Raw genomic sequence first — 113,670 nt, 5'->3', positions numbered from 1 at the left:
CGACGGGGCGGGGCCCGAGCCGCCTGGCTTCCCGTCGTCCTGTCCGCCACCGCCGCCGCCACCCGAGGTGACGGCCCACGCGACCAGCGCCGCGAGCAGCGCGATCACCAGCACCGCTACTGCTCTCCGACGCCAGTAGATGCTGGAGGGAAGCGGCCCGACCGGATTGCGCATAGAACCCACGGACCGAACTGTACGAGAGATCCAGGCCAACTCCGGCCCCCAACCGCCGCCTGATCCACAAGTTTTGCGGATCATCATCACGGGGCGACGGGCTCCCTGGGCGCTTCATCCGCTTTGCACCGGCTCGGGTCCGTCCGCCGCGCGCGAAGGGTCAGAACGGGTGGCGTTATCACCCCGTGAGCACACGGCCGGGCCGACACCCCCGCAGCCGCACCCGATGGCCCCGCCTTCCGTGCCAGGATCGTAGGTGCGATGACTGCCACGACTTCGACACAGACGCCCCCCGCCTCCCTCCATACCCCCGTCATCGGGTGGTTCGAGCAGCACGCCCGCGATCTGCCCTGGCGCCGCCCCGATGCGGGCGCCTGGGGTGTGATGGTGAGCGAGTTCATGCTGCAGCAGACCCCGGTGAACCGAGTCCTCCCGGTCTACGAGCAGTGGATGGCCCGCTGGCCCCGGCCCGCGAACCTGGCCGCCGACGCACCGGGCGAAGCCGTCCGTGCCTGGGGACGGCTCGGCTACCCGCGGCGTGCGCTGCGGCTGCACGGGGCCGCGCAGGCGATAACGGAACGCCACGGCGGCGACGTGCCGAGCGAGCACGGCCAGCTGCTCGCACTGCCCGGGATCGGGGAGTACACGGCCGCGGCCGTGGCCTCGTTCGCGTACGGGCAGCGTCACGCCGTGCTGGACACCAATGTCCGCAGGGTGTTCGCCCGGGCCGCCACCGGCATCCAGTACCCGCCGAACGCGACCACCGCGGCCGAGCGCAAGCTCGCCCGCGCCCTGCTCCCCGAGGAGGACGAGCGCGCCGCCCGCTGGGCGGCGGCCACGATGGAGCTCGGTGCCCTCGTGTGCACCGCGAAGAACGAGGACTGCACGCACTGCCCGATCGCCGGACAGTGCGCCTGGCGGCTGGCCGGGAAGCCCGCCCACCAGGGGCCGCCGCGCCGCGGCCAGACCTACGCCGGCACGGACCGCCAGGTGCGGGGCCGGCTGCTCGCGGTGCTGCGCGACGCCGTCACACCGGTGCCGCAGTCGGCGCTGGACGCGGTGTGGGAGGAGCCCGTGCAGCGGGCCCGGGCCCTGGACGGGCTGGTCGCCGACGGCCTCGTCGAGCCCCTGGCGAACGGCCGGTACCGGCTGCCCATGACCTGACCGTGCTCCGGCGGACCGGGGCTGTCCAGCGGCTGTTACACAACCGATGGGCAGCCGTGCGTCCGCCTACGGCTGCTCCGCACACCCTCGTGACAACGCCTCCGTAACGTCACCGGACGTCGGCGTCGGGACCACGCCGCCGACGGCGGTACACGGGGATCCACGGGGACGGAGGCGGTTGTAATGGCGCAGGGCGAGGTGCTCGGTTTCGAGGAGTACGTACGGACGCGGCAGGACGCGCTGCTGCGCAGTGCCCGCCGGCTCGTCCCCGATCCCGTGGACGCGCAGGACCTGCTGCAGACCGCCCTGGTCCGCACCTTCGGCCGCTGGGACGGCATCGCCGACAAGTCCCTCGCCGACGCCTACCTCCGCCGCGTCATGATCAACACGCGTACGGAGTGGTGGCGGGCCCGCAAGCTCGACGAGGTCCCCACCGAGCAGCTCCCCGACGCGAGCGTCGACGACGGCGCCGACCAGCGCGCCGACCGCGCCCTGCTGATGGACGTCCTCGGGGTGCTGGCTCCGAAGCAGCGCAGCGTCGTCGTGCTGCGACACTGGGAGCAGATGAGCACGGAGGAGACGGCCGCGGCGCTCGGTATGTCCGCCGGCACGGTGAAGAGCACGCTGCACCGCGCCCTGGCGCGCCTGCGCCAGGAGCTGGAGGACCGTGCCGCCCGGAGCCGTGAGGCCGAGGAGACACCGGTGCGGATACCCGCGCAGCGGAACAGGCGTCATGACGAGCGGGGGCGGGAGCGGTGCGCGGCCTGACGGGCAGCACGGGAAGCACGACGAGGGGGCCCGGCCGCGGGAGACTCGGGGCCGGTCTGGCGGCGGGGAGCACGGCGGTGGCCGGGCTCGCCGCCTTCGGGCTGTTCTGCTCCGGGTGTTCCGCGGGGGGCACGGGCACGCGTGACGAGGGCCCGGCGAGCGCCCAGCAGGTCGCCCGGGCCACTCCGACGAGCACGGTCCCCAGCGGGACGGCGAAGCCCGCCCCGCGGGTCGACGCGGTGACGCTCGTCAAGGGTGACCCGAAGGTGAGCCGGCAGCTCAGGAACGACCTGAAGCCCTGCACCGGGGACGAGTACCCGGTCGACACCTCGTACGGCACGCTCACCGGGGGCCCGGAGACCGATGTCGTGGTCAACGTGATGACCTGCGGCGATTCGGTGGGGGTCGGCACGTACGTCTACCAGCGGCAGGCCGACGGTTCGTACGGGAACGTCTTCGCCGCCGAGGTGCCCGCGGTCTACGGCACCATCGACCGGGGTGATCTGGTGGTGACGACGCAGGTGTACGGGTCGAAGGACTCGGTCACGTACCCCTCCGGCGAGGACGTCGTCACGTACCGCTGGACAGCCGGGCGCTTCACCGAGACCGACCGGGTGCACAACGACTTCAACCGGGCCGTCGGAAGCGGGGAGGGCGACCTCCCCGCACCGCAGACGACGCAGAACTGAGAGCCGCTCGCATGGCCGAGACCCATGTCCTCTTCGTCGAGGACGACGACGTCATCCGTGAGGCCACCCAGCTCGCGCTGGAGCGGGTCGGCTTCACGGTCACCGCGGTGCCCGACGGCCTGCTGGGCCTGGAGGCCTTCCGCGCCGACCGTCCGGACATCGCGCTGCTCGATGTGATGGTGCCGGGCCTGGACGGGGTCAGCCTGTGCCGGCGCATCCGCGACGAGTCGACCGTGCCCGTGATCATGCTGTCGGCGCGGGCCGACGCGATCGACGTGGTGCTCGGCCTGGAGGCGGGCGCCGACGACTACGTCACCAAGCCGTTCGACGGGGCGGTCCTCGTCGCCCGGATCCGCGCCGTGCTGCGGCGCTTCGGCCACGCCGCAGGTGCGGGCGGGACGCCCGACGGGCCCGGCGGCGCCGACGACGAGGCGAGCGGTGTGCTGGTCTTCGGCGACGTGGAGATCGACACGGAGGGCATGGAGGTACGCCGAGGGGGCTCGCACGTGGGTCTGACCCCGACGGAGATGCGGCTGCTGCTGGAGTTCTCCTCGGCGCCCGGCACCGTCCTCTCCCGGGACAGGCTCCTGGAGCGGGTCTGGGACTACGGCTGGGGCGGGGACACCCGTGTCGTCGACGTCCATGTGCAGCGGCTGCGCATCAAGATCGGGCAGGACCGGATCGAGACGGTCCGCGGCTTCGGCTACAAGCTGCGCGCATGAGGCGGCTGGCGCTGCGGACCGGTGTCCGCTGGAAGATCAGCATCGCGATCGCCGCGGTCGGCGCGCTCGTCGCGCTGGCCCTGAGCCTCGTCGTCCACAACGCGGCACGCGTCTCGATGCTGGAGAACGCGCGCGAGGTGCAGCTGGAGCGGCTGCTGTTCGCCCAGCGGCTGTACGAGGCGGGGAACACGAAGAAGCCGTCGCCGAAGTTCGGCGCCAAGATCAACGACCCGGCGCTGCCGTCGAGCCTGCGCAGCCGGATACGGGACGACCGGCGCGCCACCCATGTCGACGAGTACGGGGACGGGGTGCCGGACGTCTGGGCGGCCGTGCCGCTGGCCAACGGCGACGTCCTGTCCCTGCACACCCGCTTCGCCGACCGCAGCGCCACGGTCATGGGCGACCTGGACAGGGCCCTGATCATCGGCTCGGTCTCGGTCGTCTTCGGCGGCTGCGCACTGGGCGTGCTGATCGGCGGCCAGCTGTCCCGGAGGCTGCGCAAGGCGGCAGCGGCGGCCGGCAAGGTCGCGCAGGGCAACACGGAGGTGCGCGTACGGGAGGCCGTCGGCGGCGTCGTACGGGACGAGACCGACGAGCTGGCCCGGGCCGTGGACGCGCTCACGGACGCGCTGAACGAGCGGATCGAGGCGGAGCGCAGGGTCACCGCCGACATCGCCCATGAGCTGCGCACCCCGGTCACCGGGCTGCTCACCGCGGCCGAGCTGCTTCCCCCCGGGCGCCCCACGGAGCTCGTACGGGACCGGGCCCAGGCGATGCGGACGCTGGTCGAGGACGTCCTGGAGGTGGCCCGGCTGGACAGCGCATCGGAGCGGGCCGAACTGCAGGAGCTCCAGCTCGGCGAGTTCGTCGGCCGGCGGGTCCGGCTGCTGGATCCGGAGATCCCGGTGCGGGTGGTGCACGAGTCCTGGGTGTCCACGGATCCGCGGCGGCTGGAGCGCATCCTGGGCAATCTGCTGGGGAACGCCGCCAAGCACGGGGCCGGCCCGGTCGAGGTCACGGTCGAGGGCCGGGTCGTACGGGTCCGCGACCACGGGCCCGGTTTCCCCGAGGCGCTGCTGCGGGAGGGGCCGAGCCGGTTCCGTACCGGGAGCAGCGACAGGTCGGTGCGCGGCCACGGTCTGGGGCTGACCATCGCGGCGGGACAGGCACGGGTGCTGGGGGCCAGGCTGACGTTCCGCAACGCCGGGCCCCTCGGGGCGACGGACCCGGGCGGGGCGGTCGCCGTGCTGTGGCTGCCCGAGCACGCGCCGACGAACACCGGAAGCTTCCCCGTCCTGCGGCAGCCGGGAACGGGCTGAGCAAAAGAGCGGGCCCCGGAGATCGGACGTCTCCGGGGCCCGCCCTCGTCGGGGGGTGCTCAGGCGTTCTGCGACTGCTTGGCGGCCTCGTGCCCGGCGGACGCCGTTCCGTCGTCGTCCGAGGCGGACGCCTCCGGCTTCGCCGAGCCGCGGAGCGGGACCTCCTTGACGAACAGGGCCGCCACCAGGGCCACGATCGCGACCGAGCCGCCCACCAGGAAGGCGATGTGGGTGCCGGAGGCCACCGCGTACTCGTACGCCTCACGGACCGGGACCGGCAGCTTCGCCAGGCTCGCCGCGTCCAGCTGGGCGGACCTCTCGGTGGCCCCGCCACCGCCGCGTGCCATCATCTCGTCCTGCACCCGGCCGGTGAACAGCGCGCCCATGATCGCGACGCCGAAGGAGCTGCCGAGCGTGCGGAAGAGGGTGGTCGTGGACGAGGCGACGCCCATGTCCTTCAGCTCGACGCTGTTCTGGGCGACGAGCATCGTGATCTGCATCAGGAAGCCCATGCCCGCACCGAGCACCGCCATGTAGATGCCGGACGTCAGGCGCGTGGTGCCGGTGTCCATGGCGGCGAGCAGGAACAGGCCGGCGACCATCAGGACGCTGCCCACGATCGGGAAGACCTTGTACTTGCCGGTGCTGGTGGTGATCCGGCCGGCGACCAGCGAGACGATCATCATCGCGAGGAGCATGGGCAGGAGCAGCAGACCGGAGTTGGTCGCGGAGGCCCCCTGGACCGACTGCTGGAACAGCGGCAGGAAGAGCACCGCGCCGAACATCACGAAGCCCGCCATGAAGCCGACCACGGACATGAGGGTGAAGTTGCGGTTGCGGAAGATGTGCAGCGGCACGATCGGTTCGGCGGCCTTCGTCTCGACGAAGAGGAAGCCGACCAGGGAGGCGACGCCGAGGGCGATGAGCTCCATGATCACGGCCGAGCCCCAGGCGTACTCCGTACCGCCCCAGGTGGTGACCAGCACGATCGCGGTGATGCCGACGGTGAGGAGTGCGGCGCCGAGGTAGTCGACCTTCGCCTTCGTACGCTCCTTGCGGGGCAGGTGGAGCACGGCGGTGACCATGGCCAGCGCGACGGCACCGAGCGGCAGGTTGATGTAGAAGCTCCAGCGCCAGCCCAGGTGGTCGGTGATGGTGCCGCCGACCAGCGGTCCGCCGATCATGGCGATGGCCATCACACCGGCCATCATGCCCTGGTACTTACCGCGCTCCCGGGGCGGGACCAGGTCGCCGATGATGGCCATGACGCCGACCATCAGACCACCCGCGCCGAGACCCTGGATCGCCCGGAATCCGATGAGCTGCCCCATGTCCTGGGACATTCCGCTCAGCACCGAGCCGATCAGGAAGATCACGATGGACGTGAGGAAGATGCTCTTGCGGCCGTACATGTCGCCGAGCTTGCCCCAGATGGGGGTGGAGGCCGCGGTGGCGAGGGTGTAGGCCGTGACCACCCAGGACAGGTGCTCCAGGCCGCCCAGGTCGCCGACGATGGTGGGCATCGCGGTGCCGACGATCAGGTTGTCGAGCATGGCGAGCAGCATCGCGATCATCAGCGCGAGCACCACCACCCGGACGCTGCGTGCCGGTGGTTCCGCTTTCCCGTCCGCCGTCGCTTTCTTGAGTTCTGTCATGCCGTCCGCTCCCCTGATCCCCTGATGCCCGGTCTGCCGCCGATCCGGCACTTACTTGCCGCCCGGCTAGTTGGCTACACTGAGGAAAGTAGACCCGTAACTAGCCGGGCGTCAAGTAAGTTCTTGGGAGAGTCGCATGGGCAGCACGCCGCAGCCGCGCCGGGGCAACACCCGCCAGCGCATTCAGGACGTCGCCCTGGAGCTCTTCGCCGAACAGGGGTACGAGAAGACCTCGCTCCGCGAGATCGCCGAGCAGCTGCAGGTCACCAAGGCGGCGCTGTACTACCACTTCAAGACCAAGGAAGACATCCTCGTCAGCATCTTCGAGGACCTGAACAGGCCCGTCGAGGAGATCGTCGCCTGGGGCCAGGGACAGCCGCGCACCCTGGAGACGAAGAAGGAGATCCTGGTCCGCTACAGCGAGGCGCTCAAGGCGGCGGCTCCGCTCTTCGTCTTCATGCAGGAGAACCAGGCGACGGTGCGCGAGCTGAGCATCGGCCACACCATGAAGCACCGGGTCGTCGCCCTGGTGGACCTGATCAAGGAACCCGACGCCCCGCTCACCGACCAGGTGCGCTGCTTCACCGCCCTCTTCGCGATGCACGCCGGGATGATGGCCCTCAGAGACGCCGAAGGCGACCCCGACGAGAAGCGCAAGGCTGCTCTCGAGGTCGCCATCGAACTGGTGACCAAGGCCCATGACCCGGGGCCCGCCGCTTAGCGGCTACGGGGTGGTGCGCGTCAGACCTTGACGTGCACGGACTTCAGGTACGAGACCGGGTCGAGCGCGGAACCGTAGTCGGGCGAGTTCCGGATCTCGAAGTGCAGGTGCGGACCGCTGGAGTTACCGGTGTTGCCGGACTTGGCGATCTCGTCGCCCGTCTTCACACGGTCGCCGACGTTGACCTCGATCTTCGACAGGTGCGCGTACTGCGAGTACTTGCCGTTGGCGTGCTTGATCACGATGGCGTTGCCGTACGCGGGACCGTCGCCGCCACCGTTGGGGCCGGCCTTGACGACGCGACCGGTGTGCGCGGCCTCGACCTTGGTGCCGATCGGCACGGCGAAGTCCTGACCGGAGTGCTTGTGGGCCCAGCGGTCACCGCCGGTGCCGTAGGTGGCGCTCAGCTCGTAGTGGCTGACCGGGGCCTCCCACGAGGCGGCCTTCTTCTTGGCCGCGGCCTTCTTCTTCGCGGCCGCCTTCTTCTTGGCGTCGGCCTTCTCGGTCTTGTCGGCCTTCGCCTTGGCGGCGGCCTTGCTCTGGGCGGTCGCCTGCTGGGCGACGGAGTCAGCGGTGGCCGCGCCGGCGAGGGCCGCGGTGTCCGCGGTGCCCGTCGTGCCGGACGCGAACGCCGCGCCCGCACCGAACACCATCGACGCACCCAGGCCGGCGGCCACGACGGCGCCACTGACGCGGGACATGGACGGGCGGCGGGAGTGCTGGAACGTAACGCGCTTCGACATGCGGGGAGAACCTCCGGGGTAACTGGACCCGGCGTCGACCGGGCTTGCTCCACCTTGGTAACCCGGGCCCCCCGGAACACTCAAACACCCCATCTACGATCAAAAGCCGTAGCCGAGGGGGTGGGAATTCATCGCGGCCACCCGCGCGGCGACAGCGGACGATCTTCCGGATATTTTTCGCGCACCTGGTTTAACCCCAGTTCCCAAGGCGCCCTTCCAGGACATGGGGCAGCAATCCGGTCATATTCACCCAAACACCAAAAGGCTCCCCAGGGGCAGGCCGAAGGTCCCTCGGCCTCCCACCCCCACTTCTCCTAAAGCGGTTAGTAGGCCTCCAAGGGCCTGTGCGCCTTGTCACCGCCGGTGGGCCGGAAGCCTGCCCGTTTCGGGACCTTCGGCCCCCCGGGTTCACGGCGCTGTCCGGCACACGCTCAGCGCCCCGGTGAACAGATGGCCGACGGCACCGCACGGTCCAGCGGCCGCACGCACAAGGCCGGCTTCACGGCTCCGCCACGAGAAGGCCCGTGGGGCGCCTCCCCCGCGGCCTCCGGTACGAGGCCGTCCGGGCGTCCTGGCGGGCGGGCAAGCGGCCGCTGCTGCCGGCAGACGGACTCGACGAGGTGCCGCAGGAGGACCGCGAGCAGACGCAAGCCTGAAAAAGGGGCTGCCCCGGACCGAAACCGGTCCGGGGCAGCCCCTGTAGACGCTCAGGCGCTACGCGCCCTACGCCTCCTTCGTCAGGTTCGGGCCGCCGCCCGCCGCCTGCTCGATCGGCGGGACGTCGGGCAGCGCCGACTTCTCCTCGCCACGGAACGAGAACTTCTTCTCGTCCCCTTCGCCCTCGGTGCCCACGACCACGATGTGACCGGGACGCAGCTCGCCGAAGAGGATCTTCTCGGAGAGGATGTCCTCGATCTCGCGCTGGATCGTCCGGCGCAGCGGCCGGGCGCCCATCACGGGGTCGTAGCCCTTCTTCGCGAGGAGCGACTTGGCCTCGGCACTGAGCTCGATGCCCATGTCGCGGTCCTTCAGACGCTCATCCACCTTGGCGACCATCAGGTCGACGATCTGGATGATGTCTTCCTCGGTGAGCTGGTGGAAGACCACCGTGTCATCGACACGGTTGAGGAACTCAGGCCGGAAGTGCTGCTTGAGCTCGTCGTTGACCTTGACCTTCATCCGCTCGTAGTTCGTCTTGACGTCACCCTGGGCGGCGAAGCCCAGGTTGAAGCCCTTCGAGATGTCCCTGGTCCCGAGGTTGGTCGTCATGATGATGACCGTGTTCTTGAAGTCCACGACCCGGCCCTGGGAGTCGGTCAGACGACCGTCCTCCAGAATCTGGAGCAGGGAATTGAAGATATCGGGGTGGGCCTTCTCGACCTCGTCGAAGAGGACGACGGAGAACGGCTTGCGGCGCACCTTCTCGGTGAGCTGGCCGCCCTCTTCGTAGCCCACGTAACCGGGGGGCGAACCGAAGAGACGGGAAACCGTGTGCTTCTCGCTGAACTCCGACATGTCGAGGGAGATCAGCGCGTCCTCGTCGCCGAAGAGGAATTCGGCGAGCGTCTTGGAGAGCTCCGTCTTACCGACACCGGACGGGCCGGCGAAGATGAACGAGCCACCGGGGCGCTTCGGGTCCTTCAGACCCGCTCGCGTACGGCGGATCGCCTGCGAGAGGGCCTTGATGGCGTCCTTCTGGCCGATGACGCGCTTGTGGAGCTCGTCCTCCATGCGCAGCAGACGCGAGGACTCCTCCTCGGTCAGCTTGAAGACCGGGATGCCGGTGGCGGTCGCCAGGACCTCGGCGATGAGCTCGCCGTCGACCTCGGCGACGACGTCCATGTCGCCGGCCTTCCACTCCTTCTCCCGCTTGGTCTTCGCCGCCAGCAGCTGCTTCTCCTTGTCGCGGAGCGAAGCTGCCTTCTCGAAGTCCTGGGAGTCGATCGCCGACTCCTTGTCGCGGCGGACGCCCGCGATCTTCTCGTCGAACTCGCGGAGGTCCGGCGGCGCGGTCATCCGGCGGATGCGCATCCGGGAACCGGCCTCGTCGATCAGGTCGATCGCCTTGTCCGGCAGGAAGCGGTCCGAGATGTAGCGGTCGGCCAGGGTGGCGGCCTGGACCAGCGCCTCGTCCGTGATGGAGACCCGGTGGTGGGCCTCGTAACGGTCGCGCAGACCCTTGAGGATCTCGATGGTGTGCGGCAGCGACGGCTCCGCGACCTGGATGGGCTGGAAGCGGCGCTCGAGCGCGGCGTCCTTCTCCAGGTGCTTGCGGTACTCGTCGAGCGTCGTGGCGCCGATGGTCTGGAGCTCGCCTCGCGCCAGCATGGGCTTGAGGATGCTCGCGGCGTCGATCGCGCCCTCGGCGGCACCCGCACCCACCAGGGTGTGGAGCTCGTCGATGAACAGGATGATGTCGCCGCGGGTGCGGATCTCCTTGAGGACCTTCTTCAGGCGCTCCTCGAAGTCACCTCGGTAGCGGGAGCCCGCCACCAGGGCGCCGAGGTCCAGGGTGTAAAGGTGCTTGTCCTTGAGGGTCTCGGGCACCTCGCCCTTGACGATGGCCTGGGCCAGGCCCTCGACGACCGCCGTCTTGCCGACGCCGGGCTCGCCGATGAGAACCGGGTTGTTCTTGGTACGGCGAGACAGCACCTGCATGACCCGCTCGATCTCCTTCTCGCGCCCGATGACCGGGTCGAGCTTGGACTCACGAGCGGCCTGGGTGAGATTCCGGCCGAACTGGTCGAGCACCAGGGACGTGGAGGGCGTGCCCTCGGCGGGGCCGCCCGCTGTGGCAGCCTCCTTGCCTCCCGAGTACCCGGAGAGCAGCTGGATGACCTGCTGCCGCACCCGGTTCAGGTCGGCGCCCAGCTTCACGAGGACCTGGGCCGCGACGCCCTCGCCCTCGCGGATCAGGCCGAGCAGGATGTGCTCCGTGCCGATGTAGTTGTGGCCGAGCTGAAGTGCCTCACGGAGCGACAGCTCCAGGACCTTCTTGGCCCGGGGAGTGAAGGGGATGTGCCCGGACGGGGCCTGCTGGCCCTGACCGATGATCTCCTCCACCTGCTGGCGGACCGCCTCGAGCGAAATCCCGAGGCTCTCCAGGGCCTTAGCGGCGACACCCTCACCCTCGTGGATCAGGCCCAGGAGGATGTGCTCGGTGCCGATGTAGTTGTGGTTGAGCATCCGGGCTTCTTCCTGAGCCAGGACGACAACCCGCCGCGCGCGGTCGGTGAACCTCTCGAACATCGTTAATCGCTCCTCAGAGCGGTCAGGCAGTAAGGGGTCGGTCCCCTCCCTGTCCTTCCGCAGCTTAGTCCCGCAAGCGGGGACCGCTCATTTCAACTGCCGACACCCGGCCTGCTTCCCGGGGGGATCTCCTGCCCCGAACGCCGACAACTGCTCCAACCCGATGGTGCGAGACGATGTTCCCGCAGGCCAGGCAGATAGCCCTTTCGCCAGTACGCCGATGGCGAACGTGAGACGTTTTTGCCCGCGTGTCGCCCCTTCCCACTAGGGATGTCTTACCCGCACTCACTGACAGTCCATGCGGCGCACCCCCGTTTACTCCGCTACGGGCGAACAACGACGCGCTGCCGAAGGCTTCCGCACACCCCCGGAACGAGCACGCAGGGCAATCGATCATGAGCAGTGCGTAACTCCGGGGCCGGTTCGGCGGTTCATCGGACATGGCTTCCCTCGTCCCGCCTCCCCGCTCGTCGCCGGAGCCCGACCGCGCGCAGTGGTACGCGCGCGAACTCGACTGGGCCACGACGGGCACCGCGCCGGTACGGCTGCTGACAGGGCTGCGCTTCGACGTCCTGGAGCTGCCCGCCGCGGCAGGTCACGCGGCGCTGCGCCGGGTCGGGCGCACCGGCCCGGTGGCGCTGGCCGGGCAGCGGATGCGGCTCCTGGTGGCGGCCGGCAGCGCGGACGAGCTGCCCGGTCTGCTCGACTGGCTGGAGTGGGGCGGCATCACTCTCGACCTGTCCGCCCTCGGTGCCGGCGGGCACATCACGGCCCCGGCACCGCCGGGCGGGGCGGCGGGCCCGCCGGGGGCCGCGGTCTGGCTGCGGCCCCCCGGATCGCGCCAGGAGGTGGAACCTTCACTCCCGGCCCTCGGCGGCCTCGGGAGCAGGGGTGGGGATGCTCCCGATCTCGTACGACTCGTGGACGCGGCGGCGACTGAATGCCACCGGGCCAGGCTCGCTCACGCCCGGACACACCTGTGGGCCCATCGGCCGACAGGTCAGCCGTTCGCCTTCTCGTAGGCCTCACGGATCTCGGCGGGAACGCGGCCGCGGTCATTCACGTTGTGGCCGTTCTCGCGCGCCCACCGACGGATCTCGGCGGTGTCCTTGTTGCCACCGGTGACGGCGCGGCCCTTGCCACGGCCGGTCGCGGCGCGGCCGCCGGTGCGGCGCCCACTCTTGGTGTACGGCTCGAGAAGACCACGGAGCTTGTCCGCGTTGCTCGTGGTGAGGTCGATCTCGTACGTCTTGCCATCCAGAGCGAACGTGACGGTCTCGTCCGCCTCGCCACCGTCGAGGTCATCAACAAGAAGGACCTGAACCTTCTGTGCCACCGGATTTCCTTTCATCGAAAATGCAGTACGCGGAAAGGAAACCGCTTTTCCCCGGAAAACACAAACCCCTGGGAGAGGTTCAGGAGCGCAAGAGCACGGGAAACATGCGCGATTCGGACATAGGGTTCCGGCGTCTTCCGCCGTTCACAGGTGCAGAAGCATCCGGCTGTTGCCCAAGGTGTTCGGCTTCACTCGTTCGAGACCCAGGAACTCGGCGACACCCTCGTCATAGGAACGCAGCAGCTCGCTGTAGACATCTCCGTCGACCGGCGTCTCTCCGATCTCGGTGAAGCCGTGCGAGGCGAAGAAGTCGACTTCGAACGTGAGACAGAAAACCCGGCGGACACCGAGCCAGCGCGCGGTCTGCAGGAGCTTGTCCAGGACCTGGTGTCCGACTCCGGCGCCCTTGATGGCGTGGTCGACGGCGAGAGTACGGACTTCGGCGAGGTCTTCCCACATCACATGGAGTGCGCCGCAGCCGATGACACGGGCGTCCTCGTCGCGTTCGGCGACCCAGAACTCCTGGATGTCCTCGTAAAGCGTGACCGTCGCTTTGTCGAGCAGGATGCCTTCGGAGACGTAGCCGTCGAGGAGGCCGCGGACGGACGCCACGTCGCTCGTCCTGGCGCGGCGGACCGTGATGGCCGGTCTATTTACCGACGGGCCGGTATGAAGATCTGAGGGAGATCCGGTTTCCGGCCCGGTATGAGCTCCGGTTTGCGACGCGTCGCGGTGCTCGGTTTGCGGCTGCTCTGAGGACATCCCCCGACGCTATCTCCCGCTCTCCGGCGGCGCTTCATCGGCCGCGTCCCCGTCATCGGGACGGCTCCCGGCCGGTTCGGGGAAGGTGGGCGAGACGACGCGCATCGCATCACGGAGAGCTTCGCGCTGCTCCGCGGACATCATGCCGAAGAACGCGACCAGTGCGGCCGCCGGGTTGTCGCTCTGCGACCAGGCTTCGTTCATCAGTGCGGCCGAGTATGCGGCGCGGGTGGAGACGGCCGTATATCGATATGCCCGGCCATCCACTTCCCGGCGTACCCAGCCCTTCTGATGGAGATTGTCCATTACCGTCATGACGGTCGTGTACGCGATGGACCGTTCCTGTTGAAGGTCCTCGAGAACTTCCCGCACGGTGACCGGGCGGTTCCATTGCCAGACCCGTGTCATCACGGTGTCTTCCAGCTCTCCCAATTGGCGAGGCACACCGTCACCTTAGTGCTAGATGTCTGGAATGGGATAATTCCGGAACGAAAAAAGGGCGCACGGCTCGGGGGAGCCGTGCGCCCTTCGTGCTCGGGTCCGGGTCAGACGCCCTCGGGCCTCGGGGCCTGCCGGGCCGACTCGGCCCGGGCGAGCGCCGCGTCCACGGCGGCGTCCTCCTTGGCCTTGTTCGGGCCGCCCTGGCTCTTGATGATCGTCCTGACGAGGCCGATGAAGAAGACGGCCATCACCACGGGGGGAACGAGCGCGGATACGTAGTCCATGCCGTCCAGGGTAGCGAGCCCGGCATTCCGGCCTCTCCCGGGCACCCCCGGGGCGCGCCGGTCACCCTCAGGACACGGCCCGCTCCTCCGGCGGCGGCGGGGCCGGCGCCGGGCGGCGACGGGGCGGGAAGACCTCGGACGGCTTGGGCATCGGGCGCTCGCCCGGGGCCGCGGGCCGCCCCGGCGCGGCGGGCCCCGACGGGGTCCGCGCCGGCGTACGGGGCCGCTCGGGCTCCTTGGCCGCCGACAGACCGCCGGGCAGGGCCAGGAGCCGGCTGCGCGGCGCGGGGGCCGTCATGGGCGCCGCCCGGCCGGCGAGACGCGCCCGCACCGAACGCTCGGCCAGCACCTGGCAGCGCTCCAGCAGGGCCGCGGCGACCGGTCCGGCGCGCAGGGCGCGCAGGGCGGCGAGGTCGTCCGGGCGGGGGTCGTAGCCGGCCGCGAGGGCGTCCTGGAGGAGCTCCAGGTAGCCACTGAGGGAGCCGGGGAGCGCGTCGCGGTAGCGGGCGAGATCGGCGAGGAGGAAGGCGCGCAACCGGCCCGCCTCGCTCACCACCTCGTCCACGGCGCCCGCGAGGCGCAGGCAGTCCTGGACATCCTCTTCCGGCAGGGGCGTGGGGTGGAGGGCGTTGGCGAGAGCACGTCGGAGCACCCGGAGCTCGTCCGCGCTGAACGCCATGCCGCCGCGTGATCCGTAGGGCGTGGGCATGACGCGACAATACGTGCTAAATGGACAAAATCGGCTTAACCAACTGCTCGGCGGCGCGGCGCCGGACGCCGCGCCGCCGGGTCGTTCCCGCAGGTGGTCGCGGGCGCGCCCTACATCCGGGCGATGTTGCGCTCGTACACGAGGCGCAGCCCGATGAGCGTCAGCCAGGGCTCGTGCTCGTCGATCACGGAGGACTCACCCAACACCATCGGAGCAAGGCCGCCGGTCGCGATGACGGTCACCTCGTCGGGGTCGGTGGCGAGCTCCTTCTTCATGCGCTCGACCACCCCGTCGATCTGCCCCGCGAAGCCGTACACGATGCCGGACTGCATGGCCTCGACGGTGTTCTTGCCGATGACGCTCCGGGGACGGGCCAGCTCGATCTTGCGGAGCTGGGCGCCCTTCACCCCGAGCGCCTCCACGGAGATCTCGATGCCCGGCGCGATCACCCCGCCCGTGTACTCACCGCGCGCGGAGACGGCGTCGAAGGTGGTGGCCGTGCCCAGGTCGACGACGATGGCCGGGCCGCCGTAGAGCTCGACGGCGGCGACCGCGTTGATGATGCGGTCCGCGCCGACCTCCTTCGGGTTGTCCGTGAGGACCGGGACGCCGGTCTTCACACCCGGCTCCACGAGGACCGCCGGGACATCGCCGTAATACCGGCGGGTGACCTCGCGGAGCTCGTGCAGGACGGCCGGGACGGTCGAGCAGATCGCGATGCCCTCGATGCCGTCGCCGAGCTCGACCCCGAGCAGCGGGTGCATCCCCATCAGCCCCTGGAGCAGGACGGCGAGCTCGTCGGCGGTGCGGCGGGCGTCGGTGGAGATCCGCCAGTGCTCGACGATCTCCTCGCCGTCGAACAGGCCGAGGACGGTGTGGGAGTTGCCCACGTCGATGGTGAGCAGCATCAGGCGTCGGCCCCGTCGGTCGCCGCGTCACGGAAGTCCAGGCCGATGTCGAGGATCGGCGAGGAGTGCGTGAGTGCGCCGACGGCCAGGTAGTCGACCCCTGCCTCGGCGTAGGCGCGGGCCGAGTCGAGGGTGAGGCGGCCGGAGGACTCCAGCACCGCGCGGCCACCGACGAGGGCGACCGCCTCGGCGGTCCCGGCCGGGGTGAAGTTGTCCAGCAGGATCAGGTCGGCGCCGGCGTCGAGGACCTCGCCGACCTGCTCCAGGGTGTCGACCTCGACCTCGATCGCGAGCTCCGGGAACGCCTTCCTGACCCGCTGGAACGCCTCGGCGACGCCGCCTGCCGCGATCACGTGGTTGTCCTTGACCAGCGCCGCGTCCACGAGCGACATGCGGTGGTTGACCCCGCCGCCGCAGCGCACCGCGTACTTCTCCAGCGCGCGCAGCCCCGGGGTGGTCTTGCGGGTGTCGCGGACCTTCGCCTTCGTGCCTTCGAGCACATCGGCCCAGGCGCGGGTCGCGGTGGCGATGCCGGAGAGCCTGCACAGCAGGTTGAGCGCGCTGCGCTCGCCGGTGAGCAGGTCACGGGTGCGGGTGGTCACCGTGAGCAGCTTCTGGCCGGGCGCGACGCGGTCGCCGTCCTCGACGTGGCGCTCGACCTCGAACTCGTCGGTACAGACGATGGAGAGGACGGCCTCGGCGACGCGCAGGCCCGCGACGACGCCGGCCTCACGCGCGGTGAAGTCACCGGTGGCGACGGCGTCCTCCGGGACGGTCGCCACGGTGGTGACGTCCTCGCCACCGTCGAGGTCCTCCTCGATCGCGACGTGGGCGATGTCCTCGACCTGCACCGGGTCGAGTCCGGCGTCCGCCAGGAGCTGGGCCAGGGCGGGGTCGAGGCCGCACTCCAGGCCGTCGGGGTCGTAGCCGTCACCGCAGCCGCAGCCGTCGCCGCAGCCACCACCGGACTCGGCGGGTGCGCCGATGTGGATCAGCGGTACGTCCACAGGTGTGGGGCGCGGATTCTCTTCGGGCGTGCTCACGGTTACGGCTCCTCGGGGGCGTCGGCGGGCTGGGTGCGGGGGCTGTCGGACAGGGGGGAGTCTGCCGGGTCGCCGGGGCGTACGGGCGGGAACGCGGCACTGTCCGTCGTGCGGACGACGGGCTGCCGGTCCGGGGTGACGCGGACGACGAGGTGGCGGCGCCAGGCGGCGTCGTCACGGTCGGGGCGGTCCTCGCGCCAGTGGCAGCCGCGGGTCTCCTCGCGCTCCCGGGCCGCGGCGACCAGGACCCGCGAGACGAGGAGCAGGTTCGTCGCCTCCCACGCCTCCACCCCGGGTACGGCGTCCTTGGGGCCGTCCTCTTCGGTGACGGCCGCGGCCCGCCGGAGCGCCTCCAGCTCCTCGGCCGCGGTGGCCAGGCTGTCCGCGGAGCGGATCACCCCGGCGCCCCTGGTCATGATCCGCTGGATCGCGGTCCGCGACTCCGCGGTGAGCAGCGGGACGGTGTGGGCCGGGGCGGGGCCCGCCACGGGGGCGGGCCGTGCGGCGGCACCGGAACCGGCCCCCCGCCCGTCCGCCGCACCGGCGATCTCGGCGGCGATGCGCTCGGCGAAGACCAGCCCCTCCAGGAGGGAGTTGGACGCCAGCCGGTTCGCGCCGTGCACACCCGTGCAGGCGACCTCACCGCAGGCGTACAGGCCGGGCACCGTCGTACGGCCGCGGAGGTCGGTGCGCACGCCGCCCGAGGCGTAGTGCGCGGCGGGTGCCACCGGGATCGGCTGCGTGACGGGGTCGATGCCGTGCGCACGGCAGGCGGCGAGGATCGTCGGGAAGCGCTGCTCCCACATCGCGGCGCCGAAGTGCCGGGCGTCGAGGTACATGTGCTCGGTGCCCTGGAGCTGCATCTGGCGGGTGATGGCCTTGGCGACGATGTCGCGCGGCGCGAGCTCCGCCAGCTCGTGCTGCCCGAGCATGAAGCGGGTGCCGGAGGCGTCGACGAGGTGGGCGCCCTCGCCCCGTACCGCCTCGGACACCAGCGGCTGCTGGCCCTCGGAGTCGGCACCGAGAAACAGGACGGTCGGATGGAATTGGACGAATTCGAGGTCCGACACCTCGGCGCCGGCCCGCAGCGCGAGCGCCACCCCGTCGCCCGTGGAGACCGGCGGGTTGGTGGTGGCGGAGAAGACCTGGCCCATGCCGCCGGTGGCGAGCACCACGGCCGGGGCGCGGACGGCTCCCACGCCGTCGTGCTGGCCCTCGCCCATGACGTGCAGGGTGACGCCCTCGGTACGGCCTTCGGCGTCCGTGAGCAGGTCCAGCACCAGGGCGTTCTCGATGGTGTGCAGGGCGGCCGAGCGGACCGCCCCGACCAGGGCGCGGGAGATCTCGGCGCCCGTGGCGTCGCCCCCCGCGTGCGCGATGCGGCGGCGGTGGTGGCCGCCCTCGCGGGTCAGGGCGATCGCGCCGGTGTCGGTGGTGTCGAAGTGGGCACCGGTGTCGATCAGCCTGCGCACGGCGTCGGGGCCCTCGGTGACCAGGGCGCGCACCGCCGCCTCGTCGCAGAGGCCGGCCCCGGCGACCAGAGTGTCGTCGAGGTGCTGCTCGGGGGTGTCGCCCTCGCCGAGCGCGGCGGCGATGCCGCCCTGCGCCCAGCGGGTGGAGCCGTCGTCGAGGCGGGCCTTGGTGACGACCACGGTCGCCAGGCCCGCCGCGGCGCAGCGCAGTGCGGTGGTGAGACCGGCCACGCCGGAGCCGACCACGACGACGTCCGCGTCGATGGCCCAGCCGGGGGCGGGGGCGGTCAGCCGTATTCCGGTCACGTGAGCGCTCCGAGGGTCAGCGGGATGTTGTCGATCAGGCGGGTGGCCCCCACCCGCGCCGCGACGGCGAGGACCGCCTCGCCGCTGACGCGGTCGTCGGGGAGCTCGGTGAAGTCCGCCGGGTCCACGAGTGCGACGTAGTCCAGGGCGAGGGGCACCTCTTCCTCGGCCGCCTCGTCCAGGACCGCCCGGGCAGCGGCCAGCACCGCGGAGGGTGCGACGGTCGGCCTGGCCAGCGCCACGGCCTGGGTGTCGGCGGCCGCGCGGGCCTCTCCGAGCCGGTTGAGGGCGGCGGCGCGGCCCTCGCGCTCCGGAACCGTCCGGGCGCGGGCGTGCAGCGTCTGCTGGGCGACCAGCCGGTCGCGGGCGGCGAACAGGGCCCTGGGCAGGGCCAGCGCGGTCCTGCGCTCCTCGGCGGAGAGGAAGCGGTTGCGGCTGGAGAGCGCGAGGCCGTCGGGGTCGCGGACAGTCGGCACCGCGACGATGTCGATGCCGAAGTTGAGGTCGCGCACCATGCGGCGGACCAGCGCCAGCTGCTGGGCGTCCTTCTGCCCGAAGAACGCGGCGTCCGGCCGGGTCAGGTGCAGGAGCTTGGCCACGACGGTGAGCATCCCGTCGAAGTGTCCGGGGCGGGCGGAGCCCTCGAGCCGCTCGCCCATGGGGCCCGCGGTGATCCTGACCTGTGGATCGCCGCCGGGATAGACCTCGTCCACGGAGGGCGCGAAGACCGCGTCGGCGCCGGCCCCGGAGGCGACGGCGAGGTCGGCGTCCAGGGTGCGGGGGTAGCGGTCCAGGTCGGCCGCCTCGCCGAACTGGAGCGGATTGACGAAGACGGTGACCACGACCTGGCCGTCGGGGCCGGTGGCGGCCCGTGCGGCACGGATCAGGGTGGCGTGGCCGTCGTGGAGCGCGCCCATCGTCATCACGACGGCGCGGCGTGCCCCCGGGGGCCGGCCGAGGGCGTCCAGCTCCGCGGCGGAGCGCAGCAGGGTGGCGGGTGCGGTGTTCATCGCTTCTTCCCCGGTGTTCATCGCTTGTCCCCCGGTCCGGATCCGGCTGGTCCGTCCGGTCCGTTCGTGCCGTTCGTGCCGTTCGTGCCGTTCGTGCCGTTCGCGGCGCTGCTGTCGGCCAGCACGCCGAGGAGGTCCTCCGCGAACTCCGGCTTGAGCAGGCCGTGGTCCAGGGCGCGGTCGGCCGTGGCGCGTGCCATGGCGAGATATCCGGCGACGGTCTGCGGCGCGTGCGCGCGGAGCTCCCGGATGTGCGCGGACACCGTCCCCGCGTCGCCCCGGGCGACGGGGCCGGTCAGCGCCGCGTCACCGGAGCGCAGGGCGTTGTCGAGCGCGGCCCCGAGCAGCGGGCCGAGCATCCGGTCGGGCGCGCCCACCCCGGCCTCGCGGAGCAGTTCCATGGACTGCGCGACGAGGGTGACCAGGTGGTTCGCTCCGAGGGCGAGTGCCGCGTGGTAGAGCGGCCTGGACTCCTCGGCGATCCATTCGGGCTCGCCGCCCATCTCGATGACGAGCGCCTCGGCGGCGAGTCTGAGCTCCTCCGGGGCGGTCACCCCGAAGGAGCAGCCCGCCAGCCGCTGGACGTCCACGGAGCTGCCGGTGAAGGTCATCGCCGGATGCAGGGCGAGCGGGAGGGCGCCGGCCCGCAGGGCGGGGTCGAGCACCTTCGTCCCGTACCGCCCGGAGGTGTGGACGAGCAGCTGGCCCGGGCGTACGGCGCCGGTCACGGCGAGGCCCTCGACCAGGCCCGGCAGTGCGTCGTCGGGGACCGTCAGCAGCACGAGCTCGGCCCGTGCGAGGACCTCGGCGGGGGTCACCAGTGGGACGTCGGGGAGCAGCGCGGCGGCTCGGCGCACGGATGCGTCGGAGACGCCCGACACGGCGACCGGGCGGTGCCCGGCGAGCTGCAGCGAGGCGGCCAGGGCGGGTCCGACCCGTCCCGCGCCGACGACGCCGACGGTGAGACGGGCGGGGCGGTCCCTCGCGTCGAGGGATTCCTTGGAAACTGATGCGTTCACGCGGCGATGGCCTTCCGTTCCAGTCCGCGGGGGGTACCGGACGATTCCTCTGCATGCTACGCCAGCGCTCCGCCCGCACCCCCCGGCCGTCCACAGCCTGTGGATAACTTTCGGCGACGGGGAACCCGGGCTGGGCGGCACCGGCGGCCCGGGTGATGATCGTCCCATGGGAGACACCGACGAGCAGAAGCAACGGCACCGCAGGCTGACCGCGTGGCAGCGGTCCGGAAAGGTGCTGGCCCGCATGTCGGCGGACCACACGATCGCCGGGCGGCTGGCAGCGCTGGCCGCCGACGCCGGTACGGTCCACGACCTCGGCGAGTGGACGGATGTGTACGGCGACGGGGTCGTCGCCGAGGTCGAGCGGCGCACCGCCGACCTGCTGGGCATGGAGGCCGCCGCGTTCTTCCCGACCGGGACGATGGCCCAGCAGGTCGCGCTGCGGTGCTGGGCGGGGCGTACGGGCGATCCAACCGTGGCACTCCACCCCCTCGCCCACCCGGAGGTGCACGAACGCGGCGCGCTCCTCTCCGTCAGCGGGCTGCGCACGGTGCACCCGACGACCGCGCCCCGGCCGGCCACGGCGGACGAGATCCGGGACTTCCCCGAGCCGTTCGGCACGCTGATGCTGGAGCTGCCGCTGCGCGACGCCGGCTTCGTCCTGCCCTCCTGGGAGGAGCTGCGGGCCGTCGTGGCCGCCGCCCGGGAGCGGGACGCGGTGGTGCATCTGGACGGGGCGCGCCTCTGGGAGTGCACGTCGCACTTCGGGCGCGGGCTGCCGGAGATCGCGGCGCTCGCCGACAGTGTGTACGTGTCCTTCTACAAGTCCCTGGACGGGCTGTCCGGAGCCGTGCTCGCCGGCCCCGAGTCCCTGGTCGAGGAGGCGAGGACCTGGCGCCACCGGTACGGCGGCCAGGTCTTCCAGCAGTACCCGGCCGCCCTCTCCGCCCTGCTGGGCCTGGAGCGCGAGCTGCCGAGGCTGCCGTCGTACGTGGCGCACGCGAAGCTGGTCGCCGGCGCGCTGGCGGAGGGCCTCACCGGATCGGCGGTGCCGTGGTTCCGGGTGCACCCCGAGCCGCCGCACACGCACCAGTTCCAGGTCTGGCTGCCGTACGCCTCGGACGTGCTGGACGAGGCCTCGGTGCGGCAGGCCGAGGAGACGGGCGTGACGCTCTTCCGCCGCTGGTTCGCGGCTCCGGCGGGGCCGCCCGGACTCTCGTTCACCGAGGTCACGGTGGCGGCGCCGGGGCTGGAGTGGACGGCCGGCGACGTACGGCAGGCGGTGACGGATTTCGTGGCGCGGCTCCAGGAAGAGGCGGCGCGGCCTCACGAAGGGGCGGCGCGGCTCCAGGAAGAGGCATCACCTCAGGAGTAGGGCGGCCGGTGCGCTGCCGCCCAGGCACGGATGCGCCTGCGGAGGGTGCGCAGGACGTCCCGGTCGTGCGAGCCGGGCAGCGGGGGCGGCACCTCGCCGTGCTGCGCGGCGCGATAGCTGTCGAGCATGTGCTGCTGAACGATGTCCATGAATCCAGCGTGGCTCCGGCACGACGGGCCCGCCCGTGGATTGACGACCGCCGTCAAGTGACGACGGCCTCCGTCCCCGCACCCCGCACCATGGAGGGGTGAGCGTGCACATCGACATCGCCGGACTGCCTCCCGAGCGCATCGTTTTCGAGACCTCCCCCCTCGCCGAGCTGGGGCTCGCCCTCCATGCGCTCTCCGAGCCCGGGCACCACCCCGGCCTGCACGGCTGGGCGACCGCGACCTCGGCGGCACTGGAGCCGGACCTCGCGGACCGGCTGCACGAGGCGGAGTTCCTGTGGCGGAACACCTTCTCCGACGTCTTCATGCCGTTCGCCGGTGTCCGCGGCGGCGACGGCAGGACCGGCTCGGACCTCGCCGATGACCTGGACATCCTGGACAGGCTCGACGACGAGCGGTTCGTCTCGGCCGCCCTGGAGTTCACCTGCGCGAGCCTGTACGGGACGGGGGCGCCCTCGCCGCTCTCCGACCCCGGGATGCGGACCCGCGCGCTCGACATGGCGGCGGCGCGGGGGCCGAAGCAGCTGGCCTTCACCCGGCAGCTGCTGGCCGACCCCGCCTCCGTACGCGGCTGGGTCAGGCGGCTCTTCGAGGACTGCGACCGCGCCTTCTTCGCCGACACGTGGCAGCGGGTCCAGGTCCAGCTGGTCGCCGACGCCCGGCACAAGACCGAGGTGCTGCGGCGCAAGGGCGTCGGCGCGGCCCTGAGCGCGGTCTCCGCGGCCCTGTCGCTGGACGAGGAGACCGGCAGGATCAGTGCCGACAAGCTGACCACGGGCCGGACCGAGGCCACGGGATCGGCGGTGGGCACCGGTCTCACCCTCATCCCGACCAGCTTCGGCTGGCCGCATCTGATGGTGCTGCACGCCCCCGGCTGGCGCCCGGTGATCCACTACCCGGTGCACCGCCCCGAACTGCCCTCCCCCGCCTCCGTCGAGCTGCTCCAGCTCCGGATGGAGGCGCTGGCCCACCCCCTGCGGATGCGGCTCTGCCGCAACCTGGCCCGGTCCCCGTACACCACCGGCGAACTCGCCGACTCGAACGGCATCACGCCCCCCGAGGTCTCCCGCCACCTGGCGGTGCTCAAGAAGGCCGGCCTGGTCACCACCCGCCGACGCGGCCGGTACGTCCTGCACTCGCTGGACCTCACGGTCGTGGCCCGCCTGGGCAGCGACTTCCTGGAGGGCGTCCTGCGCTGAGCGGCGGGCCGCAGAGGGCTCGCGGTCAGCCCGGCTGGCCGCCGGCCCTGACCAGCCCCGTCTCGTACGCGAGGACGACGACCTGGACACGGTCGCGCAGGGCCAGTTTGGTGAGGATGCGGCCCACATGGGTCTTCACGGTCGCTTCGGACAGCACCAGACGGCCCGCGATCTCGCCGTTCGACAGCCCCTGCGCGACCAGCAGCATCACTTCGCGCTCGCGCTCGGTCAGCTTCTCGACGTGCTTGTGCTGCGGCTCCTTCTTCCCGCTCGGCAGCATCGGCGAGAACCGGTCGAGCAGCCTGCGGGTCGTGGACGGGGCCACGACGGCGTCGCCGCTGTGCACCGCACGGATGGCGGAGAGCAGCTCGCCGGGCGGCACGTCCTTGAGCATGAACCCGCTGGCGCCCGCCTTCAGACCGGAGAAGGCGTACTCGTCCAGGTCGAACGTGGTCAGGATCAGCACCTTGGGCGGATCGGTCCGCGCACAGATCTGCCGGGTCGCCTCGACGCCGTCCAGCCGGGGCATGCGCACGTCCATCAGCACCACGTCGACGGCCGTGGACCGCAGGACCTCGATCGCCTCGGCACCGTCGCCCGCCTCCGCGACCACCTCCATGTCCGGCTGGGCGGCGAGCACCATCCGGAAGCCGGTGCGCAGCAGCACCTGGTCGTCGACGAGCATCACGCGGATCGCCATCAGGGGTCCTGTCCTCACTGTCACTGGTTGGCCGGCTTGAGCGGGAGCAGGGCGCTGATCCGGAAACCGCCGCCCTGGCGCGGGCCCGCGTCCAGCGTGCCGCCGACCATGCCGACCCGCTCCCGCATGCCGATCATTCCCTGTCCCGCGCCGTCGGCTCCGCCGTCCTCGTAGAGCTCGTGCGGGGCGCCGCGGCCGTCGTCCTCGACCAGCAGGCCCAGCCCGTCGTCGAAGTAGACCAGCCGCACGCTCGCCCCGGCGTCGGGGCCGCCGTGCTTGCGGGTGTTGGTGAGCGCCTCCTGCACGATGCGGTACGCGGTCAGCTCGACCCCGCTCGGCAACGGGCGCGGTGTGCCCTCGATCCTGAAGTCCACCGCGAGGCCGGTCTCCCTGACCTTCCCGACGAGCTCCTCGATCTGCTCGACGTCGGGCTGGGGGACGTACTCCCCGCTCTCCTCCGAGTCGCCGGTCCTGAGCACTCCGAGGAGCCGCCGCATCTCGGCGAGCGCCTGCCGGCCGGTCCCGGAGATGGTCTCCAGCGCCTGCCGGGCCTGATCGGGGGACGAGTCCATGACATACGCGGCGCCGTCCGCCTGGACCACCATCACCGAGACGTTGTGTGCGACGACATCGTGCAGCTCGCGGGCGATGCGGGCCCGTTCGGCGGCCACCGCGACCTTCGACTGCGCCTCGCGCTCCCGCTCCAGCCGGGCGGCCCGCTCCTCCAGCTGACTGAAGTAGGCCCGCCGGGTGCGTATGGAATCTCCCAGCACCCAGGCCAGGACGAAGGGCACGGTCATCGTGACGGCGTAGCCCAGCGACTGCGCCCAGCCGCCGTACGGCGCGTCGTCGGGCCAGCGCAGCCGCGAGATCCCCGCAGCGGCCAGGCTGCACCCGAGGGCCAGCCGGGACGCCCAGCGCTCCCCCACCGTGGCCACCGTGTACGTGATCACCAGCATGGCGAAGTCCGCCACGTCCGGCCGCACTCCGAACACCAGCTGCGCGAGCCCCATCAGGATCGCGAGCAGCAGCATCTTCTCCGGCATCCGGCGGCGCAGGGCGACCACGACGGACAGCCCGACGGCGATCGGCACGGCGGCGACGCGCTCCGGGCCACCACCGACCTGGCCGGCCACGATGGACACGCCGGAGAACCCGAGGAGGAGGACAGCCCAGAGGATGTCGACGCCCGTCGGGTGTCTGCGGATGAAATCGTAGAAGCGCTGCACGTTACCCAGCGTAGGGACAGCTGATCGGTGCCCGGGTCAGCCGAAGGGCCGATCCGGGTCCTGGGACCGTACTCCCCAAGGTGGAGACTTGCCTACGTGACGTATGACTGGTGCCGCTGGCGGGAAGCCGCCGAGACCGCTTTGTACGGGGAAGAGGGTTTCTACCGGCGCCCGGAGGGCCCCGCCGGCCATTTCCGCACCTCGGTGCACGCCTCCCCGCTGTTCGCCACCGCCGTCGCCCGGCTGCTGGCCGCCACGGCACGGGAGCTGGGGACGGACGCGGTGGACCTGGTGGACGTGGGCGCGGGCCGCGGCGAGCTGCTGACCGGGGTGCTGGCGGCCCTGCGGGACGGCGGCACGGCCCCCTGCCTCACCGTACGGGCGTACGCCGTGGAGCTCGCCCCGCGCCCGCCGGGCCTCGACCCGGACATCGAGTGGCGCGCGGACCTTCCGCGCGGGGTGCGCGGGCTGCTGTTCGCCAACGAATGGCTGGACAACGTCCCCACGGACATCGCCGAGGCCGACGCGGACGGGGTGCCCCGGTACGTCCTCGTACGCGGGGCCGACGGCACCGAGCGGCTCGGCGACCCGGTGACCGGGGAGGACGCCCGGTGGCTGAGCCGCTGGTGGCCGCTGTCCCGGCCCGGTGACCGCGCGGAGATCGGCGCGCCCCGCGACGAGGCCTGGGCCCGGGCCGTCGCGTCGCTGGCCGGCGGGACCGCGGTGGCGGTCGACTACGCCCATGTACGGGCGTCGAGGCCCCCGTTCGGGACGCTGACAGGCTTCCGGGGAGGCCGCGAGGTGGAGCCCGTGCCCGACGGGAGCTGCGACCTGACCTCGCACGTGGCGCTGGACGCCTGCGCGGCGGCGGCGGGAGGAGTGGCCGAACTCCTGGACCAGCGGGCGGCGCTGCGGGAGCTGGGGATCAGCGGCGAACGCCCGCCTCTGTCACAGGCGTCGGCCGACCCCGCCGGCTATGTACGGGCGCTCGCATCGGCCGGCGAGGCTGCGGAGCTGACGGCGCGGGGCGGGCTGGGCGACTTCGGCTGGCTGCGGCACCGGGTCCCGGACCGTGGGGAGGAGGGGGCCTGACCGTGCCGAGGGCCCCGTAGCGCGAGGAGGGATACTGTCCCGCATGACGGAGACGACGATCGGCATCGGCGGCGCGGCGGAGAGCACCGACATGGTGCTGAACATCGGTCCGCAGCACCCCTCCACCCACGGGGTGCTCCGGCTGCGGCTCGTCCTGGACGGCGAGCGGATCCAGCAGGCCGAGCCCGTCATCGGCTATATGCACCGGGGGGCCGAGAAGCTCTTCGAGGCCAGGGACTACCGGCAGATCATCATGCTCGCCAACCGCCACGACTGGCTGTCGGCGTTCTCCAACGAGCTCGGCGTCGTCATGGCCGTCGAGCGGATGCTCGGCATGGAGGTCCCGGAGCGCGCCGTCTGGACGAGGACGCTGCTGGCGGAGCTGAACCGGGTCCTCAACCACCTGATGTTCCTCGGCTCCTACCCCCTCGAACTCGGTGGGATCACCCCGATGTTCCACGCGTTCCGGGAGCGGGAGGAGCTCCAGGCCGTGATGGAGGAGGTCTCCGGCGGCCGGATGCACTACATGTTCAACCGGGTCGGCGGCCTCAAGGAGGACCTGCCCGCGGGCTGGCTCGGCCGCGCCAGGGACGCGGTGGCGTCCGTGCGTTCACGGATGGACGTGTACGACCGGCTGGTGCTCGGCAACGAGATCTTCCGGGGCCGCACCCGCGGGGTGGGCGTGCTCTCCGCCGAGGCCGTGCACGCCTACGGGGTGTCCGGGCCGATCGCCAGGGCCTCGGGCGTCGACTTCGACCTGCGGCGCGACGAGCCGTATCTCGCGTACGGGGAGCTGGCCGGCACCCTGAAGGTCGTCACCCGGACCGAGGGCGACTGCCTGGCCCGCTTCGAGTGCCTGCTGGAGCAGACGCACAACGCGCTGGACCTCGCCGACGCGTGCCTGGACCGGATGGACGACCTGCCGCCCGGGCCCATCAACCAGCGGCTGCCGAAGGTGCTGAAGGCCCCGGAGGGCCACACCTACGCGTGGACCGAGAACCCGCTGGGCATCAACGGCTACTACCTGGTCTCCACGGGCGAGAAAACCCCGTACCGGCTGAAGCTGCGCTCCGCCTCGTTCAACAACATCCAGGCACTCACCGAGCTGCTGCCGGGCACGCTGGTCGCCGACATGGTGGCGATCCTGGGCTCGCTCTTCTTCGTCGTCGGGGACATCGACAAGTAGCCGCGGGCGCGCGGACCTCGCTACGAGGAGATCGCGCTGCGCAGCTCGACGACGTCCAGCTGCTCGGTCTCGTCGTGCGCCGTCAGGTCGATGACCTTGCCGACGGCACGGTTCTCGGCCGTGCCGGTACGGTGCGCCGCCAGCGCCTCCTCGCCCACCACGTCCGCGAGGTCCTCGTTCTGCACGGACTCGATCGCGGCGTCCGCCTTCTGCGTGCCGAAGAAGTCGAAGCTCCCCTGCGGGACGAGATGGCGGCGCGCGGCGGAGTACGGGACGACGGCGGACGCGGCGGCCACGGCCCGGGGCGGGCGCACGGGGGCGGGCGACAGCTTCGGTGCGGGGAGGGCGGCCTGGGCGCGGCGGTGCTGGGGGTCACCCGCTCCGGAGACCGCCGCGTGCTTCCCCTTCGGGCCGTCGCCCTCCGTGTCCCGCTCCGCGGAGCGCTCGGCGAGGTCACGCTGCCGGGCCAGCTCGGCCGTCCGGCGCGCCTCCTGGAGCGCGGCGTTGCGGGACAGGTCCTGCAGGGCCTGGGCGGCGCGCAGATAGGCGCCCGGTGTCGGCGTGGAGCGGGCGGGCAGGAGCTCGCGCGGCGACGACGCCTCGATGGCGAGCTGCCTGCGGCCCTCCAGCGCGCTGGCCCGCTCCGTCTCGGCGTTGGCGTACCGGCGCAGCAGCGCGGCGTGTTCGCCACGCAGCCCGGCGAGCTCCACGCGCTTGCGGCGCAGCCTGGTCTCCAGCCGGGTGCGCAGTTCCCTTGACTCCTCGAGGTCCGCCTCGAGTTCGGCTATGCGCTCCTCGGTCTTCCACTCGTCGCTGGCCCGGGCACGGGTCAGCTCCGCGACCCGCAGCCCCGCGGCCCGGTCCCAGCTGCGCATCATGCAGGCACCGGTGACGGCGGCGGCCGCCGTCACGGCCACCAGGACGCGCAGGGGCAGGGGTTCCGCGAGGAGCCAGGCACCGGCGGCACAGACGACCGGCACTCCGGCCACCACGGCGGGGGGCAGGATTCTGTGGAGGGGCGGTGAATGGCGGTGGCGTCCTCGTGGCATGGCCCGAAATTTACCGTGCGTACGAGTCACTTGGGAGACCGCCCGGCAATCTGTTCCCCGCCGGTTACCTACGATCTCCCAAGTGGCCCTCCCCGTACGCCTTTTTACTTCTTGATCAGCCCCTTCGACCGGAGATAGTCCCCGGCCGCATCGGCGGGCTTGGCGCGCTCCGCGTCGACCTTGCGGTTCAGTTCCGCGAGGTCCTCCGTGGTGAGTACGTCGGTGAGCTTCCCGAGCGCCTCCGCGATCTCCGGGTCGCCCGCGTCCTTGGCATTGAGAACCGGAAGGACGTTGTCCGCGTTCTGCAGCTTCTTGTCGTCCTCCAGGAAGACCAGCCCGTACGCGTCGAGCACCGCGTCCGTGGTGGTCGTGAGGACCAGCTGGTCCTTGCCGTCCTTGACGGCCTGCTTGGACTGCGGCGTGCCGACACCCTTGGGGTCGATCCCGGCGACGTCGATGCCGTACGTCTTCTTGAGTCCGGGTGCGCAGAACGGGCGCACCTCGCACTCGTCGCCCGCGGCGATCTTGACCTTGATCTTCGAGCTGCCGAGATCGGAAAGGGTCGTGAGGCTGTTCTTCTCGGCGAATTCCTTCGACACCGCGAAGGCGTTCTGGTCGACCGCCTTGCCCGCAGGAAGGACCTTCAGTCCGAGCGGGGTGGCCAGCTTCTCCAGAGCGGCGACGGTCGCCGTCACGTCACCCGAGGCGACCGGCTTCTTCTCCGCCTCCTTCGCCCCGTTGACCTTGGCGTTGAGGAATTCCGCGAGGGTCGCCGCGTATTCCGGGACGATGTCGATCTCGCCCTTCTCCAGCGAGGGCTCGTACAGTTCGCGGTTCTTCACCGTGGTGACCGACGCGTCGTACCCGGCGTCGCCCAGGACCTGGGCGTACAGCTCGGCGAGCACCTTGGCCTCGGTGAAACCGGCGGCGCCCACGACGAGCGAGCCCTTCTTGGAGTCGGCGCCGGCACCCGTGTCCGAACCGCTCTTCTCCTTCTCCAGGCTGTCGCCGCCGCACGCGGCGAGCGACCCTGCCAGCGCGACCGCTCCGATGACCGCACCCGCTATGCGCGAGGTCCTGCTCATGTTGTTCTCCGTCCGCGAAAAATGGTGTGCACAGTCCGAAAAGTCAGCGCGCTCATGCGGTCCGCCGGCGACGCAGGGGCGACAGCAGCCGGTCCAGCGCCACGAGTACGCCCTCCACCACCAGGGCCAGGAGGGCGACCAGGACGGCGCCCGCGAAGACCTGCGCGGTGTCGTAGGTGTTGAAGCCGGCGGTGATGATCCGGCCCAGGCCACCGAGACCGACCATGGCCGCGATCGAGGCCGTGGCGATCACCTGGACGGCGGCCGACCGGAGGCCGGTCATGATCATCGGGTAGGCGAGCGGGAGCTCGACCCGGACGAAGAGTTGCGCGCCGGACATCCCCATGCCCCGGGCGGCCTCCACCACCGACCGGTCCACCTCCGTCATCCCGACGTAGGCGTTGGTCAGCAGCGGGGGCACGGCGAACAGCACCAGGGCGACGACCGTGGGCAGATAGCCGGAGTTGCGCAGGGGCGTCATCATGAACAGGGCCAGCACCGCGAACACGGGGACCGCGCGCCCCACGTTGGAGATGTTGACCGCGAGCGAGCCGCCCTTGCCCACGTGCCCGAGATACAGCGCGACCGGCAGGGCGATGACGCAGGCCACCGCGAGGGCGATCCCGCTGACGTACAGGTGCTCGGCCAGCCGGTGCGCCGCCCCGCCCTCCCCCGACCAGTTGGAGCCGGTGGTCAGCCAGGTCCACGCCTCCCCGATGACTCCCATGGGTCAGACCGCCTCCGTCTTCGCTATGCCCGCCCCGGCAGATGCCCCGGCGGGCGTCCGTATCCGGGTCCAGGGCGTGAGCAGGCGTTGCACGCCGAGCAGCAGGAGGTCCGCGGCCACCGCCAGGAGCACGCAGAGCACGGACGCGGTCAGCACCTGCGCCTTGAAGAAGCTGGGCAGCGCGTCCTCGATGAGATTGCCGAGGCCGCCCTTGCCGACGAGGGAGCCGACCGTGGTCAGCGCGACCGTCGACACCGTGGCGATCCGCAGCCCGGCCATCAGCGCGGGCAGCGCGAGGGGGAGTTCGACCTCCCAGAGGAGCCGGACGGGGCCGTATCCCATGCCCTCGGCGGCTTCCCTGGCCTCCTGCGGGACCGCTTCGAGGCCCGCCAGGATGTTCCGTACGAGAATGGTCAGCGAATAGAGCACCAGGCCGGTGACGACGAGAGCCGCCGACAGTCCGAAGAGCGGAAGCAGCAGCGAGAACATCGCCAGCGACGGCACGGTGTAGAGCACGGTCGTCAGCCCCAGCACGGGTGCCGCGAAATGCCGGCCCCGGCGCGCGAGCAGCGCGAGCGGGAATGCCACCGCGAGCCCTATCAGCACGGAAGCCGTCGTGATCCAGATGTGCTGGACGGTCGCTTCGGTCAACTCATGGCTGCGGGAGCGCAGATACTCTCCGCAGATCCAGTCGTTCGCCACCAGGCAGTTCTGCTCGGCCATCCGCCCCCACCTCCTGTTTGCCCTCGCGATGCCGTCCCGGGTCCGGTCCTGGGTGACCCTATCCCCGACCACCGACAATCGCCGAGGCTGTCGTATTCCGGCAACATGGCCTTCACAGAACCCGCGTCACAATGGGGAATCATGATCCGATTCGAGCACGTCACCAAGCGGTACGCGGACGGCACCACCGCCGTCGACGACCTTTCCTTCGAGGTCGCCGAGGGTGAACTGGTCACGCTCGTCGGGCCTTCCGGCTGCGGCAAGACGACCACCATGAAAATGGTGAACCGACTGACCGAACCGACCGACGGCCGGATATTCCTCGACGGGGACGACATATCCACCATCGACCCCGTCCGGCTCCGCCGCCGCATCGGCTATGTGATCCAGCAGGTCGGGCTCTTCCCGCACAAGACGGTCCTGGAGAACACCGCGACCGTTCCCCATCTCCTCGGCTGGGGGCGGGAAAAGGGCAGGCGGCGCGCCGCCGAACTGCTCGACCTCGTCGGACTCGATCCTTCCGTTTATGGCGGCCGCTATCCCGAGCAGCTTTCCGGCGGTCAGCGCCAACGGGTGGGCGTGGCACGCGCCCTGGCGGCCGACCCGCCTGTTCTGCTGATGGACGAGCCTTTCGGGGCGGTCGACCCGGTCGTACGGGAAAGGCTGCAGAACGAATTCCTGAAGTTGCAGGCACAGGTCCGCAAGACCGTGCTGTTCGTCACCCATGACATCGAGGAAGCCGTCCGTCTCGGCGACCGGATCGCCGTGTACGGGCACGGCCGCATCGAGCAGTTCGACACCCCGGCCACGGTACTCGGGGCTCCGGCGACTCCGTACGTCGCCGACTTCGTCGGGGCGGACCGTGGGCTGAAGCGGCTCTCGGTCACGCCCATCGAGGAGAGCGACCTGGACCAGCCGCCGGTCGTCCACCTCGACGATCCGCTGGCGGAGGCGACCGAGCGGCTACGGGCCGACGGTGCGCGCTGGGCGGTCGTCCTCGACGGCCAGGACAATCTGCACGGCTGGATCCCGGTGGGCGGCGGGGCGGTGGCCAAGGGCACGGTCCGTGAACACGCCCGGCGCATGGAGGCGTGGCTTCCGCTCGGCGCACCGCTCAAGCAGGCCTTCGCCACGATGCTGCAGCACGACGCGGGGTGGATCGCCGTCATCGACGAGGAGGCCACCGGCCGCTTCCTGGGCGTGCTCACCCCGGCCCGGCTCCATGAGGCCCTGCGCCGCTCGATCGACGCGGACGCGCAGGACGTGCCGCGTGCCGAGGTCGCCGTGGAGACCGTGGCGGGCGTCGCCTCCCGGTGAGGGGCGGACGGCGGGCCCGAGCGGCCGGCGGCGGGTCCGAGCGCCCGGCGGCACCGTGCCGGGCGTCGCGGCCCGGGCGGGACCCCGCGGACACGGCCTAGGCTGGGCCCATGAGTACGTTGCGAGGGCGGGGCACGGTACGGGGTCTCCCGGAGTGGGACCGCTGTGCGGTCATGGGGGTCGTCAATGTGACGCCCGACTCCTTCTCCGACGGGGGCCACTGGTTCGACACCACGGCGGCGATCAAGCACGGCCTCGAACTGGTGGCCGAAGGTGCGGATCTGATCGACGTCGGCGGGGAGTCGACCCGCCCCGGCGCGAGCAGGGTGGACGAGGCCGAGGAACTGCGCCGGGTGATCCCCGTCGTGCGGGGGCTGGCCTCCGAGGGGGTCACCATCTCCGTGGACACCATGCGGGCCGGTGTCGCCGAACAGTCCGTCGCCGCCGGTGCGGTCCTGGTCAACGACGTGAGCGGGGGCCTCGCCGACCCGGACATGATCCCGGTCGTCGCCGACGCCGGAGTGCCGTTCGTCGTCATGCACTGGCGTGGCTTCAGCGAGTCGATGAACAGCCGTGCGGTGTACGAGGACGTCGTCGGCGAGGTCGTCGCGGAGCTCCGGGAGCGCATGGAGGCCGTGGTCGAGGGCGGGGTGGACCCCGAGAAGCTGGTGATCGACCCGGGGCTGGGCTTCGCCAAGAACGCCGCCCAGGACCTCGCGCTGGTCGCCCACCTCGACCGGCTGCGCGATCTGGGCAGGCCCCTGCTCGTCGCCGCCTCCCGCAAGCGGTTCCTCGGCCATGTGCTGGCCGGCGAGGACGCCACCCCGCCGCCCGCCCGTGAACGGGACGCCGCGACGGCCGCCGTCTCCGCGCTCTCCGCCGCCGCGGGCGCCTGGGCGGTCCGGGTGCACGCGGTGCGGCCGACGGCGGACGCGGTACGGGTGGCCCGTGCCGTCGAGGGAGCCGCGTGAGCACCCCGCGCGAGGAGCACGAGGAGGCCGCCGCCGACATCGCGGCGGTCGAGCAGGCCAACACCGCCTTCTACGAGGCGATGGAGCACGGCGACCTCGACGAACTCTCCGGTCTGTGGCTGCCCGGCGAGGACCTCACCGTGTCCTGCGTCCACCCGGGCTGGCCCGTGCTCACCGGCCGCGGCGAGGTGCTGCGGAGCTATGCGCTGATCATGGCGAACACCGAGTACATCCAGTTCTTCCTCACCGATGTCGGGGTCGCGATGACCGGTGACACCGCCCTGGTGACCTGCACCGAGAACATCCTCAGCGGTGGCCCCGCGGAGGAGGGCAACGCGCTCGGCCCGCTCGTCGGCCAGCTCGTCGTCGCCACCAATGTGTTCCGGCGCACACCGGAGGGCTGGAAGCTCTGGTCCCACCACGGCTCGCCCGTACTGGCCGAAACCGGTGAGGAAGAGGACGAAGAACCGACGGCCTGAGCGGACGGCGCGGGCTGCGGGGATTGAGCCCCCGGATCACGGGGTATACGCGGACACCAACCCCCTGCCGGGCCGGTCCGCGCCCCCGCGGGCGGGCGCTGTCGGTGCTCGCGGGTAGATTCGGAAGACGGCACCGCACCGCCCGCACGCGGTTAGGTGCCTCCAGAGACGACGAACAGCAGGAGTGATTCGCGTGGATCGTGTCGCGCTGCGCGGCCTCAAGGCCCGTGGGCACCACGGTGTCTTCCCCCGGGAACGGGAGGAGGGCCAGACCTTCATCGTGGACCTGGTGCTCGGCCTCGACACCCGCCCCGCGGCAGCCGCCGACGACCTGTCGAAGACCGTTCACTACGGCGTGGTCGCGGAAGAGGTCGTCGACGTCGTCAAGGGTGAGCCCGTCGATCTGATCGAGACCCTCGCGGAGCGCATCGCGCAGCAGTGCCTCAAGCACGAGGGGGTCGAGGAGGTCGAGGTCGTCGTCCACAAGCCGGACGCCCCGATCACCGTCCCCTTCGACGACGTGACCATCACCATCACCCGGAGCCGAGCATGACTGCATTTTCCACCGAGGGGCAGAGCGACCCGACCGTACAGCCGGTCCCCGCCGCAGTGGTCGAGCAGGTCGACGCGGCCGACGTCACCCTCTCCAACCCCAAACGGGCCGTGATCTCCCTCGGCTCCAACCTCGGCAACCGGCTGGAGACGCTCCAGGGCGCCATCGACGCCCTGGAGGACACCCCCGGCCTCCGGGTCAAAGCGGTCTCCCCGGTCTACGAGACGGAGCCCTGGGGCGTCGAGCCGGGCTCCCAGCCCTCGTACTTCAACGCGGTGATCGTCGTGAAGACGACCCTGCCCCCCTCCTCGCTGCTGGAGCGCGGTCAGGCCATCGAGGAGGCCTTCGACCGGGTCCGCGAGGAGCGCTGGGGACCGCGCACCATCGACGTCGACATCGTGTCGTACGCCGAGGTGGTCTCCGACGACCCCCTGCTGACCCTTCCGCACCCGCGCGCCCGTGAGCGTGCCTTCGTCCTCGCCCCGTGGCACGACGTGGATCCGGAGGCCCAGCTCCCCGGCGCGGGCCCGGTCGCCGACCTGCTGGCCGGTGTCGGCCGTGACGGAGTGCTTCCCCGGCCCGACCTGGAACTCCGTCTCCCCGAGTAGTCGTTAGGCTCAAGGACGACCGGTCACGGTCATCACGGGTCACCACGGGTGACCGGCACGGGCAACGGCGACGAAGGGCGGCACTCTCGGTGAAGCAACTACGGCTCGGGCCGCTGGCCGGACTCTTCGCCGGAGCCGGCGTGCTGTCCTGGGGTGCGGCCCGCCTCTGGGACGCCCTGGGGACCCTGCCGAGCGTGCCGCTCGCCGCGCCCATCGTGCTGGCCGTGATCGCCGTCGTCCTGCTGGCCACGGCGCTGTCGATCCGGGCGCGGCTGCGGGCGCAGCGGGAGCGCCGCCCCGGGGCGAAGGGCGTCGAGCCGATGATGGCGGCCCGCGCCGTGGTCTTCGGCCAGGCGAGCGCGCTCGTCGCCTCGCTCGTCGCCGGGTTGTACGGCGGCACGGGCGTCTTCCTGCTCGGCTCCCTCGACGTCCCGCCCAGACGCGATCAGGCCATCTACGCGGGCTTCGCCGTCCTGGCCGGCATCGCAGTCATCGCCGCCGCCTTCTTCCTGGAACGGGTCTGCAAGCTCCCCGAGGACGGCGACGACGACACGAACACGGCCCAGGCCGCCTGAGCCCCAGGGCCCCGCGCCCTATTCGGTGGCCGGGTTCTCGATCAGGGTGACCCGGTTGCCGCCGGCGGGCTCAGGAGACTCGAAGACCTGGAGCCAGGCGTACGGGGAGATGTGCCAGTCGGCCGTCTCCTCCGGCTAGCGCGCCATGATCAGGCTCATCGCCTCGGCGCGCGTGGCCGGGTCGCGCAGCTGGCCGCGGACCGCGGACGTGATCGTCTTGGCTCCGGGCTTACGGATGCCCCGCATCGACATGCACATGTGCTCGCACTCGATGACCACGATGACCCCGCGCGGCTCCAGGATCGCCATCAGGGAGTCGGCGATCTGCGTGGTGAGGCGCTCCTGCACCTGCGGACGCCGGGCGTAGACGTCGACCAGCCGGGCCAGCTTGGACAGCCCCGTGATCTTGCCGCTCGTCGCCGGGATGTAGCCGACGTGCGCGACGCCGTGGAACGGGACGAGGTGGTGCTCGCAGGTGCTGAACACCTCGATGTCCTTGACCAGCACCATCTCGTCGTGCCCGAGGTCGAACGTCGTCGTCAGGACGTCCTCGGGCTCCTGGTGGAGACCCGCGAATATCTCCTTGTACGAACGTGCCACCCGGCCCGGGGTCTCGCGCAGCCCCTCGCGGTCAGGGTCCTCACCCACAGCGATGAGGAGCTCCCGTACGGCCGACTCGGCCCGCTTCTCGTCGAATACGCCGATCGATCCCTGCCCGTCGAGCGTCACCGGGTCGGTCATCTGTGCCTCGTTCCTCTGTGCAGTCACATGCGCGGGCCCGCCCGGCCTCACGGAAATTCGGCAGGCACTACGCAGGCATACGGAAAAGCCGCGCCCCCACAGGCTAGAACCTGGGGGGCGCGGCATCCATTCCGGGCCTGGTGGAGCCCCCGTGACAGGGGCCACACCAGGTCGGGCAGGGGCTAGCTCTCGGGGCGATCCTCGGGAATCGCCTCCGTGGAGGTGCCGGTGTTCTTCGTGATGTCCGTCGGAGCGATCTCCGGAGTGCCCGAACCATTGGCGGTGCCGTTGGTGAGGGCCAGCTCCTTCGGAGAGAGCACCGGCGGACGCGTCGACGGGGTACGCCGGGCGGAACCGGTCCACGCCGGGCGGGCCGGGCGCTTCACGATCGGGGCGAAGATCTCGGCGATCTGCTCCTTGCCGAGCGTCTCCTTCTCGAGGAGCTCGAGGACCAGGGCGTCGAGGATGTCGCGGTTCTCCACGAGGATTTCCCACGCGTCGTTGTGCGCGGCCTCGATGAGCTTCTTGACCTCTTCGTCGACGAGCGCCGCGACCTCTTCCGAGTAGTCGCGCTGATGGCCCATCTCCCGGCCCACGAACGGCTCGGTGTTGTCTCCACCGAACTTGATCGCGCCCAGGCGCTCGGTCATGCCGTATTGCGTGACCATCGCACGGGCCGTGGCGGTGGCCTTCTCGATGTCGTTCGCAGCACCGGTCGTCGGGTCGTGGAAGACCAGCTCCTCGGCCGCGCGCCCGCCCAGCATGTACGCCAGCTGGTCGAGCATCTCGTTGCGCGTCGTGGAGTACTTGTCTTCTTCCGGGAGCACCATCGTGTAACCGAGGGCACGTCCGCGGGAGAGGATCGTGATCTTGTGGACCGGGTCCGACTGGGGTGAGGCCGCCGCGACCAGGGCGTGTCCGCCCTCGTGGTACGCGGTGATCTTCTTCTCCTTCTCGGACATGATCCGGGTCCGCTTCTGCGGACCCGCCACGACGCGGTCGATGGCCTCGTCGAGCATGTGATTGTCGATCAGCTTCTTGTTGCTGCGCGCCGTCAGGAGCGCCGCTTCGTTCAGCACGTTCGACAGGTCGGCACCGGTGAAGCCGGGCGTACGACGGGCGACCGCGTTGAGGTCGACGTCCTCCGCGACGGGCTTGCCCTTCTGGTGCACCTTGAGGATCTCGAGGCGGCCCTGCATGTCCGGCCGGTCGACGGCGATCTGCCGGTCGAAGCGTCCGGGACGCAGCAGCGCCGGGTCCAGGATGTCCGGCCGGTTCGTGGCGGCGATCAGGATGACGCCGCCCTTCACGTCGAAGCCGTCCATCTCGACGAGCAGCTGGTTGAGCGTCTGCTCGCGCTCGTCGTGACCGCCGCCCATGCCGGCACCGCGGTGCCGTCCGACGGCGTCGATCTCGTCGACGAAGACGATCGCCGGGGCGTTCGCCTTGGCCTGCTCGAAGAGGTCACGCACCCGGGAGGCACCGACACCGACGAACATCTCGACGAAGTCGGAACCGGAGATCGAGTAGAACGGGACGCCCGCCTCGCCGGCGACGGCGCGAGCGAGCAGCGTCTTACCCGTACCGGGCGGCCCGTAGAGCAGGACGCCCTTGGGGATCTTGGCGCCGACGGCCTGGAACTTCGCCGGCTCCTGGAGGAATTCCTTGATCTCGTACAGTTCCTCGACGGCCTCGTCCGACCCCGCCACATCGGCGAACGTCGTCTTCGGCGTGTCCTTGGTGATCAGCTTGGCCTTGGACTTGCCGAACTGCATGACCTTGGAGCCGCCGCCCTGCATCTGATTCATCAGAAACAGGAACACGACCACGATCAGGACGAAGGGCAGCAGCGAGAGAAGGATCGAGACGAACGGGGACTGCTTCGACGGCGAGACGGTGTAACCCTTCTCGATGTCACCGCTCTCGAACTTCTTCTGCAGCGTGTCGGCGAGCTCGACACCCTGGTTGCCGATGTAGCTCGCCTGGAACTTGCTGCCGGACTCGCCCTTGAGCTTCTGTCCGTCCTTCAGTTCGATCTTCAGGATCTGTTCGTCACCGGTGGTCAGCTTGGCCTGCTCCACCTGGTTCTTGCTGATCGCCTGGATCACCTTGCCGGTGTCCACCGTCTTGTAGCCGCCGGACGAGCCGACGACCTGCATCAACACGACCACGGCGAGGACGGCCAGCACGATCCACATGACCGGCCCACGGAAGTATCGCTTCACGTCCATCCATACGGAGCGAAGTCGCCCCGTCCCTCCTGCCCGTAGGTAAATGCTGCTGTGAGAAAAGACTGTTCTTCGGACGGTACCCCAGCATTGTCACCCGTGACCGCAGGGGAGGTCCGGCAAACCCGTCTTCGAAGGCTCCAACGGCCCGATCGCCACAAGGGTTCCCGGGAGCCCGGCCGGGTTCGGCCGTGTTCCGCCGGTCCCCGTCGGGCGACCGGGTCAGCCTCCGTAGACGTGAGGCGCGAGCGTACCGACGAAGGGGAGGTTGCGGTACTTCTCCGCGTAGTCCAGCCCGTAGCCCACGACGAACTCGTTGGGGATGTCGAAGCCGACCCACTTCACGTCGATCGCGACCTTCGCGGCATCCGGCTTGCGGAGCAGCGTGCAGACCTCCAGGCTCGCGGGTTCACGCGAGCCGAGGTTGGTCAGCAGCCAGGACAGCGTCAGGCCGGAGTCGATGATGTCCTCGACGATCAGGACGTGCTTGCCCTTGATGTCGGTGTCGAGGTCCTTGAGGATCCGGACGACGCCCGAGGACTGCGTTCCCGCGCCGTACGACGAGACGGCCATCCAGTCCATGGTGACGGGGGTGGACAGCGCACGGGCCAGGTCCGCCATGACCATCACCGCGCCCTTGAGCACGCCGACGATGAGCAGGTCCTTGCCCGCGTACTCCGCGTCGATCTTCGCTGCCAGCTCGACGAGCTTCGCGTCGATCTCTTCCTTGGTGAGGAGCACCGACTGAAGGTCGGTGCCCATGTCCTTCTCGTTCACCCGCGTCTCTTTCTCTGCCCTGCCGGACCCCGGACTGTTCCCCGGGCCGGACCGGCGTTTCGCCTGCACTTCAGCCGCTTGCGCTTCAGCTCTGCCGAATCACCAGTCTGCCACCCTGCCGCCGCACCTCGACGCGGCCGGGCAGGTTGATGGCGCCCTGGCCCCGCCAGCCGGTGATGAGCCGGTCGACTTCCTCGATGTGGCGGGCGAAGAGCGAACCGGCGGGGGAACCGGCGTCGATCACGGCCCGGCGCAGCACCCGGCGGCGCACCGCGGGCGGCAGGACGGAGAGCTTGGCGCACTCCAGTCGTCCGTCGTCGTCGCGGACGGAGCGGGCGGCCTCCGCGGCCCAGGTGTCGAGGGCGTCCGCATCGTCGCGGGAGAGCTGCGCCGTACGGGCGAGGGCTTCCACGACTCCTTTGCCCAGCGCCTTCTCCAGGGCGGGCAGGCCCTCGTGGCGCAGCCGGGAGCGGGTGTAGGCGGGGTCGATGTTGTGGGGGTCGTCCCAGACGGGGATCGACTGGACCAGACAGGCCTTGCGGGCGGTCTGCCGGTCGAGCTGGAGGAACGGGCGGCGGTAGCGGCCGGCGGGACCGGAGGCGGCGGCCATCCCGGAGAGCGAGCGGATGCCCGAACCGCGGGCGAGGCCCAGCAGGACCGTCTCGGCCTGGTCGTCGCGGGTGTGGCCGAGGAGCACGGCGGCGGCGCCGTGGCGCTCCGCCGCGGCGTCCAGGGCGGCGTAGCGGGCGTCCCGGGCGGCGGCCTCGGGCCCGCCGCCGCGGCCGACCCGCACGGCGACGGCCTCGACCGGGTCGAGCCGCATCTCGGCGAGGCGGGCGACGACCTCGTCGGCGCGGAGCCCCGAGCCGGGCTGGAGGTTGTGGTCGACGGTGATGCCGCCCGCGCGGACGGGGAGCTTGCGCGACTCGAAGGCGAGGGCGGAGGCGAGCGCCATGGAGTCGGCGCCCCCGGAGCACGCGACGAGCACCAGCGGGGTGTCCGGCCGTTCGGGAAGCGCGGAACGCCTCCCGCCCATGCCCGCTTCGGCGAACTCGGCGTGTCCGGCCTGTTCGGTGTGTCGGTTGTGTTCGGTGACGACGTCGTGGAGTACGCGGCGGACCGCCAGGCGTATCGCCGCGACCGCAGGATGGGGACCCATGTCCGGTGCCCTTCGGGTGAAGTTTTTTTGGGGGGTGCCCCCCGAGTGCGCGGGACGGAGTCCCGTCACTCAGAGTGCGTCGATGGTGACAGAGCCAAGCTGTTCATCGAGCATTGCACGCCTTCCCATGCCCCTACGGTCCCTCGGATGGGTGATTGGAGGGGCAATCTTCTGCCGCCGGACCCGTCAAGATCACGACTCTGCTTTACGGTGCACCCTCGCCACCCAGTCCGCCGGTGCGGCGATCTCGGCCTTCGTGGGCAGGGTGTTGGGGGAGGTCCACACCCGGTTGAAGCCGTCCATACCGACCTCGTCCACCACGGCCCGGACGAACTTCTCGCCGTCGCGGTACTGCCGCAGCTTGGCGTCGAGCCCCAGGAGCTTGCGCAGCGCCAGGTCCAGCCGGCTCGCGCCGCGCGCCCTGCGCTGCTGGAACTTCTCCCTGATCTCGGCGACGGAGGACACCACATCGGGGCCCACGCCGTCCATCACGAAGTCCGCATGGCCTTCGAGCAGGGACATCACCGCGGTGAGACGGCCCAGGATCTCGCGCTGGGCGGGCGTCTGGACGATCTCGACGAGGCTGTGCCCGCCGTCGCCGTCCTCCCCGCGTTCGCCCTCGGGGCGGCTGCCTCCCGAGAAGGCCTGCGCGGCCTCGCGGAGGCGTTCGAGCACGGTCATGGGGTCGACGTCGGTCTCGTCGAGGAACGACTGGATTTCGCCCTGCAGATGGTCGCGGAGCCAGGGGACCCCGGTGAACTGGGTGCGGTGCGTCTCCTCGTGGAGGGCGACCCAGAGCCTGAAGTCGTGCGGGTCGACGTCGAGTTCGCGTTCGACGTGGACGATGTTCGGTGCGACCAGCAGCAGCCTGCCGCCCCCCTTGGAGGACGCGGGCAGCTCCCGGGTGGCGGGGGCGAAGGTCTCGTACTGTCCGAGGACCCGGGAGGCCAGGAACGACAGCAGCATGCCCAGTTCGACGCCGGTCACCTTGCCGCCGACCGCACCGAGCACGGCGTTGCCGGGGCCGCTGCCGCGGCGGTCCTGCATCTTCCCGAGCAGCGGACGCAGCAGCTCGCGGAAGCCCGCCACGTTGGCCCTGATCCAGCCGGCCCGGTCGACGACCAGGACCGGCGTGTCCTCGGGTTCGTGGCCCTCCGGGATCATCCGGGTGAACGAACGGACGTGCTCCTCCGAGGCCTTGGCATGCCGCCGGAGCTCAGCGACGACGGCACGGGCCTCCTCACGGCTGATCTCGGGACCCGGCCGCACGAACCGGGTCGCGGTCGCGACCGCGAGATTCCAGTCGACCAACTCGGCACCACCGATGCTCGTCATGCGTCAACCGTACGTGAGGTGGTCGCTCCATGGAGGGGTGTCAGCCGCTCACCGGGTGCCCCGGGTGAGCGTGGTGGCCAGGGTGTCGAGCGATGCCTCCGCATCGGCCGCGGACGTGGTGCCCGAGGCCAGGAAGGCGAAGGCGAGCAGCCTGCCCTGTGCGTCGACCGCGGTGCCGGCGAGGCTGTTCACCCCGGTGAGGGTGCCCGTCTTGGCCCTGATCAGGCCGGTTGCCGGAGACGTCGCGGGGTAGCGGTCGCCGAGCGTGCCGCTGAATCCGGCGACCGGGAGGCCGGTGAGCACGGGGCGCAGCTCCGGGTGGTCGGCTCCCGCGGCGAGCGCGAGCAGCCGCGCCAGGAGCCCCGCCGTCACCTTGTCCGCCCGGTCGAGACCGCTGCCGTCGGCGAACCGGGCCCCGGCCAGAGGAAGGCCGAGCGCCTTCAGCCGGGCGGTGACGGCGCGGCGGCTCCCGGCGAAGGAGGCGGGCTCCCCGGCCTTCAGCGCGGTCTGCCGTGCCAGGGCCTCGGCGATGTCGTTGTCGCTGTTGGTCAAGGCCCGCTCGACCAGGGCGGAGAGCGGCTTCGACAGGTGCGTCGCCACCGTCCGGGACCCGGTCGGCGTCCTTCCGGACGTGGGGGCGGACCGGGTGGCGACACCGGCGTCGTCGAGGAGGTCCGCGAAGGTACGCGCCGCGTCACCCGCCGGGTCGTCGGTACGGGGGGCCGGGCCACGGTCGCTCGTGTCGAGGCGGCCCTCGTCGGCCATGAGCGCGCTGACGGGCGCGATGTTCTCGTTGGGGCCGATGGGGTGGAGCGCGGGACCCGAATAGCGCGAGGTGTCGTACACCAGCCGTACGGACCCGGCGCCGGCGTCGTGCAGGGAGCGCGCCGTGTCGGCGGCCAGGGCGCGCAGGGCCGCCCCGTCCAGGGTGGGGTCACCGCCGCCCACGAGGGTGAGCGTCCGGGAGTCCGGGGACAGGGTGACGGTCGTCGGGATGCGGTGGGCAGGGCCGAGCGCGGAGAGCGCGGCGGCGGCCGTGGCGATCTTGACGGTCGACGCGGGGGTCATGGGTGTCGTCGCGCCCCGCGCGTACAACTGCTTGCCGGTGGCCGCGTCCACGACCACGGCGGTGCGTACGGAGCCGAGTGCGGGCGCGTCCAGCAGGGGCGCCAGCGCGGCGTCCAGGCCGCTCGCGCCCGCCGGGGCCGTGCGGCCGGACGCGGTGCCGAGGGCGCTCAGGACGGCGGGCGCGCTGGCGGCGGGCTCCGGCCCGTCGGGCTCGGTCCCTTCGTGATGTGCGCCACCTGCGCGCTGCTGGACGACCGCCCGGTCCCGCTCGGCCTTACGCTGACCGGAGTCCCAGGGACCGGCGGCGAGGACGGCACCGGTGGCGACGACCAGGCCGAGCACCGCGGAGCCTGCGACGAGCCCGAGGCCGATCGGTCCGCTCCCGCGCTTCAGGTACTCCGGGACTTTCCACTTGCCCCACCTGTTCAACGGTCCGTCCGTCGGTCTCTCCACCGGCTCGGCCACCGTTGACCAGCCCCTTTCGCGAGCACTCATCTGCGTGAGGGACACTTAACCATCAGTCGTATGTGTTGATCATGGAGGAGCCACCCGTGGAGTTCGACGTCGTTATCGAGATCCCGAAGGGTTCGCGGAACAAGTACGAGGTGGACCACGAGACCGGTCGGATCCGTCTGGACCGTCGACTCTTCACCTCGACCAGCTACCCGGCGGACTACGGTTTCGTCGAGAACACCCTCGGCGAGGACGGCGACCCGCTGGACGCGCTCGTCATCCTGGAGGAGCCGACGTTCCCCGGCTGCCTCATCAAGTGCCGCGCCATCGGCATGTTCCGGATGACCGACGAGGCCGGCGGCGACGACAAGCTGCTGTGCGTCCCGGCGTCCGACCCCCGGGTGGAGCACCTGCGCGACATCCACCACGTCTCGGAGTTCGACCGCCTGGAGATCCAGCACTTCTTCGAGGTCTACAAGGACCTGGAGCCCGGCAAGTCCGTCGAGGGCGCCGACTGGGTCGGCCGCACCGAGGCCGAGGCCGAGATCGAGGCCTCCCGCAAGCGCCTCGAGGCGCAGGGCGGGAAGCACTGACGTAGTCCCGGGGCCCCGCTCACGAGCGAGGGCCGCGCGGATCACGGCGCATGGGGCCTGACCGGCCCGGCACGGCGTACAGACAACGGGCGGCGCACCTTCACCGGTGCGCCGCCCGTTGCGTGTGGTCGCCCATGTCCGTGCACATACTGGGCAGAAGCGCTCCCGGAACGGGTGGTCGAGGAGGAACGAGGTCGAGTGGTGGCGGAACAGGGCGGTCCCGAGGACCAGAAGCCCCAGTCCGACGAGGCACGCAGCGCCTTCGTCCCGCCGGCCGGCGTGGAGCAGCCGGCGGCTCCGTCCGAGGACGACCACCCGACATCGGAATTCGCCCTTCCGGCCGGTCTGCACACCGATCCGTCGGCGTCGTCCGGCTCCGGCCCGGGTTCCGGTTCCGGTCCGGGAGGCGGTGCGGGGGCCGACACGCTCTCGTCCGCCTTCGTCCCGCCGAGCGGGTACAGCGCGCAGCACCAGCCGCCCGCGTTCACTCCCGCGCACGGCATTCCGATGGTCAGGCTGACCAAGGAAGCCCCTTGGCAGGACCGGATGCGCACGATGCTGCGCATGCCGGTGACGGAGCGTCCGGCGCCCGAGAGCGTGCAGCAGACCGACGACTCGGGTCCCGCCGTACCGCGCGTGCTCGACCTGACGCTGCGTATCGGGGAGCTGCTCCTCGCGGGCGGTGAGGGCGCCGAGGACGTCGAGGCCGCCATGTTCGCGGTGACGCGCTCGTACGGGCTCGACCGCTCCGAGCCGACGGTCACCTTCACGCTGCTGTCCATCTCGTACCAGCCGTCGCTGGTCGACGACCCCATCACGGCGAGCCGTACCGTACGCCGTCGGGGCACCGACTACACCCGGCTGGCGGCCGTGTTCGGGCTGATCGACGACATCACCTCGGCGGAACACGTCGAGGTGTCGCTGGAGGAGGCCTACCGGCGCCTCGCCGAGATCCGCCGTAACCGGCACCCGTACCCCGGCTGGGTGCTGACGGCCGCCGCCGGTCTGCTCGCGGGCTCGGCATCGGTGCTGGTCGGTGGTGGTGTGCTGGTCTTCGTCGTGGCGGCGGCGGGCGCGATGCTCGGCGACCGGCTGGCCTGGCTCTGCGCCGGGCGCGGGCTGCCCGAGTTCTACCAGTTCGCGGCGGCGGCGATGCCCCCCGCCGCGATGGGCATCGCCCTGACCCTCACCCATTCGACCGATGTGCGGCCCTCCGCGGTGATCACCGGTGGGCTGTTCGCGCTGCTGCCCGGGCGAGCTCTCGTCGCCGGGGTGCAGGACGGCCTGACCGGCTACTACCTCACCGCGGGGGCCCGGCTCCTGGAGGTCATGTACTTCTTCATCGGCATCGTGGCGGGCGTGCTGCTGATGCTCTATCTGGGGGTCCAGCTCGGCGCCGAACTCAATCCGGAAGCCCGCTTCGAACCCAACGACCGGCCGGTGCTCCAGATCCTGGTCTCGATGACCCTGACGCTGGCCTTCGCCATCCTGCTCCAGCAGGAGCGCTCCACAGTGCTCGCGGTGACCCTCAACGGGGGCGTGGCCTGGATCATCTACGGGGCGATGGCGCGTACGGGCGGGATCTCTCCGGTCGCGGCGACGGCGGTCGCGGCCGGTCTGGTGGGTCTCTTCGGCCAGTTGTTCTCGCGCTACCGCTACACCTCGTCGCTGCCGTACATCACGGCCGCGATCGGCCCGCTGCTGCCGGGTTCGGCGACCTACTTCGGTCTGCTGGGTGTCGCGCAGAACGAGGTGGACACCGGGCTCACCTCGCTCTTCACGGCTGTCGCCACGGCGCTGGCGATCGCCATCGGGGTGAATCTGGGAAGCGAGATCTCGCGGCTGTTCATGCGGGTGCCGGGCGCGGTCGAGGGCGCGTCCCGCCGGGCGGCGAAGCGGACCCGCGGCTTCTGACACACGTACGGCGCCCCGGTCCCTCCGGGGGACCGGGGCGCCGTCGATGCGTGCGCGGGGAGCGTCAGCGCCTGTTCTGCCACCCGTACTGCCCCGGGTCGTCCTCCTGGCCGTCGCCCGGGCGGGCCGCGGGGCGGTCACCGTAGGCGTCGCCGCGGTCCGTGTACGGGCCGGGCTGCCCTCCGCCGTACCGGCCGTCGTGTCCGCCGTCGTACGGAGCCGCCTGGCCGTTGTTGTACGGGGCGCCGCCCTGGTTGCCGCCGTACTGGGCGCCCTGCTGAGCGCCGCCGTACTGGCCGCTGTCCTGCTGAGCGCCGTACTGGCCCTGCTGAGCGCCGTACTGGCCGCTCTGCTGGGCAGCGCCGTACTGGCCGCCCTGATCGGTGCCGTACTGGCCCTGGGCGCCGTACTGGCCGCCGTACTGGCCGGGCTGCCCGCCGCCGTACTGGCCGCCGGCCTGCTGGGCGCCGTACTGGGCCTGCTGCGCGCCGTACTGGGCCTCCTGGCCGCCGCCGTACTGGCCGCCGTACTGGGCGCCGTACTGCTGGTCGTCCTGCGCGCCGCCGTACTGACCGGGCTGCCCGCCGCCGTACTGGCCGCCCTGGCCGCCGTACTGACCCGGCCGGCCGGTGCCGTACGCGCTGTCGTGACCGCCGCCGTCGTACGGGGACGCCGCCTGGTCCGCGGTGTACCGGTAGGCCGCGGGGCCCTGGCCCTCGTCGTCCGCTCCGCCGTGGGGGCCCGCCGCGGGGCCGCCGTCCGAGGGGTCCCGGTCGTCACCCTGCTGGGCGGCGGCCTCCTTCTTCGACCTGCTGCGGGCCCGCAGGAACTCGATCGCGATCGGCACCACCGAGATCAGCACGATCAGGATGAGGATCAGCTCGATGTGCTCGTGCACGAAGTCGATCTTACCGAGGGCCGCGCCGAGCAGCGTCACCCCGACGCCCCAGAGCACACCACCGATGATGTTGAACGTGATGAACGAGCGGTAGTTCATCCGGCTCACACCGGCGATGATCGGCGTGAAGGTCCGGACGATGGGCACGAAGCGGGCCAGCACCAGCGACTTCGGACCGTACTTCTCGAAGAACTCGTGGGCCTTCTCGACGTTCTCCTGCTTGAAGAGACGGGAGTCCGGGCGCTTGAAGAGCGCGGGCCCCACCTTGCGGCCGAAGAGATAGCCGACCTGGTCACCGATGATCGCCGCCAGGGCGACCAGGACGCAGACCGGCCACAGCGGGTACTTCAGGTCACCCGTCGTCACCAGCAGACCCGTGGTGAACAGCAGGGAGTCACCGGGCAGGAAGAAGCCGATCAGCAGCCCGGACTCGGCGAACACGATGAGCAGGAGGCCGGGCAGCCCGAAGGTGTTGAGCAGATAATCCGGGTCCAGCCAGCTCGGGCCGAGCGCAAGCGTATTCAAGGGTCCGGGCTCCAGGGTTGGTCGGTGTGCGCGGCTGCGTGGCCGCCCCAAGCTATCAACGCTGCGGCGGACGCCTGGGTTCCACTGGCGTAAGCAAGGATGCGCGCGGTACGAACCGGAGCAAAGCTTTCCGCAGGAGGTGCCACATCATGGGCATTGAGGACTACGGCGGCGGACAGACCTCACAGGCGGACGTCCTGGTCGTCACCACGAACGACGTACCCGGCCATCAGGTGACGCAGGTCATCGGCGAGGTGTTCGGACTCACGGTCCGCTCCCGCCACCTCGGCAGCCAGATCGGCGCCGGCCTGAAGTCGATGATCGGCGGCGAGCTGAAGGGGCTGACCAAGACGCTCGTCGAGACCCGCAACCAGGCGATGGAGCGGCTCGTCGACCAGGCCCGGGCGCGCGGTGCGAACGCGGTGCTGATGATGCGGTTCGACGTGAGCGAGGCGGCCGACGTGGGCACCGAGGTCTGCGCCTACGGCACGGCGGCCGTGATCAGCCCGTCCTGACCGGCTCCCGGCCCCTGTCTTTCCGTCTCCCCCGGAGGTTCCCGCATGCCCACGCCCGTCAACGTCGCCGTCACCTACTACTCCTCCACCGGCACCGTCTCCACGATCGCGAAGGCCATCGCGAAGGACGCCGAGGCCGCGGGCGCACAGGTGCGCCTGCGCAAGGTCGCCGAGCTCGCCCCGCAGGCGGCCGTCAACTCCAATCCGGCCTGGGCCGAACACGCCAAGGCGACCGCGGACATCCCCGAGGCCTCGCCCGACGACATGGTCTGGGCCGACGCGGTGATCCTCGGTACGCCCACCCGGTACGGCAACGTCACCGCGCAGCTCAAACAGTTCCTCGACACCCTGGGCGGTCTCTGGCAGGCGGGACAGCTCGCCGACAAGGTCTACAGCGGCTTCACCGCCAGCAGCACCGCCCACGGCGGCCAGGAGTCCACCCTGCTGGCGCTCTACAACACCATCCATCACTTCGGCGGCATCCTGGTCCCTCCCGGCTACACGGACGCCACGAAGTTCATCGACGGCAATCCGTACGGCACCTCCCACGTCTCGGGGCAGGGCGACATCCCGGTCGCCGAGCAGACCCTGACCGCGGCCCGGGTCCAGACCGAGCGCGTCGTGAAATTCACCCGGGCCCTCAAGGCCGGACTCGCGGCCGAGAACGCCGAGAGCTGAGGAGCCACTCCATGCCGCTCCACAAGGGTTCGCACGGCAAGGCCGCGCCGTCCGACGAGCACCGCAGGCTCGCCCTCAACCCGTTCTTCGGGGAGGCCGACCCGACCGCGCCGATGGTCGCGGCACCGCCCACGCACCGCCTCCCGGACGGCCCGCTGCCACCGTCCACCGCCTACCGGCTCGTCCACGACGAGCTGATGCTCGACGGGAACTCCCGGCTCAACCTCGCGACCTTCGTCACCACCTGGATGGAACCCCAGGCCGGCGTGCTGATGGGCGAGTGCCGGGACAAGAACATGATCGACAAGGACGAGTACCCGCGCACCGCCGAGCTGGAGCGACGGTGCGTGGCGATGCTCGCCGAGCTCTGGAACGCCCCCGACCCGGGGTCCACGGTCGGCTGCTCGACCACGGGGTCGAGCGAGGCCTGCATGCTGGCGGGGATGGCGCTGAAGCGCCGCTGGTCCACCAGGAACGCCGACCGCTATCCGGCGTCCGCCAAGCCCAACCTGGTGATGGGCGTCAATGTGCAGGTCTGCTGGGAGAAGTTCTGCACGTTCTGGGAGGTGGAGCCCCGGCAGGTCCCGATGGAGGGCGAGCGCTTCCATCTGGACCCGCAGGCCGCCGCGGAGCTGTGCGACGAGAACACCATCGGCGTGGTCGGGATCCTCGGCTCCACGTTCGACGGTTCCTACGAGCCGATCGCGGAGCTGTGCGCGGCGCTGGACGACCTCCAGGAGCGCACCGGACTCGACATCCCCGTCCACGTGGACGGGGCGTCCGGGGGGATGGTGGCCCCGTTCCTCGACCCGGACCTGGTGTGGGACTTCCGGCTCCCGAGGGTCTCCTCGATCAACACCTCCGGGCACAAGTACGGCCTGGTCTACCCGGGTGTGGGCTGGGCGCTGTGGCGTTCACCGTCCGAGCTGCCGGAGGAGCTGGTCTTCCGGGTCAACTACCTGGGCGGTGACATGCCGACCTTCGCGCTGAACTTCTCCCGGCCCGGCGCGCAGGTGGTCGCGCAGTACTACACGTTCCTGCGGCTGGGTCGGGAGGGTTACCGGGCCGTCCAGCAGGCGTCCCGGGACATCGCGCGGCGGCTGGCCACGGGGTTCGAGTCCCTGGAGGACTTCCGGCTGCTGACCCGGGGTGACGAACTCCCGGTGTTCGCGCTGACGACGAAGCCCGAGGTGACGGCGTACGACGTCTTCGACGTGTCGAGGCGGCTGCGGGAGCGCGGCTGGCTGGTGCCCGCCTACACCTTCCCCGCCAACCGCCAGGACCTCTCGGTGCTGCGCGTCGTCTGCCGCAACGGCTTCTCCTCGGACCTCGCGGAGCTGCTGCTGGACGACCTGCGCGGGCTGCTTCCCGAACTACGCGCTCAGGCGCACCCGCTGCACCGGGACCGGGCGGTCCAGACGGCCTTCCACCACTGAGGCCCACTGAGGCCGCCGGGGTCCTGCGGTCAGCGGCTGAGGCGCGCGAACCTCCGTACCGCCAGGGGGAGGAACACCGCGGTCAGCGCCACCGGCCAGAGCACGGAGAGCAGTTCGGCGTGTTCGGCGGCCCAGGTGCCGGTGCTCCCGCCCGGGTTGCCGAACAGGCCGCGCACGGCCGTCGCCGTGGCCGACATCGGGTTCCACTCGACGACCGTGCCCAGCCAGCCGGGCATCGACTCCGGGGAGGCGAAGACGTTGGAGAGGAAGCCCACCGGCCAGACCAGGATCTGCACGGCCTGCACCATCTCCGGCCTGCCCGCCACCAGGGCGAGCTGGATGCCGATCCACAGCATCGCGAAGCGCAGCAGGAGCAGCAGTCCCAGCGCGGCCAGTGCGGCGGCCGTGCCGTTGTGCCAGCGCCAGCCGAGGGCGAGTCCCACGCCGGTCATCACGGCGAGCGCGGCCACCGACTGGAGCATGTCAGCGGTGTTCCGCCCGACCAGGACCGCGCCCGAGACCATCGGCATGGAACGGAACCGGTCGATGACGCCCTTGTTCAGGTCCTGGGTGACGGCCAGCATCGTCCCCTCCAGGCCGAAGGCCATGGTGAGGGCGAGCATGCCGGGCACCAGGAATTCGGTGTTGTCGCCTTCGATCCCGCTGCCGCCGCCGACCAGGTAGTTGAACATCAGGAGCAGCATTACCGGGAAGACCAGGCCGACGACCACCTGGACCGGCTGCCGTGCCCAGTGCGCCAGTTCGCGCCGGGTCATCGTCCAGGAGTCGGTCAGTGCCCAGCCGATGCGTCCCGTCCCCGTCCCCACCCCAGCCGTACTCATGCCGCCACCTCCGTGGCCACGGGCGTGCGGGAGCCCTCACCGGATCCGGTGAGAGCCAGGAAAACCTCGTCCAGCGTGGGGCGGCGCACCGCGATGTCCTCCGCCTCGATGCCCGCCTCCTCCAGCGCCCGTACGGTCCTGGTGAGGGCCCGCATGCGGTCCGGGGCGGGAGCGCCGAGCAGCCGCCGGTCCACGTCCACGGTCACCCCTTCGCCGAGCAGCGCGGCCGCTTCGCCGAGCCGGTCCGCGTCGCGGACGACCACGTCGACGCGGTCACCGCCGACCATCGCCTTGAGCCGGTCGGCCGTCCCCTCCGCGATGACCCGGCCGCCGTCGATCACCGAGATCCGGTCGGCCAGCTGGTCCGCCTCCTCCAGGTACTGCGTGGTCAGCAGGATGGTGGTGCCGCCCGCGGCCAGGGACCGTACGGCGCTCCAGACCTCGGCCCGGCCCCGCGGGTCGAGACCGGTCGTGGGCTCGTCCAGGAAGAGCACCTCCGGGTCGGTGATCAGCGACGCGGCCAGGTCGAGGCGGCGCCGCATGCCGCCGCTGTACCGCCCGACCGCCTTGCGCCCGGTGTCGGCGAGCCCGAACCGCTCCAGCAGTTCGCCGGCCCGCAGACCGGCCCGGCGCGCGCCCAGGTGGTGGAGCCGGCCGAACATCTCCAGGTTCTGCCGGCCGCCGAGCTCCTCGTCGACCGCGGCGTGCTGTCCGAGCAGCCCGATCCGGCGCCTGACCTCGGCCGCCTCGGACCGTACGTCGAACCCCGCCACCTCCGCCCGTCCCTCGTCATGCCGGAGCAGGGTCGTCAGCACGCGTACGGCCGTGGTCTTGCCCGCTCCGTTGGGGCCGAGCAGCCCGTGGACCGTTCCGCCGCGGACGGTCAGATCGAGGCCGCCCAGGGCACTCTTCTCCCCGTACCGCTTGTGCACTCCTTCGACGACGATCGCGTCGCTCACGGTGCCCACCGCCCTTCCCTTTGCGTAGTCAAACTTGACTAGAAGGTGAAGGTAAGCCCGTCGATGCGATTCGTCAAACTTGATTAGCGTGAATCCCCGGGGTCGACGGAGCCGGTGGCGTAGGGATTCTCCTGACCCTCGGCGAGCACCCCGACGAAGGGCTCGCCCTCACCGGCGAAGGTGTACGCACCCGCCTCGATCCGCGCGATCAGGCCACGGGTCCACTCGGCCCCCGCATCGGCGGAGTGCACCCACATGTTCATGATCTCGCCGATGTGCCCGAGCGACTCCGGACCGTCCGCCGGTGTGTAGTGCTCGGTGACCGAGGCCCGCCAGCCCTCGATGGCGGCGACGCGTTCCCGCAGGAGCGCCACCGCCTCGGCCCGCTCCAGGTCCACGACGAAGCCGAGGGCGGCCGAGAGCACGTCCACGCTCTGGTCGTACGACGTGAGCGAGGACCGCAGCAGGGTGAAGTACTCCTCGGTGCCGCGGCCGGTGATCTCGTACTCGGTGCGGGGCGGGCCGCCGGCCGTGGACGGGGCGACCTCATGGGCGAGGAGCAGTCCCTGCTTCGCCATCTGCTTGAGCGCGTGGTAGATCGATCCCGGCTTGGCGTTGGACCACTCGTGGGCGCCCCAGTACTCCAGGTCGTTGCGCACCTGATAGCCGTGCGCACGTCCGTGCTGGCGCACGGCGCCCAGGACCAGGAGACGGATCGCCGACATGCCACTCACCCTTTGTAGTCAACTTTGACCAGGGTAGCCCGCGCCGGAACCCGCGTATCAGAAGGGGAAGACCGTCCGCCCGTGCTGCACCGAGATCCACTTGCGGGTGGTGAACGCCTCCACGGCGGCCTCGCCGTTCAGCCGCCCCATGCCGGAGCTCTTCTCGCCGCCGAACGCGACCGCGGGATCGTCCTGGACCGTCGCACCGTTGACATGGAACATCCCGCCCCTGATGCGCCGGGCGAACCGCACCCCGCGCTCGGCGTCCGCCGTGTGGACGGCGCCGCTCAGCCCGTAGGGGCTGTCGTTGACGATGCGCACGGCGTCGGCCTCACCGTCGAAGGGCACCAGCAGCGCCACCGGCCCGAAGATCTCCTGCTCCAGCAGCGGTGACCCCTCAGGCAGCCCGGTCAGCACGGTCGGCTCGACGAGGTTGCCGCGCGTACGACCGCGCACGAGCGCGGTGGCCCCCGCCTCGACCGCCCCGTCGACCAGGGCGGTGAGAGCCTCGGCCTGGAACGCGCTGACGACCGGCCCTATGCGGGTGTCCGCGTCCCGCGGATCCCCCGAGGTCAGGGCGGAGACCGCGGCGGTGAACCGCTCGGTGAACTCCTTCTCCACGGACCGGTCCACCAGGATCCGGTTGGCGGCCATGCTGACCTGCCCCTGGAACAGGAAGCGGCTGTAGACGGCCGCCCGGACCGCGTGGTCCAGGTCGGCGTCCTCCAGCACCACCAGGGCGCTGTTGCCGCTCAGTTCGAGGATGGTCCTCTTGAAGAGTCCCGCGGCGACGGCGGCGACATGGCGGCCGACCCGGTCCGAACCGGTGAACGAGATGACCTTGGGCACAGGGTGCTCGATGAAGGAGTCACCGATCTCGGCGCTGTCGGTGATCAGGACGTTGAGGAGGCCTGCGGGCAGCCCCGCGTCCTCGAAGATCCTGGCGACCAGACCTCCGCCCGCGATCGGGGCGTTCTGATGGGGCTTCACCACGGCCGCGTTGCCGAGCGCCAGCGCGGGGGCGACGGTCTTCATCGTCACCAGGAAAGGGAAATTGAAGGCGCTGATCACACCGATGACCCCGACGGGCAGCCGGTAGACCCGGTTCTCCTTGCCGTCGGCGACCGAGGGCAGCAACTGGGCCGACAGGCGTATCGTCCGGCCCGCGGCCTCACGGAGGAACTCCTGAGCCGCCCGCACCTCGAATTCGGCCCTCGCCCGGGTGCCGCCGAGCTCATCGATGATCAGCTCGATGATTTCGCCGGAGCGCTCACCGACGAGCCGCACGGCGTTCTCCAGAACGGCCCGCCGCTCATAAGCGCCGACGGCCGCCCATTCCCGCTGTGCGCGTTCGGCGGCCCGGTAGGCCAGGTCGACTTCCGCCGCGGTGGCCACGGTGATGGCACAGAGTTTTTCGCCGTTGTAGGGATTGAAATCAATGATGTCCCACGCACCGTTGCCGGTCAGCCACTCGCCGTCGATGTACTGGTAGGCCAGTTCACTGGGGAAGGACATGCAATCCCTTACTGCAGGCGCAGACTCCTGTCGGTCTGTCATCGTACTGGCGAATCACGTCAGTTGAAGGAGACCCCGGAGAAGATCCCGGCTCTCCTCGGGCCCCGGGCTGTCCTCGTGGAGCCGGACCATGGCCTTTTCGTACTGGGCGACTTCTTCTGCCTTGTCCAGATAGAGCGCACTTGTCAGCTGCTCCAGATAGACGATGTCCGACAGATCGGATTCCGGAAAGCGCAGCATCGTGAATGCCCCGCTCTCACCGGCATGACCGCCGAAACTGAAGGGCATCACCTGGAGGGTGATGTTCGGCTGCTCCGACATGTCGATCAGGTGGCGCAGCTGCGCACGCATCACCTCGCGCCCGCCGTACGGACGGCGCAGCGCCGCCTCGTCCAGCACGGCGTGGAAGCGGGGGGCGCGCTCGGAGACGAGCGCCTTCTGCCGCGCCAGGCGGAGTGCGACCCTGCGGTCGATCTCGGCCGCCGGCGCGCCGGGCATGCCGCGCGCGACGACCGCATGGGCGTACGCCTCGGTCTGCAACAGCCCGTGGACGAACTGGACTTCGTAGATCCGGATGAGCGAGGCCGCTCCCTCCAGACCGATATACGTCTGGAACCAGCCGGGCAGCACATCGCCGTAACTGTGCCACCAGCCCGCCACATTGGCCTCACGGGCCAGGCCGAGGAGCGAGTCCCGCTCCGCCTCGTCCGTGACTCCGTACAGCGTGAGCAGGTCCTCGACGTCCCTGGCCTTGAAGCTCACCCGTCCCAACTCCATGCGGCTGATCTTCGATTCGGAGGCGCGGATGGAGTAGCCGGCCGCCTCACGGGTGATGCCGCGCGACTCGCGCAGGCGCCTGAGCTGTGAACCCAGCAGGATGCGCCGCACCACAGAACCACTCGACTCGCCTGCCGACACCGGCTTCCCCAACCCTCCCCATCGCTTCCCGTGCTTCGGAGTCCCCCCGAACCCCGGAGGCGGATTCTGCCACCAAAACGCTTCAGCCCGTACTCATTCGATTACAGAGATGGCAAGACTTTCCGAAAGCTTCAAAACTGTGAAGCGGAAGAAATCGCTCGAACCATCACGCTACCGGGCAGACCTCGCGCGTGCACGTGCATCTGCCCTTGCATCTGCCCTGCGCATTCGGAACCATGGTCCTCGCGCACCTGCGTGCTCGTTCGTGTTGTGCCGCTGTACCCCGCAGTGCCCGCTAGAAGCAGTGCCGCTACAGCCGCGAATCCCGGGAGTGCCTCGTATGGGGACGAATGGATCGACGATGCTCGAGCCGTTACGGCAGGGGCTTCCGCCCATCGACCCCTCGGCGGTCGCCGGCTCGGCCTCCTGCACGCTGCCGGCCCGGTACGAGGCGGTGGGCGGGGCGCGGAGATTCACCCGTACGACGCTGAGCTCCTGGGATCTCGACGGCCGCTTCGACGATGTCGCCCTGGTCGTGTCCGAGCTGGTCACCAACGCGCTGCGGCACGCCCTCCCGGCCGAAACCGCACGGGAGCGCCAGGACTGCTCCGTACGGCTGCACCTGATGCGCTGGTCCTCGCGCCTGGTGTGCGCGGTGCGCGACCCCAGCCAGAAGGGACCGGTCGCGGGCGAGGCGCCGGATTCGGCCGAGTCCGGCCGGGGCCTGTTCCTCGTGGAGTCGTTCAGTGACGGCTGGGGCTGGCACCCGTCGCCCGTACCGGCCGGTGACACGCCCCCCGAAGGAGGGCTGGGCAAGGTGGTCTGGGCCCTGTTCCGGCTGACGGAGCACTCCGCGCCGGAGCGCCCCGTACCGGTCGACGCGTTCCCCGACAGCCGGTAGGTACGGCGCCCCCGGCGCATACCGGCGTGCGGCCCGGGCGGCGCACGGCCGTGCGGCCTGCCGTGCGCGCGTGGGCGCGCGACCGCCCGTGGCCCTCCGCGCGCTCAGGCGCCCGTGGCCAGGTGGTCGAACTCCCCGTCCTTGACGCCCAGCAGCAGCGCCTCGATCTCGGCCGGTGTATAGACCAGCGCGGGCCCGTCGGGGTGACGCGAGTTCCGCATCGCCACATTTCCGCCGGGCAGTTTCGCGAACTCCACGCACGATCCTTGTGAGTTGCTGTGTCTGCTCTTCTGCCAGACGACCCCGCGAAGCTCTGTGGCCGCCATGCCGTTGTACACGTGGTGCACAGGACGCTCCCCGAGTTGCAAGGTGCAAGTGTCAACTAGCTCGGATCATAGCTGTGTTCATATGCCAATGCATGAGCAGATGCACGTGCACGCCGGGTGCGCACGCGATTACAGTTTTACCCCTGATCCGCCCGCCCGTCTGTTCACCCGTCCCCCACCTCTATGAGGAAGAGACGAACGGCGCGTCAATATGGCTCCCACTTCCCCGAGTTGTTCTGTTCACGCCTGGTAGCTTGGCGCGGTCTTTAGGCAGTGAATCCACAAGGGGGAACTCCATATGGACAGGCTTGCGCGCTCCGGCGCCCTTGCCTCCGCCGGTCTCGTCGCCGCCCTCGCCCTGACCGCCTGCGGCAGCGACGAACCCGCCGCGGACAAGGCCCCGGGCACCGGAACCGCCTCGGCGCGGACCACTCCACCGGTGTCCGGCGGCGCGGACGGCGAATCCGGGGGCGCGGACGCCGCGGCGCTGGAGGGCACCTGGACGGGTACGTCCGACGGCCGGCCCGTCGCCCTGTCCGTCACCTCGGGCAAGGTGGCGCTCTCGGCCGGGCAGCACATCTGCCAGGGCGACGTGAAGGACATGGGCGAGGTGATGCTCGCGCTGAAGTGCCTCGACGGGGACACCGGCCGCACCATGGGGACCATCGAGTCCAACGACGGCGAGGAGCTCGTCATCTCCTGGGGCGCCGGGACCGAGGACACCCTGAAGAAGGCCGACGCCTCCGCGCTCCCTACGGGCCTGCCGGAGATCCCCGCCCCCTGACACGGCCCCTCACGCCCGCCCGCTGCTGATCTCCAGCGCCCGTGAGAAGTCCTCCAGGGCGCGGAGCAGCAGGGTGGCCCCGTTGCGTACGAAGGAGTCGGGCGGCGGCCCCGCGGTCGCGGCCCCGCGTGCCAGCGCCTTCCTGACCGGCTCCCAGTCCGGGATCCGGCGCTCGCGTACCGCCTTCGCCCCCTCCTCGGTGGCCCGGCGCAGCGCGTCGGCCAGCCCGACGGCCTCGGGTACGGGCGTGGCGGAGGCCGCGGGCAGATGGGCCTCCATGAGCATCGCGACCCGGCCGAACTGGGCGAGCGCGTCCTCGGCGTCCGCGGCGGAGGTCCGGGAGATGCCCCGGTGGCGTACGGGCTCGTGCCGGGCCGTCTCCAGGGCCTCCTGCCAGACGACGCGGGCCTCCCGGGTGGTGAGCAGCGCGGTGCGCACGTCGTCCAGGCTCCTGGAGGCGGGATCGGCGTACCGGTCGAGGACCGTGGCGGCGTAGCGCCCGTCCGTGACCAGCCAGGCGGCCAGCCGGTCGCGCAGCCGCGGGGTCTCCCAGGCCGGGTAGACGGCGTACGCCACCATCGCGAGCAGCCCGCCCATGAGGGTCAGCACGACTCGCTCGGGCACGGTCTGCGACCAGTCGTCGCCCGCCATCCCGAGCAGGAAGACGACATAGGCGGAGACGCAGACCTGGCTGACCGCGTATCCGGTGCGCATCAGCAGGTACATCAGCGCGGCGCTGATGACGGCGAGCACGGCGGAGAGCTCCGCGTTCGGGTGCGCGGCCTGCACGATGCCGGTGGCGACGGCGACACCGAGCACGGTGCCCAGGAAGCGGGCCACGGACCGCGAGTACGTCTGGGTGAACTCGGGGCGCATCACCATCACTGCGGTCATGGGCGCCCAGTAGCCGTGGCCGAGCGGCAGCGCCGCCCCCATGAGATAGCCCGCGGCGGCCACCACGGAGACCCGTTCCGCGTGCCGCAGGATCGTCGATCCACGGCGCATCTCCCGGCGCATGGAGCGGTAGATGACGGGGACCAGGCGCAGCAGGGTGGGCCGGCGGCGGTGCGGGACGAGCGGCTCGCCGGGCGTCCGGTCGTCCGTGCCGGTCCCCTCGGCGATCTCGATGACATCAGCGAGCAGCGAGGTGAGCCGGTCGGCGGCCCGGCGGGGCGGGCCGGTGAGGATCACCTCGGTGTCGGGGGACTTCAGCACGGAGAGCGCCGTCTCGTCCAGCTGCACCGGGTCGCCCTGGCGCACCGCCCGGGCCGCGGAGTCGAGCAGCGATCCGGCGGCGCCGAGGATCTCCCACGTCCAGTAGCGTTCGGGGCCCTCGGCCGGGACCCCCAGGGCGGGATCCGCCAGCGAGGCGAGGACCGGCCGCAGCCGTTCGGCGACCCCGCGCGCGCCGTGCAGGTCGGCGGGGCGGCGCCGGGCCTGGCGGGGGGTGACGGCGGCGGCGTTGCGCGCGGTCATCAGCGGTACGGGGTCGAAGGGCGCCACCGGGTCGTCGCGGAGCCTGCGGGCGTAGTCGGCCATTCCGGCCAGGGCGTCGGCGAGCGCGTCGCGCTGGGCGCCCCATCTCCGGACCGGGAAGAGCACGATCAGCGCCGCCTGGACGAGCCCCCCGAACGCCATCATCGCGGCGTGGGCGGCGGCGTCGGCGACGGAGGTGGGCAGGGTGATCGTGACCAGCATGATCGCGACGTTGGAGCCCGCGATGATGCCGCCCGTCGGGCCCGTCGCCCAGGCCATCCCGGCCGCGAACGTCCAGAGGATCAGCAGGGCCAGGAACAGCAGGGTGTGGGAGACGGTGACGTAGCCGACGAACGTCGACACGGCGAGACTGGCCCCGGAGACCAGCGCGAGCACGGGCCGGGGGCGCCAGCTGCGCTGGAAGGTGGCGATTGCCGCCTGGTAAGCGCCGAACGCGGAGCCCGCGGCGATCACCGGGCCGAAGAGCACCAGGCTCGTCCCGACGACGAGCGCGAGACCCGCCGCGCCGCGCAGCGCGATGAGCGGTTCGAGACGCCGTCGCTCGATCGACAGCCCCGAGCGGGCCGTCTCCTTCAGCGCCCGGAGCCAGCTCATGGAGGTGAGCCTAGCCGGATTCAGGGACAACTCCGGCTTATGCCGCTCACCCGACCTAACGGCGGATTTCCGGCCCTCTTCGGCCCACCCTGGCCCGGTCGGCCGCGGCCGTGCCGTGGGTCCAGCCCTCGGCGTCCGTCGCCCCGCGCAGCCGGGTCGTGGTCGTCCTCGGGAACATCTGTTCCGCGGTGTCGGTGACGGCAACGTCCCGGGCGGCCAGGACCGGCAGCAGGACCCCGGTGTCACCGCCGCCGCCCTCGGCACCGGCCTCCGCGCCGGCCGCGGCGGTGACCCGCTCGGTGTCCGCGGCGAGACGGCTGCCCAGGCGCTGGGCGTACGCCATGAGGAACGACTGCCGGAAGGTCTTGGTCCGCTTGCGCCCGCCGGCCCGCTGTCCGGCCTCCGCCTTCGTCATCGCGGCGGTGCCCTGCACCAGCAGGGAGGTGAAGAGCAGCTCCACGGCCTCCAGGTCCGGCTCGAAGCCCACGACCGTGGTGAAGCCGAGATCGCTGTTCCACACAGCACGGCAGCGGTTCGCGGAGGCGACGGAGTCGAGCAGGACGGCTTTCGCGCTCTCGTACGGGGCGTCGACCCCGATCCGTACGGCCCCCGGGGTGTCGGCGCTGTGCGTACGGGCGGCGAGGAGCGCCTCGTCGATGCTGTGCCGGGCCATCAGCTCCTGCGCCTTGGTGGTGAGCGCCTCGGCCTCCTCCGGGAAACCGGTCGCCTCCGCCTTGGCCAGCAGCGCGCGGATCCTGGTGAGCATCCGGGGCTCGCCGTGGACCGGCGGCCCGTGCGGAGCCTCGGCCGCCGTGCCGGGCACCGGACCGACCGGCTCGATGACGGGGAGCCGCAGCAGCAGTCGGTACAGCTCCAGGAGCGCGGAGGCGTACGTGAAGCGGTCGGGGCGGTTGCGCGGTGCCGGGGCGGGCAGGGCGGCGAGCTGGTCGGCCCAGCGCGGGGGCAGCCGGCCGTATCCCGCCGTCTCCCCCGTGATCAGGGCGGAGACGAGCGCGGAGGGGAGCGCGGCGCCGGTCTCGTCCAGCTCGCGCCGGACGGTCCGTACGACGTCGGCGGGCTGCCAGCCGCGCGCCCAGGCCCGCCGGACGAACTCCTGGCCCCGGCGGTGCAGCTCCTCGTCGGCGGAGGGGTCAGCGGCGAGGAGGGAGGCGCCGGTGTCCAGGCCCGCGTCGCCGTCCGAGTACAGGGCCGCGGCACACGCCCGGTCGGTCACCGATTCCATCCGTCCAGCGTAGGCGGCGGCCGGGCGCTCGGTGCTCCCCGCGCGCTGCCCGGTGCTCCGGGGGCATCGCTCAGTGCTCCCCGGGGAGCAGGACGAGCTTGCCGCGCACGTGTCCGGCCTCGCTCAGCTCCTGGGCCCGCGCCGCCTCACCGAGTGCGAATGTCTGTTCGACGGGAATCCGCAGGCCGCCGACCGCCGCCGCCTCCGCGTACTCCGCGAGCCGCCTGCCCTCGGCCGTGCCGCCCCCACCGCCCGCCGAGAAGGCCACCCCGTGGCGCGCCGCGTCCGGGTCGGCGATGGTGACGATCCGCTCGGCCGTGCCGCCGCGCAGCTCCACCGAGTCCGCCAGCGCGCCCTTGCCCGCCACGTCGAACACCGCGTCCACCCCCTGCGGCGCGGCCTCCCGCACCCGGTCCACCAGGCCTTCCCCGTACGCCACCGGGACGGCGCCGAGCACCCGCAGATAGTCGTGGTTGGCCGGTGAGGCGGTCCCGATGACGGTGGCGCCCCGGGCGGCGGCCAGCTGGACGGCGGCGGAGCCGACCGCGCCGGACGCCCCGTGCACCAGCAGCGTCTCGCCCGCGGAGACCGCCAGCTCGTCGAGCACCCGGGCGGCGGTCGCGGTCGCCATGGGCAGCGCGGCCGCCTCCGCCCAGCCGAGGCCCTCCGGCTTCGGCGCGACGGCTCCCACGTCGGCGAGGACGTACTCCGCGTACGCACCGGTCGTGCTCCGACCGAGGACCTCGTCGCCGGCCGCGAACTCCGTGACGCCCTCGCCGGTCTCGTCGACGACTCCGGCGAACTCGCTGCCGGGTGTGGCGGGCAGCGGGGTGGGGAACGCCGCCTCCATCCACCCGTTGCGGATCTTGTGGTCGACCGGGTTGACCCCGGCCGCCCTGACCTCCACCCGGATCTGCCCGGGGCCGGCGTGGACGTCCTCGACCCGGGCCAGGCGCAGGACCTCGGGGCCGCCGAACTCCTCGTACACGATCGCTTCCATCACCGTCTCCTCCGCCGCCTGCCGTGTCCCGGTGCGCGCGGCGCGCACCGCACCTCCGATCCTCGCGGCAGTCGGGCACGGCCGCCCGGCGAGCCGGGGCTCGCTGTCAGTGCCGGGTGCAAGACTCGGCCCATGACCGAACGTTGGGCTCTGGCCACCGCCGAGGGAGGCGGCGCACTCCTCGTGCCGCTGACGCGCGACGGCCTGCCCGCCGGTCCCGTGGTGACCGAGCCCGACCTCGCCGAGTCCGTCCGCTCCCGCCCCGAGGTGGCCCGCTGGGTCTGGCGCTCGACCGCCGGGATCTACCCCCGGCTGCTCTCGGCGGGCGTGCGGGTCGACCGGTGCTACGACATCGAGTGCGCCGAGCTGCTGCTGCTCGGCCACGAGGGCCGGCTCGGCGAGCCCCGCTCGGCCGCGGCGGCCTGGGCCCGGCTGCGCAACGCCCCGGTGCCGCCCGACCCGCCGCCCCGCTCGGCGGAGCCCGGCTCCCAGTCCTCCCTCTTCGAAGCCCACTCCGGCACCGACCTGCCGTTCGAGGCGCTGCTCCAGGTCTACGCCGAGCAGCTGCGCCGCCATGACGCGGCGGAGCACCCCGGCAGGATGCGGCTACTCACGGCCGCCGAGTCCGCGGGCATGCTGGTCGCCGCCGAGATGAACAGATCCGGCCTCCCCTGGCGCGCCGATGTGCACCGCGAGGTGCTGGACGACCTGCTCGGCGAGCGGTACGCGGGCGGCGGCGAGCCCCGCAGACTGGCCGAGGCCGCGGACGAGGTGTCGGCGGCCTTCGGCAGACGGGTGCGGCCCGACCTGCCGGCCGACGTGGTGAAGGCGTTCGCGCAGGCCGGAATCAAGGTGAAGTCGACCCGGCGATGGGAGCTGGAGGGGCTCGGCCACCCGGCGGTCGAGCCCCTCATCCGCTACAAGAAGCTGTACCGCGTCTGGACGGCCCATGGCTGGAGCTGGCTCCAGGACTGGGTGCGCGAGGGCCGCTTCCGCCCCGAGTACCAGCCGGGAGGCACGGTCAGCGGGCGCTGGACGACCAACGGCGGCGGGGCGCTGCAGATCCCCAAGGTGATACGCCAGGCGGTCGTCGCCGACGAGGGCTGGCGGCTGGTCGTGGCGGACGCCGACCAGATGGAGCCGCGCGTGCTGGCCGCGATCTCCCGCGACCGGGGACTGATGGAGGTCGCCGGACACGAGGGCGACCTCTACAAGGCCCTCTCCGACCGGGCGTTCCACGGCGACCGCGACCACGCCAAGATCGCGCTGCTGGGCGCGATCTACGGACAGACCTCGGGCGACGGCCTGAAGAACCTGGCGGCCCTGCGCCGCCGCTTCCCGCACGCCGTGGCCTACGTCGACGACGCGGCGAAGGCCGGCGAGGAGGGCCGCCTCGTCCGCACCTGGCTGGGCCGCACGAGCCCGCCCGCCGCCGGGGCGGGCGAGGACGAGGAGGCGGGCATCCCGCAGGAGAGCGAGGAGCCGCCGGCCGGGGAGAGCACCGGCACGTACGGCTTCACCCCGGGCTACGCCTCGTCGAACGCCCGGGCGCGGGGCCGCTTCACCCGCAACTTCGTGGTCCAGGGCAGCGCGGCCGACTGGGCGCTGCTGCTCCTGGCGGCGCTGCGGCAGGCGCTCGCCTCCGGGGGGATGCGCGCGGAGCTGGTGTTCTTCCAGCACGACGAGGTGATCGTGCACTGCCCCGCCGGGGAGGCGCCCGCGGTGGTGGAGGCGATCCGCGAGGCCGGGGACCTCGCGGGACGGATCGCGTTCGGGGAGACGCCGGTGCGGTTCCCGTTCAGCACGGCGGTCGTGGAGCGCTATTCGGACGCGAAGTAGCGGCATCGGCCGCTGCGAGAAGCCCGTTGAGAAGGCCCGCTGCGAGGGGCCCGTTGAGAGGTCCCGCTGCGAGGGGCCGCCCCGGGAACGACGGCCGGAAGCCCGGACCGGGGACGGAGTCCCGGCCCGGGCCGCCGCCGCATATCTACCCGCGCTCCCACAGCGCGGGGACCAGCGGCGGTTCCCACCCGGCGATGGCGGAGTGTGCCTGAAGACAGCGGAAGGAGACGCCGTCGTAGGTCACCCGGTCACCGGCCCGGTAGGAGGTCCCCGCCGCCCAGGTGCCGCCCGGCGGATCGGTCGGCGGATCGGTCGGGTCCGGCTGCTGGGCGACATCGAGCACGAAGTCGAAGGTGCCCTGCCGTCCGGACCCCGCGCTGCGCACGTTCATCAGCAGCGCCGGATCGTAGAGGGCGTCGGTGGCGTTTCGCGGCTCACCCGGGAAGTAGAGCTGGGTGGTGAGCACGGGGCGCCCCGGCGCCTGGGCCTTCACATGGATGTGCCGGGTGCGCCCGGGATACAGGCCCGCGACCACCGTGGTGAGCGTGAAGGCCCCGTTCGCGTCGGTGAACTGGTGTCCGCGGAAGGCGAACCCGCTCATGTCGTACGCCCCGCCGGCGTCCGCCTGCCAGAAGTCGAGGAGCACTCCCGACAGGGGCTTGCAGGCCCTGCCGAACACATAACCGCTGACGGTGAGCGGGGTGCCGGGGGTGCCGGACGTCACCAGGCCGGTCCGGAGCGGGGAGTTGGGCTTGAAGTAGGGCCCCTCCATCTGTGCGGGGGTCGGATCGTCCCCGTCGTCGCAGGCGGGCGTGAGCGCCAGGGGCGCGCCGCCGGCCCCGGTGTCGCGGGCCAGGGCGATGCCCCCGCCCGCGATCAGGGGGACGGCGCTCGCCGCGACGGCGGCCCGCAGGAGGTTCTTGCGGCTGATCGGGCGGCCGGGAGGTCCGGCCTCGGAGGATGAACTCTCGGTCATGGCTGCTTCCTCGGTGTACGGGGGGTTTCCTCGGACGCGGGTTTCTTGTGGGCCTCAGCCACGTGCTCGTGCGCGGAGCGGCCGTCAGACCCGCTGCCAGAGCGCGGGCACGTTCGGCGGCTGCCAGCCCGGCTGGGCCTGGTGCCCCTGGAGGCAGCGGTAGCTCGCCCCGCCGTACGTCACCACCGCGCCGGCGGCGTACGTCGTCCCCGCGGCCCAGGTCCCGCCCGGCTCGGTCGGCGGGTCCGTCGGGTCGGTGGGCGGGTCGGTCGGCGTACCGCTGGTGACGAGGGTCAGTCCGTAGGCGGCCAGCGCGGGGTTGACCGGCTGGTAGTACGTCGTACCGCCCTGGGAGCAGTTCCCGGAGCCGCCGGAGGTGACGCCCTGCGCCTGGCTGCCCGAGATGAACGACCCTCCGGAGTCACCGGGTTCGGCGCAGACGCTGGTGCGGGTCACCCCGGAGATGGTGCCCTCCGGGTAGGTGACGCTGCTGTTGTGCTGCTGGATCGTGCCGCAGTGCCAGCCCGTCGTGGAACCGGAGCGGCAGACCGAGGAGCCCACCACCGCCTGGGTGGACCCGGTGACGGTCACATCGCCGTTCCCGTATCCGTTGACCAGGGCGCGGGGCGTCCAGTTGGCGTTGGCCGCGACCCAGGCGTAGTCACGGCCGGGGAAGGTGGAGCCCTGGAAGGAGCCCTGCGCCTGCTGGTTGGCCCCGGTGGTGGTGGTGCCCGGCGTCCCGCAGTGCCCGGCGGTGACGAAGCCGCTCTGGGTGCCGCGCTTCACGGGGAAGCCGATGGAACACCGGCCCGTACCGTTCATGTAGTACGCGTCGCCGCCGCGCAGATCCGCGTAGGCGCGGGGCTGTTCGGCGGAGCGGTCGACCCGCACCAGGTCGCGGGAGACCCCCGCCTCGGTGAGGAAGCCGTCCGCCGCCGCCGTACGGGCGGCGTTGACCACCAGCCGGTTGGTGCGGACGTCGACGTACCAGGAGGGCACGTCCTTCGGTGCCTTGCGCAGCGCCACCGCGTCCAGCGCCGCCTTGGCCGCTTCGAGGCGGTCCAGACTGTGGCGGACGACCTCGGCGCGGGCTCCCGCGGCCTCGATCCGGGCGACGTCGGCCCTGTCGGTGGTGGCGACGGTGAGCACGGCAGGACCGTCGCTCAGCCGGGCCCCGGCGAAGTCCGCGCCGAGGGACCTCTCCAGCGCCGCCGCGACGGCCGTCGCGCGGTACTCGTCCGCTATTCGGGTCCTGGCCTCGTCGGCGTCGAGGCCGAGGTCGCGGCTCATGGCGTCGATCAGTCCCGGCGAGAGCCGGTCGGCGGCGGGCACGGAGCCGCCCGCCTGGTCGGCCGAGGCGACACCGGTCAGACCGGCGAGGGCGAGCGCGCCCACCGCCACGGCGGCGGTTCCCGCGGCGAAGGCGCGTCTGCGGAGCACGGTTGTCTCCACGTCACTCTCCTTGGATTCGGGGGGGGCGTCGGGCTCCGGGGGAGCGGAGCCCGGGGGCGAACTGCCGAAAACGTAGCCGCGCGCGGGCCCGCCGCAGGAGATCCCGTCCGCCCCCTGTCGCCGCGTTATGGGGCACGCCCCGAGCCGTGCCCGAGCGGGGCACCGTGCCGCTATAGGCTCCGGTCATGGCGACGCACGAGCACGAGATCACCGAGCCCGTCGACCTCTGCCTGCCCGACGGGGGCCTGGATCCGGCGGCGGTCGGCTGGTCCAGGAAGCCACTGCACCGGGCCAATCTGCGGGGCTGGGGCCGGACGAAGCGGTGGGAGTACTGGTGCGTGACCACGCCCACCCATCTGGTGGCCCTCACCGTGAGCGACCTCGACTTCCTGGCCCTGAACGCGGTCTACGTGCTGGAATTCGGGCCCGGCGGGCGCGAGTTCGAGTGCTCCGCGATCGTCCCCGCCGGCCGGGGCGTCCACCTGCCCGACACCATCGCCGGGGCGCCGGGCTCCGAGGACGTGGTCGTCGGCCCCGCCCGCCCGACCGGGGGCAAGGTGCGCATCGAGATCCGCGACGAGAACGCCGGCACGAGGCTCCGGGCCCGCTGCCTGACCCCGGAGCGCCTGCCCCTGGAGGTCGACATCCTGGTGCAGCGGCCCGAAGGCCACGAGTCGCTCTCGGTGGTCGTCCCGTGGAGCGAGCAGCGCTTCCAGTACACCTCGAAGCACACCGCGCTCCCCGCCACCGGCCGGGTGCGCATCGGGCGGGAGATCCTCACCTTCGGCAAGGAGCCCGACGAGACCTGGGCCGTCCTGGACCACGGCCGCGGGCGCTGGCCGCGTACGGTCGACTGGAACTGGGGCGCAGCCTCCGGGCGTACGGACGGGCACACGGTCGGCCTCCAGTTCGGCGGACGCTGGACGGAGGGCACCGGCTCCACCGAGAACGGCCTCTGTGTGGACGGCCGGATCACCAAGATCGGCGAGGAGCTGGACTGGCAGTGGTCCGTCTCCGACCCGCTGTCCCCCTGGACCCTCCGTACGCCCTCGACCGACCAGGTGGACCTGACCTTCACCCCGTTCCACAACCGGTCCGTCCACACGGACGTCGGCCTGATCGCCAACCGCACCGACCAGTGCTTCGGGCACTACGACGGCCGGATCCGCACCGACGACGGCGAGGAGATCGCCGTGGAACACCTGCTGGGCTGGGCCGAGGACGTCCACATGCGCTGGTGACTCCCCCGGGTGGGGCGGCGCGGGTAGGTTTCCCTCATGCATATAGGCCCACTCATGGGCTCGGGACGCACCGCCGACGTGTACGCACTCGACGGCCCCTGGGTCCTGCGCCGCTACCGCGACGGCGTCGACGCCACCGGTGAGCTGGCCGTGATGTCGTACCTCTCGGCCTCGGGCTTCCCCGTCCCGCGCATCGGCCCGCCCGCCGAGGACGCGCTGCCCACGGACCTGGTGATGCAGCGGCTGACCGGACCGACGCTCGCCGAGGCGCTGCTGGCGGGCACGGTCACCGAGGAGGAGGGCGCGGAGCTGCTGGCGCGGCTCCTGCGGGAGCTGCACGCGATCCCTCCCCGGCTCTCCCAGGACCCCGGGGACCGGATCCTCCACCTGGACCTGCACCCGGAGAACGTGATCCTGGCCCCCGAGGGTGCCATGGTGATCGACTGGCTGACGGCCGGCGAGGGGCCGCCCGCGCTGGACCGGGCCATGGCCTCACTGATCCTGGCCCAGGTGGCCCTCGACCCGTCCTTCCCCGCCGCTGACCGGGTCAGGGGCCTGCTGGCGGCACTGCTCTCCGCGTTCGCGCACGACGGCGGTGTGCCGGCCGACGCCCTCGCCCGCGCCACCGCCCTGCGCGCGACGGACCCGCAGCTCACCGCGCACGAGAGGGCGGTGCTGGAGGATGCGGCGGAGCTGGTCGGCTCGCTGACGGGCTGACAGATCGCTCCCGGCGTGCGGGGCTCACTTCCGCAGGTAGGCCAGCACCGCGAGGACCCGGCGGTTCGTCGCGTCGGTCAGCGAGAGGTCGAGCTTGGTGAGGATCGAGCCGAAGTGCTTGCTGACCGTGCCCTCACTGACCGTCAGCGCCTCGGCGACCGACGCGTTCGAGCGGCCCTCGGCCATCAGGGCCAGCACCTCCCGCTCCCGCGCGGTCAGCCGCGACAGCGGGTCGCGGCGGTGCCTCAGGAGCTGGCGCACCACTTCCGGGTCGACGACCGTGCCGCCCTCGGCGACCCGCCGGAGCGCGTCGACGAACTCCTCGACCTTCCCGACCCGTTCCTTGAGGAGGTACCCCACTCCCTCGCCGTCGCCGGAGTCGAGCAACTCCTCGGCGTAGGACCGCTGGACGTACTGGCTGAGGACCAGCACGGGCAGCCGGGGCCGGGTCTCGCGCAGGGCCACGGCGGCCCGGAGTCCCTCGTCGGAGAAGCCGGGCGGCATCCGTACGTCCGTCACCACGATGTCCGGGGCGTGTTCGGCGACGGCGGCGGTCAGTTCGCCGGCGGTGCCGACGGCGGCCACCACCCGGTGGCCGAACCTCTCCAGCAGGCCGACGAGGCCCTCCCTCAGGAGCACACTGTCCTCGGCCAGCACGACGCGCAGCATCCAACCCTCATTCGACCAGGTGAGCGGGGACCCGGGGGACGTCCAGCCGGAGCACGGTCGGCCCCCCGGCCGGGCTGGACAGTAGCAGCCGTCCGTCCAGCACGGAGAGCCGGTCGGCGACCCCCTGGAGCCCGGTCCCGCCGGCGGTACCGGCACCGCCCGCCCCGTCGTCCCGCACCTCGACGGTCAGCCGCTCCCCGTCGTCCCCGCCCGTCACCCACGCCCTGCTCGCCCCGCTGTGCCTGGCCACATTGGCCAGCGCCTCGCAGAGCGCGAAGTACACGGCGGTCTCCACCGGCTGCGGCAGCCGCTCGGGTATGTCGAGGTCCACCTCGACGGGTACGGCGGAGCGGTCGGCGATGTCCTCGACCGCCGCGGCCAGGCCCCGGTCCGTGAGGACCCGGGGATGGATGCCCCGGATGAGCTCCCTGATCTCCACCAGCGCCTCGCCCGCCTCCTCGTGCGCCTTGGCCAGCAGTCCGCCCAGTGGCTCGGCCGGGCTCTCCAGCCTGGCCAGGCCGAGCGTCATCGAGAGGGCGACGAGCCGCTGCTGCGCCCCGTCGTGCAGATCTCGCTCGATCCGGCGGCGCTCCGCCTCGAAGGCGTCCACCAGCCGCATCCGGGAGCGGCCCAGCTCCTCGATGCGGGCGTCGAGTCCGTCGGGCCCGGCGGACAGCAGCGCGCGGGTGAGGGCCGCGCGCGCCACCGCCGCCCACCCCAGCGGATAGGCGAGCAGCGGCAGCAGCACCAGCCCGAGCAAGGCCGCGGCGAAGGCCTGCGGATACGAGTCGGCGAGGTAGAGCTTCAGCACCCGCACCTCCTCGCCTCCGGTGACGGCCGCCATGACGACCGGGGTCGCCAACAGGCCGCAGCAGACGGCCAGTACGCCTCCGACGAGCAGGGCCTCCAAGGGCCAGAGCACCCCGGCGCACAGCAGCGCGTAGCCGAACTCCCGCCAGGTCGCCTGCTCCTGGAGCCGCGTACGCAGCCACGCCGCGAGCCCGGCGCGCGCCGGGGCGCGGTGCGGATCGCCGAGGGGCGCCGGGTCGACCATCCGCAGCCTGCGCCGCTCGACCGCCGCCACCGGGATGCCCACGAGGGCGAGCATCAGCAGGAGCGGCAGGCCGACGAGCACCAGGGCCAGTACGCCGCCCACCACGGCCAGCAGCAGGACGCACACGAGGAGGGCCGCCCCCGCCAGGGCGCCGCTCAGCAGATACAGCGCCGCGCGCCACGGCCAGGCGCCGAGGAGATAGCGGCGCCGCAGGAGGGCCTGCCGGAGGATGAGTGAGCTCATGGGCCGCACGCTATGCAGCCCCGGCCGGTTGCCACCACCCGGCGGGCGGGGGTACGGGGGTGGAGCTGGCTCCACCCCCAGGACTCCCCCTCGCTGCGATGTGGGCGGCGGGCGCCGCCGGTTGGGTGGAGTCCATGAATCAACGACCCGCAGCCGTACGGCTCGACACCGTCACCCGGTCCTTCGGCAAGGCCTCCGACTCGGTCACCGCGCTGGACGGAGTGAGCCTCACCATCCCCCGGGGCTCGTTCACCGCGATCATGGGACCGTCCGGTTCGGGGAAGTCGACACTCCTCCAGTGCACGGCCGGCCTCGACCGGCCCACGTCCGGCCGGGTGTTCCTCGGGGACACGGAGATGACCGGGCTGAGCGAGCGGAGGCTCACGCTGCTGCGCCGCGAGCGGATCGGCTTCGTCTTCCAGGCCTTCAACCTGCTGCCGGCCCTCACCGCCGAGCAGAACGTGGCGCTCCCCCTGCGCCTCGCGGGCCGCAGGCCCCGGCGTACGGAGGTGCGCGAGGTGCTGGAGCGGGTCGGCCTCGGCTCCCGGGCCCGCCACCGGCCCACCGAGCTCTCCGGCGGCCAGCAGCAACGCGTGGCCCTGGCAAAGGCGTTGGTCACCCGTCCCGAGGTGCTGTTCGGCGACGAGCCGACCGGGGCGCTCGACTCCCGCACGGGCCGGGAGGTCCTGGAGCTGCTGCGGTCGATGGCCGACGCCGGCCAGACGGTGATCATGGTGACGCACGACCCGGTGGCCGCCTCCTACGCGGACCGGGTGGTGTTCCTGGCCGACGGATCGGTACGGGACGAACTGTGCGACCCGGCCGCCGGAGAGATCGCCGCGCGCATGACCGCCCTGGCGGTGGTCCCGTGCTGAGCTCGGCACTGCGCTCGATGCGGACCCGCTGGGTCACCTTCGTCGGCTCGTTCGTCGCGCTCGCCCTGGGCGCCGGGCTGCTCGCCATGACGGGCCTGGCGCTCGCGGCCACCTTCGACGCGCCGGAGCGCGCCCCGGAGCGCTTCGCCGCGGCGCCGGTCGTGGTGGCGCCGTCGGACACCCTCCGGGTCGCCACGTCCGTCGGGGAGCGTACGGCCCGGCTCACCGACCCCCGCCCGGTGCCGCGGGGGCTGGCCGACGGGCTCTCCGCGCTGGGGCCGGCGGCCGAGGACCGTTCGTTCCCCGTCCGTACGGCCGGGGCGGACGCCGTGGGACATCCGTGGTCCATCGCCGCCGCCACCCCGTACCGCCTCCTCTCCGGCCGCGCCCCGGCCGAAGCGGGCGAGATCGTCGTGACGGCGGACGCGGGCCCGGGGCGTGGCCCGCGGGCCGGCGACCGGATCCGGGTCACCGTCCCCGGCGCCTCGGCCACAACGGGCCCGCGGACGGTCGTCGGCACCGTGGCGGCCACGGATTTCGAGACGGCGGTGTTCTTCGGCGACGCCGAGGCCGCCCGTATCCACCCGGCCGTCGACGCGGTGGCCGTGCGCGCCGACGCGGACGCGGTACGGCGGCTGACCCGGACGTTCCCCGGCATGAGCGTCCTGACCGGGGACGACCGGCGCCGGGCCGACCCCGACCCCGACCGGGACAGCGAGGCCCTGACCGCGGTCAACGCGCTGCTGGGCACCGCGGCCGGCATCACCGGGTTCGTCTCCGTCTTCGTCGTCGCGTCGACGTTCTCCTTCGCGGTCGCCCAGCGCAGAAGGGAGTTCGGGCTGCTGCGCACGGCGGGGGCCACGCCCGGGCAGGTGCGGCGCACGGTCGTCGTGGAGGCTCTCGTGATCGGCACCCTGGCCTCGGCCGCCGGCTGTCTGCTGGGCGAGGCGGCCGCACCCCTGCTGGCCGGGCGGCTGGTCGACGAGGGTCTCGCCCCGGCCTGGTTCGCCGTCGGCGACGCGACCTGGCCGCTGCACACCGCCTTCTGGACGGGCCTGGCCGTGTCGCTCGCCGGGGCCGCCGTCTCCGCCCACCGCGCGGGCCGGATCCGCCCCGTGGAGGCGCTGCGTGACGCGGCTGTGGACGACGGGCGGATGCCGCCGAGCCGAGTGCTGCTGGGCGCGGCCGTCCTGCTGACCGGTCTCGGGCTGCTGGGCTGGTCCCTGCTGACCGACCCCGGGGACGTACTCAAGCGGAAGGCGTACATCCTGCAGCCGATGTGGATCATCGTCGGCTGCGCGCTGCTCGCGCCGCTCCTCGTACGCCCGTTGACGCGCCTGCTCACCTGGCTCCCCGCCCGGCTGCCGGGCGCCACCGGTCTGCTGGCCCGGCAGAACGCGTCCACCTCCGTCCGCCGCACCGTCGCGGTCGCCGCACCCGTCCTGATCACCGTGGCCCTGGCGGGCTCGCTGCTGGGCACCGTGGCGACGATCGACGAGGCCAGGGCCACCGAGGCGGCGGCGGTCTCCGGCGCCGACTTCGTGGCCAGCGGGGACGGTCCGCTGGACCCCGCCTTCGTGCAGCGCGTACGGAGCGTTCCCGGAACCGTGGTCGCTGCCTCGCGCTCCACCGGGGTCACCGTCCTCGAGGAGGGCACCGCGCTCATCCCGTCGGAGGCGCGGGCAGCCGACCCGGCGGCCCTGGCCGCGACGGCACGGCTGCCCCTGGTCGCCGGCCGGCTCACGGACCTGGACGACGGCTCCATCGTCGTCAACGAGGAGTGGGAGACACGGAAGGTCGGAGAACACGTGCGCGTCTGGCTGGGCGACGGCCGCAAGGCTTCGCTCCGCGTCGCGGCGGTGATGCGGACCGGCACCGGGAGCAACGGGGTGTACGTGACCCCGGCGAACGCGGCCGGAGCCGCCGTCGACCGTATCGACGTCAAGGTCCTTGAGGGGGCGGACCGTTCGGCCGTACGCGCCCTCCTGGAGCAGGCCGGGCGCGACACGGACACCCCGGTCATGACGCGCGGCGCCTGGGTGGCCGCGCACCACCCGCGCACCGGCGGCAGCACCCGGACGGGCCTGCTGCTCGTCCTGGGAATCGCCCTGCTGTACACGGGGATCGCCCTGGCGAACACCCTGGTCATGGCCACCTCGGACCGGGTGCGCGACCTGGCGGTGCTCCGCCTCACCGGGGCCACGAAACCGCAGGTGCTCCGGCTGGTGGCGGTCGAGGCGCTGATGGTGGTGGCCGTGGGCGCGGTCCTGGGAGGGGCGGTGGCGGGGCTGAATCTGCTGGGGGTGCGGAGCGCCCTGGCACTCCTCTCGGTGAGCTCCCCGGTGGTCGTCCCGTGGGCGGCCGTCGGCGCCGTACTGGCCGCGTGCGCCGCCGCGGCCACGCTCTCCGCCGTACTGCCCGCGCTCGCGGCCCTGCGTACGCGGCCGGTGGAGGTGGCGGGCGCCCGCGAGTGACGGTGCCGGTCAGCTGTTGAGCACGTACGCCAGGGCCATCACCGGGAAGGGCCACACCAGGACGCCGAGCAGGGCCAGCCGGTTCATCGGGGCCATGCGGCGCAGCGGAGGGGAGTGGTAGAGCCCGGCCAGTGCGGCGGCGCCCACGGCGAGCACACCGGCCGCGCCCAGCAGGAACGACACGGGGGACTCCCCGGAGGCCGCGCTCCACACCGCCACCATCAGCGCCATGAAGCCGAGGAAGCTCAGCGCGGCGAGGGGCACGGACCAGATCAGGGCGACCAGGGTGACCTGGCCCGTCGTGGCGGGGCGGGGGCGGGGCACGGGCGCCGTGGAGGCGGGGGCGGGGAGTGCGGGAAACATGCGCGGCTGCCTTTCAGCACTGCGGAGTACGTGCTTCCACCCTGCCGGGGCGACTCCTCCGCACCATGGGCGCACATACTCAGGCCGCGGGGTCCCCGGCACTCATTTTGCGCCCGCAGCTCCACCTGCCCCGCGGCCGCGACCATCGGGTGTCCAAACGGCAGTTGAGGGGTTGCGGACGTTGCGCGCCGAGTTGGTGAACGTCATCCGCGGCAGGCTAACGGGCCTCCGGGCTTAAGCCCGCACTAAAGGCGCCTTAAGTGATCCGGGCCTCACCGGCGTTCACCCAAGTCCTCGCAGGTCAGGGCGATTTGAGTGCGGGAACGGCGGTTGGCCCGGGCGTTGTGTCTGCGTAGCATCGGGCTCCGTCGGCGGCGGACACCGCAGGACGAGAGCGCTCTCAGGACGCGCTCCCGCATGCTCTCCCGCGCGTCCCCCCGGCGCCGTGTCCGGCTCCTCCCCCGGCGTGTCCTGCCCCCTCCCCCGCGTCCCGCTCTTCCCCACAGACAAGGTACGTAGCCCATGACCTCCCACCGCGCACGCAGATGGTCACCAGGCGGGCTGGTTCTCCTGCTCTCCGTCGCGCTCACCGCCACATTCCTGTTCACCACGACCGGCCCCGCCACCTCCCGGGCCGACGCCGCCTCCGCCGCCGCGCAGACATGGGCCGACGAGTTCGACGGCGCCGCGGGCAGCGCCCCGGACTCCTCGAAGTGGACGCTGGAGAAGGGTGGTTCGGGCAACGGCAACAACGAACTGCAGTACTACACCGACAGCACCGAGAACGCGTCCCTGGACGGCAACGGGAACCTCGTCATCACCGCGCGCAAGAACGGCGACTCCGGCCTCCAGTGCTGGTACGGGACCTGCCAGTACACCTCAGCCCGGCTGAACACCGCGAAGACCTTCACGCAGGCGTACGGCCGCTACGAGGCCCGGATCAAGATCCCGCGCGGCCAGGGCATCTGGCCGGCCTTCTGGATGCTCGGCGACGACCTCGGCAGCGCGGGATGGCCGAACAGCGGCGAGATCGACATCATGGAGAACGTCGGCAAGGAGCCCGGCGCCGTCCACGGCACCATCCACGGCCCCGGCTACTCCGGCGGTGGCGGCATCGGCGCCTCGTACAGCCTGCCCGACGGCAAGGCCTTCGCCGACGACTTCCACACCTTCGCGGTCGACTGGAGCCCGAACTCCCTGGTCTGGTCGGTGGACGGCCAGACCTACCAGACGCGCACCCCCGCCGATCTGAACGGCAGCAAGTGGGTCTTCGACCACCCCTTCTTCATCATCCTGAATCTGGCCGTCGGCGGTGACTGGCCGGGCAGCCCGGACGGTTCCACGTCCCTCCCGCAGACGATGACCGTCGACTACGTACGGGTCCACGCCTCCTCCGACGGAGCCGGCGGTTCCGGCGGGGAAGGCGGCACCGGCACCACAGGTCCGTCCGGCCCCATCAAGGGCATCGGCGGCATGTGCGTCGACGTAGCCGGCGCTGCGAACGCCGACGGCACCCCGATCCAGCTGCACGACTGCAACGGCGTCGACGCCCAGAAGTGGACCGTGGCCGGCGACGGGACCGTGCGCGCGCTGGGCAAGTGCCTGGATGTGCAGGGCGGTTCCACCGCCGACGGCGCCCTCGTCCAGCTCTACACCTGCAACGGCACCGCGGCCCAGAAATGGGTCCACACCCAGGCCGATGACCTGACCAACACCGGGGCGGACAAGTGCCTCGACGCCACCGGCGGTTCCTCGGCCGACGGCACCCGGCTCCGGATCTGGACGTGCACCGGCCGGGCCAACCAGAAGTGGACCGTCGCCTGACCCCCAGGCCCCTGCCCCTTCCCACCCACGCGTACGAAGGAAGCCCCCATATGACCCCCCGCCACCAGCGCAACGTCTCCCGCCGCAAGCTGCTCACCGCTCTCGCCGGAGCCGCCGTCGCCGCCCCCGCCATCGCGGTGATCGCCCCGCACGCCCTCGCCACGGTCGACCAGGACGACGGCGGCACGAAGGCCGCTGCCGCCGGCGCGCTGCCGCTGACGATCGTCAACGACTCCGGCTCGTTCGCCAACTCCTCGGTGTACGTCTACATCGTGGGCAACCAGGACGGTAAGCAGGTCCGTGTCACGCCCGAAGGGACCCTGGCCCCCATCGCCCTCTCCGACAACGGCGCCGACGGCTACACCGACTACGCCATCGCCCTCTCCGGCAGCGGCGAGACCGAGCTGACGCTGCCGTACATGTCCGGCCGGATCTACGTCGCCCTGGGCGACAAGCTGAAGTTCAAGGCGGTGGCGGACGGCGACGGCAACGCCGCCCTCCAGTACCCCGCGGGCTGGGTGACCTCCGACCCCAACTACGACGTGCTGCACGACTGCGCGGAGTTCACGTACAACTCCTCGGGGATGTTCTGCAACACCACCATGGTCGACATGTTCAGCGTCCCCCTGAGCATCGGCCTGACCGGCTCGAAGGACCAGACCGTCGGCACGCTGCGCGAGGGCGGACGCGCGCAGGCCTTCGCGGCGCTGGCGGAGATCCCCGAGTTCGCGCCCCTGGTGGTGAGGGACCGGCGCATCATCGCCCCGGGCCACGGACTGGACGCGGGGATCTTCGACAGGGACTACTTCGCCCCGTACATCGACGAGGTGTGGAGCACCTACACGGGCAAGGACCTCACCGTGACCACCAACGCGGGCGCGTTCACCGGGCGGGTCCGCGGCGAGAAGTTCGTCTTCGACGGCCCCGCACCGGTCTCGTTCAGCAGGCCGACCACCCGCGACGTGCTCTTCTGCGACGGCAACCTGGCCGCCCCCAACGACGGCACGACCGGTCCCGTCGCCGCGGTCCTGGGCGCGGGCTTCAACCGCTCCACGCTGATCAGCGCCCCGGCCCAGCCCACCACGGACCCGGCCGCCTTCTACCGGTCCTCGCCGCTGACCAACCACTACGCGGCGGCCGTCCACGCGGCGACGGAGGACGGCAAGGCGTACGGCTTCGCCTTCGACGACGTGGCCGACTTCGCCTCGTACATCCAGGACACCGCGCCCACCGGGGCCCGGCTGACGCTGACGCCCTTCTAGACGGCGGCGGTTGTGCGCACCTGACCGGTGCGCGGAGAGCCCCGGGTCACAGGGGGACCCGGGGCTCTCCGCGCGCCCGCCGTCCCCGTCGGACGCCCCCGTCGGACGCCCCCGCCGGGCGGTCGCGGACGGCCTACCGCCGCGACTCGCCCGACGACCGGTCGGCGTCGCGTGCGACGTCGAGGAGCACCCGGCTGGTGTACCGGAACTCCTCCAGGAGCCGCGTCGCCTCCGTGACGAGGATCCCGTACGGCACCGAGGGGTCGGCCAGCGACAGGGACCGCCGCCGGGTCTCCTCGACCACGTCGTCCCGGCGCGCCTCGGCCTCGTCGGTGAGCCGGTCCAGCCGTTTCGCCTGCGGGAGCAGGGTGGTCTCGTCCAGCGTCGTCAGCACCTCGGCGACCGCTCCGGACGCCTCCAGGAAGGCCGCGTAGTGCTGGAGGAAAGGCCCGCGGGCCTCGTCCTCCTCCTCGCGGGACCAGTCGAGGCCGCGGGTGAGGGCGGCCACCTGGTAGAGGGTGCGTTCCAGGGCGCCGAGGACCGACTCGTACCCCTGGAAGCCCGGGTGCCCCCGGTAACGGCGCGGCACGCGCCGGGGGTTGAGGTGGAGGCTCTCCTTGGCGGTCTCCAGGCCCCACCTCGCCTGCCCGATCATTTCTCCGGTGCGTGCCGCCCGGGCCCGCCATCCCGCGGTGGTGTCCTCGTCGGGCACGCCCTCGCGGAGCGTGGGGTACATGTCGGCGAGCAGGTCGTTGAGGGTGTGGGCGAGGCTGCGGATGCCGTACTCGGCGCCGCGGTAGCGCAGCGGCGGGGCCACGAGGACGTTGACGGCGATACCGATCGCGCAGCCGATGAGGACCAGCAGCACGATCTCCCCCAGGGCGCGCAGCCGCTGGGAGTCCCCGGAGGCCGAGGTGTACGTCGAGAAGGCGAAGAAGGCGGCGGTGGCGACCTGCGGCCCCTGGACGCCCAGGACGTGCCAGCGCCCGATCGCGAGGGCGATGCCGGCGACGAGCACGAACGTCAGCAGGTCGGGGCCCGCGAGGAACCCGAGGGCGGCCTGCACCGCGACCCCCGCGACGACGGCTCCGACGTAACGCAGCGACTGCACGACCGAGCGGTAGACCGTCACCTGCATGATCAGCACCGCAGAGAACGGGGCGAACGCGGGCGAGCGGGCGTCGAGGGCGCCGTAGGAGACCAGCCAGGCCAGGGTGGCGGCGAGGGTGCACTTCCCGATGACCCGGAAGGTGTCGCGCTCGTCCCCGTCGTAGGCGAGGGCGCGCCGCCACCACCGGGCGATGAGGGCGAGCCGCCCCTTGTCCGTCTGCTCGGTCGTCGTCCTGCCGCCGGTCATGGATCCCTACGCCCTCCCGCTCCGGTCACGCTGTCCTGGCACGAGCCGCCCCCTCAGCTCCGCCCGCATCCCGGCCGAACTGCCGCACGGGATCGGCGAGCCGGCCCAGATGGTCGCCGTACCCGCCCCGCGCACGTGCCGTCAGGCGCGCCGAGGTGAGGACCGGGAGGCGTCTGGTGCACAGGACGCGGTGGCCGCCCGTCCTCAGGGCGGCGACGAGCGCGTGGTCCTCACCGGTCGCCAGCGCGGGGTATCCCCCGCAGCGCAGGTAGGCGTCCGCCCGTACGCCCAGGTTGGCGCCGTGGACGTGCGGGTGGATGTCCGGCAGGCCGGGGTGGCGGCCGGCCGCCTCGTACTCCCGTATGTGACTGCGGATCACGTCCCCGAGCGCCGGCGGCCATCCGTGGGGGCGGACGGTGCCCACCACCGCGTCCCAGCCCTGCCCGGCGCGGGCCAGCTGGTGTGCGAGCCAGAGGGGCGGGACCTCGCTGTCGGCGTCGGTGGACGCGATCCACACCGCGCCCGGGTCCAGGCCGAGGGTGCGCAGGGCGAGCGCCGCGCCGGCCGCTCTCGCCCGCCCGGGGCTACGGGCGTCGAGCGGGGCGACCAGCGCGCCCGCCCCGCGCGCGACCGACTGCGTCCCGTCCGTACAGGCGTCCGCGGCAACCACCACGACCAGCCGGGTGGACGTGAGGGCGGGGTGCAGAGCGGCCCGGTCCACGGCGGCGAGGGCGGCGGGCAGCAGCTCCTGCTCGTTGTGCGCCGGTATCACCACGGCCATGGCCGCGAGCCCCGTCACACGAGCCCCTCGAAGGCGGCGGGCGAGACGGGCGCGGCCTCACCCGGCAGGACCCGGCTGAAGGTCTGGAGGACGAAGTCCTCCTCCCGGTGATCGGCCCGCAGCAGCAGCCCGGGCTCACGGGCGACCCGGCCGGCCAGCTGCCCGCCGGTGTACAGGTGCTCGGGCACCGGGTGGTTCCAGTGCACGGTGACCAGGGTCCCGCCCGGTTCGAGCGAGCCGGTGGCCCTTGCCAGCAGCGCGTCCAGGCGCGACGCGTCGAAGTAGTAGAGGAGTTCGGACAGCACGACGAGGTCGAAGCGCCCCTCGGGCCACTCCTCGGGCACCGTGAGCCGGGCCACCTCCACGTTCCCGAGGTCCGCGGTGCGCCGCCGGGTGGTGTCCACGGCGGAGGCGACCCGGTCGGCGGCGAGCAGCCGCTCGCACCGCGGGGCCAGGAGCCGCGTCAACTGCCCCACGGAACAGGCGGGTTCGAAGGCGTTACGGAAACGGGGCCTGGGCAGCGCCGCGAGCGTCAGCGCGTATTTGCGCTGCTCGTACCAGCGCTCCTGCAGGTGCCAGGGGTCGTCCTCACCCCGGTACATGTCCTCGAAGTACCCGGCCGGGGTGCTCACAGGAAGACCACCTCGTGGGGGCGCAGATGGTGGGCGAGCTCCTCGGGAGGGAGCACCGCGGCCTCCGCCGGCCCCGGTCCCAGCGGCCGGATCTGTGAGGCGAAGGCGTCGACTGCGTGCCGCTTGCGGTCCTGGATCCCGGCGGAAAGGGTGAGCCGCGCCGCCCGGTCCCAGGGCACCCGGGGGTCGTCGGGGCGCGCCCAGTGCCACAGCCAGACGGGGTACTCGGCGAACGGCACACCGGCCTCCCGCGCCGCGGCCCGCCCGGCCCGGCCCGCCGCCTCGTGATCACTGTGCACGTCGGCGGTCCAGGGCGCCGCGACCAGCACCGCCCCCGCACACAGCGGCACGAGGGCCCGTCGCACCTCCTCCTCGTGGCGGTCCACGCCGGAGTCCGGAACGTGCAGCCGTACGATCTCGGCGTCCCCCGCGCCGAGCCGTTCGAGGGCGGTACGGGTCTCCTCGGCGCGGACGCGGACGAGTTCGTGCGGGCGCAGGACCCTGCTGTGCGGGTGCGACCCCTCTCCGTCGGTCACGGACACCACGGTGAGACGGTGCCCGGCGTCGGCGAGCCGGGCCAGCGTTCCGCCGAGGCCCAGCACCTCGTCGTCGGGATGGGCGGCGACCACGACGACCTGGCCCGGCCGGGGAAGCGGGAACTCACGCAGCCCGTCCCAGCCGGGCCACGCCTCCCAAGCGCTCTCATCGGTGCCCGGCGCCTGAATCGCGTCGGCGTACGGCGCCGTGTCGTCGGTGTGCGTGGTCACGCCTCCTCCCGGCCGCTGACCAGGGCGCCGAGTTCGGCGAGGCTGCGCTCGGCGTGGTGCTGACGGATGTAGACGGTCAGATCGGCGGCATCGCGTGCGTGGCGCCGGTCGTGGCACAGCGGCCCCGCCCCGGTGGCCCGGCCCACGTGCCCGAGCGTGCGGTCGCAGACGGCCTCGACGAAGCCCCGCACCCGCAGGCTGCGCAGCCTCGCCTCGCCCTTGGCGTCCAGCGGGTCGGCGTCGATGTCGGCCGCCGCGGCCTCCAGAAGCAGACCTGCGGCCCGCAGGTCGATGTCTACGGCGCCGAGGTGGGCGTCGGTGTGCTGACCGCCACCGCGGTGGGCCGCGGCACGCAGGGCGCGCGCCACGGCGTGCGCCCCGCCGAGCCAGCAGGCCGCCACCCCGATGCCCCCGTGCTGGAAGCCGGGCCGCTCCACGTACCCCTCCACGCCCCCGACCGGTTCGGCCGCCGCCGCGTGGAAGCGCACGTCCGGTGTGTCGGAGCCGGCCATGCCGAGCGCCTGCCAGCTGCCCTCCACCGGCGCGTACGCGCCCTTCGTCAACGGCACGGCGAAGAGCCGCCGGCCGTCCTCGGCGCGAGCGGTGACCAGGGCGTGCGTACAGCTGTGCGCTCCGGAGCAGTACTGCTTGAGCCCGCTCACACTCCACCGCCCGTCATCGCCCCGGACCGCGGAAAGCCCCTCGCCGGGCGGCTCGGCCGCCCACACACCCCAGCGCTGACCGGGTGCCGGGGCGGGGCCGCCCAGTTCGGCGAGGATCGCCGTCGCGTCGACATGGCCCTCCACCAGCCGGACGAGGCACAGATCGTCCTCGGCCACGGCCCGCAGGGAGGCGAAACGCTCGGCGGTGGCGCCACCGCCGGGCAGGGGGAAGCTCAGCTCCCCCGCGTCGATCGCGGCGACCACTGCCCCGAACCGCGCGGCGGTCTCCTCGCGGAGGGCCCGGGCATCGAAATCACCCGCTCCGCCGGAACGGGACGGGACCTCGGGCACCGCGGGTCGTCGTACTGCCTTCTCTGCCATGCGCGCGTCCTTCATCCGTACGGCCGGCCGCAACGTCTGCCGTTCGGCTGCTCCCGCACCAGTGCCCGGTGACACGCGGTTGAAGCCGGACCCATGAGAAACGCGGACTCCCAGGGCGTTGATCACATCGATGCGCCGCATGCCGCGCCGACCATGGCTCCACGATCGCCCCTCCGTACCCCGGCGGCATGCGGAGACGTCCAGACGGAGACCTCGAAGGGCCGCCCGGGAAGATGCCGAAGGACGGCCGGGGAACGCGCTGAAGGGGCCACCGAGCCGTCCGGCAAAAGCAAAAGCCCCAGGTCACGGCGAGTGAGTCCTGAGGCTTCTACAGAGCCGCCTTCGGGATTCGAACCCGAGACCTACGCATTACGAGTGCGTTGCTCTGGCCAACTGAGCTAAGGCGGCACGCTCTGTCGCACCATGGTGCGGTCAGCAGCGACGCCAAGTCTACACAGTTTCCAGGGGTGCTCCGTACCGCCCGCCCCCGCCGCCGTATCCGCAGGTCAGGTGCACTTCTTGCCCTCCTCGGGAGGCGTGCCGCCCAGCAGGTAGGTGTTGATCGCCGTGTCGATGCAGTCGCTGCCCCGGCCGTACGCCGTGTGCCCGTCGCCCTCGTAGGTGAGCAGAGTGCCGGAGGAGAGCTGGTCCGCGAGGGACTCGGCCCACTTGTAGGGGGTGGCCGGGTCGCGGGTGGTGCCGACCACGACGATCGGGGCCGCGCCCTCGGCCTCGGTGCGGTGCGGGGTGCCGGTGGGGTCCACGGGCCAGGCGGAGCAGTTCAGCGCGGCCCAGGCGAAGCCCCTGCCGAAGACCGGGGAGGCCTTCTCGAACTCCGGGACCGCCTTCTCCACCTCGGCGGGCCCGGTGAAGGGGGGATCCAGGTCGAGGCAGTTCACCGCGGCGTTGGCGAACATCAGATTGGCGTACTCGCCGCTCGGCTCGCGCTCGTAATAGCTGTCGGCCAGGGAGAGCAGGCCTGAGCCGTCCTTGCGCTGCGCGCCCGCGATGGCCTCACGGAGCTGGGGCCAGGCGGCCTCGTCATACATCGCGGCGATCACACCCGTGGTCGCCAGGGATTCGGTCAGCCGCCGGGTGTCTCCGGTCGGCACGGGCTCGGAGTCCAGATCGGTGAAGAGCTTCTTCAGGGCGGTCGCGGCACCGGCGGTGGACGTGGTGCCGAGCGGGCAGTCGGCCTGCTTCACACAGTCACCGGCGAACGACTGGAACGCCGCCTCGAAGCCGGCGGTCTGATCGCGGTTGATCTCGATCGCGGGGAGCGAGGGATCCATCGCCCCGTCCAGGACGAGACGCCCCACCCGGGCGGGGAACAGATCGGCGTAGGTCGCGCCGAGGAACGTCCCGTACGAGGCGCCGACGTAATGCAGCTTCTCGTCGCCGAGCAGCGCGCGCAGGATGTCCATGTCACGCGCCGTCTCGACCGTGGACACATGCGGGAGGATCGCGCCGGAGCGCTTCTCGCAGCCGTCGGCGAACTTCTTGAAGGACTTGTTCAGTTCGGCGACCTCGCCCTGGTCGTCCGGGGTCTGGTCCACCTGCGTGTAGGCGTCCATCTCCTTCCCGGTGAGGCACTCGACCGGTTCGCTCCGGGCCACCCCCCGTGGGTCGATGGCCACCATGTCGTACCGCGCGCGGACCGGGGCCGGGTAGCCGATGGCCGCGAACCCCTGGAGATAGCCGACGGCCGAGCCGCCGGGGCCGCCGGGGTTCACCAGGAGCGAGCCGATCCGCTTGCCCGGCCCGGTGGCCTTGTTACGGGAGACGGCGAGATCGACGTCCCCGCCTCCCGGCTTCGCGTAATCCCGCGGTGCCTTCATCGTGGTGCACTGGAAGCCCTCCACACCGCAGTCCCGCCAGCGCAGCTTCTGCCCGTAGTACGGCTCGAGTTCCTCGGTGGTGGCCGAACCCGTCGCCGAAGCACTCGGCGCCGAACCTCCGCCGCTGCATCCGGAGACGAGAAGGCCGGCAGTGCCGAGCGCGGTGGCGAAGGTGCGGAGCAGGCGCCTGGTGTCCATCCCCGGAGCGTAGCCGTCGTGCGACGACTCAACCGATTCCCTACTCATACGGGTGAATTCGCCCGGACCACGGCACATTCGGGACCGCGCCCCACCTTGGGGCGCCGGGCGTCAGCCCGCCCGGAGCGCCACCGCCATCGCCTCCACGGCGAGCAGGGGCGCGACGTTACGGTCGAGGGCGCGGCGGCAGGCGATCACGGCCTCTATCCGGCGCAGGGTGCGCTCGGCGGTGGACGACTCAGCGATCCGGTCGAGGGCGTCCCGGACATCGGTGTTGGCGAGGGCGATCCGGGAGCCGAGCTGAAGTGCCAGCACATCGCGGTAGAAGCCGGTGAGTTCGCTGAGCGCGAGGTCGAGGCTGTCGCGCTGCGTACGCGTCCTGCGGCGCTTCTGCCGGTCCTCCAGCTCCTTCATCGCACCCGCGGTCCCGCGCGGCATCCGGCCGCCCGCCACACCGCCGAGCGCCGCCTTCAGGTCGTCCGTCTCCTTGACGTCGACCTCCTCGGCGACCTGCTTGGCGTCGTCCGTCGCGGTGTCGATGAGCTCCTGGGCCGCCTTGAGGCAGCCGCCGACGTCATGGACGCGCAGCGGGAGCTTGAGCACCGCGGCACGGCGGGTACGCGCCCGCTCGTCCGTGGCCAGGCGTCGCGCCCGGCCGATGTGCCCCTGGGTGGCACGGGCGGCCGACGCGGCCCGCTCGGGGTCGATGCCGTCGCGCCGGATCAGCACATCGGCCACGGCGTCCACCGGAGGCGTACGCAGCGTGAGATGACGGCAGCGGGAGCGGATCGTGGGCAGCACGTCCTCGAGGGAGGGTGCGCAGAGCAGCCACACCGTGCGGGGCGCCGGCTCCTCCACCGCCTTCAGCAGGACGTTGCCCGCGCCCTCGGTGAGGCGGTCGGCGTCCTCCATGACGATGACCTGCCAGCGGCCCACGGCGGGGGACAGCTGGGCACGGCGGACGAGCTCACGGGTCTCCTTCACACCGATCGAGAGCAGATCCGTGCGGATCACCTCGACATCGGCGTGGGTCCCGATCAGCGCCGTGTGGCAGCCGTCGCAGAAGCCGCAGCCGGGAGCCCCGCCCAGGGCACGGTCGGGGCTGGTGCACTGGAGCGCCGCGGCGAAGGCACGGGCGGCGGTGGACCGGCCGGAGCCGGGCGGGCCCGTGAAGAGCCAGGCATGGGTCATCTTCGAGCCGGGGGGCACCGGCTCACCCGCGGAGTTGGCCGTGACCAGCACATCGGCGTCCCGGGCGGCGGCGCCGAGCTGCTCCTGCACCCGGTCCTGTCCGACCAGGTCGTCCCATACGGTCATGGTCACCGCCCTTCCGGTGGCGTGGTGCTGGAACGCCGGAATCCCAGCGCCTCCCTATTGTGCGGGAAGGGTCTGACAATCCCGGCGTTCCGTGCCCGCGGCGACCGGCCGTACGTCAGCGGCGCGGCCGGCGCCCGCCCCGGCCGGAGCCGCCCTGGTCGTCGTCCTGGCTGCCGAGCAGCTCGTCCGCCAGGGACGGCAGATCGTCGAGCGGCGTCTCCTCGGCCCAGTCGGAACGCGGCCGCTTCTGGCGGGGAGCGTCCTGAGGCGCCCGACCGGCCTGCGGGTCCTCACTGACCTGCGGCAGTTCCCGCGTGCGCTCGTTCTCGGTCTCAGGAGCGGCGGGCCGGCGTGCGGCGCGGCCGGCACCCGGCGCCCGGTCGGACGGGTTCCCGTCACGCACCGGCGGCAGGACAGCCGTCTCGTCAGCGTCACGCACCGGCGGCAGGACGGTCGTCTCGTCCGCGTCGGGCGCCGGGCGGTCCGGCCGGGCGACCGGCACGGGCTGCGTGATCTCGTTCGGGTTCACGACCGGGGTCGGGACGGTGAGCTCGTTGTCCGGTACGGACGGCCCGGAGGCCCCGGACGACCCGGAGCCGGACCGGCCGGACTCCTGGGACCGCTGGGCGGCAGCAGCCTCCTCGGCCTGGGCGGCCGCCTCGGCCTCGGCACGCCGGCGGGCCTCCTCGGCCCTCACCAGCGCCTCCTCCGCCTTGCGCTGCTTCTCCAGGCGAAGCTCCTCGGCCTCCTTGCGGAGCCGTGCCTCCTCCTGGGCCTGCAGGCGCAGCCGCGCCTGCTCGGCCTCGCGCACCCGCTCCTCGGCCTCGAGACGGGCCCGCTCCTCCTCGGCACGGCGGCGGGCGTCCTCGGCACGCTGCCGGGCCTCCTCCGCCTGACGTTCGGCCTCACGCTGCCGCGCCTCTTCCTCCTCGCGGCGCCTGCGCTCCTCCTCCTCGGCGCGGAGCTTGGCGAGCTGGGCCTGCCGCTCACGCTCCAGCCGCTCCTCCTCGGCCTTGCGGGCGGCCTCCTCCTCGGCCTTGCGCCTGGCCTCCTCCTCGGCGGCCTTGCGTGCCTCCTCCTGGGCCTTGATCTCGGCCTCGGAGAGCGGCAGCAGCCGGTCGAGCCGGTGACGTACGACCGTGGTGATCGCTTCCGGCTCCTGCCCGGCGTCCACCACCAGGTAGCGGGCCGGGTCGGCCGCCGCGAGGGTGAGGAAGCCGGACCGCACCCGGTTGTGGAATTCGGCCGGCTCGGACTCCAGCCGGTCGGGCGCCTCGGTGAAGCGTTCCCGCGCGGTCTCCGGGTCGACGTCCAGCAGCACCGTCAGATGCGGGACGAGCCCGCTCGTCGCCCAGCGCGAGATCCGGGCGATCTCGGTCGGGGCGAGGTCACGGCCCGCGCCCTGGTAGGCGACGGACGAGTCGATGTAGCGGTCGGAGATGACGATCGCGCCGCGCTCCAGTGCCGGACGGACGACCGAGTCGACGTGCTCGGCCCGGTCGGCGGCGTACAGCAGTGCCTCGGCCCGGTTCGACAGACCGGCCGACGAGACGTCCAGCAGGATCGAACGCAGCCGCTTGCCGACCGGGGTGGCCCCCGGCTCGCGGGTCACGACGACCTCGTGGCCCTTGGCGCGGATCCAATCGGCGAGCGCCTCGACCTGGGTGGACTTGCCGGCTCCGTCGCCGCCCTCCAGGGCGAGGAAGAAACCGTTCGCCGCAGGTGCGACGGCGGGGTCGCCGCCGCGCAGCGCCTCCCGCAGGTCGCGGCGGAGCGGCACACCGGCGCGGTCGTCGGTCCTGGCGAGGACGATCACCGCGACGGGCAGCAGCAGGGCGCCGATGAGCATCAGCGCGAAGGCCGCGCCACCGTGCGCGAAGACGAAGTCACCGGACCCCAGGCGGTGCCGGCCGATGGCGGCGGCCAGCAGCGGCCCGCCCACCGCGCCGAGCGCGACCAGCACCCGGACGACGGCCTGGAGGTGCTCGGTGGCCCTGGCCTGCCGGAAGGCCTCCGTCTCCTGGTCGATGACCGCGTGCCCGATGTGTGCGGCGACCCCCGCCGCGTAACCGGCGAGCAGGGCGATCAGCAGCCCGGTGGCGGTGTCGGGCACCAGGCCGAGCGCGAGGAGCGCCACGCCCGTGACGGCGACCGCGAGGGCCAGCAGCCGGCGGCGCGACAGGGCGGGCAGCACCTTCGGCGCGGTACGGATACCGAGAGCGGTGCCCCCGGTCAGGGCCAGGATCAGCAGGGCGAAGGTGGCGGGCCCGCCGCCGAGGTCGGCGGCGTGCAGCACGGAGACGCCCGCCGCGGCGGCGATGGCCCCGGCGACCGCGGAGCACGCGGCGACGACCAGCGGGACGCTGCCGGTGCGGCCCTTGTCGGACCCCGTTCCGGTGGCCGGCCGGCGCAGGCCCTCCAGGGGCGAGCGCGGGCGGGGCGTCTGCGTGGCCGGGAGTTCGAGGAAGTACAGGGTCGAGACGGAGGCGGAGAAGAGCCCCGCCGCGACATAGGACCCGAGGGCGGCCGGATGGAAGGAGAACCAGTCGAAGCCGGTGCCCAGCAGTTCACCGATCAGCGCGGCGACCACCAGCACGGCCGCGGCCACCGGTACGGACAGGAAGTTCGTCCGCAGGGAGAGCCTGCGGAGGGCGTCGAGGTGGTCCGGCAGCGGGCGCACGGCGGCGCCCTCCGGCGGCGGTGGGGGAAGCAGCGCGGGGGCCGCGCTCTCCTTGGCGACCGCCCACAGGCGTTCGCCGACACCCGCCAGGAACACGGTGATCAGGATCATCATGAGTGCCTTGTCCGGCATCCAGTCGATCCACAGCGGCGCGACGACCAGCAGGGCGAGCCGCAGCGCGTCCGCCCCGATCATCAGCCAGCGCCGGTCGACGGGGCCGCCGGGCGCGGTGAGCGCCGTCAGAGGCCCCAGGAGTACGGCTCCGAAGAGCACGGTGGAAAGAATCCGGGCACCGAACACGGCGGCGACGGCGAAGGCCGCCCCGCGGTATCCGGCCCCGAAGGAGCCCTCGAGGACCGCCGCTTGCAGCGACAGCAGCACAAGCACGAGAAGGGCGAGTGAATCGCCGATACTGCCGACGAGCTGGGCGCTCCACAACCGTCTGAGCGGGGGAACACGCAACAGGGCTCGTACGGCGCGCTCGCGTGAGTCTGCGGCAAGTGTGTCGGAGGTGGGGCTCACGACCGGTGGCTGCTCGGCTCGCGTCATCCGCCCAGCCTATCGGGAGCGGCGCGGTGTCCGGGGGCCGCGTCCGAACATATGCCCAACGGGAACGCGGGACGGGCTCCACGCGAATGCCGGAAGGGCCGGGTCGCCCCGGCCCTTCCGACGCTCACGCACGTCGACCACGTGTCCTGCGCTGCGGTCAGCTCTCGTCGGACGAATCGGACGAAGCCGAAGCCGTCTTCTTCGCCGCGGTGGCCGCCTTCTTCGCCGGCGCCTTCTTGGCGGTCGTCTTCTTCGCGGCCGTCGTCTTGGTGGCGGTGGCCTTCTTGGCGGTCGTCGTCTTCTTCGCCGCCGTGGCCTTCTTGGCTGCCGGCTTCTTGGCCGGAGCCTTCTTCGCCGTCTTCTTCTTCGCCGGCCCCTTGGCCCGCTTCTCGGCGAGCAGCTCGTAGCCGCGCTCCGGCGTGATGTCCTCGACGCTGTCGTCGGTCCGCAGCGTCGCGTTGGTCTCGCCGTCGGTGACGTACGCACCGAAGCGCCCGTCCTTCACGACCACCGGGGCACCGCTCACCGGGTCCGTGCCCAGTTCCTTCAGCGGCGGCTTGGCGGCTGCCCGCCCGCGCTGCTTCGGCTGCGCGTAGATCGCGAGGGCCTCTTCGAGCGTGATGTCGAAGAGCTGGTCCTCGGACGTCAGGGAGCGCGAGTCCGTGCCCTTCTTCAGGTACGGGCCGTAGCGGCCGTTCTGCGCGGTGATCTCGACGCCCTCGGCGTCCTCACCGACGACGCGCGGCAGCGACATCAGCTTGAGCGCGTCCGCCAGCGTCACCGTATCGAGTGACATGGACTTGAAGAGCGACGCCGTCCGCGGCTTCACCGCGTTCTTGCCCGTCTTCGGTGTGCCCTCGGGCAGCACCTCGGTGACGTACGGGCCGTAGCGGCCGTCCTTCGCGATGATCTGGTGACCGCTGACCGGGTCGGCGCCGAGCTCGAAGTCACCGCTCGGCTTGGCCAGCAGCTCCTCCGCCAACTCCACGGACAGCTCGTCGGGCGCCAGGTCCTCCGGCACGTCCGCGCGCTGGTGGCCCTCGGAGTCCTTCTCGCCCCGCTCGATGTACGGGCCGTAGCGGCCGACGCGGAGCTTGATGTCGTTGCCGACGGGGAACGAGGAGATCTCGCGGGCGTCGATCGCGCCCAGGTCGGTGACGAGCTCCTTCAGACCGCCGAGGTGGTCCCCGTCGCCGTTGCCCGCGGCGGAGGCCGCGCCCGCGCCGGTCGTGTCGTCACCGGTGCCGAAGTAGAAGTGGCGCAGCCATGGCACGGACTGGGCCTCGCCCCGCGCGATGCGGTCGAGGTCGTCCTCCATGCGGGCGGTGAAGTCGTAGTCGACGAGCCGGCCGAAGTGCTTCTCCAGCAGGTTGACCACGGCGAACGAGAGGAACGACGGCACCAGGGCCGTGCCCTTCTTGAACACGTAGCCGCGGTCGAGGATGGTCCCGATGATCGAGGCGTACGTCGACGGGCGGCCGATCTCGCGCTCTTCGAGCTCCTTGACCAGCGAGGCCTCGGTGTAGCGGGCCGGCGGCTTGGTGGCGTGGCCGTCGACCGTGACCTCGTCGGCGGTCAGCGCGTCGCCCTCGGCGACCTGCGGCAGCCGGCGCTCACGGTCGTCCAGCTCGGCGTTCGGGTCGTCGGCGCCTTCGACGTACGCCTTCATGAAGCCGTGGAAGGTGATCGTCTTGCCGGACGCGGAGAACTCGGCGTCCCGGCCGTCGCTCGCCCGGCCACCGATCTTGACGGTGACGGAGTTACCGACGGCGTCCTTCATCTGGGAGGCGACGGTCCGCTTCCAGATCAGCTCGTAGAGCCGGAACTGGTCGCCGGTGAGACCCGTCTCCGCCGGGGTGCGGAAGCGGTCGCCGGAGGGGCGGATCGCCTCGTGCGCCTCCTGCGCGTTCTTGACCTTGCCGGCGTACGTCCGCGGCTTGTCGGGCAGGTAGTTCGCCCCGTACAGCTGTGTGACCTGCGCCCGGGCCGCGGAGACCGCGGTGTCCGAGAGGGTCGTGGAGTCCGTACGCATATAGGTGATGAAGCCGTTCTCGTACAGCTTCTGCGCCACCTGCATCGTGGCCTTGGCCCCGAAGCCCAGCTTGCGGCTCGCCTCCTGCTGGAGGGTCGTCGTGCGGAAGGGGGCGTACGGCGAGCGGCGGTACGGCTTCGACTCGACCGAGCGGACCGCGAACGCGGAGTCGGCGAGCGCCGCCGCCAGGGCGCGGGCGTTCGTCTCGTCCAGGTGCAGCGTCTGGGCGGATCCCTGCTTGAGCTGCCCGTCGGGGCCGAAGTCGCGGCCCTGGGCGATGCGGCGCCCGTCGACCGCGCTGAGGCGGGCGGTGAGCGTCGAGGGGTCGGACGCGTCTCCACTCCGGCCGGTGGCGAAGGTGCCGGTCAGGTCCCAGTACTCGGCGGACCGGAAGGCGATGCGCTCGCGCTCCCGCTCGACGACGAGGCGGGTGGCGACGGACTGGACACGGCCCGCGGAGAGCCGCGGCATGACCTTCTTCCACAGGACCGGCGAGACCTCGTAGCCGTAGAGGCGGTCGAGGATACGGCGGGTCTCCTGGGCGTCGACCATGCGCTGGTTGAGCTCGCGCGGATTGGCGACGGCGGCCCGGATCGCGTCCTTGGTGATCTCGTGGAAGACCATCCGGTGGACCGGGACCTTGGGCCTGAGGACTTCCTGCAGGTGCCACGCGATGGCTTCGCCCTCGCGGTCCTCATCGGTGGCGAGGAAGAGTTCGTCGGATTCGGCGAGGAGCTGCTTGAGCTTCCTGACCTGGGCTTTCTTGTCTGCGTTGACGACGTAGATCGGCTGGAAGTCGTTCTCGACGTCCACGCCGAGGCGGCGTACCTCACCGGTGTACTCGTCCGGCACCTCGGCGGCGCCGTTCGGCAGGTCGCGGATGTGCCCGACGCTCGCCTCGACGACGTATCCGGGGCCGAGATAGCCCTTGATCGTCTTCGCCTTGGCAGGCGACTCGACAATGACGAGTCGGCGGCCTGCGGTCTCGCTGGTCGGGGACAACTTCGCTCTTCTCTCCGGTCGGCACTCGTGGGCATCCGGGCAGCGCTCTGACGCTGCCCGCAGTGCTGTCGCTGCGGAGTGTGACGGTACAACCCGCCCCCGTGTCAAACGGCAAAAGCCCGCAACGGCCACTCGAACGGTAACCCGACTTCCGCCATTCCTGCCGCCCGGACTGCCCGGTCCGCTCCCCGCACCGCTGTCGCCTGCGGGTTTCGCGGTGCCGCCGGGGTTCCTGCGGGACAGCTGCCGGACGGCCGCCGCCCCGCCGGAGAAGTGGATCAGAAGCGGGTTCAGATGCGGGTGAAGCACCACACGCCGAGGACGAGGAAGAGTACGCCGAAGAGCGTGGCGAGAGCGGTGGAGGCGACGGGGCTCACACCGAGCGCGACCGGCGCGCGCCGGATGGTGCGCGCCCCCGTCCAGACGAGGAGGGCGGCACCGAACAGCGCGAAGGCCGCACCGGCGAAGACCGCGGCGACACTCTCCATGTCCGTACCCCTCACGCTCGTCCCCCGGCTGCCGCCGCGGGCGCTCGTACGCCGCCACGCCTCCCGTGGCTCCCGTGCCGCCACGCTGTGCGGACGGCTCGGCAGAGGGGAGGCTGCCACGCCGGGGCCGCGTCGGCACGAACCCCGGATGAACACCGTGCGACCGCCCGGGAAACGGCCGGGAGCGGAACCCGCGCGCCGCCCCGGGGACCGAGCGCGGCCAGACATGGAGGCGCTGGTCAGAAGGGTGTTGAACGCCGTCGGGGGCGGCGCGGACTCCCGGGAACGGAGCGTGGCGGAGCACTGCGGGAGCCGGTGCTCCGGCGCCGCGTCACCGCACCGGGTCCAGGAAGCCCTCCTCCACCAGCAGCCGGATCGCCTGCGGGGTGCGGTCGCGCAGCAGCACCGGGTCCTCGGCCATCAACTGGGCGATGGCGTCCAGGATCCGGCCCGCGGGCAGCGAACCGTCGCACACGCCCGCGAACCCCGCCCCGACGGCGTCGACCTTGGTCGCCCGTCGCATGCCGCGGTGCTGACGCAGCACCACGTGCTCGGGATCCTCCGCGCCCGGCAGCCCCACCTGCTCCTGCACGACCTCCTCGGCGAGGGTGAAGTGCGCGGAGAGCAGCGCCGCGTCGTCGTGTTCCCGCAGGTAGTCCTGCCGTGCGAAGTGGGCCTCGACGGCGGAGCCGAGGGGCTGCTCCACTGCGTGCGGCCACTCCTCGGCCACGATCGAGGGGTTCCCGGCGGCGGCCTCGGCGGACTTCCGGAGCGTGATCCAGCCGAAGCCGACGGCCTTGGTGCTCCGGGCCTCGAACTCGTCCAGCCAGGCCTCGTAGCGCTGGGTGTACACGGCGGGGTCGGTGCGGTGGTCGCCGCTGTCACGCAGCCACAGCTCGGCGTACTGCGTGATGTCCTGCACCTCGCGCTGCACGATCCAGGCGTCACAGCCGGCGGGCACCCAGGAGCGCACCCGGTCCTGCCACTCCTCACCCTCCACGTGCTGCCAGTTGGCGAGGAACTGCGCGTAACCGCCCTCGTTGAGCCGGTCCCCGGCCTGCTGCACGAGGGTCCGGCACAGATCGTCGCCGCCCATGCCGCCGTCGCGGTACGTCAGCCGGGCTCCAGGCGAGATGACGAAGGGCGGGTTGGACACGATCAGGTCGTACGTCTCCGTACCGACGGGCTCGAAGAGGGAGCCCTCCCGCAGATCGGCGGGGGCGGCACCGGACAGCGCAAGGGTGAGGCGGGTGAATTCCAGAGCGCGCAGGTTGACGTCCGTGGCCGTGACCCGGGTGGCGTGCTGGGCGGCGTGCAGGGCCTGGATGCCGGAGCCCGTACCGACGTCGAGGGCGGAGGTCACGGGCCTGCGTACGGTGATGCCGGCGAGCGTGGTGGAGGCCCCGCCCACGCCCAGGACGACGCCTTCCTCGTGCGAGCCGATGCCGCCGGCCCCGCCGACCGCGCATCCCAGGTCGGAGACGATGAACCAGTCCTGGCCCTCGGGGCCGCCGTAGGGCCGTACGTCGACGGTCGCTCTGACCAGGTCGCCCTCGCGGACCACCCAGCCGTCCTGAACGCACTCCTCCAGTGGGAGGGCCGCGGCGGCCGCGGCGGCGTTGACGGGGCGCTGCAGGAGGAAGAGCCGCACCAGAGTGTCGAGCGGCGAATCCCCACGGGTGGCCCGGAGCGCCGGGACGGTCTCACTGCGGGCCAGTGCGGCGTACGCGGGCGCGCCAAGGCGTTCGAGGAGGCCGTCGGCGGTGAAGGCGGCGGCGATCAGGGCTACACGGAGCCGGGGGGCACGGTCGGATGCGGGAAGGCTGGACGTACTCACCCGACCATTGTGTCCGCTCCCACCGACAACGGCAGCGGCCCGGCGCCCACGAGGGGCGGCCGGGCCACTGGGGCGGGTCTTCTCGGCTACGGCCGCACGCCGTCCCGGTCGTGCGCCGTCACGCCTTGCGCCTTCACGCCTTTTCGCTCGCCGAGGCCGAAGGCGATGCGGACTCCGCGGCCGGGGCGGAGGCCGGCGGAGCCGAGGCAGTCGGCTTCTGGCAGCCCTTCTGCTTGGCCATCGCGGAGCCGACCTCGCCGGACTGGAGCTTCTTCAGCGCCTGGTCGCCGTTGGTGCTGATCTTGTTCAGCTCGTCGGCGATGCCCTTGAGACCGTCGGCGAACTTCGCCTGGTCCTTCGTGTCGAGCGCGTCGACCTTCGTCTTCAGGTTCGCGTAGGCCACGGAGGATGCGTTGAGTTCCTTCACGGCCTCCTTCTGGGTCGTCTCCCCGCCGTCCACGGGCGGCGCGCCCGCCGACTGCACGGCTGTGCCCAGCGCCTTGTACGCCTGTGAGATCTGCTGGAAGGCGGCCGAGTCGGTCTTCTGGACATCGGCGGGCTTGCTGTTGTCGGCCGTCTGCTGCTGGATCGCGGCATTGGCGTTCGCGATCTTCTGCAACTGCGGCTGAACCTGGTCGCAGACCTTCTTCGCCCAGTCGTTCACCTTGTTGTCGCTGTCGTCGCTGCAGCCCGACAGCGTCAGTACGAGTACCGCACCGCCGGACAGTGCGGCTGCAAGCTTCTTGTTCACCGGATTGGGTCCCTTCCAAGGCTCTCGGCCCCGGAACTTACACGCCAAGTGGGCGACAATCAGGCGACGGGCATCCCATATATATTCTTTTGCAGCCATTTGCACCAAGGGAAACCAGGGAGATACAACTCACCTGCGCGCTCGGACACATGCCCGGACCCACCCTGCGGTCAAGGTGACGCCAGGACGCGGAAGCGGCGGACGGCGCATCAGAACACGCCGCCCGCCGCCCTGCTGAGCGGAAGTCATACGTGGGGGTGGCACCCCCGTGACCTTCCGCCTCAACCTTCCGCTTCAGGAAACAGCCGCAGGACCGGTGGACTTGGCGGGCCCGCCTCCGCCGTCGGCACCACCGTCGCCGCCCGGGCCGTCGCTGTCGCTGTCACCCACGGCGATTCCCCGCCGTTTGGACACGTAGACCGCACCGATGATGACGACGATGGCGATGACGGCCACCAGGGCCCGTACGCCCGCGCTCGCGTCGTCCCCGTAACTGAACTGCACCACCGCGGGGGCGATGAGCAGCGCCACGAGATTCATCACCTTGAGAAGCGGGTTGATGGCGGGGCCCGCCGTGTCCTTGAACGGGTCGCCGACCGTGTCGCCGATGACCGTCGCGGCATGGGCCTCACTGCCCTTGCCGCCGTGGTGGCCGTCCTCGACGAGCTTCTTGGCGTTGTCCCACGCGCCACCGGAGTTGGCGAGGAAGACGGCCATCAGGGTGCCGGTGGCGATCGCGCCCGCGAGATAGGAGCCGAGAGCCCCGACGCCCAGGGTGAATCCCACCGCGATCGGCGCCAGGACCGCGAGAAGTCCGGGCGTGGCCAGCTCGCGCAGCGCGTCCTTGGTGCAGATGTCGACGACGCGGCCGTACTCCGGCTTCTCCGTGTAGTCCATGATCCCGGGGTGCTCACGGAACTGCCGCCGCACCTCGTAGACCACGGCCCCCGCCGAACGGGAGACCGCGTTGATGGCCAGCCCGGAGAAGAGGAAGACGACCGCGGCTCCGAGGATCAGGCCGACCAGGTTGTTCGGCTGTGAGATGTCCAGGCTCAGCCCGAGTTCCCCCGCCCGGGCCCCCACGTCGTCGACCGCCGTGGCGATGGCGTCCCGGTACGAGCCGAAGAGCGCGGCCGCGGCCAGGACCGCCGTGGCGATCGCGATGCCCTTGGTGATGGCCTTGGTGGTGTTGCCGACGGCGTCCAGGTCCGTGAGGACCTGGGCTCCCGCCCCCGTGACGTCCCCGGACATCTCGGCGATGCCCTGGGCGTTGTCGGAGACCGGGCCGAAGGTGTCCATCGCGACGATGACACCCACGGTGGTGAGCAGGCCGGTCCCGGCCAGGGCGACCGCGAAGAGCGCCAGCATGATCGACGTACCACCGAGCAGGAACGCCCCGTAGACGCCGAGACCGATCAGGAGGGCGGTGTAGACGGCCGACTCCAGGCCGATGGAGATGCCCGCCAGCACCACGGTCGCCGGGCCGGTGAGCGAGGACTTCCCGATGTCCCGGACAGGCCGCCGGCTGGTCTCGGTGAAGTAGCCGGTGAGCTGCTGGATCAGGGCGGCGAGCACGATCCCGATGGCCACGGCGACCAGGGCGAAGACGCGCGGGTCGCCGCCGTGCGAGGAGATGGCGCCGTCGGTGACCCCGTCCAGTTCGGCGTACGACGAGGGCAGATAGACGAAGACGGCGACGGCCACGAGGACGAGCGAGACCACGGCAGAGACGAAGAAGCCCCGGTTGATGGCGCTCATGCCGCTGCGGTCGGCGCGCCGGGGCGCGACGGCGAAGATCCCGATCATCGCGGTGACCACCCCGATCGCCGGGACGATCAGCGGAAACGCGAGCCCCGCGTCACCGAAGGCGGCCTTGCCCAGGATGAGCGCGGCCACGAGCGTCACGGCGTACGACTCGAAGAGGTCGGCGGCCATGCCCGCGCAGTCGCCGACGTTGTCGCCCACGTTGTCGGCGATGGTGGCGGCGTTACGCGGATCGTCCTCGGGGATGCCCTGCTCCACCTTGCCCACGAGGTCGGCACCCACGTCGGCGGCCTTGGTGAAGATGCCGCCTCCGACCCTCATGAACATGGCGATCAGCGCGGCACCGAGGCCGAACCCCTCCAGCACCTTGGGCGCGTCGGCGGCGTAGACGAGGACGACGCACGAGGCACCGAGCAGGCCGAGGCCGACTGTGATCATTCCGACCACGCCACCGGTACGAAAAGCGATCTTCGTCGCCCGGTGCGAAACGGTGGTGAGATCCTTTTCCGGCTCCCCCTCTGCCGGAGTCGCCTCACGCGCGGCAGCCGCCACCCGCACATTGCTGCGGACGGCGAGCCGCATACCGATGTATCCGGTGGCCGCCGAGAAAAGCGCACCCACCAGGAAGAACAGCGAGCGCCCCGCACGCTGCGACCAGTTGTCCGCCGGAAGCAGCAGGAGCAGGAAGAACACGACGACGGCGAAGATGCCGACCGTACGCAGCTGCCGGGCCAGATAGGCATTCGCGCCTTCCTGGACGGCGGCCGCGATCTCTTTCATGCGTTCGGTGCCCTCACCGGCCGCCAGCACCTGGCGCACGAGCAGCTGGGCCACGACCAGCGCGGCGAGGGCGACGACCGCGATGACGACGACGATCAGCCGGTTGCCGTCGGTGAGTACTGCGGATGCGAGTGAGGTGGAGCGGCCGGAAGGTACGGAAACGTGCGTCAGTTCTGCCATTGGGGTGTTGAAGAACTCCGCCATACGTCCTCCTTGACGCTGAGCGCTCAAGACGTGGACGGATTGTAGGGAGCAGAGCATGAACAAAACAGTGGGTGGTCAATGAAATCGACTTTCGTCCACCCAATGACAAATGATCTCGCTCGCGCATGCACCCGAATGCAGTAATGGTGCAGAGGCATGGCGTGTACATAATTGCTGGAGATCATTGATCAAGCGCAAAGAAAAAGGCCCTGCTCAGCAGGGCCGAAAACGCGATCACGCCTGTTGCCCGAAGACCGGGCGGGCGGCCGTGCGGGCGCGGCAAAGGCGCGCACCAAGCGGGAAGGGGGCCGCACCAGGGCCCGCACGCGCGGGAAGGGGCGAGGAGCCGGGCAGGAAGGGCGAGGAGCCAGGCGGGAAGGGTGAGGAGCCGGGCAGGAGGGGCCGCACCAGGATCCGCATCAGGCGGAGCGCCCCAGGAGGGCACCACAGCGGGTCAGGCGGAGTGGCTCAGGGGAGCACCACGGCGGGGGCTGTCGGCCAGGTCATGCGGATCACTCCGCCGTCCACGCCCGCGCGGACCTCCACGTCGTCGACGAGGCCACTGATGACAGCGAGGCCCATCTCGTCCTCGCTGTCGGCGTCGGTCTCCGGCTCGTCCGGGCCTCCGCTGCCGGATGCTCCGGGCGCCGAGGCGCCGCCTCCCGGAGCAGGATGCCCGTCACCGACCTCGATGGAGAACGCCTTCTCCTCCTCGGTCAGAACAACCGTGATCGGGGCGGCGATGTCATGGCTCCGGTGCAGTCCCACGGCGCGGCTGCACGCCTCACCGACTGCGAGTCTGACCTCGTCGAGCACCGCCTCGTCCACGCCGGCCCGGCGCGCCACGGCGGCTGCCACGAGGCGGGCCGTCCTGACGTGTTCGGGCTGAGCGCTGAAGCGGAGTTCAACGGTTGGCATGCCATCCCCCTCGAACGTATGGGCGTGCATCTCAGGGGCCCGGGCGTGGCGCCCGGTACCCCTGTCTCAGTCTCCTCCGGGAACCGACAAAGCCGACAGCCGACCACATGGCCGACCGCCTGCTCCTGGCGGCCCGTCTGCTGCCGCCCGCCGGTCTGTCACTGCGTGCACGCCGGCCTTGGAGCTGCCGGCCTGCACCCGACGGTCAGTCGGTAGCCGCGACAGCCTCGTCGACCGTGGTGTGGATGGGAAACACCTTGGTCAGACCTGTGATCCGGAAGATCTTGAGAATGCGCTCCTGGTTGCACACCAGGCGCAGCGAGCCCTCATGGGCCCGGACACGCTTCAAGCCGCCCACGAGCACGCCGAGGCCGGTGGAGTCGAGGAAGTCGACGCCTTCCATGTCGACAACCAGGTGGTAGCTGCCGTCATTCACCAACTCGACCAACTGCTCGCGCAGCTTGGGCGCGGTATACACATCAATCTCGCCACCGACCTCGACGACCGTACGGTCGCCACCAGGCCCGGACACATTGCGAGTCGACAGGGACAGGTCCACGGATCCTCCAGCACCTTGCTATCGAGCGGTCGCCCCTCGGTCTCCCCGACGGAGGCCAGGGGACGGATCGCCAGCCGCGATGGCATTCAATCACTTACCAGCAGCCATGCACGACGCCTTGGGACCATTGTCCGTCATGCCAGTGACACACTCGGTGCCGATGGCCAAGAATCACCGCCCCAGTCGACCACCCGAGAACGCGGGCTCGCGCCCCTCTCCCACGGTGGTTCTCGACCGGCTCGCCGCAGCGGGCCGGGCAGCGCGCATCACTCATACGGAGCACTTGCCCCCGCGTGCGGGAACCCATGCCATCTGGCCCGATCGCATCCGGCCAGAAGTGATCTCGGCAATCGGCCGGGCCGGAATCGACCATCCGTGGACGCACCAGGCTGCTGCCGCCGAGCACGCCCTGGACGGCGAGTCCGTGGTGATCGCCACCGGGACGGCGTCCGGCAAGTCGCTCGCCTACCTCGCTCCGGTACTGAGTACCCTCCTCGACGGCTCCCATGCCCCGAACGGCCGTGGCACCACCGCCCTGTACCTCGCCCCCACCAAGGCCCTGGCCGCCGACCAGCGCCGCGCGGTGAAGGCGCTCGCGGCTCCCCTCGGCTCCGCGATCCGGCCGGCCGTCTACGACGGGGACACGCCGGTCGAAGAACGCGAATGGGTGCGCCAGTACGCCAATTACGTCCTGACCAACCCCGACATGCTGCACCGGGGCATCCTCCCTTCCCACCCCCGCTGGGCCTCCTTCCTCCGCTCCCTCCGCTTCGTCGTCATCGACGAGTGCCACACCTACCGGGGCGTGTTCGGCTCCCACGTCGCCCAGGTGCTGCGCCGTCTCCGCCGCCTGTGCGCCCGCTACGGATCCGACCCCGTCTTCCTCCTCGCCTCCGCCACCGCGGCACAGCCCTCGGTCGCCGCGGGCCGTCTCACGGGCCTGCCGGTCAAGGAGGTCGCCGACGACGCCTCCCCCAGGGGAGAGATGGTCTTCGCCCTCTGGGAGCCGCCGCTGACCGAGCTGCACGGCGAGAAGGGAGCCCCCGTACGCCGTACAGCCACGGCCGAGACCGCCGACCTCCTGACCGACCTGACCCTCCAGGGCGTGCGGTCGGTCGCCTTCGTGCGCTCCCGGCGTGGCGCCGAGCTCATCTCCCTCATCGCCAAGGAGAGGCTCGCGGAGGTGGACCGCTCACTGCCCGGGCGCGTCGCCGCGTACCGCGGCGGATACCTGCCCGAGGAACGCCGGGCCCTGGAGCGGGCACTGCACTCCGGGGACCTGCTCGGGCTGGCCGCCACGACCGCCCTGGAGCTCGGCATCGACGTCTCGGGGCTGGACGCCGTCGTCATCGCCGGCTATCCGGGCACCCGCGCCTCCCTCTGGCAGCAGGCGGGCCGCGCCGGGCGCTCCGGCCAGGGTGCCCTCGCCGTCCTGGTGGCCCGGGACGACCCACTGGACACCTTCCTCGTCCACCACCCCGAGGCGTTGTTCGAGCAGCCTGTGGAGTCGACCGTCCTGGATCCCGACAACCCCTACGTCCTTGCTCCCCACCTGTGCGCCGCGGCCGCCGAGCTTCCCCTCACAGAAGCCGACATCGCGCTCTTCGGCCCCGCGGTGCCCGAACTCCTGCCACAGCTGGAGGCCGCGAAGCTGTTGCGCAGGCGGACGACGGGCTGGCACTGGACACGCCGTGAACGCGCCGCCGACCTCACAGACATCCGTGGCGGGGGTGGCCGTCCGATCCAGATCGTCGAGGAAGGCACCGGCCGGCTGCTGGGAACCGTCGACGAATCGGCGGCGCACACCGCCGTCCACGAGGGCGCCGTCCACCTCCACCAGGGCCGGACATATCTCGTCCGTACGCTGGATCTGGAGGATTCGGTGGCCCTGGTGGAGGAAGCCGTCCCTCCCTACTCGACCAACGCCCGCGACACGACCGCGATCGCCGTGCTGGAGACTGACACCGAGATCCCGTGGGGCGACGGGCGGCTCTGCTTCGGCTCCGTCGAGGTCACCAACCAGGTCGTCTCCTTCCTGCGCCGCAGGCTGATCACCGGAGAGGTCCTGGGCGAGACCAAACTCGACCTGCCACCCCGCACCCTGCGCACCCGTGCCGTGTGGTGGACGGTCACCGAGGACCAGCTCGACGCCGCCCGGATCAACCCGGAGATCCTCGGAGGCGCACTGCACGCCGCCGAACACGCCTCCATCGGGATGCTGCCGCTGTTCGCCACCTGCGACCGCTGGGACATCGGCGGCGTCTCCGTTCCGCTGCACCCCGACACGCTCCTTCCCACCGTCTTCGTCTACGACGGTCACCCCGGTGGTGCCGGCTTCGCCGAGCGGGCCTTCCACACGGCCCGTACGTGGCTCACGGCGACGCGTCAGGCCATCGCGTCCTGCGAGTGCGAGGCTGGCTGCCCGTCCTGCATCCAGTCCCCCAAGTGCGGCAACGGCAACGAGCCGCTGCACAAACGGGGCGCCGTACGCCTCCTGACCGAACTGCTCAGGACGGCACCGCCGGACGAGCCGGAGGCGGGGGAGCCTCCAAAGGCGGGGGAGCCTCCAAAGGCGGCGGCGAAGGTGGAAGCAGAGGTGGAGGTAGAGGAGCCTCCGGAGGCCCCGCTCTCGACCTGACCTCGGGTGCGTACGGGCCGAAGCGCGCGCGGGCGGTCACGTCGGCGATCTCGCCCTGGACCCCACAGCGCACGATCTCCGCTCCTTGGGCCGCGGCGACCTCACCGGCCGCCCCGCACGCCACCTCCGCGCCCTGCAGCGCCTGGTCGGCAGCGGCGAGCGCCGCCAGATCCGCCGCGCCGCCGGCCCTGTGACGGGCGGACACGGCCTGGCCGAGAGCGAGCACCATCGCGAACACCGCGCAGAGTGTCGCCGTCGTCACGGCCACCCAGACCGTCGCCATCCCCTGGTCCCCGCCTCCGGGACCGACCCGCGTCCTCCTCATCGCTCCGCCCCCACGGTGTCCTCGGCCAGTGCGACAGCCTCGGCGCTCAGCGTCAGGCCCAGCGCTCCGGGCCCCGGCGTCGGCGCCTCGACCCTGACCCTCCACAGCCCCCCAGCCCGCTCCACGTCCACCCGCGCCCGGCCCGGCGCCGCTCCCTGGGCCGCGGACCGCACCGCGTCCTCCGGCTCCGACCGGGCCGCGGCCCTTGCTCCGGCCCGCGCGGCGTCCACACAGCGGATCTGGTCCGCCGCGGCCACCAGAGCCCAGACGAGGGCGACGACGAACGCCACCAGCACGGGAAGAGCCATCGCGGCCTCCGCCGTGACCGCTCCCCGGTCGCCGCTCCGGGCCCTGCGTGGCTCCTCAGAACTTCGCATCGAGGGCGTCCTTGATCAGCGACTGCAATGCCGACAGCACTGCCCCGCTGGTGACCACCTTGTAGAGCACCGCCGCGAACGCGCAGGCGGCAATGGTCCCCACCGCGTACTCGGACGTCGTCATCCCCCGGTCGCGCCCGCGGCACCGCGGGCGCGTGCCGATTCCGGCCTGCCATGCACGACGCAACACACCCAGAGACCGCTCCATGACTTTCCTGCCCATCTCGACCCCCATGTCTCAACCCCCATGCTCGAGAACTCACGTTGTTTCGTTCGGTACTTCGATCCAGAACTTCGGTCCAGCGCTTCGGTCCAGCGCGCTTCGACCAGGCCGGAGCCCGGCGCGGTTCCCGCGCGGGAACCAGCCATCCCAACCACCAGCCGTGAGAAGCGGGCTGTTCCCGTTCAGCCGCGGTGCAACAGACCGGTCGCCAGTCCGATCACCACCGGCGCCACGCCCACCGCCAGAAAGGCGGGCAGGAAGCAGAGCCCCACCGGCGCCGTGATCAGCACACCCGCCCGCTGGGCACGCGCCACAGCCGCGCTCGCCCGCTCGGCCCGTATCTCGTCTGCCAGCCTGGAAACCGGCTCCGCCGCAGGTGCCCCCGTCGACGCGGCGCGCTCCAGACAGCGGGCCAGCGGCCCGGCCCCGGGCAACTCCCCGAACCGGCCCCATGACTCGGCCGGTTCACCTCCGAGCAGGATCTCCGCCGCCGTACGGGCCAGCTGCTCACCGACCGGGCCGCCGACGGATTCACCGACCGCCTCCGCCGCCTCCCGCGGTCCGGCACCCGCCGAAAGGCAGGACGCCAACAAATCTGCGGTGAGCGGCAGCTGCCGAGCGACCAGAGCAGCCTGACCGTCCCGGCCTGCGGCGCCTCGCGCCCTGACGGAGCGCCGCCACCGCTGCACGCCGTACGCCGCCGCAAGACCGACCCCGCTTCCGGCCGGGCCACCGATGAGGATCCAGCCGGCCGCCCAGACCGCGAGGAACACCGCCCACCGCCGAGCACGGCTCCAGCCAGGCGCCCGCAGGCCCGTCCGCTCCTGCCTCGCGCTGCTCGCGTACTTCCCGGTCAGCAGTGCGCCTCGTCTGCGTATCGCCCGCTCATGCCGCCGGCCGGTGAACGCGAGGGTGAGATACACGGCTGTACCCAGCGCCGCGCCCGCCGCGCCGACAGCAGCCTGCGCAGCCGCGGCACCGTGAGTCCCGCTCACACCGCCTCCCCCGCCCGCACGATCCGCGATGCCCAGAACAGCCCTGCGGCCTCCAGCAGACCGCCCGTCACCAGGCAGACGATCCCGCCCGGACTATGCAGCAGAACCCTCAACGGGTCCGCCCCGAGTGCCGTCCCCAGCCCAAGTCCCACCACCGGCAGCAATGCCAGGAGCGCAACCGTCGACCACGCGCCCGCCAGCTGCGCCCGCAGCTCCTCCCGTCTCCGCCTCTCACCCCGCAGTGCGCTCTCCAGGCGCGCCAGGCCGGCCGCGAGACCGGCTCCACCGTCCACCGCCACCCGCCAGCAGGCAGCCATACCCGCAAGCCCGTCGAAGCCGGGCCCCGCCGCCGCCTCCCGCAACGCACCCGCCACATCGCCGCCGAACCGTGCGGCGGCCAGCACGGCGGACTCGCCCACACCCAGAGCCCCGGAGTACCGCGCAGCGGCGAGCAGAGCCTGTCCGGGCTCCCGCCCGGCCCGAAGTTCGCCGACCACCGCTCCGCAGAGCGCGGTCACCGCGTCGGCCGCCTTCTCCCGCTCACGCCTCCGGGCCCGACGTCGCAGCCAGCGCCTCACGAGCGGGACCGCCACAGCCCCCGCCAGCAGCGGCAGCACCGATTCACCCAGCACGGCGAGAAGCGCCGCCACAGGGGCACACACCCATTCCCTCCGCTCGGCGAAGAGCGCGCGTGCCCTGGCCGATGCCGCCGGCCCCCACGGCCCCCACGGTTCCTCCTTCCGCCGAGCCAGCAACAGCCGAGCCCGCCGCGCCCCCGGGTCCCTGGCCACGGCCAGAGCGCCCGCCAGGCCCGCGCAGCCGGCCATCGCCCACGCCAGCACCTGCATCAGTACGTCAGGGCCCTCCGAGGTCACGGCCCATCCCCGATCAGTGCCCCGAGCCGCTCCCAGCCCCGATCCGGCTCGAACCCTCCGGAACCCCAGCGCAGCGCCGGAACGGTGACGACCAGGCCCGCGGAATCCCGCTCCAGAACATGTACTTCGGCAACCCGCCGCTGCCCGCCCCTGTCCCGTACGAGATGGACGACCACGGACAGCGCCGCCGCCAACTGGCTGTGCAGAGCCGCCCTGTCGAGGCCCGCAGCCGTCCCCAGGGCTTCCAGTCGCGCCGGAACGTGTTCGGCCGCATTGGCGTGCACCGTGCCGCACCCGCCTTCGTGCCCGGTGTTGAGGGCTGCCAGAAGCTCCGTCACCTCGGCACCCCGGACCTCGCCCACCACCAGCCGGTCGGGACGCATACGCAGCGCCTGGCGCACCAGGTCCCGCAGCGTCACCCGCCCAGCACCCTCCTGATTGGCCGGCCGCGATTCCAGCCGCACCACATGCGGGTGATCCGGCCGCAACTCCGCCGAATCCTCGGCCAGCACGATGCGCTCGCGCTTGCCGACCGCCCCCAGCAGACTCGACAGCAGAGTCGTCTTCCCCGCGCCCGTTCCTCCGCTGATCAGATACGACACCCTGGCCTCCACCAGAGCCCTCAGCAGCCGGTCGCCGCCGGGCGGGACCGTCCCCGCCGCAACCAGCTCCGACAGCGTGAAGGCCCTGGGCCGCACCACACGCAACGAGAGGCACGTCGAGCCGACCGACACCGGCGGCAGGACCGCGTGCATGCGCGTCCCGTCCGGCAGCCGCGCGTCCACCCAAGGCCGGGCGTCGTCCAACCTTCGGCCCGCTACCGCGGCAAGCCTCTGCGCCAGCCTCCGGACAGCCGCCGCGTCCTGGAACACGACTCGGGTCAGCTCGAGTCCGCCGCCGCGGTCCACCCACACCCGGTCCGGGGCGGACACCAGCACATCGGTCACCGCCGGGTCGGCGAGGAGCCGCTCCAGCACTCCTGTGCCGACGAGCTCGCCCCGTAGCTCCTCGGCCGCGCCGAGGACCTCGGCATCACCGAGCAGACGGCCCTGCTCCCTGAGCGCGGCGGCCACCCCCGCCGGAGTGGGCGCCGCACCGCTCCGGGCCAGTCGTTGGCGTACGGCGTCGAGCAGTGCGTCGGTCATGACAGCCCTCCCCCGCGAGGCCGGGACGGGACGGTTTCCAGGCGGCCCGGGACGTCAGCCAGCTCCCAGAAGGCCGTACAGAAGCGGGCCAGCGCGCCGTGGGAATTCCCGCCCGGGGGCACACCGCTGTCCTGAGCCGAGGGCAGCCCGGGCTCCATGGGCAGGTCACCTACGAGCGGCAGGCCCAGCGCCTGCGCCACCCATTGCTCGTCCAGGCCTGCCGTGTAGGGCCCCCGGGCGATCACACGCAGGTCCTCCAGGACCATGCGGGCCGCCGCCGCCACTCGCTGCGCCGCCGCGACCGCTCTCAACTCCCCGGGCACGACCAGCAGACCGACGTCCAGCTGTGCCAGCGCCTCTGCCACGCTTTCGTCGAACCGCCGCGGCAGATCGACGACGACCACTCCACCGAGCCGGCGCGCAGCGGCGAGCACCGACTGCATGGCCTGTGGCGGCACGATCACCTGGTCGTCCCTGCCCCAGCTGAGCACGCGCAGCCCGTGCAATGCGGGCAGTGACTCCTCCAGTGCCCCTCCGCCCAGCCTGCCTTTCGAACGGGCGAAATCCGGCCACCGCAAGCCCTCGGAGCCCTCACCGCCGAGCAGCACGTCGATGCCACCGCCCAGGGGGTCCCCGTCGATCAGCATGGTCCGCCGGCCCGACCTCGCAGCCGTCACAGCGAGCGCACAGGCCAGCGTGGACGCACCCGAGCCCCCGCGCCCTCCCAGCACCCCCACGGTGAGCGCCGTTCGGCCCACGCCTTCAACGGCATTGGCGATCTGGTCGACCAGCCAGCCTTCGGAATCGGGCAGTCGCAGCACATATTCGGCCCCGATCTCCACCGCGCGGCGCCAGACGTCAGGGTCGTCCTGGTCCCGTCCGACGAGCATGACGCCCGGTCTGCGGGGCGCCCCGCGGCAACCGCGCGCCGCATCATCGCCCACCAGGACCATCGGGGCCCGCTCCCAGGCGCCCCTCTCGGCCTGAGGGCCGTGATGCACTTCCGGCACCGCCCCGGCCGCCGCGCACAGCCTGAGCAGATCGTCCAGCAGATCCGGGTCCTCGGTGAGGATCAGCGGTCCGTCCCGCCGTCCTTCGGCGCTCGACGGACCGTCGCCCGTGAATGTTCCAGCCACGATCTCCGCCCCTCTCACTGTCTCCTCCAGTGCGGTTTCGCGGCGATCTCGAACGCTTCCGAGATGCGCGATTCCGGTACCCGCGGACTTCACGGGTGGAATCAACATGCAACGGGGTGGAAAAAGATGTGGATCTTGCTCAAAAACTGTGGATAACTCAACCGTTGTGAATATCTCGGTAGCTCGTACAGGGGACTTTCGCAGCGCAGCCCTTCCGCTACGCACGGTGACGAGTCATGATCGAGTGAACCCCGCGACAGGGAGCCGTGAGACGCGGCAAGCGGGCCGCGAGGGAGGGAGGGGTGGGATTCTTCGGCCGCGAAACGCGTCCGGACATGCGACGACCCCCGCCGGGGGGGAGAGCGGGGGTCGTCCCCACGGCCGACTCGGGGGGGGGGAGGAGTCGGGCCGGGTTAGCACGGTCGCGAACGATCCGTGACTTCCATGGTGTACCCGAGGCCCTTCTCAGGCAAACCCGCCTGCCGGATTTTAGGCCGAATGGCGGGCCCCTATGCTCGCCTTTGTGGAAAACTGCTTCTCGCCGCGCACTGCAGCCTTCTTTGACCTGGACAAGACGGTCATTGCGAAGTCATCGACACTGACCTTCAGCAAGTCCTTCTACCAAGGCGGGCTGATCAACCGCCGTGCCGTACTGCGCACCGCGTACGCACAGTTCGTATTTCTCGCCGGGGGCGCCGATCACGACCAGATGGAGCGGATGCGTGAATATCTCTCAGCTCTCTGCAAGGGGTGGAACGTCCAGCAGGTCAAGGACCTCGTCGCCGAAACCCTGCACGACCTGATCGACCCGATCATCTACGACGAAGCCGCAACTCTCATCGAGGAGCATCACACCGCTGGGCGTGATGTGGTCATCGTGTCGACCTCCGGCGCCGAAGTCGTCGAACCGATCGGGGAACTCCTCGGTGCCGACCGGGTCGTGGCGACGCGGATGGTCGTGGGCGACGACGGCTGCTTCACCGGCGAAGTCGAGTACTACGCCTACGGTCCGACCAAGGCCGAGGCCATCAGGGCTCTCGCCGGATCGGAAGGCTATGACCTGTCGCGTTGCTACGCGTACAGCGATTCCGCCACCGACGTGCCGATGCTGGAGTCCGTGGGATACCCGCACGCCGTCAATCCGGATCGGGCACTGCGGCGTGAAGCCACGCTCAGGGAATGGCCGATTCTCGCCTTCGACCGGCCGGTCCGGCTCAAGCAGCGCTTGCCCGCGTTCTCCATGCCGCCACGACCGGCGTTGGTGGCAGCTGCCGCGCTGGGCGCGGCCGCGGTGACCGCCGGGCTCGTCTGGTACGCCAACCGGCGCCGCTCAGCCACGATCGCCGCCTGACAGGCCTGGCCCGCCTGGCAGGCCCAGCACAAGGCGCCACCCGCTCCGCGGCCCCGGCGACATCCGCTCGGCAACGACAGACTCTTCGCCGGACACACGCAACAATGTCCGACTCAGCTGCATTTGAACATAAAAGTAAAGAAAAGCGGCCAGGACTTCCGCTCCCACTGGTCCTGGAGTACAAAGGATTCAACGGCCCGCGAGACCAGGGACATCCGAGAGGATCACCTTTCACGCACAGAAGGCCCCACGGACCGCGCACGAAAGCCGAGCACCCACGCGACGTCGACCCGTCGATTACGGGCCAGCCGCACCAGGTAACGGGCAAAGAACCTGACCTGATGGGCACATAACGAGGACGCTTGGTAACTGGGCGGACGTGCCAGCGGCGGTACCGGAATCGGTACCGCCGCAACCCTTTCCGGATCCGCCCGCGGCAGGTGAGCGCCTTCCACGAGATCCAGCCGCCCCCCGCTCCGGGCGGAGGCCGCCGGCCGCACGGGGAGAGACAGTCAGGCCGCGCCGCGCTGCAGCGCCTCACACACCGCCGTGGACTCCCTGACACCCAGCTCCACCGAACGTCCGCAGTGGGCGATCCAGGCGGCCATTCCCTCCGGCTTGCCGGAGAGGTATCCATCGAGGGCGGCGACGTACGCCGCGCGCCCCTGCTCCGCATGACCGACTTCGGCAGGACAGATCGACTTGGGATCGAGACCGCTGCCGATCAGTACGATCCGTTCCGCGGTCCGGGCGACCAGGCCGTTGTGCGAGCCGAAGGGGCGCAGCGCCAGCAGTTCGCCGTGCACCACCGAGGAAGTCACCAGCGCGGGCGCCGAGCCTCCCGCGATGATCAGTCGCGACAGCCCTTCGAGACGCCCGGACACTTCGTCCGCGCTCGGGACAGGTGCCTCGATCAAGGGTTCGTCGACCGGCTCGCCCGCCAGCCGGGGCCTTCCGACCGTCTCGTCGGGAGACGCGCCGCCCGCCGCCACCAGGTGCAGGCGGGCCAGGACGCGTAGCGGTGACTGCCGCCAGATGGAGAGCAGCTGCCCTGCTTCCGCCGTGAGCCGCAGGGCGGCACCGATGGCGCGGGCCTCGTCCTCACCGCTGAAATCGGTGCGCCGGCGCACCTCCTCGAGATTCCAGTCGGCACCCGAGAGAGCCGCGGATCCGCGCGACCCGCGCAGGGCCGCCTCCGCGGTGACCTCGTTGCTGCGGCGCCGCATGACCCGGTGCCCGTAGACCCTGTCCACGGCCTTGCGTACGGAGTCCACCGCATCGGCGACGCCCGGCAGGTCACCCAGGGCGGCAAGCGGGTCCGAGGAAGTCGTACTCATAAGTAGGGAGGCTACGCGCCCCGGATGCGGATGCCGCCCAGGAGTGGCCTTCTTCACGAAGGATGACAACGTTCCGCGATCAAGCCGCTACCCTAGGTGAACATGAAGATCGCTTTCGTAGGGAAGGGCGGCAGCGGCAAGACCACGCTGTCCTCGCTCTTCATCCGCCACCTCGCCGCCAATGAAGCTCATGTCGTCGCGGTGGACGCCGACATCAACCAGCACCTCGGGGCCGCCCTCGGCCTGGACGAGCAGGAGGCCGCCGCTCTGCCCGCCATGGGAGCCCAGCTGCCTCTCATCAAGGACTACCTCCGCGGAAGCAATCCCCGCATCACATCCGCTGCGACGATGATCAAGACGACACCGCCCGGGGAGGGGTCCCGACTCCTGCGCGTCCGCGAGGACAACCCCGTCTACGACGCCTGTGCCCGCACGGTCCGTCTCGATGACGGGGACATCCGGCTGATGGCCACCGGCCCGTTCAACGAGTCCGATCTCGGCGTGGCCTGCTACCACTCCAAGGTCGGAGCGGTCGAGCTCTGCCTCAACCATCTGGTCGACGGCCCCGACGAGTATGTGGTGGTCGACATGACGGCGGGGTCGGACTCGTTCGCGTCAGGGCTGTTCACCCGCTTCGACATGACCTTCCTCGTCGCCGAACCGACCCGGAAAGGCGTCTCCGTCTACCGCCAGTACAAGGAGTACGCCCGGGACTTCGGTGTCGCGCTGAAGGTGGTGGGCAACAAGGTGCAGGGCGAGGACGATCTCGACTTCCTGCGCGCCGAGGTCGGCGACGACCTGCTGGTGGGCGTCGGTCAGTCCGACTGGGTCCGGACGATGGAAAAGGGCCGGCCCGCCCCGTTCGAGCTCCTGGAAGCGGACAACCGGATGGCACTGCAGGCCCTGCAGAACGCCGCGGAGGACTCGTACGGGCTACGCGACTGGGAGCGCTACACGCGGCAGATGGTGCACTTCCATCTGAAGAACGCGGAGAGCTGGGGCAACGAGAAGACGGGCGCCGACCTGGCTGCCCAGGTCGACCCCGCCTTCGTCCTGCATGAGCACGGCGCCGAGACGGGCGCCGCCCAGCCGGTCTGAACCGGACTGAGCGGCACGCCAAGGGGGTGGCCCCTACTCGGCGCCCCCGCCGGCCCCCCTGCCGGCCGGCTGGTCCGCCGGCCTGGCAGGCACGGGGCTGGCCGCGGCGGGCTTGCCCGGAACCGTCCCCGCGAGGAACGCGGTCCAGCCCGGCTCGGGTTCCTGACCCACCTTCAGCGTCCCGAGCCTGGCGAGGGTCGCCGGGTCCTGCGCGTCCAGCCAGTCGGCGAGCTGGCGGAAGGAAACGCACTGCACATCCTGCTTGGTGCACACCGTCTTGATCGTTTCCTCGACGGCACGCATGTACGTGCCGCCGTTCCACGATTCGAAGTGGTTGCCGATGATCATCGGAGCACGGTTCCCGCTGTAGGCGCGGTCGAACGCCTGGAGAAGACCGTCCCGCATCTGGTTGCCCCAGTACTCGTGCTTGTCCGGGTCGCCCTGTGTCGTCGTGCCGGACTGGTTGAACATGAAGTTGTAGTCCATCGAGAGCGTCTCGAACGCACGGCCCGGAACGGGGACGAGCTGCAGGGGGAGGTCCCAGAGCCCGTCCTTCTTCGCGGGCCAGACCTGATTGCCGATACCACTGGAGTCGTAGCGGAACCCCATGGTCCGTGCGGCTGCGACCATGTTCTTCTGGCCCTCGAGGCACGGGGTGCGGGCACCGATCAGCTCTTTGTCGTAGTCGAAGGGCAACGGCGCTTCACCCTTGAGATCCGGAGCGTTGGTCTTCCAGCTCTTCACGAAGGACTTCGCCTGGCTGATCTCGCTCTTCCACTCCTCGACCGACCACGTGCCGACGCCTCCGTCCGGCCCGCAGAAGTGCCCGTTGAAGTGGGTGCCGATCTCGTTGCCCTCCAGCCACGCGGCACGCAGCTCCGTGAGCGTGTTGCGGATTCCCTCCGTGTCGTTGAACCCGATGTCGGAACGGCCCGCCGAATGCTGCGGCGGGTCGTAGAGCTCCTTCTTCTCCTCCGGCAAGAGGTACACACCACTGAGGAAGTACGTCATCCTGGCGTCGTACTTCTTCGCGACCGCGCGGAAATGCGAGAAGAGCTTCTGACTGTCCTCACCCGCGCCGTCCCACGAGAACACCACGAACTGCGGGGGCTTCTGACCCGGCTTGAGCCTCTTGGCCACGGGCAGTTTCGGCTGGGCTCCCGTAAAGGCGGTGGACCCGTCGCCGATGAGCTTGACCGCCCCCTTCGGCGCCGCCGCGGGAGAGTTCTCGTCCGCACCGGGGGCGGACCTCTGGCCGGCACCGGGCGTGGAGCCGGCGGCGCCCGTACCCGGCCCCGAGCAGCCGGCCAGGCCGGCGACCAGCGCCGTGACCACGGCGCCCAGGGCGATCCTCTTCGTGGCGGCCATCATCCGTCCACCCTCTTCCTTGCAGGATTCGTGCGTTGAAGTACCGACGCGGCGCGGTCAACCTCACACGCAGCCCTGCCGGAATCAGTACGACAAGCCGGTTGAAAAGCTGCTTATTCACTGAGAAGAGTGACTAGCTGGGCTATTTGCTCGAAAGCATGGACACCTTTCTTTACTCTCCATTACTATTCATTTACGGAGAGTTGAGAAATCCCGCCGCTTCACCCCACCGCTGCACGCCGTGACCTACGGCCGCCGTCATTCACATACCGCGACCGCGCTGCCCCGGAGGAGACGGGAACATGCCTGCCTGCGCCCCTACTCGCAACGACCACTCATCCCGAAGTTCGCGCCCTTCCCGGGCATCGGGACTCAAGCGTCCGCACAGTCCGCCACCTCGGCCTCGCCGCGGTCCCTTCCGCCTTCCGGGTGCGGACCTGTCCGCATCGATCACTGTCTTCCTGATCGCCATTCCCATGTCGCTCGGTCTCGCCGTCGCCATGGACGCTCCCCTCGCCGCCGGCCTGGTGTCGGCCGCGATCGGCGGCATCGTCGCCGGACTGTTGGGCGGCACGCCGCTCCAGGTCAGCGGCCCCTCCGCCGGACTGACCGTCGTCACGGCAGAGCTGATCCAGATCTACGGCTGGCGCACCACATGCGCGATCACCATCGGTGCGGGGCTTCTGCAGATCCTGCTGGGTTCGCTGAGGGCGGCCCGCAGTGCCCTCGCCGTCAGCCCGGCCATCGTGCACGGCACACTCGCCGGCATCGGTGTGGCCATCGCTCTCGCCCAGCTCCACGTCATGTTCGGCCAGGTACCCCAGAGCTCAGCCCTCGACAACGCACTCGCGCTCCCCTCCCACTTGGCGCACTTCGCGCCGCCCGGGCCCCTCATCGGAGCCCTGACGATCTTTCTGCTCGTCGTGTGGCCACGCTTGCCGGGACGGATCGGAGCGTCGCTGAGGAGGATCCCTGCCGCGCTCGCCGCCGTGGTGACCGCGACGGCGGTGGCCGCCGTCGCAGCCCCCGGGATCGCTCGGGTGGATCTGCCTTCATGGCGCTCGCACGCGCTGCCCGAGTTGCCACAAGGCCCGGTGATGGCGCTGGCGACGGCGATGTTCACCGTCATGCTCGTGGCAAGCCTCGAATCCCTGCTGGCCGCAGTATCCGTGGACAAGCTGGCCGCTGAGCGGGCGACAGCCGCGCCCAAGGACGGAGCGAAGCAGCACGCGCCTGTCAAGCGGTCGGACCTCGACCGGGAGCTGCGGGCCCAGGGTGTCGCCAACGCCCTGGCAGGACTGGCCGGAGGACTGCCCGTCTCGGGCGGTGCCGTGCGCAGTTCCGCCAATGTCCGGGCGGGCGCGACGAGCCGCGCCTCCACCGTGCTGCACGGCGTCTGGGTACTGCTGGCAGCCGTGCTGCTGGTCACGGCCCTGGAGTGGATCCCCCTGGCCGCCCTTGCCGCCCTGGTGATGGTGGTCGGGATCCAGATGGTCAGCTTCGCCCACATCCGCAAGGTCCACCGGCACCGGGAGTTCCTGGTGTACGGCGCCACGATCAGCGGCGTGATTCTGGCCGGCGTGCTCGAAGGGGTGGTGATCGGCATCGTCGTGGCGGTGGCCGTCGCCCTGCACCGGCTGGCACGCACGAGAATCACCGTGACGGAGCAGGACGGCCGCTATCTGGTGGCCGCTCGGGGACAGCTGACCTTCCTGGCCGTTCCCCGGCTCAGCCGCCTGCTCGGCAAGCTCCCTCCAGGAGTGGACGCCGTGGTCGAGTTGGACGGGTTCTTCATGGACCACGCGGCGTACGAGACGATCCAGGACTGGCATGCGGCACAGACCGCGTTGGGGGCCCGGATCGAATTCACCGGGCGTTCCGGCGGCCGGATCGCCGAGCCCGCGTCAGCCGCCCATTCCTGCTGCCGCCCCTGGACACCATGGCGCAACCATCACTGCCACGACCGCGCGCAGGACACCGCGCCACCGACCGCCGGCGGCGCCGCTCCCGCCTCGCACGCTGTCTCGAAAGCGGCTCCTTCTGCGGCTTCGAGGGGCTCATCGGACCGTCGGCACGGCGCCCATCGGCTTCTCAGCGGCCTCAGTTCGTTCCAGCGCACCACCGCCCCGCTGGTCCGCGAGGAGCTTGCCCGACTGGCCACCGAAGGGCAGCGGCCTTCGCAGCTGTTCCTCACCTGTGCCGACTCCCGCCTGGTGACCAGCATGATCACCGCAAGCGGGCCGGGTGATCTCTTCACCGTGCGCAACGTCGGCAATCTGGTGCCGCCGCCGGACGCCGAAGGCGCGGCGAGCAACGACGACTCGGTGGCCGCCGCCATCGAATACGCGGTGGATGTGCTGGAGATCGAGTCCATCACCATCTGCGGTCACTCCGGATGCGGTGCCATGCAGGCCCTGTTGGGAGCCGGCCCGGACACGCCCCGGACGCCTCTGTGGCGCTGGTTGCGGCATGGGCTGCCGAGCCTGGAGCGCATGCGTTCACGTCACCACTCCTGGGCGCGGATCGCCGGCCGGCTACCCACCGATGCGGTGGAGCAGCTCTGTCTGACCAATGTGGTCCAGCAGTTGGAGCACCTGCGTGCACATGAGTCGGTGGCCCGCCGACTGGCGGAAGGCACCCTGCAACTGCACGGCATGTACTTCCATGTCGGGGAGGCGCAGGCCTATCTACTGACCGAGGGCGCCAGTTCGGGTACCGGGCCCGACGAGGTCTTCGCCCGGGTCGCCCCCGGCGCGGCATGGGGTGCGGAGCACGGCATCGAAGCACTGCGCACCGCGCCTGGCGCCACCGTCGGCGCCTGAACCACTCACACATCCGGTCCGTGAGACCTTGTGGTCCCGCTTTCGCATCGAACTGCGCAGTTCGCGGAAGCGGGGCACGTGACTCCATACACGAGACACAGGTCTAAACCAATTCCCGGCAGGCACTTGTCACCTGGCCCGCAGCCTGATGAGCTGTCCCCCGGGACACAACGGACACCCTGGGAATGGGAGATGTCGTGAGCAACGAAAGCCTGGCCAATCTGCTCAAGGAGGAGCGGCGGTTCACACCGCCTGCCGATCTGGCCGCGAACGCCAACGTGACAGTGGAGGCGTACGAGCAGGCCGAGGCGGACAGGCTGGGCTTCTGGGCCGAGCAGGCC

General features: G+C 71.6%; 101 protein-coding genes, 1 tRNA gene and 1 pseudogene (1 of these 103 only partly in view). 36 read left to right on the top strand and 67 right to left on the bottom strand.

The features are described 5' to 3' along the window. Positions 1-174 carry the beginning of a hypothetical protein gene (locus ACIRD8_RS32115; protein ID WP_403999451.1) on the bottom strand. The gene continues 651 nt to the left of window position 1, outside the view, so only the first 174 of its 825 coding nucleotides appear in the window; its start codon is at positions 172-174; the stop codon falls past the left edge of the window. Positions 175-435: 261 nt separating this feature from the next. Between ACIRD8_RS32115 and ACIRD8_RS32110 the strand changes: the two genes are divergently transcribed. The 5 genes from ACIRD8_RS32110 to cseC all read left to right on the top strand — a co-directional run bounded on the left by ACIRD8_RS32110 (position 436) and on the right by cseC (position 4,836). Then, complete coding sequence (locus ACIRD8_RS32110) at positions 436-1,338, top strand: A/G-specific adenine glycosylase (protein WP_403999393.1); 903 nt, start codon at positions 436-438, stop codon at positions 1,336-1,338. Positions 1,339-1,521: 183 nt separating this feature from the next. Beyond that, positions 1,522-2,106 carry a SigE family RNA polymerase sigma factor gene (locus ACIRD8_RS32105; protein WP_147983522.1) on the top strand — a complete coding sequence of 195 codons (585 nt, stop codon included), beginning with the start codon at positions 1,522-1,524 and terminating at the stop codon, positions 2,104-2,106. Further along, entirely contained in the window at positions 2,094-2,795 is a 702-nt protein-coding gene (locus tag ACIRD8_RS32100) for a hypothetical protein (protein ID WP_403999389.1), read from the top strand. The genes ACIRD8_RS32105 and ACIRD8_RS32100 overlap by 13 nt, the downstream gene beginning before the upstream one ends. A gap of 11 nt (positions 2,796-2,806) precedes the next feature. Next, positions 2,807-3,517, top strand: a complete 711-nt coding sequence (cseB, locus tag ACIRD8_RS32095; RefSeq protein WP_403999386.1) for a two-component system response regulator CseB — start codon at positions 2,807-2,809, stop codon at positions 3,515-3,517. Beyond that, positions 3,514-4,836 carry a two-component system sensor histidine kinase CseC gene (gene cseC / locus ACIRD8_RS32090; RefSeq protein WP_403999383.1) on the top strand — a complete coding sequence of 441 codons (1,323 nt, stop codon included), beginning with the start codon at positions 3,514-3,516 and terminating at the stop codon, positions 4,834-4,836. Before cseB ends, cseC begins: the two co-directional genes overlap by 4 nt. A gap of 59 nt (positions 4,837-4,895) precedes the next feature. Here cseC and ACIRD8_RS32085 read toward each other — a convergent pair whose 3' ends face one another. Further along, on the bottom strand, positions 4,896-6,491 hold the full coding sequence (locus tag ACIRD8_RS32085) for an MDR family MFS transporter (protein ID WP_403999381.1): 1,596 nt from the start codon (positions 6,489-6,491) through the stop codon (positions 4,896-4,898). 136 nt (positions 6,492-6,627) lie between these two features. Here ACIRD8_RS32085 and ACIRD8_RS32080 point away from each other — a divergent pair, with 136 nt between their 5' ends. After that, positions 6,628-7,212 carry a TetR/AcrR family transcriptional regulator gene (locus ACIRD8_RS32080; protein ID WP_403999378.1) on the top strand — a complete coding sequence of 195 codons (585 nt, stop codon included), beginning with the start codon at positions 6,628-6,630 and terminating at the stop codon, positions 7,210-7,212. Positions 7,213-7,232: 20 nt separating this feature from the next. Here ACIRD8_RS32080 and ACIRD8_RS32075 read toward each other — a convergent pair whose 3' ends face one another. Continuing rightward, positions 7,233-7,955 carry a M23 family metallopeptidase gene (locus tag ACIRD8_RS32075; protein ID WP_403999375.1) on the bottom strand — a complete coding sequence of 241 codons (723 nt, stop codon included), beginning with the start codon at positions 7,953-7,955 and terminating at the stop codon, positions 7,233-7,235. Positions 7,956-8,479: 524 nt separating this feature from the next. Between ACIRD8_RS32075 and ACIRD8_RS32070 the strand changes: the two genes are divergently transcribed. After that, positions 8,480-8,611 (top strand): hypothetical protein, encoded by a 132-nt coding sequence (locus ACIRD8_RS32070; RefSeq protein WP_403999372.1) that lies wholly within the window; start codon positions 8,480-8,482, stop codon positions 8,609-8,611. Between the two features lie 67 nt (positions 8,612-8,678). On the opposite strand, the gene ACIRD8_RS32065 is transcribed toward ACIRD8_RS32070, so the two are convergent. Continuing rightward, complete coding sequence (locus ACIRD8_RS32065) at positions 8,679-11,204, bottom strand: ATP-dependent Clp protease ATP-binding subunit (protein ID WP_099173600.1); 2,526 nt, start codon at positions 11,202-11,204, stop codon at positions 8,679-8,681. 440 nt (positions 11,205-11,644) lie between these two features. Here ACIRD8_RS32065 and ACIRD8_RS32060 point away from each other — a divergent pair, with 440 nt between their 5' ends. Beyond that, positions 11,645-12,226: an SCO3374 family protein gene (locus ACIRD8_RS32060; protein WP_403999370.1), complete on the top strand. Its 582-nt coding sequence runs from the start codon at positions 11,645-11,647 to the stop codon at positions 12,224-12,226. Here the strand turns inward: ACIRD8_RS32060 and ACIRD8_RS32055 are convergent. The 10 genes from ACIRD8_RS32055 to ACIRD8_RS32010 form a co-directional block, all read right to left on the bottom strand. Then, the gene (locus ACIRD8_RS32055; RefSeq protein ID WP_099173598.1) at positions 12,205-12,540 is read right to left on the bottom strand and encodes an Lsr2 family protein; all 336 of its coding nucleotides are present in this window, start codon (positions 12,538-12,540) and stop codon (positions 12,205-12,207) included. The genes ACIRD8_RS32060 and ACIRD8_RS32055 overlap by 22 nt on opposite strands. A 144-nt stretch (positions 12,541-12,684) precedes the next feature. After that, positions 12,685-13,182, bottom strand: coding sequence for an amino-acid N-acetyltransferase (locus ACIRD8_RS32050; RefSeq protein ID WP_099173671.1), 498 nt, complete (start codon positions 13,180-13,182; stop codon positions 12,685-12,687). 129 nt (positions 13,183-13,311) lie between these two features. Further along, positions 13,312-13,746 carry a BlaI/MecI/CopY family transcriptional regulator gene (locus ACIRD8_RS32045; protein ID WP_403999367.1) on the bottom strand — a complete coding sequence of 145 codons (435 nt, stop codon included), beginning with the start codon at positions 13,744-13,746 and terminating at the stop codon, positions 13,312-13,314. 101 nt (positions 13,747-13,847) lie between these two features. Further along, positions 13,848-14,027, bottom strand: coding sequence for a hypothetical protein (locus tag ACIRD8_RS32040; protein WP_099173596.1), 180 nt, complete (start codon positions 14,025-14,027; stop codon positions 13,848-13,850). Positions 14,028-14,094: 67 nt separating this feature from the next. Continuing rightward, positions 14,095-14,706 carry a hypothetical protein gene (locus tag ACIRD8_RS32035; RefSeq protein ID WP_403999449.1) on the bottom strand — a complete coding sequence of 204 codons (612 nt, stop codon included), beginning with the start codon at positions 14,704-14,706 and terminating at the stop codon, positions 14,095-14,097. A gap of 140 nt (positions 14,707-14,846) precedes the next feature. Next, positions 14,847-15,644: a type III pantothenate kinase gene (locus ACIRD8_RS32030; protein WP_403999364.1), complete on the bottom strand. Its 798-nt coding sequence runs from the start codon at positions 15,642-15,644 to the stop codon at positions 14,847-14,849. Next, positions 15,644-16,687, bottom strand: a complete 1,044-nt coding sequence (gene nadC, locus ACIRD8_RS32025; protein ID WP_403999361.1) for a carboxylating nicotinate-nucleotide diphosphorylase — start codon at positions 16,685-16,687, stop codon at positions 15,644-15,646. Before nadC ends, ACIRD8_RS32030 begins: the two co-directional genes overlap by 1 nt. A 2-nt stretch (positions 16,688-16,689) precedes the next feature. Then, positions 16,690-18,465, bottom strand: a complete 1,776-nt coding sequence (locus ACIRD8_RS32020; protein WP_403999358.1) for an L-aspartate oxidase — start codon at positions 18,463-18,465, stop codon at positions 16,690-16,692. Further along, complete coding sequence (panC, locus tag ACIRD8_RS32015) at positions 18,462-19,475, bottom strand: pantoate--beta-alanine ligase (protein ID WP_403999355.1); 1,014 nt, start codon at positions 19,473-19,475, stop codon at positions 18,462-18,464. Before panC ends, ACIRD8_RS32020 begins: the two co-directional genes overlap by 4 nt. A gap of 17 nt (positions 19,476-19,492) precedes the next feature. Beyond that, complete coding sequence (locus ACIRD8_RS32010; protein WP_403999352.1) at positions 19,493-20,494, bottom strand: Rossmann-like and DUF2520 domain-containing protein; 1,002 nt, start codon at positions 20,492-20,494, stop codon at positions 19,493-19,495. Positions 20,495-20,660: 166 nt separating this feature from the next. Between ACIRD8_RS32010 and ACIRD8_RS32005 the strand changes: the two genes are divergently transcribed. Further along, positions 20,661-21,869, top strand: coding sequence for a threonine aldolase family protein (locus tag ACIRD8_RS32005; protein WP_403999351.1), 1,209 nt, complete (start codon positions 20,661-20,663; stop codon positions 21,867-21,869). On the opposite strand, the gene ACIRD8_RS32000 is transcribed toward ACIRD8_RS32005, so the two are convergent. Next, positions 21,860-22,018, bottom strand: coding sequence for a hypothetical protein (locus tag ACIRD8_RS32000; protein ID WP_403999348.1), 159 nt, complete (start codon positions 22,016-22,018; stop codon positions 21,860-21,862). The genes ACIRD8_RS32005 and ACIRD8_RS32000 overlap by 10 nt on opposite strands. A 104-nt stretch (positions 22,019-22,122) precedes the next feature. Here ACIRD8_RS32000 and ACIRD8_RS31995 point away from each other — a divergent pair, with 104 nt between their 5' ends. Continuing rightward, positions 22,123-23,235 (top strand): DUF5937 family protein, encoded by a 1,113-nt coding sequence (locus tag ACIRD8_RS31995; protein ID WP_403999446.1) that lies wholly within the window; start codon positions 22,123-22,125, stop codon positions 23,233-23,235. A 25-nt stretch (positions 23,236-23,260) separates the two neighbouring features. Here the strand turns inward: ACIRD8_RS31995 and ACIRD8_RS31990 are convergent, their stop codons facing one another. Then, on the bottom strand, positions 23,261-23,935 hold the full coding sequence (locus ACIRD8_RS31990; protein ID WP_403999345.1) for a response regulator: 675 nt from the start codon (positions 23,933-23,935) through the stop codon (positions 23,261-23,263). 20 nt (positions 23,936-23,955) lie between these two features. After that, positions 23,956-25,164, bottom strand: coding sequence for a sensor histidine kinase (locus tag ACIRD8_RS31985; RefSeq protein WP_403999342.1), 1,209 nt, complete (start codon positions 25,162-25,164; stop codon positions 23,956-23,958). 96 nt (positions 25,165-25,260) lie between these two features. Here ACIRD8_RS31985 and ACIRD8_RS31980 point away from each other — a divergent pair, with 96 nt between their 5' ends. Both ACIRD8_RS31980 and ACIRD8_RS31975 read left to right on the top strand, forming a co-directional pair. Next, positions 25,261-26,256, top strand: coding sequence for an SAM-dependent methyltransferase (locus ACIRD8_RS31980; RefSeq protein ID WP_403999339.1), 996 nt, complete (start codon positions 25,261-25,263; stop codon positions 26,254-26,256). A 43-nt stretch (positions 26,257-26,299) separates the two neighbouring features. Beyond that, the gene (locus ACIRD8_RS31975; protein WP_403999336.1) at positions 26,300-27,442 is read left to right on the top strand and encodes an NADH-quinone oxidoreductase subunit D; all 1,143 of its coding nucleotides are present in this window, start codon (positions 26,300-26,302) and stop codon (positions 27,440-27,442) included. Between the two features lie 20 nt (positions 27,443-27,462). Here the strand turns inward: ACIRD8_RS31975 and ACIRD8_RS31970 are convergent, their stop codons facing one another. The 4 genes from ACIRD8_RS31970 to ACIRD8_RS31955 all read right to left on the bottom strand — a co-directional run bounded on the left by ACIRD8_RS31970 (position 27,463) and on the right by ACIRD8_RS31955 (position 31,026). After that, entirely contained in the window at positions 27,463-28,491 is a 1,029-nt protein-coding gene (locus ACIRD8_RS31970; RefSeq protein WP_403999333.1) for a hypothetical protein, read from the bottom strand. 104 nt (positions 28,492-28,595) lie between these two features. Then, positions 28,596-29,576: a glycine betaine ABC transporter substrate-binding protein gene (locus ACIRD8_RS31965; protein ID WP_403999330.1), complete on the bottom strand. Its 981-nt coding sequence runs from the start codon at positions 29,574-29,576 to the stop codon at positions 28,596-28,598. 52 nt (positions 29,577-29,628) lie between these two features. Continuing rightward, a complete protein-coding gene (locus tag ACIRD8_RS31960) occupies positions 29,629-30,303 on the bottom strand; it encodes an ABC transporter permease (protein ID WP_403999327.1) in 675 nt (224 codons plus the stop codon). 3 nt (positions 30,304-30,306) lie between these two features. Beyond that, a complete protein-coding gene (locus ACIRD8_RS31955) occupies positions 30,307-31,026 on the bottom strand; it encodes an ABC transporter permease (RefSeq protein WP_403999325.1) in 720 nt (239 codons plus the stop codon). A 141-nt stretch (positions 31,027-31,167) separates the two neighbouring features. On the opposite strand from ACIRD8_RS31955, the gene ACIRD8_RS31950 reads away from it, so the two are divergent. From ACIRD8_RS31950 to ACIRD8_RS31925, 6 genes are all read left to right on the top strand, one after another. Continuing rightward, the gene (locus tag ACIRD8_RS31950) at positions 31,168-32,343 is read left to right on the top strand and encodes an ABC transporter ATP-binding protein (protein WP_403999323.1); all 1,176 of its coding nucleotides are present in this window, start codon (positions 31,168-31,170) and stop codon (positions 32,341-32,343) included. 110 nt (positions 32,344-32,453) lie between these two features. Continuing rightward, positions 32,454-33,314, top strand: coding sequence for a dihydropteroate synthase (gene folP, locus ACIRD8_RS31945; protein ID WP_403999321.1), 861 nt, complete (start codon positions 32,454-32,456; stop codon positions 33,312-33,314). Next, the gene (locus tag ACIRD8_RS31940) at positions 33,311-33,793 is read left to right on the top strand and encodes a nuclear transport factor 2 family protein (RefSeq protein WP_403999319.1); all 483 of its coding nucleotides are present in this window, start codon (positions 33,311-33,313) and stop codon (positions 33,791-33,793) included. Before folP ends, ACIRD8_RS31940 begins: the two co-directional genes overlap by 4 nt. A 193-nt stretch (positions 33,794-33,986) precedes the next feature. Then, positions 33,987-34,346, top strand: coding sequence for a dihydroneopterin aldolase (gene folB, locus ACIRD8_RS31935; RefSeq protein WP_099173577.1), 360 nt, complete (start codon positions 33,987-33,989; stop codon positions 34,344-34,346). Then, complete coding sequence (gene folK, locus ACIRD8_RS31930; RefSeq protein WP_403999317.1) at positions 34,343-34,954, top strand: 2-amino-4-hydroxy-6-hydroxymethyldihydropteridine diphosphokinase; 612 nt, start codon at positions 34,343-34,345, stop codon at positions 34,952-34,954. The genes folB and folK overlap by 4 nt, the downstream gene beginning before the upstream one ends. 89 nt (positions 34,955-35,043) lie before the next feature. After that, positions 35,044-35,529, top strand: a complete 486-nt coding sequence (locus ACIRD8_RS31925) for a DUF3180 domain-containing protein (RefSeq protein WP_403999314.1) — start codon at positions 35,044-35,046, stop codon at positions 35,527-35,529. A gap of 135 nt (positions 35,530-35,664) precedes the next feature. Here the strand turns inward: ACIRD8_RS31925 and folE are convergent, their stop codons facing one another. From folE to dacB, 6 genes are all read right to left on the bottom strand, one after another. Further along, entirely contained in the window at positions 35,665-36,270 is a 606-nt protein-coding gene (gene folE / locus ACIRD8_RS31920) for a GTP cyclohydrolase I FolE (RefSeq protein WP_403999311.1), read from the bottom strand. 182 nt (positions 36,271-36,452) lie between these two features. Further along, positions 36,453-38,501, bottom strand: a complete 2,049-nt coding sequence (ftsH, locus tag ACIRD8_RS31915; RefSeq protein WP_403999308.1) for an ATP-dependent zinc metalloprotease FtsH — start codon at positions 38,499-38,501, stop codon at positions 36,453-36,455. A 219-nt stretch (positions 38,502-38,720) separates the two neighbouring features. After that, positions 38,721-39,260, bottom strand: a complete 540-nt coding sequence (gene hpt / locus ACIRD8_RS31910) for a hypoxanthine phosphoribosyltransferase (RefSeq protein WP_014155504.1) — start codon at positions 39,258-39,260, stop codon at positions 38,721-38,723. A 100-nt stretch (positions 39,261-39,360) separates the two neighbouring features. Further along, a complete protein-coding gene (tilS, locus tag ACIRD8_RS31905; RefSeq protein ID WP_403999305.1) occupies positions 39,361-40,434 on the bottom strand; it encodes a tRNA lysidine(34) synthetase TilS in 1,074 nt (357 codons plus the stop codon). 192 nt (positions 40,435-40,626) lie between these two features. Further along, the gene (locus tag ACIRD8_RS31900; protein ID WP_403999302.1) at positions 40,627-41,769 is read right to left on the bottom strand and encodes a zinc-dependent metalloprotease; all 1,143 of its coding nucleotides are present in this window, start codon (positions 41,767-41,769) and stop codon (positions 40,627-40,629) included. A gap of 48 nt (positions 41,770-41,817) precedes the next feature. Then, positions 41,818-43,302, bottom strand: coding sequence for a D-alanyl-D-alanine carboxypeptidase/D-alanyl-D-alanine-endopeptidase (gene dacB / locus ACIRD8_RS31895; protein ID WP_403999443.1), 1,485 nt, complete (start codon positions 43,300-43,302; stop codon positions 41,818-41,820). Between the two features lie 86 nt (positions 43,303-43,388). Here dacB and ACIRD8_RS31890 point away from each other — a divergent pair, with 86 nt between their 5' ends. Together ACIRD8_RS31890 and ACIRD8_RS31885 are read left to right on the top strand one after the other, a co-directional pair. Next, a complete protein-coding gene (locus ACIRD8_RS31890) occupies positions 43,389-43,883 on the top strand; it encodes an inorganic diphosphatase (protein ID WP_103516989.1) in 495 nt (164 codons plus the stop codon). A 198-nt stretch (positions 43,884-44,081) separates the two neighbouring features. After that, positions 44,082-45,797 carry a threonine/serine exporter ThrE family protein gene (locus ACIRD8_RS31885; RefSeq protein WP_403999298.1) on the top strand — a complete coding sequence of 572 codons (1,716 nt, stop codon included), beginning with the start codon at positions 44,082-44,084 and terminating at the stop codon, positions 45,795-45,797. A gap of 64 nt (positions 45,798-45,861) precedes the next feature. Here the strand turns inward: ACIRD8_RS31885 and ACIRD8_RS31880 are convergent, their stop codons facing one another. Further along, on the bottom strand, positions 45,862-47,220 hold the full coding sequence (locus ACIRD8_RS31880) for a DedA family protein (RefSeq protein ID WP_403999295.1): 1,359 nt from the start codon (positions 47,218-47,220) through the stop codon (positions 45,862-45,864). Positions 47,221-47,369: 149 nt separating this feature from the next. Here ACIRD8_RS31880 and ACIRD8_RS31875 point away from each other — a divergent pair, with 149 nt between their 5' ends. From ACIRD8_RS31875 to ACIRD8_RS31865, 3 genes are read left to right on the top strand one after another with little or no spacing between them, the layout of a single operon-like run. Then, positions 47,370-47,735, top strand: a complete 366-nt coding sequence (locus ACIRD8_RS31875; protein ID WP_124277608.1) for a YbjQ family protein — start codon at positions 47,370-47,372, stop codon at positions 47,733-47,735. A 45-nt stretch (positions 47,736-47,780) separates the two neighbouring features. Further along, the gene (wrbA, locus tag ACIRD8_RS31870; protein ID WP_403999292.1) at positions 47,781-48,413 is read left to right on the top strand and encodes an NAD(P)H:quinone oxidoreductase; all 633 of its coding nucleotides are present in this window, start codon (positions 47,781-47,783) and stop codon (positions 48,411-48,413) included. Between the two features lie 11 nt (positions 48,414-48,424). Next, entirely contained in the window at positions 48,425-49,849 is a 1,425-nt protein-coding gene (locus ACIRD8_RS31865) for a glutamate decarboxylase (protein ID WP_403999288.1), read from the top strand. A 29-nt stretch (positions 49,850-49,878) separates the two neighbouring features. On the opposite strand, the gene ACIRD8_RS31860 is transcribed toward ACIRD8_RS31865, so the two are convergent. The 5 genes from ACIRD8_RS31860 to ACIRD8_RS31840 all read right to left on the bottom strand — a co-directional run bounded on the left by ACIRD8_RS31860 (position 49,879) and on the right by ACIRD8_RS31840 (position 54,808). Continuing rightward, positions 49,879-50,691 (bottom strand): ABC transporter permease, encoded by an 813-nt coding sequence (locus tag ACIRD8_RS31860; protein WP_403999285.1) that lies wholly within the window; start codon positions 50,689-50,691, stop codon positions 49,879-49,881. Then, positions 50,688-51,650: an ATP-binding cassette domain-containing protein gene (locus ACIRD8_RS31855; RefSeq protein WP_403999282.1), complete on the bottom strand. Its 963-nt coding sequence runs from the start codon at positions 51,648-51,650 to the stop codon at positions 50,688-50,690. Before ACIRD8_RS31855 ends, ACIRD8_RS31860 begins: the two co-directional genes overlap by 4 nt. An 83-nt stretch (positions 51,651-51,733) precedes the next feature. After that, a complete protein-coding gene (locus ACIRD8_RS31850) occupies positions 51,734-52,375 on the bottom strand; it encodes a PadR family transcriptional regulator (RefSeq protein ID WP_403999279.1) in 642 nt (213 codons plus the stop codon). A 57-nt stretch (positions 52,376-52,432) separates the two neighbouring features. Continuing rightward, positions 52,433-53,890 carry an aldehyde dehydrogenase family protein gene (locus ACIRD8_RS31845; protein WP_403999276.1) on the bottom strand — a complete coding sequence of 486 codons (1,458 nt, stop codon included), beginning with the start codon at positions 53,888-53,890 and terminating at the stop codon, positions 52,433-52,435. 54 nt (positions 53,891-53,944) lie between these two features. Beyond that, complete coding sequence (locus ACIRD8_RS31840; RefSeq protein ID WP_356744420.1) at positions 53,945-54,808, bottom strand: helix-turn-helix transcriptional regulator; 864 nt, start codon at positions 54,806-54,808, stop codon at positions 53,945-53,947. A 361-nt stretch (positions 54,809-55,169) separates the two neighbouring features. On the opposite strand from ACIRD8_RS31840, the gene ACIRD8_RS31835 reads away from it, so the two are divergent. Further along, positions 55,170-55,709: an ATP-binding protein gene (locus ACIRD8_RS31835; RefSeq protein ID WP_403999272.1), complete on the top strand. Its 540-nt coding sequence runs from the start codon at positions 55,170-55,172 to the stop codon at positions 55,707-55,709. A gap of 104 nt (positions 55,710-55,813) precedes the next feature. On the opposite strand, the gene ACIRD8_RS31830 is transcribed toward ACIRD8_RS31835, so the two are convergent. Beyond that, a complete protein-coding gene (locus ACIRD8_RS31830) occupies positions 55,814-56,056 on the bottom strand; it encodes a DUF397 domain-containing protein (RefSeq protein ID WP_327117265.1) in 243 nt (80 codons plus the stop codon). Positions 56,057-56,333: 277 nt separating this feature from the next. Between ACIRD8_RS31830 and ACIRD8_RS31825 the strand changes: the two genes are divergently transcribed. Continuing rightward, the gene (locus ACIRD8_RS31825) at positions 56,334-56,819 is read left to right on the top strand and encodes a hypothetical protein (RefSeq protein WP_403999269.1); all 486 of its coding nucleotides are present in this window, start codon (positions 56,334-56,336) and stop codon (positions 56,817-56,819) included. Positions 56,820-56,828: 9 nt separating this feature from the next. Here the strand turns inward: ACIRD8_RS31825 and ACIRD8_RS31820 are convergent, their stop codons facing one another. The 3 genes from ACIRD8_RS31820 to ACIRD8_RS31810 form a co-directional block, all read right to left on the bottom strand. Beyond that, the gene (locus tag ACIRD8_RS31820) at positions 56,829-58,910 is read right to left on the bottom strand and encodes an FUSC family protein (protein ID WP_403999266.1); all 2,082 of its coding nucleotides are present in this window, start codon (positions 58,908-58,910) and stop codon (positions 56,829-56,831) included. 55 nt (positions 58,911-58,965) lie between these two features. Further along, positions 58,966-60,153 carry a DUF2786 domain-containing protein gene (locus ACIRD8_RS31815; protein ID WP_403999263.1) on the bottom strand — a complete coding sequence of 396 codons (1,188 nt, stop codon included), beginning with the start codon at positions 60,151-60,153 and terminating at the stop codon, positions 58,966-58,968. Positions 60,154-60,223: 70 nt separating this feature from the next. Continuing rightward, positions 60,224-61,153 (bottom strand): NADP-dependent oxidoreductase, encoded by a 930-nt coding sequence (locus tag ACIRD8_RS31810; RefSeq protein ID WP_403999260.1) that lies wholly within the window; start codon positions 61,151-61,153, stop codon positions 60,224-60,226. 132 nt (positions 61,154-61,285) lie between these two features. Here ACIRD8_RS31810 and ACIRD8_RS31805 point away from each other — a divergent pair, with 132 nt between their 5' ends. Continuing rightward, a complete protein-coding gene (locus ACIRD8_RS31805; RefSeq protein ID WP_403999257.1) occupies positions 61,286-62,992 on the top strand; it encodes a bifunctional 3'-5' exonuclease/DNA polymerase in 1,707 nt (568 codons plus the stop codon). Between the two features lie 145 nt (positions 62,993-63,137). On the opposite strand, the gene ACIRD8_RS31800 is transcribed toward ACIRD8_RS31805, so the two are convergent. Together ACIRD8_RS31800 and ACIRD8_RS31795 are read right to left on the bottom strand one after the other, a co-directional pair. Beyond that, entirely contained in the window at positions 63,138-63,968 is an 831-nt protein-coding gene (locus ACIRD8_RS31800) for a carbohydrate-binding protein (RefSeq protein WP_403999254.1), read from the bottom strand. An 84-nt stretch (positions 63,969-64,052) separates the two neighbouring features. Beyond that, the gene (locus ACIRD8_RS31795; RefSeq protein WP_403999251.1) at positions 64,053-65,420 is read right to left on the bottom strand and encodes an alpha-lytic protease prodomain-containing protein; all 1,368 of its coding nucleotides are present in this window, start codon (positions 65,418-65,420) and stop codon (positions 64,053-64,055) included. 185 nt (positions 65,421-65,605) lie between these two features. Here ACIRD8_RS31795 and ACIRD8_RS31790 point away from each other — a divergent pair, with 185 nt between their 5' ends. Further along, the gene (locus tag ACIRD8_RS31790; RefSeq protein WP_403999248.1) at positions 65,606-66,661 is read left to right on the top strand and encodes a DUF2804 domain-containing protein; all 1,056 of its coding nucleotides are present in this window, start codon (positions 65,606-65,608) and stop codon (positions 66,659-66,661) included. 36 nt (positions 66,662-66,697) lie between these two features. Then, on the top strand, positions 66,698-67,378 hold the full coding sequence (locus tag ACIRD8_RS31785) for a phosphotransferase (RefSeq protein ID WP_403999245.1): 681 nt from the start codon (positions 66,698-66,700) through the stop codon (positions 67,376-67,378). 24 nt (positions 67,379-67,402) lie between these two features. On the opposite strand, the gene ACIRD8_RS31780 is transcribed toward ACIRD8_RS31785, so the two are convergent. Continuing rightward, on the bottom strand, positions 67,403-68,047 hold the full coding sequence (locus tag ACIRD8_RS31780) for a response regulator (protein ID WP_403999242.1): 645 nt from the start codon (positions 68,045-68,047) through the stop codon (positions 67,403-67,405). A 7-nt stretch (positions 68,048-68,054) separates the two neighbouring features. Then, positions 68,055-69,344 carry a sensor histidine kinase gene (locus tag ACIRD8_RS31775; RefSeq protein WP_403999240.1) on the bottom strand — a complete coding sequence of 430 codons (1,290 nt, stop codon included), beginning with the start codon at positions 69,342-69,344 and terminating at the stop codon, positions 68,055-68,057. Between the two features lie 134 nt (positions 69,345-69,478). On the opposite strand from ACIRD8_RS31775, the gene ACIRD8_RS31770 reads away from it, so the two are divergent. Together ACIRD8_RS31770 and ACIRD8_RS31765 are read left to right on the top strand one after the other, a co-directional pair. Next, positions 69,479-70,219 (top strand): ABC transporter ATP-binding protein, encoded by a 741-nt coding sequence (locus tag ACIRD8_RS31770; RefSeq protein ID WP_403999237.1) that lies wholly within the window; start codon positions 69,479-69,481, stop codon positions 70,217-70,219. After that, a complete protein-coding gene (locus ACIRD8_RS31765) occupies positions 70,213-72,693 on the top strand; it encodes an ABC transporter permease (protein WP_403999234.1) in 2,481 nt (826 codons plus the stop codon). Before ACIRD8_RS31770 ends, ACIRD8_RS31765 begins: the two co-directional genes overlap by 7 nt. Positions 72,694-72,702: 9 nt before the next feature. On the opposite strand, the gene ACIRD8_RS31760 is transcribed toward ACIRD8_RS31765, so the two are convergent. After that, positions 72,703-73,056 carry a hypothetical protein gene (locus tag ACIRD8_RS31760; protein ID WP_403999232.1) on the bottom strand — a complete coding sequence of 118 codons (354 nt, stop codon included), beginning with the start codon at positions 73,054-73,056 and terminating at the stop codon, positions 72,703-72,705. 522 nt (positions 73,057-73,578) lie between these two features. Between ACIRD8_RS31760 and ACIRD8_RS31755 the strand changes: the two genes are divergently transcribed. Together ACIRD8_RS31755 and ACIRD8_RS31750 are read left to right on the top strand one after the other, a co-directional pair. After that, entirely contained in the window at positions 73,579-74,880 is a 1,302-nt protein-coding gene (locus ACIRD8_RS31755) for a family 16 glycosylhydrolase (protein ID WP_403999229.1), read from the top strand. Positions 74,881-74,930: 50 nt separating this feature from the next. Continuing rightward, positions 74,931-76,142, top strand: coding sequence for a beta-1,3-glucanase family protein (locus tag ACIRD8_RS31750; RefSeq protein WP_403999226.1), 1,212 nt, complete (start codon positions 74,931-74,933; stop codon positions 76,140-76,142). Between the two features lie 133 nt (positions 76,143-76,275). Here the strand turns inward: ACIRD8_RS31750 and ACIRD8_RS31745 are convergent, their stop codons facing one another. From ACIRD8_RS31745 to ACIRD8_RS31670, 16 genes are all read right to left on the bottom strand, one after another. Further along, positions 76,276-77,499, bottom strand: a complete 1,224-nt coding sequence (locus ACIRD8_RS31745; protein ID WP_403999223.1) for an aromatic acid exporter family protein — start codon at positions 77,497-77,499, stop codon at positions 76,276-76,278. Between the two features lie 25 nt (positions 77,500-77,524). After that, positions 77,525-78,298 carry a glycosyltransferase gene (locus tag ACIRD8_RS31740; protein WP_403999220.1) on the bottom strand — a complete coding sequence of 258 codons (774 nt, stop codon included), beginning with the start codon at positions 78,296-78,298 and terminating at the stop codon, positions 77,525-77,527. Then, positions 78,295-78,912 carry an SAM-dependent methyltransferase gene (locus ACIRD8_RS31735; RefSeq protein WP_403999217.1) on the bottom strand — a complete coding sequence of 206 codons (618 nt, stop codon included), beginning with the start codon at positions 78,910-78,912 and terminating at the stop codon, positions 78,295-78,297. The genes ACIRD8_RS31740 and ACIRD8_RS31735 overlap by 4 nt, the downstream gene beginning before the upstream one ends. Then, on the bottom strand, positions 78,909-79,679 hold the full coding sequence (locus ACIRD8_RS31730) for a PIG-L deacetylase family protein (RefSeq protein ID WP_403999214.1): 771 nt from the start codon (positions 79,677-79,679) through the stop codon (positions 78,909-78,911). Before ACIRD8_RS31730 ends, ACIRD8_RS31735 begins: the two co-directional genes overlap by 4 nt. After that, complete coding sequence (locus ACIRD8_RS31725; protein ID WP_403999212.1) at positions 79,676-80,722, bottom strand: acyl-CoA dehydrogenase; 1,047 nt, start codon at positions 80,720-80,722, stop codon at positions 79,676-79,678. Before ACIRD8_RS31725 ends, ACIRD8_RS31730 begins: the two co-directional genes overlap by 4 nt. A gap of 334 nt (positions 80,723-81,056) precedes the next feature. Then, a tRNA-Thr gene (locus tag ACIRD8_RS31720) sits at positions 81,057-81,130 on the bottom strand. A 98-nt stretch (positions 81,131-81,228) separates the two neighbouring features. Next, positions 81,229-82,758, bottom strand: a complete 1,530-nt coding sequence (locus ACIRD8_RS31715) for an alpha/beta hydrolase (protein ID WP_403999209.1) — start codon at positions 82,756-82,758, stop codon at positions 81,229-81,231. Positions 82,759-82,869: 111 nt separating this feature from the next. After that, on the bottom strand, positions 82,870-84,075 hold the full coding sequence (locus ACIRD8_RS31710; protein WP_403999206.1) for a DNA polymerase III subunit delta': 1,206 nt from the start codon (positions 84,073-84,075) through the stop codon (positions 82,870-82,872). Between the two features lie 115 nt (positions 84,076-84,190). Then, positions 84,191-87,304 carry a dTMP kinase gene (gene tmk, locus ACIRD8_RS31705; RefSeq protein WP_403999203.1) on the bottom strand — a complete coding sequence of 1,038 codons (3,114 nt, stop codon included), beginning with the start codon at positions 87,302-87,304 and terminating at the stop codon, positions 84,191-84,193. A 157-nt stretch (positions 87,305-87,461) separates the two neighbouring features. Next, on the bottom strand, positions 87,462-90,338 hold the full coding sequence (gene topA, locus ACIRD8_RS31700) for a type I DNA topoisomerase (protein ID WP_403999200.1): 2,877 nt from the start codon (positions 90,336-90,338) through the stop codon (positions 87,462-87,464). A 290-nt stretch (positions 90,339-90,628) separates the two neighbouring features. After that, the gene (locus tag ACIRD8_RS31695) at positions 90,629-90,826 is read right to left on the bottom strand and encodes a hypothetical protein (protein ID WP_403999197.1); all 198 of its coding nucleotides are present in this window, start codon (positions 90,824-90,826) and stop codon (positions 90,629-90,631) included. Positions 90,827-91,157: 331 nt separating this feature from the next. Beyond that, on the bottom strand, positions 91,158-92,663 hold the full coding sequence (locus ACIRD8_RS31690; protein ID WP_403999194.1) for a methyltransferase: 1,506 nt from the start codon (positions 92,661-92,663) through the stop codon (positions 91,158-91,160). Between the two features lie 133 nt (positions 92,664-92,796). Beyond that, positions 92,797-93,414 (bottom strand): small secreted protein, encoded by a 618-nt coding sequence (locus ACIRD8_RS31685; protein ID WP_403999191.1) that lies wholly within the window; start codon positions 93,412-93,414, stop codon positions 92,797-92,799. A 294-nt stretch (positions 93,415-93,708) separates the two neighbouring features. Then, positions 93,709-96,162, bottom strand: a complete 2,454-nt coding sequence (locus ACIRD8_RS31680; RefSeq protein WP_403999188.1) for a sodium-translocating pyrophosphatase — start codon at positions 96,160-96,162, stop codon at positions 93,709-93,711. A 468-nt stretch (positions 96,163-96,630) separates the two neighbouring features. Further along, on the bottom strand, positions 96,631-97,080 hold the full coding sequence (locus ACIRD8_RS31675; protein WP_403999185.1) for an ATP-binding protein: 450 nt from the start codon (positions 97,078-97,080) through the stop codon (positions 96,631-96,633). Between the two features lie 205 nt (positions 97,081-97,285). Further along, positions 97,286-97,639, bottom strand: a complete 354-nt coding sequence (locus ACIRD8_RS31670) for an STAS domain-containing protein (RefSeq protein ID WP_003967428.1) — start codon at positions 97,637-97,639, stop codon at positions 97,286-97,288. Positions 97,640-97,718: 79 nt separating this feature from the next. On the opposite strand from ACIRD8_RS31670, the gene ACIRD8_RS31665 reads away from it, so the two are divergent. Further along, complete coding sequence (locus ACIRD8_RS31665) at positions 97,719-100,277, top strand: DEAD/DEAH box helicase (RefSeq protein WP_403999182.1); 2,559 nt, start codon at positions 97,719-97,721, stop codon at positions 100,275-100,277. Here ACIRD8_RS31665 and ACIRD8_RS31660 read toward each other — a convergent pair. From ACIRD8_RS31660 to ssd, 7 genes and pseudogenes are all read right to left on the bottom strand, one after another. Then, positions 100,249-100,602 (bottom strand): annotated as a pseudogene (locus ACIRD8_RS31660) (Rv3654c family TadE-like protein); the annotation flags it as partial. The gene ACIRD8_RS31665 and the pseudogene ACIRD8_RS31660 overlap by 29 nt on opposite strands. Next, positions 100,599-100,979 carry a TadE family type IV pilus minor pilin gene (locus tag ACIRD8_RS31655; RefSeq protein WP_403999179.1) on the bottom strand — a complete coding sequence of 127 codons (381 nt, stop codon included), beginning with the start codon at positions 100,977-100,979 and terminating at the stop codon, positions 100,599-100,601. The gene ACIRD8_RS31655 and the pseudogene ACIRD8_RS31660, both read right to left, overlap by 4 nt. Continuing rightward, positions 100,966-101,202 (bottom strand): DUF4244 domain-containing protein, encoded by a 237-nt coding sequence (locus tag ACIRD8_RS31650; protein WP_403999440.1) that lies wholly within the window; start codon positions 101,200-101,202, stop codon positions 100,966-100,968. Before ACIRD8_RS31650 ends, ACIRD8_RS31655 begins: the two co-directional genes overlap by 14 nt. Positions 101,203-101,384: 182 nt before the next feature. Further along, entirely contained in the window at positions 101,385-102,197 is an 813-nt protein-coding gene (locus ACIRD8_RS31645) for a type II secretion system F family protein (protein WP_403999176.1), read from the bottom strand. Next, positions 102,194-103,045, bottom strand: a complete 852-nt coding sequence (locus tag ACIRD8_RS31640) for a type II secretion system F family protein (RefSeq protein WP_403999438.1) — start codon at positions 103,043-103,045, stop codon at positions 102,194-102,196. The genes ACIRD8_RS31645 and ACIRD8_RS31640 overlap by 4 nt, the downstream gene beginning before the upstream one ends. Positions 103,046-103,068: 23 nt before the next feature. After that, entirely contained in the window at positions 103,069-104,217 is a 1,149-nt protein-coding gene (locus tag ACIRD8_RS31635) for a TadA family conjugal transfer-associated ATPase (protein ID WP_403999174.1), read from the bottom strand. Continuing rightward, the gene (gene ssd / locus ACIRD8_RS31630) at positions 104,214-105,353 is read right to left on the bottom strand and encodes a septum site-determining protein Ssd (RefSeq protein WP_403999171.1); all 1,140 of its coding nucleotides are present in this window, start codon (positions 105,351-105,353) and stop codon (positions 104,214-104,216) included. Before ssd ends, ACIRD8_RS31635 begins: the two co-directional genes overlap by 4 nt. 511 nt (positions 105,354-105,864) lie before the next feature. Between ssd and ACIRD8_RS31625 the strand changes: the two genes are divergently transcribed. Further along, on the top strand, positions 105,865-106,704 hold the full coding sequence (locus tag ACIRD8_RS31625; RefSeq protein ID WP_403999168.1) for an HAD family hydrolase: 840 nt from the start codon (positions 105,865-105,867) through the stop codon (positions 106,702-106,704). A 512-nt stretch (positions 106,705-107,216) separates the two neighbouring features. On the opposite strand, the gene ACIRD8_RS31620 is transcribed toward ACIRD8_RS31625, so the two are convergent. After that, positions 107,217-108,041, bottom strand: a complete 825-nt coding sequence (locus ACIRD8_RS31620; RefSeq protein WP_403999165.1) for an oxidoreductase — start codon at positions 108,039-108,041, stop codon at positions 107,217-107,219. 102 nt (positions 108,042-108,143) lie between these two features. Between ACIRD8_RS31620 and ACIRD8_RS31615 the strand changes: the two genes are divergently transcribed. After that, entirely contained in the window at positions 108,144-109,139 is a 996-nt protein-coding gene (locus ACIRD8_RS31615) for an ATP-binding protein (RefSeq protein ID WP_403999163.1), read from the top strand. A 33-nt stretch (positions 109,140-109,172) separates the two neighbouring features. Here the strand turns inward: ACIRD8_RS31615 and ACIRD8_RS31610 are convergent, their stop codons facing one another. Beyond that, complete coding sequence (locus ACIRD8_RS31610) at positions 109,173-110,510, bottom strand: hypothetical protein (RefSeq protein ID WP_403999160.1); 1,338 nt, start codon at positions 110,508-110,510, stop codon at positions 109,173-109,175. 299 nt (positions 110,511-110,809) lie between these two features. Here ACIRD8_RS31610 and ACIRD8_RS31605 point away from each other — a divergent pair, with 299 nt between their 5' ends. Continuing rightward, positions 110,810-113,329, top strand: coding sequence for a SulP family inorganic anion transporter (locus ACIRD8_RS31605; protein WP_403999157.1), 2,520 nt, complete (start codon positions 110,810-110,812; stop codon positions 113,327-113,329). Positions 113,330-113,670: the final 341 nt, after the last annotated feature.

Origin of the sequence: Streptomyces sp. NPDC102451 (assembly GCF_044765485.1) — a bacterium.
Taxonomy (GTDB): Bacteria; Actinomycetota; Actinomycetes; order Streptomycetales; family Streptomycetaceae; genus Streptomyces.
The sequence above is the reverse complement of the archived record's forward strand: the minus strand, read 5'-3'. Positions and strand labels throughout refer to the sequence as shown.

What these genes read in the sequence shown, in the direction of transcription:
- ACIRD8_RS32085 (WP_403999381.1), bottom strand. Translation starts at nt 6,491, where the DNA reads ATGACAGAACTCAAGAAAGCGACGGCGGACGGGAAAGCGGAACCACCG.
- ACIRD8_RS31605 (WP_403999157.1), top strand. Translation starts at nt 110,810, where the DNA reads ATGCCTGCCTGCGCCCCTACTCGCAACGACCACTCATCCCGAAGTTCG.
- ACIRD8_RS31820 (WP_403999266.1), bottom strand. Translation starts at nt 58,910, where the DNA reads ATGAGCTGGCTCCGGGCGCTGAAGGAGACGGCCCGCTCGGGGCTGTCG.
- ACIRD8_RS31790 (WP_403999248.1), top strand. Translation starts at nt 65,606, where the DNA reads ATGGCGACGCACGAGCACGAGATCACCGAGCCCGTCGACCTCTGCCTG.
- ftsH (WP_403999308.1), bottom strand. Translation starts at nt 38,501, where the DNA reads ATGGACGTGAAGCGATACTTCCGTGGGCCGGTCATGTGGATCGTGCTG.
- ACIRD8_RS31815 (WP_403999263.1), bottom strand. Translation starts at nt 60,153, where the DNA reads ATGGAATCGGTGACCGACCGGGCGTGTGCCGCGGCCCTGTACTCGGAC.
- ACIRD8_RS31615 (WP_403999163.1), top strand. Translation starts at nt 108,144, where the DNA reads ATGAAGATCGCTTTCGTAGGGAAGGGCGGCAGCGGCAAGACCACGCTG.
- folE (WP_403999311.1), bottom strand. Translation starts at nt 36,270, where the DNA reads ATGACCGACCCGGTGACGCTCGACGGGCAGGGATCGATCGGCGTATTC.
- ACIRD8_RS31965 (WP_403999330.1), bottom strand. Translation starts at nt 29,576, where the DNA reads ATGAGCAGGACCTCGCGCATAGCGGGTGCGGTCATCGGAGCGGTCGCG.
- ACIRD8_RS31745 (WP_403999223.1), bottom strand. Translation starts at nt 77,499, where the DNA reads ATGACCGGCGGCAGGACGACGACCGAGCAGACGGACAAGGGGCGGCTC.
- ACIRD8_RS31625 (WP_403999168.1), top strand. Translation starts at nt 105,865, where the DNA reads ATGCTCGCCTTTGTGGAAAACTGCTTCTCGCCGCGCACTGCAGCCTTC.
- ACIRD8_RS32065 (WP_099173600.1), bottom strand. Translation starts at nt 11,204, where the DNA reads ATGTTCGAGAGGTTCACCGACCGCGCGCGGCGGGTTGTCGTCCTGGCT.
- ACIRD8_RS31715 (WP_403999209.1), bottom strand. Translation starts at nt 82,758, where the DNA reads ATGGACACCAGGCGCCTGCTCCGCACCTTCGCCACCGCGCTCGGCACT.
- ACIRD8_RS31845 (WP_403999276.1), bottom strand. Translation starts at nt 53,890, where the DNA reads ATGTCCTTCCCCAGTGAACTGGCCTACCAGTACATCGACGGCGAGTGG.
- ACIRD8_RS31635 (WP_403999174.1), bottom strand. Translation starts at nt 104,217, where the DNA reads ATGACCGACGCACTGCTCGACGCCGTACGCCAACGACTGGCCCGGAGC.
- ACIRD8_RS32040 (WP_099173596.1), bottom strand. Translation starts at nt 14,027, where the DNA reads ATGGACTACGTATCCGCGCTCGTTCCCCCCGTGGTGATGGCCGTCTTC.
- folK (WP_403999317.1), top strand. Translation starts at nt 34,343, where the DNA reads ATGACTGCATTTTCCACCGAGGGGCAGAGCGACCCGACCGTACAGCCG.
- ACIRD8_RS31875 (WP_124277608.1), top strand. Translation starts at nt 47,370, where the DNA reads ATGGGCATTGAGGACTACGGCGGCGGACAGACCTCACAGGCGGACGTC.
- ACIRD8_RS31750 (WP_403999226.1), top strand. Translation starts at nt 74,931, where the DNA reads ATGACCCCCCGCCACCAGCGCAACGTCTCCCGCCGCAAGCTGCTCACC.
- ACIRD8_RS32000 (WP_403999348.1), bottom strand. Translation starts at nt 22,018, where the DNA reads ATGGACATCGTTCAGCAGCACATGCTCGACAGCTATCGCGCCGCGCAG.
- cseC (WP_403999383.1), top strand. Translation starts at nt 3,514, where the DNA reads ATGAGGCGGCTGGCGCTGCGGACCGGTGTCCGCTGGAAGATCAGCATC.
- ACIRD8_RS31655 (WP_403999179.1), bottom strand. Translation starts at nt 100,979, where the DNA reads ATGCGAAGTTCTGAGGAGCCACGCAGGGCCCGGAGCGGCGACCGGGGA.
- ACIRD8_RS31620 (WP_403999165.1), bottom strand. Translation starts at nt 108,041, where the DNA reads ATGAGTACGACTTCCTCGGACCCGCTTGCCGCCCTGGGTGACCTGCCG.
- ACIRD8_RS31990 (WP_403999345.1), bottom strand. Translation starts at nt 23,935, where the DNA reads ATGGCGATCCGCGTGATGCTCGTCGACGACCAGGTGCTGCTGCGCACC.
- wrbA (WP_403999292.1), top strand. Translation starts at nt 47,781, where the DNA reads ATGCCCACGCCCGTCAACGTCGCCGTCACCTACTACTCCTCCACCGGC.
- ACIRD8_RS31810 (WP_403999260.1), bottom strand. Translation starts at nt 61,153, where the DNA reads ATGGAAGCGATCGTGTACGAGGAGTTCGGCGGCCCCGAGGTCCTGCGC.
- ACIRD8_RS31725 (WP_403999212.1), bottom strand. Translation starts at nt 80,722, where the DNA reads ATGGCAGAGAAGGCAGTACGACGACCCGCGGTGCCCGAGGTCCCGTCC.
- ACIRD8_RS31825 (WP_403999269.1), top strand. Translation starts at nt 56,334, where the DNA reads ATGGACAGGCTTGCGCGCTCCGGCGCCCTTGCCTCCGCCGGTCTCGTC.
- ACIRD8_RS32080 (WP_403999378.1), top strand. Translation starts at nt 6,628, where the DNA reads ATGGGCAGCACGCCGCAGCCGCGCCGGGGCAACACCCGCCAGCGCATT.
- ACIRD8_RS31755 (WP_403999229.1), top strand. Translation starts at nt 73,579, where the DNA reads ATGACCTCCCACCGCGCACGCAGATGGTCACCAGGCGGGCTGGTTCTC.
- ACIRD8_RS31865 (WP_403999288.1), top strand. Translation starts at nt 48,425, where the DNA reads ATGCCGCTCCACAAGGGTTCGCACGGCAAGGCCGCGCCGTCCGACGAG.
- ACIRD8_RS31975 (WP_403999336.1), top strand. Translation starts at nt 26,300, where the DNA reads ATGACGGAGACGACGATCGGCATCGGCGGCGCGGCGGAGAGCACCGAC.
- ACIRD8_RS32005 (WP_403999351.1), top strand. Translation starts at nt 20,661, where the DNA reads ATGGGAGACACCGACGAGCAGAAGCAACGGCACCGCAGGCTGACCGCG.
- ACIRD8_RS31850 (WP_403999279.1), bottom strand. Translation starts at nt 52,375, where the DNA reads ATGTCGGCGATCCGTCTCCTGGTCCTGGGCGCCGTGCGCCAGCACGGA.
- ACIRD8_RS31695 (WP_403999197.1), bottom strand. Translation starts at nt 90,826, where the DNA reads ATGGAGAGTGTCGCCGCGGTCTTCGCCGGTGCGGCCTTCGCGCTGTTC.
- ACIRD8_RS31835 (WP_403999272.1), top strand. Translation starts at nt 55,170, where the DNA reads ATGCTCGAGCCGTTACGGCAGGGGCTTCCGCCCATCGACCCCTCGGCG.
- ACIRD8_RS32075 (WP_403999375.1), bottom strand. Translation starts at nt 7,955, where the DNA reads ATGTCGAAGCGCGTTACGTTCCAGCACTCCCGCCGCCCGTCCATGTCC.
- ACIRD8_RS31710 (WP_403999206.1), bottom strand. Translation starts at nt 84,075, where the DNA reads ATGACCGTATGGGACGACCTGGTCGGACAGGACCGGGTGCAGGAGCAG.
- ACIRD8_RS31665 (WP_403999182.1), top strand. Translation starts at nt 97,719, where the DNA reads ATGGCATTCAATCACTTACCAGCAGCCATGCACGACGCCTTGGGACCA.
- ACIRD8_RS32030 (WP_403999364.1), bottom strand. Translation starts at nt 15,644, where the DNA reads ATGCTGCTCACCATCGACGTGGGCAACTCCCACACCGTCCTCGGCCTG.
- ACIRD8_RS31800 (WP_403999254.1), bottom strand. Translation starts at nt 63,968, where the DNA reads ATGACCGAGAGTTCATCCTCCGAGGCCGGACCTCCCGGCCGCCCGATC.
- tmk (WP_403999203.1), bottom strand. Translation starts at nt 87,304, where the DNA reads ATGACGCGAGCCGAGCAGCCACCGGTCGTGAGCCCCACCTCCGACACA.
- ACIRD8_RS31770 (WP_403999237.1), top strand. Translation starts at nt 69,479, where the DNA reads ATGAATCAACGACCCGCAGCCGTACGGCTCGACACCGTCACCCGGTCC.
- folP (WP_403999321.1), top strand. Translation starts at nt 32,454, where the DNA reads ATGAGTACGTTGCGAGGGCGGGGCACGGTACGGGGTCTCCCGGAGTGG.
- ACIRD8_RS31785 (WP_403999245.1), top strand. Translation starts at nt 66,698, where the DNA reads ATGCATATAGGCCCACTCATGGGCTCGGGACGCACCGCCGACGTGTAC.
- ACIRD8_RS31680 (WP_403999188.1), bottom strand. Translation starts at nt 96,162, where the DNA reads ATGGCGGAGTTCTTCAACACCCCAATGGCAGAACTGACGCACGTTTCC.
- ACIRD8_RS31955 (WP_403999325.1), bottom strand. Translation starts at nt 31,026, where the DNA reads ATGGCCGAGCAGAACTGCCTGGTGGCGAACGACTGGATCTGCGGAGAG.
- ACIRD8_RS32110 (WP_403999393.1), top strand. Translation starts at nt 436, where the DNA reads ATGACTGCCACGACTTCGACACAGACGCCCCCCGCCTCCCTCCATACC.
- ACIRD8_RS32035 (WP_403999449.1), bottom strand. Translation starts at nt 14,706, where the DNA reads ATGGCGTTCAGCGCGGACGAGCTCCGGGTGCTCCGACGTGCTCTCGCC.
- ACIRD8_RS32105 (WP_147983522.1), top strand. Translation starts at nt 1,522, where the DNA reads ATGGCGCAGGGCGAGGTGCTCGGTTTCGAGGAGTACGTACGGACGCGG.
- cseB (WP_403999386.1), top strand. Translation starts at nt 2,807, where the DNA reads ATGGCCGAGACCCATGTCCTCTTCGTCGAGGACGACGACGTCATCCGT.
- ACIRD8_RS31650 (WP_403999440.1), bottom strand. Translation starts at nt 101,202, where the DNA reads ATGGGCAGGAAAGTCATGGAGCGGTCTCTGGGTGTGTTGCGTCGTGCA.
- ACIRD8_RS31775 (WP_403999240.1), bottom strand. Translation starts at nt 69,344, where the DNA reads ATGAGCTCACTCATCCTCCGGCAGGCCCTCCTGCGGCGCCGCTATCTC.
- ACIRD8_RS32060 (WP_403999370.1), top strand. Translation starts at nt 11,645, where the DNA reads ATGGCTTCCCTCGTCCCGCCTCCCCGCTCGTCGCCGGAGCCCGACCGC.
- ACIRD8_RS31970 (WP_403999333.1), bottom strand. Translation starts at nt 28,491, where the DNA reads ATGCCACGAGGACGCCACCGCCATTCACCGCCCCTCCACAGAATCCTG.
- panC (WP_403999355.1), bottom strand. Translation starts at nt 19,475, where the DNA reads ATGAACACCGCACCCGCCACCCTGCTGCGCTCCGCCGCGGAGCTGGAC.
- hpt (WP_014155504.1), bottom strand. Translation starts at nt 39,260, where the DNA reads ATGGGCACCGACCTTCAGTCGGTGCTCCTCACCAAGGAAGAGATCGAC.
- ACIRD8_RS31860 (WP_403999285.1), bottom strand. Translation starts at nt 50,691, where the DNA reads ATGAGTACGGCTGGGGTGGGGACGGGGACGGGACGCATCGGCTGGGCA.
- tilS (WP_403999305.1), bottom strand. Translation starts at nt 40,434, where the DNA reads ATGGGTCCCCATCCTGCGGTCGCGGCGATACGCCTGGCGGTCCGCCGC.
- ACIRD8_RS31900 (WP_403999302.1), bottom strand. Translation starts at nt 41,769, where the DNA reads ATGACGAGCATCGGTGGTGCCGAGTTGGTCGACTGGAATCTCGCGGTC.
- ACIRD8_RS31610 (WP_403999160.1), bottom strand. Translation starts at nt 110,510, where the DNA reads ATGATGGCCGCCACGAAGAGGATCGCCCTGGGCGCCGTGGTCACGGCG.
- ACIRD8_RS31960 (WP_403999327.1), bottom strand. Translation starts at nt 30,303, where the DNA reads ATGGGAGTCATCGGGGAGGCGTGGACCTGGCTGACCACCGGCTCCAAC.
- ACIRD8_RS31640 (WP_403999438.1), bottom strand. Translation starts at nt 103,045, where the DNA reads ATGCAGGTGCTGGCGTGGGCGATGGCCGGCTGCGCGGGCCTGGCGGGC.
- ACIRD8_RS31780 (WP_403999242.1), bottom strand. Translation starts at nt 68,047, where the DNA reads ATGCTGCGCGTCGTGCTGGCCGAGGACAGTGTGCTCCTGAGGGAGGGC.
- ACIRD8_RS31805 (WP_403999257.1), top strand. Translation starts at nt 61,286, where the DNA reads ATGACCGAACGTTGGGCTCTGGCCACCGCCGAGGGAGGCGGCGCACTC.
- ACIRD8_RS31760 (WP_403999232.1), bottom strand. Translation starts at nt 73,056, where the DNA reads ATGTTTCCCGCACTCCCCGCCCCCGCCTCCACGGCGCCCGTGCCCCGC.
- ACIRD8_RS31675 (WP_403999185.1), bottom strand. Translation starts at nt 97,080, where the DNA reads ATGCCAACCGTTGAACTCCGCTTCAGCGCTCAGCCCGAACACGTCAGG.
- ACIRD8_RS31950 (WP_403999323.1), top strand. Translation starts at nt 31,168, where the DNA reads ATGATCCGATTCGAGCACGTCACCAAGCGGTACGCGGACGGCACCACC.